Genomic DNA, 89,550 nt, shown 5'->3' on the forward strand with positions numbered 1-89,550 from the left:
GGTTTGCCGCTCCCCGCGCTCCCTGCTATCCCGGCAGCAGCACAGGGGGAGTGAACGGTTACGACAACTTTGTGCGGAGTGTTGCCAGTGCATTGATGGTCTCGACCGAGCGCGGTTGGCGGGCCAAAAATGGCCGCCCCATTTAAGGGAAGCGCTGAAGGTTGGGAATCACCGTTTCGAGGAGTTCATCCAACAAGCCGTCGAAGGCCTGCGGTAGTTCCACTTCGGTCAGGAAGAGTTCGATGCCTTCGAGGTTGCGCTCGAAGTTCGAGGTGAATTTGACGACAGGTTTTTTCGCCACAAGCAGACTCCGCCCCAACTTAGGCGCTACGCCGACGCTTGAGGGCAGCAATGGCGCTGCGGGCATCCTTCACCTTGCCAGCGGCAACGTCGTCGAGTCCCTTGGAGGCCTCGTCAATCAGCAGCAGGTGAATTCGCTCGCGTTCCAGTTGGTGGTAATAGTCCATACGCTTGGCGTCGATCAGGGCGATATAGCTTTCGCCGTTCTTGGTAATGATCTTCTCGGCACCGCCCTTGACCTCTTCAGCCAGTTCGGAAAAGTTCGCTCGGGCGTGCGAGAGGGGAATAACGTCGCTTGCGGGAATACCCATGATGGCCTCCTGTGCCGCACACGGTGTGCAGCATTTCGTACATCATACGCTTCAGCAGTCAGAGGCGAAGGTAGAATCTGCACGGCCCTTTTTTGGCCATTGGCCGGGAAATGACCGCATGCAGATCGGCTGCGATATGGCGATCGAGCCCGGCGAAAACATCAATCAGCGGCGAGTCGTCACTATAGCGGTTGGCCCATTCTTCAAATGCCAAACTGCTACGGCCACCACGGCAGAGCCGGGGGTTTTCTCAGGATAATAATATGTTACGTATTGGAATCGACCTTGGCGGAACGAAAATCGAACTGGTCGCTCTCGATCAGTCGGGTCGGGTTGTGATTCGCCGGCGTCGACCGACGCCACAGGGAGATTACCTGGCGACTGTCAGCGCTGTCGGCGCGCTGGTTGATGCGGCCGAAGGCGAGCTCGGACAAAGATGCAGCGTGGGGGTCGGCATACCGGGAGCCGAGTCCGTTTTCGGAGGGCCGATCAAGAACGCCAACTCCGCCTGGCTGATCGGCAAGGCGCTGCGCAATGACCTGCAGGCGCGGTTGCGGCGCGAGATACGGTTGGCCAATGACGCCAACTGTTTTGCCCTCTCGGAAGCGATTGATGGCGCTGGGCGGGGTGCGGAGGTGGTTTTCGGAGTCATTCTCGGTACCGGCGTCGGCGCTGGCATCGTGGTTCATCAGCGCGTACTGACCGGCGCCAATCGCATCGCTGGCGAGTGGGGCCATAATCCGCTGCCGCTGCTGACGGAAGAAAGCCTGCCACCAGCAGCCTGCTACTGCGGACGTTGTGGCTGTATCGAGAGCTGGCTGTCGGGTCCTGCTTTGGGCAGCGACCACTTCCGGCATGCCGGGGAGTCGCTCACCGCGGAAGAGATCGCCGCCCGCGCCAGCAGCGGCGACGCTACCTGTGAGCAGACGCTGCAACGCTATGAACGGCGCCTGGCCAAAGCGCTGGCGCTGGTGGTCAACATTCTCGACCCCGATGTGATCGTCCTCGGCGGTGGCGTGTCGAACGTCGAGCGGCTATACCAGGCGGTGCCGCAGCTTTGGGCGGCACACATCTTTTCCGAGGTGATCGAAACTCGACTGCTGCGCAACACCCATGGCGACTCCTCGGGTGTGCTGGGCGCCGCCTGGCTCTGGAATGCGGATGGCACCGACTAAAAGTCCAGTGGCCTGGTGATCGCAAGGTTCAGCGATAGAGCGGCAGGGCAGCGACGCGACGTTCGATCTCCCGCAACTGCTGCTGATAGGCCCGGTTACCTCTCCCCCCGAAGCGGCGCTGAAACTCGTCCGCCGACAGGTACTCCGGGAGACCGCCGAGAGGAGGGGCCAGCTCGGCATCGGTCAGTGTTCCGCGCAGGGCGTCCTTCAGACGAGAGGAGTCCTGCGCAACAAGTTGCCCGAAGCGCGTACCTGCGCGATCTGCGGCCAGGTCGGCAAAGGAAAAACCACTTCCCCCACGAGAATCGTCAAGCTCCTTGTAGAGGCCGATGGCGTTCGCTGCCGGCTCGCCCGCCCAGGCAGCCAGTGCCGCCGAAATGCCGAAATGCTGGGCGCTGTCGTCACGACCCAGCAGGGTCAGTCTGAGGGGACGAGGACGCGGCCAGTGCCTCGCCTCGGGCAGCAGCGTGGCGAGGTTTTCGCCTGCCAGATACGTGGCCAGGACGAGCAGAGACGCCCGCGCCTGCTGCTGCGTGGCGTCGCCTGTGCGCGTCAGCAGGGGTGTCAGGACGGTGGCCAATGGTACGCGGGCGCGTGCTGCGTGGTGGTCGAGCAGACCCGCCAGGGCGCGCTGTGCCGCCTGCAGATGGGCTATGTCGTCGGGCGAAAAAACTCGCGACCGTGCATGATCGAGGATTCCAGGTTCCCAGACGTAGGTGACGCCGACCATGCCGCGAGCGGGCTCGAACACCAACTGACGGATGCTCTGCCGCGTGAGTTGCCACTCTTCGCCAAACCCGCCGGCCTTGACCGCCGATGCGAGGAGCCACTCGACCAACACCGACGGGATGGGAAGCGTGCCGACCTTCGCGGCGGCGACCTGCGGTTCACCCTCGGCCTCTCGAAAGATGGCGCTCAGATTCAGGTAGCGGGGTGTCCACGGACCGGGAGCGCGAACGGTCAGCCGGATTTCGGCGGTATCCTCGGCCAGAACGAAGGCGCCGCGTCCGTGCAGGCTGCGGCTGGCCAGGTAGTTGATGCCTTCGTCAATCAGTGCTGCGGGAATATCGGCTGTTCTCTGGTCGCCGCGATGGAGGCGGCGCGGATCGTTGCTTTCCAGCAGGCTTCTGGCCTGGGCAATCGACCGGGGCGAAATGGTCTCGCCGCGGGTGACCAGCGCTGTCTGGTCGAGAGATGCGAGCACGACCATCGCTGCGACGGTCAAAGGCAACAACAAGACGGCGAGCAACCAGGCCAGGCAACGCATTACGGCTGCACGAACAACTCGAAGCCGGCCTTGCGGAGCAGTCGCGCTTCCAGCTCGAGATCCGCGCGGGTCAGCGGATGCTGCTCCAGCCAGCCGGTGGGGAAACGAAGATCGAGGCGCTGCCTATCGACGCGCCGCCGATCGACGCGCAGGCTGATCGGCGGCAGCGCCTCGCTGCTGCGACCGCGATGCAATACCACCGCCAGGCGGAGGAGGGCACACAAGCGGCGGGCCGAGCGCGCCCAGTCCTTGGGCAGGTGAGCAAAGGCAGCGGCCGGAAAAGACCGCCGGTGGCGCCTGACCAGCGCCGATAGCAGCCGCTGGTCGTCACGCGAGTAACCGGGCAGATCGGAATGCTCAAGCACGTAAGCCCCATGCTTGTGATACTGATCGTGGGTCAGCAGCAGGCCGATCTCGTGCAGGCGGGCCGCTCGCTGGAGGACGTGTCGCGCCTCCTTGCTGGTCAGTTGCCACTTCGCGCGTACCTGTCGCAACAGATCGAGAGCAGTGGCGCTGACCCGTTCGGCCTGAGCCTCGTCCAGACCAAAACGATTGATGACCTCGGCAATAGTGCGGTCGCGTACGTCTTCGTGGCGGATGCGGCCCAACAGGTCATAGATCAGGCCCTCGCGCAGGGCGCCTTCCGACACCTCCAGTTGCTGCACGCGGAGCGTCTCGCACAGGCCGTGCAGGACCACGAAGCCACCGACGAAGACGCGCGCGCGCGCCGGGTCGAGTTGCCAGCGGCTGGCGATATCGCTGGTGTCGCGCACTTCGAGCAAGGCCGTGCGTAACCGCCGCAATGCGTCGAGGGTGATCCCCTCGCGACTCCAACCCTCACGCACAAGCACGTCCTGGATCGCCTTGATTGAACCTGAGGCTCCGGTGACCACGTCCCAGCCGCGGGATTGATACTCTTCACGTACCGGTTCGAGGTTCAGTTGAACGAGCAATTCGGCTTCGCGCAGGCGGCCGGCGGTCACGCGGCCGTCGCCAAAACAATGGCGACTGAGGCTGACGCAGCCCATTCGCAGACTCGCCAGGTGCAGCGGGTCGAATTTCTCGCCAATAATGAGTTCGGTGCTGCCACCACCGATATCGACCACCAGCCGATGACCGGGCACGTCGCCAACACTGTGAGCGACACCCAGATAGATCAACCGCGCCTCTTCCTGGCCGCTGACGATCTCGACCTTGTGCCCCAGGACTTGCTCGGCGCGAGCCACGAACTGGGCGCTGTTGCGCGCCTGGCGCAAGGTATTGGTGCCCACGATGCGCACGCGGGCTGTCGGGATGTGACGCAGTCGCTGACCGAAGCGCGCCAGGCAATCCAGCGCTCGCTGCTGCGCTTGGTCTGACAGCCGGTTGTGCCCATCGAGTCCGGCGGCAAGCTGGACCATCTCGCGCAGGCGGTCGAGGACCTGCACCTGCCCATTGGCGATGCGGGCGACAATCATGTGAAAGCTGTTTGAACCGAGGTCAATCGCCGCTACGAAATCAGAAGACACATCAAGACTCCTCACCATGGTTGACCGCAGAAGCAATCCGTATCGGCGATGACCGCCTCAATTGCGGCTCCCGACGGCAACGACAATAACGGATGTGGGTTCGATACACTGTGCACTAGCGCACGCTGTCGGACGGGCAGCAGTCGGCGGCAAGGACAGTATCCCTGCGCCCCTCGCCCGAGTCAATCTCAGAACTCGAGTGGGTCGACTTCCAGGTGCCAGCGTAGTCGCGAAGGCGACTTGATGGCTTCAATCTCCGCTATCCACTGAGCAAGAAAGCGTTGCAAGGCACGTCTGGAAGGCGACTCGACAAGCAACTGGCCGCGTTCAAGGCTGGCTCGGCGCGACAAACGCATCGGTACGGGGTCGTAAAAGGTCACCTCTGCTGCGCAATCAGGCGGCGGACAAGCGCGCGCGCATGTCAGAAAGTCCAGGGCATCGGCCATCCGTGGCGCTTCGCAGCGCAACATGGCCTGATGGGTGAACGGGGGAAAGCCGGCCTGCTCCCGTTCACTGAGTTGCGCGGCGGCAAATGCCCGATAGTCATGGCCAACCAGGGCTGCGTAGAGCGGATGTTCGGGAAACTGTGTCTGAATCAGCACCTCCCCCGACCGCTCGGCACGGCCGGCACGGCCGGCAACCTGCATCAATTGTGCGAAAAGACGTTCAGGCGCCCGCCAATCAGCGGCAAACAGGGCAGCGTCTGGAGCAATGACACCGACCAGGGTAATGTTCGGGAAGTCATGCCCCTTGGCCAGCATCTGCGTGCCGACCAGAATGTCGGCCTCGCCGCGATAGATTCTCGTTGCCAGCGCTTCCCATTGCTTTCGACTGCTTGCCGCATCACGGTCGACGCGCAGGATGCGGGCTTGTGGAAAGCGCTCGGCGAGTACCGTCTCCAGACGCTGAGTGCCCCGGCCAAAGGCGCTCAAGTCCTGGTTGCCACACGTCGGGCACGCTTTTGGCACCCGCGCCGCGAAGCCACAGTGGTGGCAGCGCAGGCAGTGGTCGGCAAGATGCAGAACCAGATTGGCAGCGCAGCGATGGCAGCGGGAAGTCCAGCCGCAGGCCGCGCACGCCAGCACCGGCGCGTAGCCGCGGCGATTGAGAAAGAGAAGACTCTGTTCAGCACGCGCCAAACGCTTCTCGATGGCCGCTAGCAAGGCCCCGGACAGGCCATCCTGCGTCTTGTCCACGCGCGTATCCACGCGCTGCACCGTCGGCAGCCGCGCGCCGTCGACGGCACGCTCGCGTAGCGCCAGCAGTTGGTAACGGCCGCCCGCGCCGTTGGCATTGGCCCAACTTTCCAGGGAGGGCGTCGCCGAACCGAGAACAATCGGCAGGCCGCGCTCGCGAGCGCGGAAGACTGCCAGGTCGCGCGCCGAGTAACGAATACCGTCCTGCTGCTTGAAGGAGGGGTCATGCTCTTCGTCGACGACGATCAAGCCGAGTTCGGGCAAGGGCGTGAATACCGCCAGGCGCGTACCGAGAACAATTCGCGCGGAGCCGGTGAGCGCAGAGCGCCAATTACGACTTCGCGCGGCGTCACCCAGTTCGCTATGCAGGCTGACCAACCCGGCGGCAGGAAAGCGCGCCGCGACACGGGCTTCGAGTTGTGGGGTCAGGTTGATTTCGGGGACCAGGAGCAGTGACTGGCGTCCGGCAGCCAGCGTGCGCTCGATCAGGCGGAGATAGACTTCGGTCTTGCCACTGCCGGTCACCCCGTGCAACAGGTAAGCGTGGAAACCGGAACCGTTACCCCAGATCGCTGACAGCGACGCCTCCTGTTCGAAGGTCAGTGCTGGCGCGTGTTCTGCTGCCGGAAGGACGAGCGCCTGGCGGGGCGCGCGTGCCTTCACTGGCGCGGTCGAGCGCAAGCTGGCGGGGAGCGTCGAGAGCATGACCTGACCCAAAGGCGCGTGATAGTAGGCAGCGCAGAACTCGGTCAAACGAAACCAGTCGGCAGGCAGCGGCGGCAGGTCGCGCAAGACAGTGTCGATGAGCTTCAGTTGGGCAAGGGGAAAGTCACTGGTGCCGGGCAATTCAACAATGATGCCGATCTTCTGCCGCTGGCCAAAGGGTACGCGCACGCGATGGCCGATGTCCGCCGGAGACAAGCGTTCGCCCTCGGCAACGCGGTAGTCAAAAAAGCTTCGTAGTGGCACATCGAGCGCGACGCGGACAATCTGTAGCAAGGACATCAGGTCTGCAAAAGGGTTTGGGGCAGGGAGGAATTGACGATCACTTGGCGGCGGAAGCTCGCGCAAGTTCTGGCAATGGCGCGTAAGGTGTTCAGTTAGTACAGCTTTCAAGCGCTCGCACAGCTACTGTGGATAACTCTGTGGACAGGACTGCCCAAAAGTGTCGCAAAGGCCCTTCCTACAAGGGTTTCAGCGCGTTGCCAAAAAAACAAGCAGTTTATAATTCGTTATAAATCATTTAGTTAAAAAAACACCTCTGATTAATAACGAACTTATTTCCTGCGCGAGAAATGGCCGGCGTTTCTGTGAATAAGTCAACGGGTAAACCTGAACTTATGCGCTGCTTTCGGCCGGCCCGCGACGGTACTGGTGCACGGCAGCGACCAATGCCGCGACGTTCTCCGGCGGCGTGAACTGGGAGATGCCATGACCCAGATTGAAAACATGTCCGCTCTGCCCCGGGCCATAGCTGTCGAGGACTCTGCTGGCTTCGGCGGCGATCTTGTCGGGCGATGCGAAGAGCACCGCTGGATCAAGATTACCCTGCAAGGCAACCCGGTGACCCACTCGTCGGCGCGCTTCGCCGATATCGATCGTCCAGTCCAGGCCAATGGCGTCGCATCCGATGTCGGCGATCGATTCGAGCCACAAGCCCCCCCCCTTGGTGAATACGATCGACGGAACCCGCTCGCCGTCTTTCTCCCGAACCAGCTTGCCGATGATACGCTGCATGTATTGCAGCGAGAACTCCTCATACGCTGCCGGCGACAGTGAGCCACCCCAGGAATCAAAGATCATTACCGCCTGCGCACCCGATTCTATCTGCGCGTTCAGGTAAGCGCTGACGGCATCCGCGGTCACCGACAGGATGTGATGCAGTAGATCTGGCCGCTCGTAGAGCATGCCCTTGATACGACGATAGTCGCTACTCGCGCCGCCTTCCACCATGTAGCAGGCCAGCGTGTACGGGCTGCCGGAAAAACCGATCAATGGCACTGAGTTGTTCAGCGCGCGTCTGACTTCTGCCACCGCATCCATGACGTAGCGCAGGTGATCCCAGGGGTCGGGCGGCGAGAGACCGCGAATTGCCCACTCCTCGCGCAGCGGTCGTTCGAAGCGCGGACCTTCGCCGTCGGTGAAGAAAAGACCGAGGCCCATCGCGTCGGGCACGGTCAGAATGTCGGAGAAGACGATCGCCGCATCCAGATCATAGCGGGCGAGCGGTTGCAGGGTCACCTCGCAGGCCAGGGCAGGGTTCTTGCACAACTGGAGGAAGCTGCCGGCACGCTTGCGCGTTTCGCAATACTCGGGTAGATAGCGACCGGCCTGACGCATCAGCCAGATCGGCGTGCGGGCGCTAGGCTCCTTGAGCAGTGCGCGCAGAAAACTGTCGTTGCATGGTCGGGTCACGTTGATCTCCACCGGCGAGGGGGCCTGCGCTGAAAAACGACGATTATCCGCTTTTCAAGCTCACTTGCGCCAGAAAGCCGGTGTCAGAACGACCAGCAAGGTGAAGATCTCCAGACGGCCGATGAGCATCGCGGAGGTGCACACCCAGGTCTGGAAGTCGCTCAGCACCGCGAAATTGGCGGCCGGACCGACCTGCCCGAGTCCCGGCCCGGTGTTGTTGATGCTGGCGACGACCGCCGAAAACGCGGTGATGATATCGAGCCCCGAAAATGACAGGACCAAAGTCATCGAGACGATGCACACCATATACATGAAGGCGAAGGCGAGGACGGCAAAAAGGATGTTCGGAGGCAACAGTTCGCTGCCGATCTTCACCGGATGAACGGCATTCGGGTGCATGGCGCGCGTCAGTTCCCGGCCCACCTGTTTGTAGAGGACGATCGCGCGGATCATTTTGATGCCGCCACCGGTCGAACCGGCGCTGGTCGCAAAGCTCGACAGGAACAACATCCATAGAGGAGCGAAAGGAGGCCACAAGGCATAGTCGGTATTGGCGTAACCGGTGGTCGTCGCGATCGACACGACGTTGAAGGCCGCAAAGCGCAGCGCCTCGGAAAAGGTTGGGTAAACCCCGTTAACGGCGAGAAAAATGGCGATGCCCACGACACTGCCAACGGTTACCAGGAGAAACATTCGTGCCTCAGGGTCGGCAGCGTAGGGCCGCAACGAGCGACCACTGAGGACAAGGTAGTGGGTGGCGAAGTTGCAGCCGGCGATGAGCATGAAGAGAATGCTGACCGCCTCGATCGCCGGCGAGTCGAAGTAGCCGAAGCTGGCGTCGTGGCTCGAAAAGCCGCCGAGTCCCATCGTCGAGAACATGTGCATGATCGCATCGAGCCAGGTCATTCCAGCCCATCGGTAACCGAGCACACAAGCGATTGAAATCAGCGCATAGACGACCCACAGGCCTTTCGCAGTTTCGGCCATGCGCGGGGTCATCTTCGAATCCTTCATCGGCCCCGGGGTTTCGGCCTTGAACATCTGGCGGCCACCGATCCCGAGCAAGGGCAGGATGGCTACGGCGAGAACGATCAACCCCATGCCGCCGAGCCAGACGAGTTGGCAACGCCAGAAGTTGATCGACACCGGCAGCTTGTCAAGCCCGGCGAAGACCGTCGCCCCGGTCGTCGTCAGTCCGGAGACGGCCTCGAAGTAGGCGGCGGTAAAGCTTGCGTTGAGTTGGAGCACCAGGGGCAGTCCCGCATATACGGGTAGCACCGTCCACACCAGAGCGACCATCAGAAAGCCATCACGGATCGTGAGATCGCGCTTCTCCTTGCGCGTCGCGTACCACAGGCCCGCACCGGTACCGATGGTCAGCAGCAGGGCTTCGTCGAAAGCGCTTTCGGCACCATCGTGCATGGCCCACGACACCCCCCAGGGAACGAGCATCGTCAGGCCGAACATCATGATGACCATCGAGAGAACCCGAACGACCGGGTAGTAGCGTTGCATGGCGGCCCCCCCCCTCAGAAGAAGTGAAAGCCGACCGCGAACAGCTTCTCGACCTGCTTGACGACCTTCTTGTCGAGGCAGAAAACGATCACGTGGTCATCGGTCTGGATAGCCACATCCTTGTGCGCGATCAGTACCCGGCCGACCTTCTTCAGCTTGGCCAGACCGAGGAAACCGACATCATGACTCTTGTCGAGATCACGCACGACGGCGGCAATGAAAGCGCCGTCGATCATCGGTAGCTCGCCGATTCGCCGGCCAACGACGCGTGAATTCTTGGCGTCGCCGTGGGCGACGATTTCGAGGGCTTCGGCAGCTCCGCGACGCAGGCTATGCACCTGCGCCACGTCGCCGTGGCGGACGTAGGTCAGCAGCATGCCGATCGAGACCTGTGCCGGCGAAATCGCGATGTCGATTGGCCCACCCTGGACCAGGTCAGCGTAGGCGCGGCGGTTGATCAGCGCAACCACTCGTTTGCAGCCCATTTTCTTGGCCAGCGACGCTCCCATGATGTTGTCCTCGTCGCCGTTGGTCAGCGCGAGAAAGAGGTCCATCTCGTCGATTGCCTCCTGCTGCAGCAACTCCTCGTCGGTCGCATCGCCGTGCAGCACGAGCACCGACTTGAGCGAGGTGGCGACGAATTCGGCGCGCCGCCGGTCGACCTCGATGAGCTTCACTTGGCACTTGCTTTCCAGCGCCTGCGCAACGCGATGACCGATGTTGCCGCCACCGGCGATCATCACCCGCCGCACCGGCTCGACCGAGCGTCGCAACTCGCCTATGACCGCACGGATGTGTTCGTCGGCGGCCAGCAGGAAGACCTCGTCGCCGTCTTCGATGATCGTCTCGCCAGTGGGCGTGATCGCGCCGTCGCGGCGATAGATCGCGACGATCCGTCCGTCGATAGCGGGTGGCAGGTGGCCACGCATCTCCCTGATCGGGCTGCCGACCAGCAAGCCACCGGTGTAGGCACGAAGACCGACGAGGACCAGCCGGCCGTCGCCGAAGGTGAGCACCTGCAAGGCTTCGGGGAAGTCCACGAGGCGCGCGATGTACTCGGTGATCACCTGTTCCGGGCACAAGGCATAGTCGACGGCGAAGTTCTCCGGCGCCAACAGTTTCTCGCTGTCCAGGAAGTCGCGCGCGCGCAACCTGGCGATGCGGGCGGGGACGTTGAAGACGCTGTGCGCCACCTTGCACGCCACCAGATTGGTCTGGTCGCTCTGGGTCACGGCAATCAGCAGATCGGCGTCATCGAGACCGGCGCTTGCCAGTACCGAGGGATAGGCGGCGTTGCCGGCCACCGTCCGCAGATCGAGACGATCCTGCAAGTATGCCAGGCGCTCCTGGTCGCTATCGACAACGGTGATGTCGTTGTTTTCAGAAGCCAGACTCTCGGCGACACTCGCGCCGACCTGGCCGGCACCCAGAATGACGATCCGCATTTCCTTGATCTCCCTGAGCGCCAGTCGATGCTACATCAGTCGCGCTCTTCGCCGCGCCTACCGATATGCAGACCTAGTTGGCGCAACTTTCGATAGAGATGGGTCCGTTCCAGGCCCGTTTTTTCCGCCAAACGGGTCATGTTACCGCGCTCACCACTCAGGTGGTGTTCGAAGTACAGGCGTTCGAAGGCTTCGCGCGCCTCACGCAGTGGCTGATCGAAGAACATCGCGGCAAGCGGTGTGGCGACCTCGCCGGCCTCGCTCTGCAGAATGCGGGCGACATCGTCAGCACTGATCTCTTCTTCGAGCGCCGAGAGCGCGAGACTCTTGACCGTGGTCAGAAGTTCTGCCCATTCGCCGTGCCAACGGTGGAGACGCAGCGCATTCTGGGCACCGCTGGAAAAATGACGCAGGGGAACGTCGCCGCGCTCGGCGAGATGGGCGAGCAGCAAGGCGGCGATCTCGGGGACATCGTCAGCGTGGCCGGAGATCTGGGGTAGCGCCACCCACACTTCACCGAGGCGGTTGATCAGCAGCGGATCCCAGCCAGCCTCGACGAGAGCGGTCAGCGGGCGGGTCGAGGCAGCGACCATCTGCAGGTTGTGGCGCTCCAGCCGCTCGATGGCGAAGACCAGATTCATCTGTTGCAGCTTCCCGAACTGCGCCAGATCGGCGATGAAGACGATGCCACCAACGGCGTTCTGCAACATTTCCTGGGTCAGCGGCGCGCTCAGCGACGACAGATCCAGCCATGGCGCGCGGTGCGTTTGCAGGGTGCGAGCACAGATTTCGGCGATACTTCCCGATGCGCTCTTGAGCAGCAACACGGAGGTTTTTGCCGCAGCCTGTTCGAGGCGCCTCTTGAGATCCTTGAGCAGGGGGGAGCGGGCGAAAACGTCGAGGGTCAGCGGCGGCTTCTGCAGCACGGCTTCGTGCTTGAGCGCTTTCTTCACCGTGGCGAGCAGCTTTTGCAGCGCAATCGGCTTCTCGAGAAAATCGGTCGCGCCGATACGCGTCGCCTCGACCGCCGAATCGATCGTGCCGTGCCCGGACATCATCACCACCGGCATCGTCAGCAGGCCGCTCGCGGACCATTCCTTGAGCAATGAAATGCCGTCGGTATCGGGCATCCAGATGTCGAGCAAGACCAGATCGGGTCGCCGTTCGGCGCGAATTTTGCGCGCCACCGCTGCATTTTCGGCCAGCCAGACCGAATGGCCTTCGTCGGCCAGGATCTCGGAGAGCAATTCGCGAATGCCCATTTCGTCATCGACGATCAATACTTGCGCCATGGTCAGGTCTCGGAAGGTGGTTTGCTGAAATGACGGCCGGGGTTCGGCAAGGACGCCAGCGGTAGCAGAATGCTGACCTCGGCACCGACTGGCTGGCGGTTGTTGATCCTGATGCGGCCATGATGTTCATCGACGATCTTCTTGACGATCGCCAGACCCAGGCCGGTACCACGTGCCTTGCTGGTCACATAGGGTTCGAAGACGCGGGCCATGATTTCCGGCGGAAAACCCGGCCCCTGGTCGGTGACCACCAGTTCGGCCATGCTGTCGGTACGGCGGGTGGTGATTCCGGTGCGCGGGCAGTCCACCGCCTCCTGTGCGTCTTCGGCGTTACGCAGCAGATTATGGATGATCTGACGCAACTGGGTCGCATCTCCCGAGACTGGCGGCAAGTTCGGAGCAAGTGTCCGCTCGATCGGCGCCTGGGAGGTCTCATAGAGGCCGAGCACTTCGGAGACCAGGGCGTTGAGGTCCAGCGCACCCAGGTCGGGCGCCGGCATGCGTGCGTAGTCGCTGAAATCATTGACCATCCGCTTCATCGCTTGAACCTGCGTGATGATCGTCTGTGTCGAGCGACTGAGCATGTCGGCATCGGCGCCCCTCAGCCGGTCGGCCAGTTTCATCTGCAGTCGTTCGGCCGAAAGCTGAATGGGGGTGAGGGGATTCTTGATCTCGTGCGCCAATCGGCGCGCCACTTCGCCCCAGGCGGCGCTGCGCTGGGCGGCGATCAGTCGGGTGACGTCATCGAAAACGACGACATAGCCGCCGTGCGACCCCGCCGGTAGCTTTGTGCCGCGCAACAGCAGAATCTGCGGCAGCCCGTCCGGATGGTCGAGTTCCATTTGTTCCTGCCATTCGCTGCGCTCGTGCTCGGCAAAAGCATCGCGGATGGCCTGGCCAAGCACTTGCTGCCGTGGCCAAACCTCGGCAGGATAGCCGAGCAGACCAGTGAAGTCGTCGGTCAGAATGGTCAGCGCACCTTCGTTGACCGTCCGCAGAACGAAGCGCTGATCGAAGACCAGCACACCAGCCGAGAGGTTGGCCAAAATCGACTCCAGGTAAGCACGCGCGGCTTCAAGTTCGGCGCGATGGCGTTCGTTATCGCGCCGCGCTTCGTCGAGCTGGCTGGTCATCTGTTTGAACGAGCGGGTCAGAACGCCCAACTCATCGCGGCTGTAGACCGCCTGCCGCGGTGTGTAGTCACCGGCCGCCACGGCCTGGGTTCCCTCGGCGAGGATCGATAGCGGTGCCGACAGACGGCGAGCCAGCACGAAAGCCAGCGCAATGGCGGTGAATAGAGCGAGCAGCACGGTCAGCGTCAAGGTCATGGCGTAGATTCGGGTCAGTCCCTCGCGGCCAAGAGAGAGTTCTTGGTAGTCTGCATAGACCGTCTGTACGCTGTTTGCATTCTGGGCGAGGCTGCCCGGCACCGGCTCGATGAGTTGCAGGATGCGCGTCTCGACGCCGAGACCCGGCGGCGTCACGGCAACCAGTACGCGCAAGGTCAGATCGTGCTCCCCGTGGCTCTCGATCACCGCATAGCGGCGCTCGGTGCGCGCCCGGCGCAATTGTTCGGTGGCGGGCTGCGAGGGTAGCAGGGCGGTCAGTTCGCCAGTGGCCGTTGCGAGCAGGGCGCCGGCGGTCGAAAACAGGGCCGCGGATTGGACGCCGCTTTGCTCGCGTAAGCGATTGAGGTCGAGGCGCCGCTGCGCTTCCGATCGTTCGCCGAGTTCGAGTGCCATGGACTGTGCCTTGGCAGCCAGATCCTCGAGCAGCGAATCAAGCGCACTGCGCCCCAGATTCAATCCCGCCTCAAGGGCCTTTTCGACGCGAACGTCGAACCACGTTTCAATGCTCTTGGTAACGAACTGTACAGAGACCGCGTAGATGAGGACGCCGGGAAGGACAGCCATCAGGCCGAACATCAGCATCAGGCGCAATTTGAGCCGTGAGCCGAAGACCTTGGCCCGGTGTTCTCCCCACAAGACCCACAGTTGCCAGGCGATCAGCGCCAGAAGCGAAAGTGCGACGATCGCATTCAAACCCAGCAGCCACGGGTAATGGCGGGCGAAGAGTGCCGTATTGGCGCTTGCCGAGGCGAGTAGAAACAAGAGAATGCCGCCAAACGAAGCGGCAGCGACGATCAGGCTTTTCATTTACCTTCGCTGACGCCGGCGAGCACCGGGTTTGTCATTCCCGCGGACGGAGCGAGATCGCCGGGCGTAACATTCCAGCGCGCCCACTCGGAGCTCAGGTTCCAGTCTCTATTGGCCAACGCGTTGACCTGAAAGGTCTTCGGCATTTGTGTCACATCCAGGCGCATGCGCACCGCGGCGAAGTAGGTTTGGGTAGCGGTCAGCGAACCTTTGTCGAGCACCTGCCAGTCGCGCAGACGCGACAGGATGCGCATGGCCTCGTCGAGCGTGGCAAAGCTCTGGTGCAAGGCGCCGCTGGACAATCGATACTGTCGCGTCAAGGCGTGGTAGGAAAGTTGAAATGACTGACTCCGGCTGACCACTTCCTCGTCGAGCCAGTACCAGCGAGGCCTGGTCAGTTCAAAATCGACCACAAAGTAGAGGGCAACACCCCTGGCGACGGTGTCTTCGAGCCGGGCGTTGAGATTGATGCTGAAGTCGGCCGCCAGCACATAGCCGTCTTCGCCGACCGAGAGCTGCGGATTGCGGGCGCTGATGTCGGCAGCCTGTGCGCCAAGCGAGGCGAACAGCAGAAGCAGAGCCAGGCAGAACCAGCTAGGGAGCTTTCCGCAACAAGGCATAATAGAATCCATCATGTTCTTCCTGCGGCAGGAGTGTTTCTTCGACCAAGCGCAGGGAGTCGGTTTGGCGAACGAGAAAGGCGTCTATCTGCGCACCGTTTTCCTCCGGGAACACCGAGCAGGTGGCATACAAGAGTCGTCCTCCCGGTTTCAGGAAGCGCCAGAGTTGGTCAAGAAGTTCGGCCTGCAGGTGGGCAAAGCGGCGTATGTCGCTTTCCCGGCGCAGATACTTGATGTCGGGATGGCGACGAACGACGCCGGACGCAGAACACGGTACATCGGCCAGAATGGCATCGAATGGCTGGCCGTCCCACCACTGCTCGGATTCCCGGCAATCAGCGACCTTGACCGTCGCCGCCAGACCGAGCCGGCGCAGATTGTCCACGATGCGCCTGGTTCGACTTTCGTCGATGTCCAGCGCCAGCAGCTCAATATCTGCCACTTCCAGCAGATGTGCCGTTTTCCCCCCCGGCGCCGCACAGGCGTCGAGGATGCGTTCGCCGGCCAGCGGCAGCAGGAGTTGCGCGGCACGTTGAGCGCCGGCATCCTGGATCGAAACGAGCCCATCTGCAAAACCCGGCAAGGCGTCGACCGCTGCGGCCTTGTGCAGGAGCAGCGCATCGGGTCCGACCTGGTGGGCGGGCCATCCCGCTGCCTGCAGACGCGCGGCGTAGCCATCGAGCATGCCGCGGCGGCGATTGACGCGCAGCGTCATCGGAGGTTGGCCATTGCCGGCAGCGATAATCGCCGGCCAGCGATCCGGATACGCCCGGCGCAAACGTGCCAGCCACCAGCTCGGGTGTTGCTGCGCTGCCTCGTCGTCATCGGCCATGGCAGCATGTAGCGCTTCGCGCTGGCGCAGGTAGTTGCGCAGCACGCCATTGACCAAGCCCTTGAAAGCGCCAGCAGCCAGTTCGCCGGCCGCAGCAACCGCCTGATCGACGACCATGTGGGCTGCGTCAGGACGAGTGTGCAGCCGGTAGAGGGCGGCCAGGAGGAGGGCCTCCGTTGCCGCGTGCGGCAGGGACCTTTCCAGCAGACGGGAAAGAAGGAACTCGCCACACCCGTAACGGCGCAGGGTGCCGAAGGCGACATCCTGGGCTGCGGAGCGGGCAGCCGGGGCTTCCCTGCTCAGTGTGGTCAGTGCGTGCGTCAGGCTCTTCCCGGAGCGAACGGCGGAAATCACCTGGGCGGCCAGCAACAGGCTGAAGGCCAGGGAATCAGAGGGTAGGCGGCAGGACGCTGGCGGCGCCGCACGCTGCGCCGGCAGTGTGTCGGATTGCGCAGACTTGCGCACGCGCAGGGCGCGGCGGGGCGAGCAGGGGACAGTTGAAGATGACAAGGTCGCGTTTCGCTGCAAACGAGTGGGTATCGAGTTTAGCACGATGCCTGATCGTGGCGAGATCGTCGCAAGGCGACGATAATATGCCCATGCAGACCCCTTCGCTCAAACCTTACGCATGGCTTTCAATCGGCGCTGCGCTCGCCACCATCGCGTTGAAGGGCATCGCCTGGAAAATGACCGGTTCGGTCGGGCTGCTCTCGGATGCACTCGAATCACTGGTCAACCTGGCCGGCGCAGTGATGGCCCTGGCCATGCTCGCCATTGCTGAACAGCCGGCGGACGACGGGCATTCGTTTGGCCACGGCAAGGCCGAGTACTTCTCCAGTGGTTTCGAGGGACTGCTGATCCTGTGCGCCGCTGGGGCGATCGCCGTCGCTGGGGTCGACCGCCTCTTCAACCCGGCGCCGCTCGAACAGCTCGGCCCGGGCTTGGCCGTCTCGCTGGCCGCGACGCTGATCAACCTGGTCGTTGGCCTTGTTTTGCTGTTTGCCGGCAGGCGGCACAGGTCGATCACCCTGGAGGCCGACGCGCACCATCTGCTGACCGACGTCTGGACATCGGCCGGCGTGATCGCAGGCCTCGGCGGCGTTTCCCTCACCGGCTGGCTCTGGCTGGACCCGACGGTGGCCTTGTTGGTCGCCGGCAACATCGTGTGGACCGGTTGGCGTCTACTCCAGCGCTCAGCGGCAGGGTTGATGGATGGCAGCTTGCCGGCGACGGAGCACGGGCTGGTAATCGCCGTCCTGGATCGTTATCGGCAACAGGGGATCGAGTTCCATGCGCTGCGCAGCCGGGAATCGGGCTCACGCAGCTTCGTTTCCTTGCATGTCCTCGTCCCCGGAGACTGGACCGTCGCCCGCGGCCACCAACTGGCCGAGGAACTGGAGCGAGAAATCCGCGACGTGCTGCCGCACGCGTCGGTGTTCACCCATCTCGAACCGGTTGAAGATCCGATATCCCAGGAAGACATCAGCCTTGACCGCTAGGAGTTGCGCGGGAGCCAGTAGCCTGCGAACGTGTCTTCGGTGTCTTCGGCTGCTGCTGCTCCTTGTGGTCAGTTTGCCAGCGGCCGCCTGGAATGCCGCAGGGCATCGCATCAGTGCGATGGTTGCCTGGCAGACGCTGGACGGGGAGACGCGAGCGGCAATTGCTGAAGTTCTGCGGCAGCACCCCGACTTCGAGTCTTGGCAGGCGCACGCAAATGGCGCCGACCCGGATCTGACAGCCTTCGTCGAAGCCTCGACCTGGCCCGACGACATCCGCCGGGACAGGCGTTTCTACACCGCGGGAGTCGATGAACCGACGGCGACCGAGCCGGGCTTTCCCGACATGGAGCGTCATCTGCACTGGCACTACCTTGACCGACCACTGAATCCTGGCGCCAGGGTCTGGCCATCGCCCGGAATCATTGATCGGCAACTGGCCGCCTTGGCCAGGATCGTGGGCGACCCGCAGGAGAAGATCAGTGCCCGAGCTTACGCGCTGCCTTGGCTGATTCACCTGGTCGGCGATGCGCATCAGCCGCTGCATACCGCCAGTCGCTACGCATTGAACGGGCAAAGCGACAATGGAGGCAATCAGACGACCATCATCAACCCCTTTGCAGCCCACCCGTCGATGACTCTTCACCGCTATTGGGACGACCTCCCGGGCCCGCCTTGGCTGCGCGGCAGCAGACTTGAAAGTGCCGTTGACACGCTGACGTCGCTTTACCCGCGCCCGGCGTCAGCGGGCACTCCAGAGCAGTGGATCGATGAAAGTTGGCGGATTGCCCGCCAACATGCGTATCCGCTGGATGGATCTGCAGTGCCGACGATCAGCGAGCGGTTTCACGAGAGTGCCTTGGCGATTGCCCGCAGCAGGGTCACCCTGGCTGGCTATCGCCTCGCCGACATCCTGCAACACCTTTTTCGCGCGGCTGAGCCACAGCGCAAACGACCTTAACTGAGCGGAATGTTCCACGTGGAACATTTGTCGGCAGGCAAGATTTCAAGGCTGCGACAAGGAACAGCGAGAACCCACGACGAGACGATTCCCAGCGAGAAACTGCGCTGCGGAGAGCGTCTTCCCGCCGGCTTTCTGCAACTCCGTAATGCGCAAAGCCCCTTCACCACAAGCCACCACGATGCCGGCCCGGTCAGCCGCCAGAATCACACCCGGCTCACCGCCAGAAGTCTCGGTCTGCGCCCGCCAGATCTTCAGCACCTTGCCGTCTACGCAACAGGAGGCGCCAGGGAACGGGTTCAAGGCGCAGACCTGCCGCGCCAGCTCCATCGCCGGCAGACGCCAGTCGATGATCGCCTCGGCCTTGTCGATCTTGGCCGCATAGGTGACCCCCGTTTCCGCCTGCGGACACGCCACCAGTGGCAGGCGCGCCAGCACGTCAACGATCAGCCGGGCACCCGTTTCCGCCAGTTTGTCGTGCAGCGACGCCGCCGTCTCGTCGTCGCCAATCGGCAGGCTCGCCGACTGCAATACTGGACCGCTATCGAGCCCGGCTTCCATCTGCATGATGCACACTCCCGTCTCCGGGTCGCCGGCCAGGATCGCACGCTGGATTGGTGCCGCACCACGCCAACGGGGCAGCAGAGACGCATGGATGTTGATGCAGCCCCAGCGCGGCATGTCGAGTACCGCCTGCGGCAGAATCAGGCCATAGGCGGCAACGATCATTGCGTCGGCGGCAGCGGAATGGATCCGTTCTTGCGCGAAGGCATCTCTCAGCGTCGACGGCTGAAAAAACGGGATGCCCGCCGCCTGTGCCAGTTGCTTGACCGGCGACGAGCGCACCACCATCCCTCGGCCGGCGGGGCGGTCGGGCTGCGTCAGCACCAGGACCACCTGATGTCCGGCGGACAGGATTTCCTGCAGCGCGCGCGCAGCAAACGCCGGGGTACCGGCGAATACCAGTCTCATGCGGTGATCCTGGCTTGCTTGGCGAGTTTGTTCCTGATGCGCAACTGCTTCATCTGCGAAAGATGCTCGACAAAAACGCGCCCCTGCAGATGGTCTATCTCGTGCTGCAGACAAACCGCCAGCAAGCCGATAGCTTCGACGGTCTGCTCCTTTCCTTCGAGATCCTGGAAGCGGACGACGACGTGTTCAGCGCGCTCGACCTTGTCGTAAATGCCGGGGACCGAAAGACACCCTTCCTCGCACACCTGCAGACCACTCTGTTCCATGATTTCGGGATTGATCAGCGCCAGTAGTTGATCCCTCGTTTCCGAGGCGTCGATCACGATGAGCTGCAGGTGAATGTCCACCTGTGTCGCGGCCAGACCGATGCCAGGCGCCTCGTACATCGTCTCGGCCATGTCGCGCGCCAGGCGACGAATGCCGTCGTCAACCTGATTGACGCGCGCGGCGACCTTCTTGAGGCGTGGATCGGGAAAACGGAGTATCGGCAATAGAGACATAAAAAGCTTGATCCAAGAAATAACTACGTGCAGAATCTAACGCAGTGTCTTGAAAATACCGACGCCCTTTGCCGGCCGTGTTTGATGACGGCAGCAACCGACCCGGCTAACGGAAAAATGGGACAAGGCCGCGCCCGGGAGTTCCATCCGGTGTGCGCAACCGCCCTACGAGGATAACACGATGATCCGCATTATATTCGCGTTCATGCTGTCCATGGTCAGCGCGCTGTGCTGCGCGGCCGGACAGGAACTTCAACTCGCCGATGGCGCGCCAGACCGGCACATCGTCGTGCCCGGCGACACGCTGTGGGCGATTTCGGCGCGGTTCCTCAAGGACCCCTGGCGTTGGCCGGAGATCTGGCGCATGAACCGGGACCAGATCGCCAACCCGCAGCGCATTTTTCCCGGTGATGTCATAGTCCTCGAGCGGGATCAACAGGGGATACCTCGGCTGCGTCTGCAGAGCGCCACCCTGGTACCACAGATTTACGCCGAGTCAAGCGAGCGCGGAATTCCGGCCATTCCTCCCAACGTCATCAGGCCATTCCTTTCCGACCCGCTGATCGTCGAAGCCCACGCTCTTGACGGAGCGGCGCGCATCCTTGCGACACAACAGGATCGCGTGTACATCGGCAATGGTGATCTTGCCTTTGTCGTCAATGCCGACCCGACCAGGCAGATGTGGCAGATCTACCGCAACGGCAAGGCCCTGCATGACCCGGAAAGCAACGAGATACTCGGCTACGAGGCCTTTTATCTGGGCACCGCGAAACAACTGGAACCGGGCAATCCGGCCACCTTCGAGGTGGTTCAAATGAAGCAGGAGATCGGCCGTGGTGATCGCCTGCTGCCGGTGTTGCCGCCACCGCTTATCGCCTACATACCCCACAAACCCGACTTTCCCGTCCGTGGGCGAGTGATTTCCGTTTACGGCGGCGTCGATGCGGCCGGGCGTGGCTCGATTGTGGCGATCAATCGTGGTGCGACAGACGGCATCGAGATCGGCCACGTCCTGGCACTGGCACGTAATCGCGTCATCGTTGAGCATCCCGATGAAGAGTTCAGGGCCACGACGGTAAAAATCCCTGAGCAACGTATCGGTCTGCTGTTCGTTTTCCGGGCCTTTGAGCGAATTTCGTATGCTTTGGTGGTGCAATCGGAAGGGACCGTAGACGTCAACGACTTCGTCAGCACTCCGTAGCCATGGATGCGGCCGACTCGCCGGCCGAGTGGCTGCGCCTGACGCTGATCCCGGGCATCGGTGGAGAGACGCAGCGCAAACTGCTGCACATCTTCGGGCATCCCGAAGAAGTCTTTCGGACGGGGCGCAGTGCACTCGCTGACGTCGTCGGCGACAAGGCGACCAAACTGTTGCTCGACACCGATAACCGTGCGGCCATCGAGCGAGCCGTGGTCTGGTCACAGGGCGCCGATCAACACCTGCTGTGCCTGGCCGACCCTAGCTATCCGCAGGCGCTGTTGCAGATACCGGATCCACCGACGCTGCTCTACGTTCGCGGCCGCCTCGAACTGCTCAACGAACCTGCTCTGGCCATCGTCGGTAGCCGCAACCCCACGCCGCAAGGAGTCCAGAACGCTGAGCGCTTCGCAACGGCGCTTGCCGAAGCCGGCCTGAGCGTCGTCAGCGGGCTGGCGCTGGGCATCGATGCAGCGGCCCATCGCGGTGCGCTGAGTGTAGCCGGCAATACTGTGGCTTTCATCGGTACCGGTATCGACCGCATCTACCCGGCCGCCAATCGGCAACTCGCTTTGGACATTGCCGCCCGCGGCGCCATGGTGTCGGAGTTTTCTCTGGGCACGCCGCCCGCGGCCGCCAACTTCCCACGCCGCAACCGCCTGCTCTCGGGCTTTTCACGTGGCGCACTGGTCGTCGAAGCGACAGTTGACAGCGGCTCGCTGATTACCGCACGACTCGCAGCCGAGCAGGGGCGCGAAGTATTTGCCGTTCCAGGGTCGATTCATTCGCCGCAGTCGCGCGGCTGCCACAAGCTCATAAAGCAGGGCGCGAAGCTGGTGGAAACGGTTCAGGACATCCTCGACGAAATTGGCTGGGCGAGCGTTCCCCCGAAAGCCGCGGCGGCGTCGGACAGTTCGTCAAAGGCGGGTGACTTGCTGCCCAGCGTCGGTTTCGACCCCTGCAGCCTGGACGACATCGCCCGGCGCAGCAACTTGACGGCTGACGCCGTTTCGGTGATGCTGCTGCACTTGGAACTTGACGGTCAGGTCGCCAGTTTGCCCGGCGGCCGCTATCAACGGATTATCAAAGCCTGAACTTTCGCCACCTTCCCGGACTGATGAAGACGCCCATGAGCAAGAAACTGATCATCGCCGAGAAACCCTCCGTCGCTGCAGATATCGCGCGTGCGCTCGGTGGCTTCGTCCGGCACGACGACTATTTCGAGAGTGACGACTACGTCCTCTCGTCGGCAATCGGGCACCTCCTCGAACTCGCCTGCCCGGAGGAATATGAGGTCAAGCGCGGCAAGTGGTCCTTTGCGCACCTGCCGGTGATCCCTCCACACTTTGCCCTGCAGCCGATTGCGAAAACCGAGCCGCGCCTCAAACTGCTCGTCCGACTGATCAAGCGCAAGGACGTCGTCAGCCTGGTGAACGCCTGTGACGCCGGCCGCGAAGGGGAGTTGATCTTCAACTACATCAACCAGCACGCCACCAATGGCAAGCCGGTTGAGCGCCTATGGCTTCAGTCGATGACCCCACAGGCGATCCGGGATGGCTTCTTCCGCCTGCGCACCGGCGCCGAGATGCACGGTCTGGGCGACGCGGCGGTGTGTCGTTCGGAGTCAGACTGGCTGGTGGGCATCAATGGCACCCGTGCGATGACTGCCTTCAACTCGAAGACCGGCGGTTTTCATCTCACCACGGTAGGCCGCGTTCAGACGCCGACGCTGGCATTGATGGTTGAACGGGAAGACCGGATACGGAAGTTCATCCCTCGCGCCTACTGGGAACTCGAAGGGGTTTTCGCCTGTGTCGAGGGCTGCTACCGTGGCAAGTGGTTCGACGAAAAGTTCAAGGGCAAGGATGACGACGAGCATGCCCGTGCTGATCGTCTATGGGATGAGACACGGGCGACCCTGCTGCAGCAAAAGTGCGCCGGCCAGGACGGGACGGTCAGCGAGGAGTCCAAGGCCTCGACACAACTGTCGCCGCTGCTCTTTGACCTCACCAGCCTGCAGCGAGAAGCCAATGGCCGTTTCGGTTTTTCCGCCAAGGCCACCCTGGGCCTCGCGCAGGCACTCTACGAGAAGCACAAGATCCTGACCTATCCGCGTACCGACTCCCGCGCGCTGCCCGAGGACTATCGGCAGACGGTTGTCAGCACGCTCTCCATGCTTACCGGCGAAGGTGTCGGCAAGGGTCACGACGAAGCCGCTCTGGCGCGTTATGCCCCCTTTGCCGAGCAGATCCTGGCTCGCCAATGGGTCGTACCGAACAAGCGCATTTTCAATAACGCAAAAATATCCGATCACTTTGCGATCATTCCGACGCTGCAGGCACCGAAGCACCTTTCCGAACCTGAAATGAAGCTTTACGACATGGTCGTCAAGCGCTTCCTTGCCGTCTTCTATCCAGCCGCAGAATACCTGATAACGACGCGTATCACGCGTGTCGACGGCGAGCCCTTCAAGACGGAGGGCAAGGTGCTGGTCAATCCAGGCTGGCTCGCCGTCTACGGCCGCGAGGGGCAGGACGGCGACGAGGGTAATCTGGTCGCCGTGCAAGCAGAGGAAAGCGTCAATTCCCAGGAGATGGTCCTTAGCGCGCACCACACCAGGCCACCCGCGCGCTACTCCGAAGCCACCCTCCTGTCGGCAATGGAGGGCGCCGGCAAGGCGATGGATGACGAGGACTTGCGGGCCGCGATGGCGGGCCGGGGCTTGGGAACCCCGGCGACGCGCGCGCAGATCATCGAGAATCTGCTCGCCGAACAGTATCTTCACCGCGAGGGCCGCGAGCTCTTGCCGACGGCCAAGGCTTTCTCTTTGATGACCCTCCTGAACGGACTCGGGATCGCCGAGCTGACGGCACCCGAACTGACCGGCGAGTGGGAATGGAAGCTCGCCCGGATGGAAAGAGGTGAGTTGTCACGGAGCGAATTCATGCAGGAAATTGCGGCGATGACGCAACGCATCGTCGATCGCGCCAAGAGCTATGACAGCGACACAATCCCTGGCGACTTCGGCGAGTTGTCGACACCTTGCCCCAAGTGCGGGGGCTTGATCAAGGAAACTTACAAGAAGTTCCAGTGCCAGGCGTGCGAGTTCGGCTTATGGAAAATTGTCGCCGGGCGTCAGTTCGAGGCTGCCGAGATCGAAGATCTGCTGACTCGGCGGAGAGTCGGCCCCTTAAGTGGTTTCCGCAACAAGATGGGGCGTCCGTTCAACGCCATCATCCAGCTCAACGCCGAGAATGCCCCCGAGTTCGATTTCGGACAAGGCGCCGATGGTTCGGGTGACGAGGTGGACTTCTCGGCGAGTGAAGCGCTGGGTGCCTGCCCGAAATGCGGGGCGCGCATCTTTGAGCATGGCATGTCCTACGTCTGCGAGAAGTCTCAGGGAGCAGCCAAGAGTTGTGACTTCCGGTCTGGCAAGGTGATTCTTCAGCAACCCGTCGAAGCCGACCAGATGCAAAAACTGCTCAGTAGCGGGCGCACCGATCTGCTGAGAAACTTCGTCTCCGCTCGCACACGGCGGAAGTTTTCGGCCTTCCTGGTTCGCGGTGCGGATGGGAAAGTGGGCTTCGAGTTCGAGAAACGTGAGCCCAAGGCGCCGGCAAAGAAAACACGGGCCGCGACCACCGGCGATATCGCAGTCAAGGACAGCAGCGTGCCGCCGGGCGCTGCGACGACAAAGGGTCGTAGCAAGAAGGCGACGAGCTAGCGGCGCGCTTGCAGTAGCGGCCAGCGGGTGGCTGTTTCACGTGGAACAATTCCGCCGGGAGTACGCGCGCCAAGCGCGAAATCGGGATGTCCCTCGCCCCTTACTCAATGCCATGCGCAGCGCACACGGCGCCGGACTTGCTCATACAACGACGACGCCAGGTGGTGGCGCGTCAAGAATCGCTGCGCGCAGGAGATCGATTGCTTGTGGTCGCGGGAACGTCGCCCGCCAGGCGACCACCACCCTGCGCACTGGTGCCGGCGCACTGAACTGGCGTGACTGCAGCAGCAAATCATCCTGCGGCCACGTCGCCGCAGCCGACGCGGGCACAATCGAGATGCCAGCACCACTCGCCACCATGTAACGCACCGTTTCCAGCGAACTGCCCTCCAGCGCGCCGTCGGTACCACCAGGTACAGCGAGCTGCGGGCAGGCCTGTACCACCTGATCACGAAAACAGTTCCCGTTGCCCAGCAACAGCAGATTCTCGGCCGCCACCTGATCGGCGTCGATCAGCGTTTGCTGTGCCAATGGGTGCCCGCTGGGCATGACCAGACAGAACGGCTCCTCATACACCACACACGAGACAATGCCGGGCTCAAGAAAAGGCAGCGCGACGACAATCACGTCAACATCACCGCGACGAAGTTGCGCCGCCAGATTGACGGTGAAATCCTCGTACAGATAGAGTGGCATCCGCGGGGCGCGAGCGTGCAAGGCAGGGATCAGCCGTGGCAGCAGGTAGGGCGCGATGGTATAGATCACCCCCAGACGCAGAGGGCCCTGCAGCGGATCCTTGCCCTGCTCAACGATCTCCCTGAGTCTGTCGGCTTCATCGAGCACCCTCTCGGCTTGCGCCGCAATCTGCTCACCGATCATCGTCAGCCGAACATCGGTCGAAGAGCGTTCAAAGACCATCACGCCGTACCTCTGCTCGACCTTCTTCAGGGCAACCGAGAGCGTTGGCTGGCTGACGTGGCATTTCTCCGCCGCACGACCGAAGTGCCGCTCCCGAGCCAGGGCCACGATATAACGCAGTTCAGTCAGAGTCATCGCCGAAAATCCTGGCGGAGGCCAAGCTGGTCGGCTTCCAGCCACATCCAGTGACCTGGAGACAGTCCCGGCGGCAGCGCCAGGCCACCAATCGCCAGCCGATGCAGAGACTCGACACGATTGCCTGCGGCAGCAAGCATGCGCTTGACGAGATGGTACTTTCCCAGCGTCACGGTGAGCAGCAAGCGCCGGTCGTCCAGTCGCTCACACGCTGCCGCGGCGACCGCCGTCGGCTCGTCGTGCAAGCACACACCGTTCAACAGGACAGCGACCTGGGCGTCGTCCACCGGATGGCGCGTACCGACTTCATAGACCTTCGCGACCAACTTTCGCGGCGAAGTGCAGGCGTGCACAAACTGGCCGTCGTCGGTCATCAGCAGCAAGCCTGTCGTATCCGCATCCAGCCGCCCAACGGCCTGAACACCCCGCCTGAGCAGGGCCTGCGGCAGGAGTGAGTACACACTCGGGTGGTGCTGCGGCCGATGCGAGCACTCGTAGCCAGCGGGCTTGTTCAGCGCCACATAGACAAATTTCCGGTAGGTCCAGCTTTCGCCATCGACCGCAAAAGTCAGCCCATCCGGCTCAAACTGCGCCAGCGGCTCGTCACAGAGTTGCCCTCTGACGCGGACTCGCTGTGCGCAGACCAGAGCACGACACTCGGCCCGGCTGCCAAAACCTTGCGACCTGAGCAAACGTTCCAGCTCCATCATTGTTCCGCCTTGCACCGCAGCCTCCCTTCAGAACGCGATTCTCCCTCCGGGATGCACGTCACGGCCCGCGCTGCGTCGAACATGTCATCCGCCTTAACCTCAACCCGCTCTTGTTCTTCCTTGTACGAGCGGCGACAATAGACCGCATGATCATCAATTTCAAGGAGACTCACCCATGCTGGTCAAATTTACTTCAAGCACCTCAGGGCAGATCATGATGTTCGCCCCCGTGGCGCGCCAACTGCTCGACATCGTTGGCAAGGAATGCACGGCGCGCGGAGTCATTACCACCGAACAGTTACCCGAGGCGATCGAGCGCCTGCGCCTGGCGGCTGCCGCCGCGAGCAGCACGCCCTCGCCAGCGACCGAGGACGCCACGGCCAGCGAAGACAGCGCCAGCGAGGCCGAGTCTGCGCGAGTCGGCCTGGGTCAGCGCGCCTACCCGCTGATCGAAATTCTCGAGTGGACGCGCACGGAAGATGGCTTCGTGCTCTGGGAAGCAGCAAGCGACTTTTGACTTTTGAGTGGTCGATCCGTCAGTCGATCGACGGCCCGACCCCGCGCTGACCAGTCGGGATCTGGGTCGCCTGGTCAGCGCATCCGCCGCGCTCGGCGGGCCCTTCAGAGCTTGCGATAGACTTCGGCTCCAGCCTTGACGAATTCAACTGCCTTCACCTCCAAGCCCTTGGTCAGCGCCTCGCTTTCGCTGACACCCTGCGCAAGGGCAAACTCCCTCACCTCCTGGGTGATCTTCATCGAGCAGAAATGCGGACCGCACATGGAGCAGAAGTGCGCTACCTTCGCCGATTCCTTGGGCAGGGTTTCGTCGTGGAACTCGCGCGCCTTGTCCGGGTCTAGGCCCAGGTTGAACTGGTCGTCCCAGCGGAATTCGAAACGTGCTTTCGACAGGGCGTTGTCGCGAATCTGGGCACCGGGGTGACCCTTGGCCAGATCCGAAACATGGGCGGCAAGCTTGTAGGTAATGATCCCTTCCTTGACATCGTCCTTGTCCGGCAGGCCAAGGTGTTCCTTGGGTGTCACGTAGCACAACATGGCGGTACCGAACCAGCCAATCATCGCGGCACCGATACCGCTGGTGATGTGATCGTAACCGGGAGCGATGTCGGTAGTCAGCGGGCCAAGGGTGTAGAACGGCGCTTCCTTGCACTGATCGAGCTGCAGGTCCATGTTTTCCTTGATCATGTGCATCGGAACATGGCCCGGACCCTCGATCATGACCTGCACGTCGTGCCGCCAGGCAATTTCGGTTAGTTCCCCGAGGGTCTTCAACTCACCGAGTTGAGCTTCGTCGTTCGCGTCGTAGATCGAACCGGGGCGCAGGCCGTCGCCAAGGCTGAAAGCGACGTCATAGGCCTTCATGATGGCGCAAATCTCTTCGAAGTGCGTGTACAGGAAACTCTCCTTGTGATGTGCCAGGCACCACTTGGCCATGATGGAACCGCCGCGCGAGACGATGCCGGTCAGGCGTGTCGCGGTCAGCGGCACATAGCGCAAGAGCACCCCAGCATGAATCGTGAAGTAGTCGACCCCCTGCTCGGCTTGTTCGATCAAGGTATCACGGAAAATTTCCCAGGTCAGGTCTTCGGCCTTGCCATTGACCTTCTCGAGCGCCTGGTAGATCGGCACTGTCCCGATCGGCACCGGGCTGTTGCGAATGATCCACTCGCGCGTCTCGTGGATGTTCTTGCCCGTCGACAGGTCCATCACCGTATCGCCGCCCCAGCGAATCGCCCAGGTCATCTTCTCGACTTCCTCCTGGATGCTCGAGCCGAGCGCTGAATTGCCGATGTTGGCGTTGATCTTGGTCAGGAAGTTGCGGCCGATAATCATCGGCTCGCTTTCCGGGTGATTGATATTACAAGGGATGATCGCCCGGCCGCGTGCCACCTCCGAGCGAACGAATTCCGGGCTGATCTCGTCGGGAATAGTGGCCCCGAAACTTTCGCCCCGGTGCTGGCGGCACAGGATCTGCGCAAAGCGATCTCCCTGTGGACCGGAAGCCCGCAACTGGTCGACGTAGGCGCGTCGGTTGTTGTTCTCGCGGATGGCAACATACTCCATTTCCGGCGTGATGATGCCGCGCCGTGCATAGTGCATCTGGCTGACGTTGGCACCTGCTCTGGCGCGCAAAGGCTTGCGTTGCAGGCCGGGGAAGCGCATTTCATTCAAGGCCAGGTCGGCCGCACGAGTACGCCCGAAATCGGAACTCATACCCGACAAAGTGTCGGTGTCGCCGCGCTCGGCAATCCACTGCGCGCGTAGCGCCGGCAAGCCCTGACGAATGTCGATCTTCGCCTGCGTATCGGAATAGGGACCGGAACAATCGTAGACATAGATCGGCGGGTTTTTCTCGCCACCGAAAGCGGTGTCGGTGTCCGACTGAGAAATTTCACGCATCGGTACACGAATGTCTGGTCGGCTACCTGCGATGTAGACCTTGCGAGAGTTCGGGAGCGGCTTGATGGCCGCCTCATCGACGTGGGCGTCATTAGCGATGAATCGTTCGTTAGCGTTCATGATGTTTCCTTGCAAAGGGGTATGGCAAAAGCCGCTGCTGACACGTCGAGCGTGCAAGGGCCTGGCCTAGCGAGCGATGGCAAAGAACAACACACTGCGCAAGCAGACGCCTTCCGCTTCCCTACGACGGCATGACCCGTACAGGTTCGAAGGGACTCTCTCAGCCGCACCCAGACAACAGTCCGGCACCCCCAACGTGGACGCTCAACTTACGGGAAATTCAGGCCGTTAGCAAGAAAGTTCGCCGCTCGACCCGCCCACGTGATGGGTCTGCAAGGAAGAGAGTTCTTCAGCCGGCGCAGGCACTCCTCGCCAAGCGCATCCAGATACGGCAATATGGAATTGAAAGACATCCAGTCGGCGACACGCGGTTTGGGGCTGGAGTCGTAAATATCAAGGACACTCAATGATCGAGCTGCACGACAAGAAAGCCCAACGGCAGACGAACATCCAGCACTGCCACGAGAAGGACATCATCCTGCCCACCTGCGCGCACCTGCAAGACCCCGGCCTGATTCCGGCGTCGGTGAAGAGCGAGCTGGCGAACATCGGCCTGTGGGACGTGCAGGTCAAGGCCTTGTTCGGCATCAACTGGGATGACCAAGCAGTGGCGCAGGGCGGCGTCTTCGACGACGCAAAAAGCCGTTCGTGCCCCCCCCAAGCGGGATGCTGAGGACATGAAATCCCTGCGAGAACTCTACCGCATCGGCCTTGGCCCTTCCAGTAGTCATACGATGGGGCCGCGCTTTGCCGCCGAAGACTTCAAAGCCGCATACCCCACGGCGGCACGCCTGCGGGTCACGCTCTATGGCACCCTGGCGGCCACCGGTCGCGGCCATCTCACCGATCTGGCCGTCAGCGCGCCGTTTTCGCCGACACCGGTAGACATCGTCTGGCTGCCCGATCACTCGCTGCCGCGTCACCCCAACGGCATTCAGTTCGAGGCGCTCGACACCGACGACAGCGTCCTTGCCAGACGCGTGGTGTACTCTGTGGGCGGCGGTGCCCTGCTCGACGAAGACGGCCGGCCCGACGGTGGCGACGATATCTATCCCTATGCCGGCATGCAGGCGATCCTGGAAGAAACTGAACGTGAGCGCCTGATGATCTGGGAACTGGTCGACCACCACGAAGGACCAGCCATCCGGCCGTATCTGCGGGCCATCTGGATCAGCATGCAGAAAACCATCGCCGCCGGCCTGAACGCCGAAGGCCGCTTGCCGGGTACGCTGAATGTGCCGCGCAAGGCCTCGGCTTATCATGCTCGCGCGCAAAACCTTGCCGGCTACTTCGGACAGACCGCGCTGCAGTTCGCCTACGCGCTGGCCGTGTCCGAGGAGAATGCCGCCGGCGGCGAGGTGGTGACCGCGCCGACCTGCGGCGCCTCGGGTGTGCTACCCGCCGTGCTCTTCTTCCTGCAACAGCAGGCGAAACTGTCCGACGAAAAGATCCACCGCGCGCTGGCGACGGCCGGGCTGATCGGCAACATCGTCAAGCGCAACGCCTCGATTTCGGGCGCCGAAGTCGGCTGCCAAGGCGAAGTGGGAACGGCCTGCGCGATGGCGGCCGCTGCCGCCGCACAACTGTTGGGAGGCTCGGTGCGCCAGATAGAATATGCTTCAGAGATGGGGCTGGAACATCATCTCGGCCTCACTTGTGACCCCATCGGCGGCTATGTGCAGATCCCCTGCATCGAACGTAACGCCGTCGCCGCGGTACGCGCCGTCGACTGCGCCGCCTACGCCCTGCTCTCTGATGGCCAGCATATCGTCTCCTTCGACGAAGTGGTGCGCACCATGTGGGAGACGGGTCGCGACATGAAGGCCAGTTATCGGGAAACGGCGCGCGGCGGTCTGGCCAGGGTCCACGCCGTGCGCAAGAAAGGCGCCGGCAGCGTTCCCGGCATGGGAAGCTGAGCCTGGCGCTTCCAGCACGACGTTTGGTGGGGACCGTTGTCTCCCTGGTGGCCACTGTAGGCCAGCAACACATGCCGACCCAAGCACGATGGTTGACCTACACCCACGTGCTCAAGCGCGGTGGGCATGGAGCCCAGGTTCGGAGTTCGGAGTTCGGAGTCCGCTCGACGCACTGGTGTACAATGCGAGGATGGCACTCTCACTGGCATGCGTGGCCAGTCCCATAGCTCCGTCGGTCGGGTTGGCGCAGCGTAACCCGACGCTTCTGGTGCCGGATGTTGGGTACGCCCTGCGGCCTGACCCCGCCCACGGAGCTACCAGGCGAGACGCTCAGGTGGCCATGTGCCAGGCGTGGCGGAGGGTCGTCGCCCTGCCAGGGTGGCCCCAGTGGCCCGTTTTCCCAAACCGATGATCGCAAAGACCACACCTCTGGCCACCCGCACACCGCCTCCGCCCGCCAACCCTCTTGCCGACTGCCTGGCTGTTGATCAGCGCCGTCTGCGGTCGATGGCGCGCGACCTCCGGCACCTCTTTGGCGCCAAGCGCGATGCGCTGCAGGCCGAGCGCGACAGACTATTCGACAAGTCGCTCGCTGCCGTGGCGGCGCGGCGAGCGCGCCTGCCTAGCCCCGAGTTCGCCGACGACCTGCCGGTCAACGCGCGGCGCGACGAGATCGCAACGCTGATCGCGAAGCACCAGGTGGTGATCGTCTGTGGTGAGACGGGCTCGGGCAAGACGACGCAGATTCCGAAAATCTGTCTCGATATCGGCCGCGGAACGACCGGACTGATCGGGCACACACAGCCGCGGCGCATCGCCGCGCGGGCGACGGCGACACGCATCGCTCAGGAACTGCACAGCGAGTTGGGGCTCCTCGTCGGCTACAAGATTCGCTTCAGCGATCGCATGTCACCCGATGCCTTCGTCAAACTGATGACCGACGGCATCCTGCTCGCCGAGACGCAGGGCGACTCGTGGCTGGAGCAGTACGACACGCTGATCATCGACGAGGCGCACGAGCGCAGCCTGAACATCGACTTCCTGCTCGGCTACCTCAAGCAGTTATTGCCGAGGCGGCGCGATCTGAAGCTGATCATCACCTCGGCGACGATCGACGCCGACCGTTTTTCGAAGCACTTCGACGCCGCGCCGGTGATCGAGGTCTCGGGCCGGTTGTATCCGGTTGAGCTGCGCTATCGCCCGCTACACACCGCAGAGACTGACGCCGCCGGCAATGCTACCGGCGACGATGAACGTGACCTGTACGATGCGATCGCCGACGCCTGCGACGAGTTGCATCGCGTCGGACCCGGTGACGTGCTGGTCTTCCTGCCCGGCGAGCGCGAGATCCGCGAGGCGGCCGAGGCGCTGCGCAAGCACCACCCACCACACACCGAGATCCTGCCGCTCTTTGCCCGTCTGTCGGCCGAGGAGCAGGGCCGGATCTTCAAGCCCCACGTCGGCCGCCGGATCGTTCTGGCGACCAACGTCGCCGAGACCTCTCTGACCGTGCCGGGAATCCGCTACGTCGTCGATTCGGGTCTGGCGCGCGTCAAGCGCTATTCGTATCGCAACAAGGTCGAGCAGTTACAGATCGAAAGGATCGCTCAGGCTTCGGCCAACCAGCGTTCCGGTCGTTGTGGCCGCGTCGCGGCGGGCGTCTGCATCCGCCTTTACGACGAGCAGGACTTCGCGCTGCGGCCGGCGTATGCCGATCCGGAGATCCTGCGCTCGTCGCTGGCCGGCGTGATCCTGCGCATGAAAGCGCTGCGCCTCGGCGACATCGAGGATTTCCCCTTCCTTGAAGCGCCGCCGCGCAAGGCGATCAGCAACGGCTACCAGTTGCTGATCGAACTCGGCGCGGTGACCGCCGAAAACTCGCTGACCCCGGTCGGCCACGAGCTGGCGAAAATGCCGCTCGACCCGCGGCTGGCACGAATGATCGTCGCCGCGCGCGACGAAGGCTGCCTGCGCGAGGTGCTGGTGATCGCCGCCGCGCTGTCGGTGCAGGATCCGCGTGAGCGTCCGCAGGAGCGGCAGGGGACGGCCGACGCCGCGCACCGCAAGTTTGCCGACGAGAAGTCGGAGTTTCTTTCCTGGCTCAGGCTCTGGGACTGGTATGCAGCCGAGCTCGAACAGCGCAAGTCGCAGCGCAAGCTGGTCGAGGCCTGCCACGAAAACTTCGTGTCCGCGCTACGCATGCGCGAATGGCGCGACATTCACAGCCAGTTGCACGCGCTGGCGGCCGAGCAGCAGTGGCGAGACAACCAGTTGCCGGCGGCCTACGACTCGATTCATCGCGCTCTGCTCGCCGGTCTGCTCGGCAACATCGGCTGCAAGTCGGAGGATTCGGGGCACTACCTCGGCGCGCACGGAATCAAGTTCCTGATTCATCCGGGGTCGGCGCTGCAGAAGAAGGCCGGCAAGTGGATCGTCGCGGCAGAATTAAGCGAAACGACTCGGCTGTTCGCGCGCTGCGTAGCGCGCGTCGAACCCGAATGGCTCGAACAGGTCGGCGCGCATCTCCTCAAGCGGAGCTGGTTTGACCCCCACTGGGAGCAGAAGGCGATGCAGGCGATCGCTTTCGAGCGCATCACGCTGTACGGCATCGTCGTCGAAGCGCGTCGGCGGGTTAACTTCGGGCCGCTGAATCCGTCTGTCGCACGCGAGATCTTCATCCGGCAGGCTCTCGTCGAGGGCGAGGTCAACGAGGAGTTCGCGCGTCGCTGGGGTTTCTTCACCCACAACCAGCAGTTGATGCTCGATATCGAGACACTCGAACACAAATCGCGCCGCCCCGACGTTCTGGTCGACGACGAGCTGATCTTCGCTTTCTACGACCAGATCGTCCCCGAGGGGATCTTTAGCGCCGCCGCTTTCGACAAGTGGCGGCGCGAGGCCGAACGTGAGCAGCCGCAACTACTCTACTTGCAGCGCGAAGACCTCATGCGGCACGAGGCCGCCGGAGTGACCAGTGAGGCTTTTCCGCATCAACTGCGCCTCGGCGGCGTCGACTTCGAGCTGGCGTATCACTTCGAACCGGGCAGTGCGCGCGATGGCGTGACGCTGACCGTTCCGCTGGCACAACTCAACCAACTGCCGGCGGCGCGCTGCGAGTGGCTGGTGCCGGGGCTGCTCAAGGAAAAGGTCCAACAGCTCGTCAAGACCTTGCCGCAGAAAATTCGCGCGAAGCTGGTACCGGTGCCGGCCTTCGCCGCCGAGTTCGTGACCCAGGTGGCGCCTGCCGACAAGCCGCTGGTGACCGCGCTGGTGAGCTTCATCCTGCAGTCGCGCGGGCTCAACGCGCGTGGTTGGGAGATCACTCCCGACGCCTTTCGCGCCGATGCCTTGCCGGCGCACCTGTCGTTCAGTTTCCGCTTGCTCGACGAGAATGGGCGCCAGCTCGCGATGAGCCGCAATCTAAGCGAACTGCGCGCCGAGTGGGGGCGCGAGGCGAAGCAGGAGTTCACCGAGCTGCACGAAACTCCCGACGGGTATTCGCGGATGACCGACTGGGCTTTTGGCGAACTGCCCGAGCTGCTGGAAGTCCAGGGCCGCGGCGGGCAGCGGATCCTCGGCTACGCCGGCCTCACCGACGACGGCGACAGCGTCTCGCTGTGCGTCTTCGATTCGCCCGAGGAGGCACGGCAGGCGCATGCAGCCGGCCTGCTGCGGCTGTTCAGGTTGCAGTTCCGCGAGCAGGTAAAGTATTTCGAGAAGAACCTGCCCGGACTCTCCCAGATGGCGATGCAGTTCATGGCGCTAGGGACGCTCGACGAGCTGCGCCGGCAGTTGCTCGATCTGGCTTTCGCGCGCGCCTGCCTGGGCGAACCGTGGCCAAGAGATGAGGCGGCTTTCAGGACGCGCTGCCTGGAGGCCAAGCCGAGGCTCAATCTGCTGGCGCAGGAAATCTGCCGCCTGGTCGGGCAGATCCTCGGCGACTGGCAGGCACTGCAGAAGAAACTGCCCGCGTTCAAGGTCTATCGCGACACCGTGCAGGATGTCGAAGCGCAGCTCGCGCGCCTCATTGGCAAGCGCTTCGTCGTCGATACGCCCTTCGAGCGCCTGCAGCACTATCCGCGCTACTTGCAGGCGATTACCCTGCGTCTCGACAAGTTGAAGGCCGCCGGCAGCCTGGGCGCCGCCCGCGATGCGCGCTTGCTGGCCGAGTATGCGCCGCTGTGGACCCTCTATGCGCGTCGGGCAAGTCTGCGCGCCAGGCAGGGCGTCGGCGAACCGCAGATCGAGCAGTTCCGCTGGTTGCTCGAGGAACTGCGTGTGCAGTTGTTCGCACAGGAACTGCGCACTCCGGTGCCGGTATCAAGCAAGCGGCTGCAGAAGATGTGGGAAAGCTTGTGAACCCTTGTTTCGACGATTATTCGGTGCGCATTCGATGACCGCCGCAGGAGCGAACGATGAATGAGGTGATGCTGGCGCTGCTGCGCAGCGTGAAGACGCTCGGACGTGGGCGGGTCTGGCTGCTCTTGTTCGCTCCGGCGGCGGTGGCGCTGCTGATCTGGGTCGGGCTGGCGCTCTTCTTCCTCGAACACCTGATCGCCAGCCTGTTCGAGCAGCCACCGCTGACCTGGCTGGCTGGCTGGGGAGCGATCTGGCTGGCCAAGTTGGTGGCAGTGCTCGGTGGCTGGCTGATCGTTCTCTCCGTGGCCTACGTCACCGCGATGTTGCTGGCCGCCATTTTTGTCATGCCGCTGTTGCTCGAACAGGTGGCCGTCGCCGACTATCCGGAACTGGCGCGTCTGGGCACGGACAGCCTGACGGGGGCGGTGTGGAACAGCGTTTCGGCGGTGCTGCTATTCATCGTCGGCTGGCTGCTGACGCTGCCCTTGTGGCTGATCCCCGGGCTGGCCCTGCTGCTGCCGATCCTGTGGATGGCGTGGCTGACGCGCCGCACCTTTGCCTACGATGCGCTGACCCTGCACGCGACCGACGACGAATGGCAGCGCCTGCGCCACGGCCATGGATTCCCGCTGCTGCTCCTTGGCGTGATCCTGGCGCTGCTGACCCACATCCCGGTCGTTGGCCTGCTGACGCCGACGCTGGCTGCGCTGGCCTATACGCACTACTGCCTCGAAGCGCTGCGTCGCTCACGGAAGGGGGCGGTGGTGACCGTGTTCGCTCAGCCATCCAAAGAAAAGGAAATACCATGAATTTCGGGGCCATCATCCTCGGTGACGAGATCCTGTCGGGAAAACGCATCGACCGCCACTTTGCCAGGATTACCGAGCTACTGGCCGTCCGCGGCCTGCGCCTGTCGTGGGCCGAATATCTCGGTGACGAACGCTCGCGTATCGCGGCGACCGTGCGGCGCAGCCTGGCCGCCGGCGATGTGGTATTCAGCTTCGGCGGTATCGGCAACACACCCGACGACCACACCCGGCAGGCGGTAGCGGAAGCCCTGGGCGTGGACCTGGTCCTGCATCCGGATGCCGCGCGCGAAATCCGTGCCCGCTTCGGCGCCGAGACCACCGACGTTCGACTGCTGCTTGGCACCTTCCCGCGCGGCGTCGACATCATCCCCAACCCGTTCAACCGCATTCCGGGGTTTCGGGTGCGCGATCACCACTTCCTGCCGGGTTTTCCGCAGATGGCACATCCGATGGCCGAATGGGCCCTCGATACCTTCTACGCGCATCTTTTCAACCATCACCCGACGGTTGAAAGAGCATTTCTGCTCACCGGAGCAAACGCCTACGAAAGCGCTTTGCTCGATTTGATGGAGCGCGTCATCACCGAGTTTCCGGCGCTACGGCTCTTCAGCCTGCCGTCGATCTCTGAGGACGGGCAGCGACGGCACCTTGAACTGGGGGTCGAGGGCGATCCGGCCATCGCCGATCAGGCGATGGCCGCGATACGGCAGGAGGTCGAGCAACGCGGGATCAACTGGCAATGGCGGCCGTAGACGACAAACACGATTATCTGGACTGTAGGGTGCAATCAGCGAAGCGCGTTACACCCCAGGCAAGCACGAAAAAAACCCGGCGCGAGCCGGGGTTCGTGGGTCATCACGCGCCTGCAGCGCGAAAGACTTACTTCTTCGGGGTCAGGGCTGCGGCGGCCTGAGCCGTTGCGCTGGTAACCGCCTTCACATTGGTGTCGACGATGTCGGTCATCTGCTTGGCCATCTGCGAAATGTTCTCGAAGGCCGTGCTCGAAGCGTTCATCATCTGCTTCATCGCCGCACCAAACACGTCGCCGGCGATCGGCGTCGCTACGCCGGTCTTCTCGATGATGCCCGTAGCATTGTGGCGCATGGTGCTGTACTGATCTTCCATCACCGAAGTGATTTCACGCTGCATGTTGGCGGCCAGTTCATAGAGGCTGCGCGAGTATTCCATGAGCTTGTCGACGTTCGGCTGCGCCAAGGAAGCAGCGACATCTTTCAGTTGCTGCGGATCCTTGATGCCCATCAGTTGTTGCGCACCGCTGGTGCTGTTGTTGAACAACTCGCGGCTGGCAGCCAGGTTGAGGGCAGACAGTTGCTCGAGACCATGGAAAGCCGTGCGAACCAGGGTCATCATGACTTGCGCGTTGGCTTTCTGGCTCTGGGCGAGTTGTTCTAGATCGATAGTGCTCATGGATATCTCCGTGAATGACAGTGGTTCAGACTTATTTCTTGGCGTTGGCAGCAGTGGCGCCAACGGCCTTGACGGTGGCGTTGGTGGCTGCGGCGACATTGGCTTCGGCGATATCGGCAACCTGCTTGGCAGCCTTGTTCATGCTATCGAAAGCAGAGGTCGCGGCGGAAATTGCCGATTTGACGGCGGAAACCGCGACGTCGGAACCAACCGGCGCATTCTTGGCCGCCTTCTCGAGCAGACCAAGAGTCTGCTTCTGGAAGTCGGCGAACTGCGCTTCGAGAAGCTTCGAAATTTCTTCCTTCGACTGCGCCGAGATTTCATACACACTGCGCGTATAGGCGACTGCCTTCTCGAGGCTCGGCTGAGCAAGCGAAGCCTGCACCGAGAAAAACTCTTGCGGGTCTTTCGCGCCGAGCATCGCCTTGGCGTTGGCCACGCCGTCCTCGAGCATCGAGCGGGCGGTATTCAGGTTCAACGCCGCGATGCGCTCGGCGCTGGCCAGCGCGGTGTTGGCGAGAGTCAGCATGGCATCAACGGAAGCCTTGTTGGCGGCGGCGAATTGTTCGGGTGTTTTGAACACGGTAGATCTCCTCAGTAAAGGTGGGGCACAAAGTGTGCAATGGTTAACTTACCGATCCTTGTGCGTCACGCCACTCAGACCTTTTGTTGCACTGCACCATGTGTCGAATTATAGCCCTCTTGAACTGCATGTCAAGTATTTTTTTGCTGCGACAAACAATTCATATCATGATGTTTTAACTACAATTACATTCATTACTCCTGGCTCTTTGTCGGCGAGGAGGATCTTTGTTGCTATGCCGCATCAACCAGCCGTCAAGAGGTTGGCGTTGGCGCGTTGGCGGTGGCGCTTGTCGGTCGGCGCTATGGATCACGCTTCAGTCGACACTCGGGTTGACGTTTGGTGCGGGTTTGAGCATCAGTGGCGTACCTTTCTGATCAGGGGGACTCTTGCTCTTGGGCTGAATGATCGCGCGCACCCGCGCTTGCGGCGCGCCAGTGGCGCTCTTGACGCCAGTACCGGTGTTGACGACGTACTTCTCGTTCAGCGCATCATAGGAAATATACGGGCCTCTGACTTCGTCGAGCCCGCTCTGGACCCAGGCACGAATGAAGAACTGGGTGGTCTCGCTGCGCGCGTCGTGCTCAATGCGCTCAGCCTCGCCTTCCATCCATTCGTCGAGTCCCTCGCGCTTCTGCCGGAAACGGGCCAGACCATTGGCACCTCCGGTCGCAACACCTTTCTGGAAGCCATCGGCATCCTGCGTGACGACCATGCGATTGGTGCGAATGACCATCGTTCCCTGGGTCAGGACCACATTGCCATCAAGAGTCTGTACCTTGCTGAGGTCGTCGATGCTCATCCGGTCGGCTTCGAGGTGAATCGGCTTCTCGCGGTCGGCACGCTCGGCGTACGCTGGTAGCGAAAGGACTATGAGGACGCCGCACGTGCAGAGGGAGCAACAGGTATTCTTCATGTCTACGGTTTCTTCCTGGCCGGTTGACTTTCAATTTGTCCCATGACCTGAGATTCCAGCACGTAGGTCTGCAGCTGGTGATCAACCTTCATGCCGACTCCTCTAACCCAGGACTTTCCCTGCGTGATGACCACCGGGCTCTTGGTGAAGGCTCTTTCCTCATCGGTGAGGACCGTAAGTTCGGCTGTCTCGAGGACCAACTCCTCGTGTTTGCCGGTCGCAGCGCGTCGCATTTCGACCCGATCCTTGAGATCCACCTGCTCGCCTTTCGAGTTCGCATGTCCTTGCTCGGCGCTGATGGTGACCGTTGGCCGGGTCGGGAACAGGTAGACCAGCTTTGGTCTTGCCAGGTCGCTCGCATCGTCATCCGGGTAATGGCGAATCTCGTCCGCGAGCAGCGTGTATTGGAGCTTTCCGTCCTTGTCGAGCTTGCGTACCTTGGCGTCAGTGACCACGAAGTCGGGATCATGGCGGGTCTTGCCATCGTTCGGCACGGTCGGCAACTCGGTCGCGTAGCGCAGCCAGAATGTCAGTGCGGCCAGAGCGATCAGAAGGCTCAGCGGCAGGAGCGCGGTACTCCCCCGCGTCATTGCCCGGCCACCGGCAGGTAAAGCGCGAGAACGGCAGCGAGTTTGCCTTGCGCATCGAGAATGAACTCACATACTTCGCGTACCGCCCCGCGGCCGCCGCCACGGACGGTCGTCAGCGCGACGTGGCATTGGACCAGCGCATGGCCATCGCCAGGCGTCGCCGAAAAACCGCACGCGCTCATCACCGGCAGATCCACTATATCGTCGCCCATGTAACCGGCAGCGTCAGCGCTCAGTCCCAGTTCAGCGAGCAGCGAATTCATCACCCCACGCTTGTCGTCGACCGCCTGAAAGAGGTGCCGGATACCGAGGTTCTTCGCCCGCAACTCGACGCAACGTGCGCGCCGGCCGGTAATGATGGCCACCGTAATCCCTGCCTGCTGCAGCATCTTCAGACCAAGGCCGTCGAGGGTGTTGAAGGCCTTGATCTCGATTCCTTCGTCGGTGTAGAAGAGCGAGCCGTCGGTCAGCACGCCGTCGACGTCAAAAGCCATCAACTTGAGCCTGCGGGCGCGGGCCCCTGCGTCCTCGCGTTCGCGAGCCCCGGCCATCAGATGACCTTGGCTTTGAAGAGGTCGTGCATGTTGAGCGCGCCGACCAGCAGGCCGCTGTCGTCGACCACCGGCAACTGGTTGATCTGGTGCTGCTCCATCATCTCGACGGCCTCTACGGCGAGCCGGTCCGGCCCGATCGTGCGTGGCCGCTGGCCCATGATATCGGCCACAGACAGCGTTCTCAGGTCCAGGTCACGGGCGAAGGCGCGCCGCAGGTCACCGTCGGTGACCACGCCGATCACCCGACGCTGATCAGTCACCACCGCGGTCATGCCGATGCCGCCGCGCGAAATCTCGAGGATGGCGTCGGCCACACGGGTCTCGGAAAGAACTTCCGGCAGCGCGCTGCCGACGCGCATCACGTCGCGAACGTGCGTCAGCAGGCGGCGACCGAGCGAGCCGCCGGGATGCGAACGGGCAAAGTCCTCAGCGCCAAAACCGCGCGCATCGAGCAGAGCCACCGCCAGCGCATCGCCAAGCGCCAACACCGCCGTCGTGCTGGCGGTCGGTGCGAGATTGAGCGGACAAGCCTCCTGAGCGACTGCCGCATCGAGATGAACGTCGGCTGCGAGCGCCAGCGACGACTGTCGATTGCCGGTCACGCTGATCAGTTTGGCGCCCTGGCGCTTGATGCTCGGCACAATGGTCAGCAGTTCGGCGCTCTCGCCCGAATTGGAAAGTCCAATCAGCACGTCATCGCGGGTGATCATGCCGAGGTCACCATGGCTGGCCTCGGCCGGATGAACGAAAAAGGCCGGGGTTCCGGTGCTGGCCAGCGTCGAAGCAATCTTGCGCCCGACATGCCCGGACTTGCCCATGCCGCTGACGATCACGCGGCCGCGGCAATTGAGGATCAACCCCAGCGCTTGCAGGAAGGCACCGTCGATGCGGTCGATCAAGGCCAGCACGGCATCGCCTTCGATGCGCAGCACCTGGCGGGCAAGGTCGAGCGCTTTCGCTGAGGGCTGGATTTGGCTCATGAGCAGGCGGCAGTCGTCATCTGCCGAGTATAGCAGAAGCTCCTGGCACGCTCATCGCGCGCCGCGCGCGGCTCAGTACGAGGTACAGACGGTGTACGGGGTGCTGTCGACGATGTCCTTTGTCTCCACGGCTGCGTCGCCTCGTTTGGCATCGACTTTCGCCACCTGAACCGAGCCGCCGGCGGTGTTGCCGTCGTCCATCGTGGTATCTATCTGCTTGGCGTAGCGCCCAAGGATGCCATCGGAACAGACAAAAAACGAACCCCGCATGTCCTTGATCCACGGCGCCGGCGTGCCACTCTCGATGCCGATGAAGCCGCTGTCGGCATTCCGTGGCCGATAGTTGAGATCGTCAAGCTTGGTCGGCCCGGTGGCCAGGTTGGCAAGGCGAACGTGTTGCCAGAATACCGATGTTTCGCTGGTCGTAACGCCCTTGCCATCAGCGCCGCCGCTGTTCCAATCGCCGTCGATGCGCCCGTTGTTCGGTGCGCAGCCGGTGCTGCCTGTGCAAACAGTAGCCACCCCGGCGCCAAAAGCCGCATCCAGTTGTGCCTGTGACTGGTCGCCCGGGAACGCTTTGAAGCGATCCTGGTAACCATAGACGAGCGTCGAGACCGTACGGAAATCGCCCACCATATTCTTTACCTTGGCGCTGTTTATCAGCTCCTGTCCCTTCAAGACCCCGCCAAGCAACAGGCCGATGATGACGAGTACAATGGCAATCTCGACCAGGGTAAAACCGGACTGTTGATTTTTCATTTCGTTCTCCACGCAGTGTCGACAATCATGGCGGGTTCAAAGCACATTTCGTGCCAGCGTATTTTCGCTCTATTGGCCGCCAGCCCCTGCCGATCTGTCGATTTCTGGACACCATCGCCCAGAGTCGGGCAGGCGCCGGCGCTACGCATCGGTTTGCCGTCAACAGCCGGGTGTGGCTCATGACCGTTCTCGAGCGGATGGGGAACGCCTTGCGGCAGCGCCAGCGCTGGCTGTTGATTGCCTTGCTTGCGCTGTTGCATCTGGCGCTGGTGGCCGATGGCGGGACGGCGTTCGGCTTCCTGTGCTGGCTGGTGGACGTCGGGCTGTTCATCCTCTGGCAGCCGTTCGTCTACGCCGAACGGAAGGTCGATCTCGGCGGACTGGCGGTGATTGCGCTGGTGCTGGGTTGCGGTGTCGCCTGGTACGGTTGGTGGTTGATGATCGTCTGGGTGATCCTGCTGGCCGCCCTGGTCGGCGGGCGAGTGATGTTCACCGATCATCGTCCGACGCGTATTTTCTATCTGATCGCCTTCGCCTACCTGCTGGCGGCCTTGCTTTTCTGGCTGGTACCAAAGGTGGTGCCAAATGTCAGCGGCCCTTCCCTTGAACGCGAGTTCACCTGGGGCATGCCCCTCTTCCTCCTGGCCATGACGCTGCTGCCCCTGTCGCGCGAGAGTGATCGGCCGGGCAGCACGATGGTCGATCTGTTCTACAGTCTCTTGATCTTCCTGCTTATCGCCGTCCTGGTGCTCGGCAGTCTGGCCTTCATGCTCCTGCGCCAGTCCGTGTATCTCGAAGCCGTTCTTGACACCCTGATCTCGATGGCCGTCCTGCTCCTGCTGATCGGCTGGGCGTGGAACACGCGCCCAGGCTTTACCGGCATTGATGTCTTCTTTTCGCGTTATCTGCTGACCATCGGCCTGCCCTTCGAGACCTGGCTGCATCGCTTGACGATCCTGGCCAGCCGCGAGGGTGACCCGGAGAAGTTCCTGTCGCAAGCCCTTGACGAAATGCTCGATCTACCCTGGGTAGACGGCGGCACCTGGGCCGTCGGTGCGCGCCGCGGTTGCTTCGGCAGCGAGTCACGCTTCGCGCATGATTTCCCCGGACAAGCTGTATTGCTGACGCTGCATACCCGCCACAAGCTTAGCCCGGCGCTGGTCTGGCATTTCCATCTGCTGGCGCAACTGGCCAACGAGCATTACATCGCCAAGGTGCGGGCTCGCGAGTTGCAGCAGGTCAGCTACCTGCGTGCCATCCACGAAACCGGCGCTCGCCTCACGCACGACGTGAAGAACCTGCTGCAGTCACTGAACAATCTGTGTTATCTGGCGCAGACCATGAACGGCAGCGCTGACCAGCGGCTCGACGGGCTCCTGCAGCGGCAGTTGCCGCAGATCACCCAGCGCTTGCAGCAGACTCTGGCCAAGCTGCAGAAACCAGAAACCGAGGTCGGTGGCGTGCTGCCAGCCGCCATGTGGTGGACCATCCAGCAGCAGCGCTACGCCCACTCGGCAGTCAGCTTCACCCCGGTCGAGGTCCACCCCGACGCGCTGCTGCCCACGGCACTGTTCGACAGCGTCATCGACAATCTGCTGCACAACGCTTTGCTCAAAGCGCAATCGGAAAGTGGCCTGCAGGTGCGTGCGACGCTCGCCGCAGACGCCTCACTGCTCAGCGTATGCGACACCGGCAGCATGGTCAGTGACAGCGTGTTAGCCGACCTGCTGCGCGCACCCGTGGCGTCGGAAAGTGGTCTCGGCATCGGCCTCTATCACGCGGCACGACAAGCTGAAAGCAGTGGCTACCAATTGCGCCTGGCCAGCAATGTGCCGGGTCACGTGTGCTTCGCGTTGACCCGACACGAGTCGACCCGCGCAGCGATCGGCCAGGCCTGAAGTCGCCGCCCGCGTTCATCGCGACGCATCCGATCGCCGCGCTGCCGCGTAGAGCTTCATAGTCACCGCTCGAGTCAACCAGCGGTGCCTTTGGTCGGCCACGACTGTGGTGGCTGCGGTATCAATCTCTTCAAGGAGTGAATCCATGACTTCGATCTGCAAGAACGTGCAGCGCTGGGTCCCCCGCATCGCGGCCGCCGTCCTGGTGACGAGCAGCGTATCCGCGCTCGCTGCCAATTTTTCTTTCCGCGGCAATCTGGCGAGCGATAACGATGTGGAGTTGTTCGTCTTTTCGCTCGCGTCCGACTCCAACGTCACGCTGCGCACCTGGTCATACGCCGGCGGAACGAACGCAGCGGGCAACTCGATCGCTGCGGGCGGCTTCGATCCGGTCGTCGCGCTTTTCTCCGGTACCGGCAACGGAGCTATTCTGTTCGACGGCGACGACGACAGCGGCCCGGGCTTGGACGCGCTGCTGCAGCTGACGCCCCTGCTTGCAGGAACGTATACCGTGGCCCTATCGCAGGTAGCGAACTTTGCCAACGGCCCGACGCTTGGCGACGGATTCCTCGGCTTTGGCAACCCGGGCTTCGGCGGCCAAACTGCAGCGTGGGCACTCGACATCCTGGGGGCCGACAGCGCCAGCGTCCCGCTCCCCGGCACACTCGCGCTATTGATGCTCGGCCTGGCTGCTGCGCGTGTCACGCGTCGCCGCGCGTGTTCATCGATGCATCCGATCGCCACGCTGCCGCGTAGAGCCTTGTAGTCACCGTTCGAGTCATACAGCGGTGCCTTTGGGCGGCCACGAGTGGGGTGGCTGCGGTATGAATCACCTTAAGGAGTGAATCCATGACTTCGATCCGCAAGAACGTACAGCGCTGGATCCCCAGCATCGCGGTGATCGCCTTGGTCACCATGAGCATCGCTGCCCAGGCATCGAGCCACCGCGAAGCGCTGGCGGTGCTCAATGAGCCATGTGCCGACAACACCGACACCTACGCCTGGGTCGAGCCCGCGACGCACGACAAGCTCTACCTGATCATGAACTTCAACCCGCTGCACGAGCCCGGCCAGGGCAACCAGGGTCTGCGCGCATGCAACGGCTACCGCTATCAGTTCCACATCGGGATGGGCACCAGCATTGCCGACAAGTTCGTCTACCGCGTCGAGTTCAAGAACACCCTGAACCCCGAAGCCGCGCCCAGCCCGAGCGATCCCCTGGGCGGCGGCAACGAGCTGCTCTGGCAGTTGACCGGTGGCACCGAGACGATGAAGGTTACCCGCATCGTGCGCTCGAACCGCCCGATCCAGCTCGACGAGATCGACCCCACACGCACGACGGTGCTCGGCGACAGTATCCCGGTCCTGCCCAACAACCATGGCCCGCAAACCGACCGCCTCGTTTACGGTCTGGGTGCCTTCCATGGCTACGACTCGGGCGACCCATCCAGCCGCGAAGTCGGGCTATACGACCAGAACTTCGTCGATACCTTCATCCGCACTTTGAGCAACGGCGGGCGCGTCATTGCCGGGCAGTTCGACGATCCCTACCAGCTCGACGAGAAGGGGATTTTCGACCTGGTCAACCTGAACCGCGATGACCTGGGAGGCATTCCCGGCGCGCGCCGCCCACCGGGCAAGGACGTGTTCACTGGATTCAACGTCTTCTCGATCGCGATCGAGATACCCATTAGCGAGATCTTTCCGGACGGCATTCCACATAACGGCACTTCGACTGCCAACACCACCGACAGCCTGCTGCGCGTACATTCGACGATCAACCGCCAGCGCGTGCAGTCGGTCGACGTGAACAACGTGATCACCGGCTACAAAGGATCAGGCGACTGGGTCCAGGTCGGCCGCAACGCGCTGCCGCTGTTCAATGCCGGGCTCGTCGGCACCCAGCGTCAGACGCTGTACTTGCGCTCCAGCCCTGACCGCGACGTCACCAACTTCGGCGCCGACATCCTTTACCCGGTGCTGGTTCGTGACGCCGAGGCGCTGGGCATTTACCGTGCACTGGGCGTCCCGCCGGCCACGGTCAGCGTGCTCAAGGGCCCACGCCTTGACATCATCACCGCGATCAACCTCGGCCGGCCCATTCCGGTCGCCGACGGATCCACCGGCGACGTGCTCACGCTCGACGCGGCGATTGACTCGCGCTTCCCGAACGGGCGTCGCCTGGGCGGCGGCACGGCCCCGAACCGCAACCAGGTGAACGTCAACAGCGTGCTGATCAGCCTGATCGTCGCGGGTAATCCGGCTGCCGGCCTCGCCAAGGGTGTCGAGGTCAACGACAAGGACTATCTCGACAGGTTTCCGTTCCTGGCTCCTGCCCACCAGGGTCTGCTTCAGGGGCACGGCGGAATCAATGTTCCGACCGAACCAGACATACCTGCTCCTTAACGTTCGACTGAGCAAAGCGGAATGGTTGCCGTCAGCGGGAGCCGTTCCGCGTTTCTTGTGCACGGTCGCCTGGGAAAACGGGAAGCTGACCCCACCGCCTGGGCACGTTCCGGGCACGCGACGCGCCCAGGTGGATGTTGAAACATGATCATTTTCGGGGAGTAGCGTCGATGAGGCGATGGATTGGCGACTTGCAATCGGCGTGTCGGCACCTCGCGACAATCGCACTGATTGCTGTGGCCAGTGGCGCCCATAGCCTGCGTGCGGCGCCGTTTGTGCCGACCGATGATGCGCAGGTCCTCGAGCGCCTTGCCGAGCGCAACACGCCGCAGTATCGACAACTGAAGGCACTGCAGGCAGCACTGGCGCTGGCGCCGGGGAATGTGTCCCGCGCCACTGGGCTCGCTGCTGCCTACATCCGCACCGCCCGTCAGGAGGGCGATCCACGCTATCTTGGCTATGCGCAATCCGCGCTCGCACCGTGGTGGCGGGATCCGAATGCACCGACGCCGGTATTGGTGCAACGCGCGACCATTCGGCAAAGCCTCCACGATTTCGATGCTGCGGTTGGCGACCTGAGCACGGCGCTGAGGCGGGAGCCCTGGAATGCACAGGCGCTACTCACCCGCGCCACCGTGCTCACGGTTCAGGGCAAATACGCCGATGCGCGTGCCGACTGCACGACATTGGCCAAAGCTGCGCCCGAAATCTACGTGGTCATCTGTGTCGCCGCGATCGACAGCGTTACCGGCGAAGCCCGGCGGGCAGCCGATTCGCTGGTGCGCGCATTGGCCACGCTGCCGCGCATCGATGCGGCCAGCCGCGCCTATGGCGAGACGACGCTGGGCGAGATCGCGCATCGACTTGGTGACGCTGCGGCCCAAGCCCATTTCGCGGCCGCGCTTCAGGCGGATGCGCGGGACTTGTACCTCATCGGCGCGTATAGCGACTGGCTACTCGACCAGGGGAGGCCCGACGACGTCGTGCCCTTGGTGATCAACGAGACGCGGGTCGATCCGCTGGTGCTTCGTCTTGGCCTCGCGCAGCAAGCGTTGCAGCGACCCGAAGCGGCGACCACGATAGGCGCACTGCGCGCGCAATTCGACGCCAGCCGCGCCCGTGGCGACACGGTGCACCGGCGCGAGGAAGCACGGTTCGCACTCCACCTTGACCGTGATCCGGCCAGGGCGCTCTCTCTTGCCCGCGACAACTGGCGCGTGCAGCGCGAGCCTGCCGACTTGCGCATCCTCGCCGAAGCAGTCGCCGCCACCGGCGATGCCGACGCGCTGGCCACCGTTCGGCGCTGGCTGGCCGAGACGGGAATCGAGTATCAAGCCGTGGCAAATCTGGTCGGCGCGACGGCGCGACGAAACACCACCCAATGATGCGCCTGCCGTTCGCGATCGTCGCGCTGATCGTTGCTCTGGTCGTAGAGCCAGCGCATGCGCACAAGCCCTCAGACAGTTACCTCACGCTGAAAGTAGACGGCGCGACGGTCGACGGCCAATGGGATATCGCGCTACGCGATCTCGATTTCGCGCTGGGGCTAGACGCGAACCAGGACGGTGCGATCACGTGGGGCGAATTGCGTGCAAAGCATGCCGACATCGCTGCCTATGCGCTCTCGCGCCTGACGCTTGGGCCGCACAATGCGCCGTGCCCGGCGACGGTCACCGGGCATCTGATCGACAAGCACAGCGACGGCGCCTACGAGGTGCTGCGTTTCACCGCGCAATGCGCCGCAGCGCCGAAGGTCCTCGCGGTCGACTATCGGCTGTTCGCCGAGATTGACCCGCAGCATCGCGGCTTGCTCAACCTGCACGCGCAGGGAAACACCCGCGCCGCGATATTGGGCAGCGACGCACCCGTACAGCGCTTTACGCTGGGCGAACAGTCAAACTGGAAACAGTTCGTCGACTACGCCAACGAGGGCATCTGGCACATCTGGACGGGATACGACCATATCCTGTTCCTGCTGTCGCTGCTGCTGCCCGCGGTGCTCGTCCGCGCGACCGTTCCGGGCGAGCCTTGGGAGCCCTCGCCGTCGTTTCGCGCCGCCTTTGTCGACGTGCTGAAGGTCGTGACGGCCTTCACACTGGCCCACTCGATTACGCTTTCTCTGGCTGCGCTGTCCGTCGTCAGTCTGCCGTCGCGGCTCGTCGAGTCGTGCATCGCGGCCTCCGTCGTCCTGGCCGCGTTGAACAACGTGCGTCCCGTCGTCTATCGCGGTCGCTGGGCGATGGCATTCTTCTTCGGCCTGATCCACGGCTTCGGTTTCGCCAGCGCGCTGGCCGATCTCGGCTTGCCGCAGGAGTCGCTGCTGCTGGCCCTGGTCGCGTTCAACGTCGGGGTCGAAGTGGGACAACTCGCGATCGTCGCCGCTTTCCTGCCAATGGCCTACCGCTTGCGCACGACGTGGTTCTACCGGCGCGGAGTACTCGTTCCCGGTTCCGTTTGTATCGCGCTGGTTGCGGGTATATGGCTGGTCGAGCGGGCGTTCAACCTGCGTCTCCTGCCCGGCTAGTAAGCTGTAACGGCCAAATCGGCACCCTGCGGCCTCAGCGCTCGACTAGGCTTGAAGGATCGCGCTTGCCCGGCGGCCGATCAGCCGATGAACCACCATCGGCCCCTTGCCCTTGAGCAGAAGCGTCTGTGGTGCGTGAAAATCGAAGCGACCACGCAAGCGCCGATAGCTACGCTCATCGACCTGGACCCTGCCGGGAACGCCCTCGGTAGTGACCCGGCTGGCAATGTTCACCGTATCGCCCCAAAGGTCGTAGATGAACTTCTTCTTGCCGACGACGCCGGCAACCACTGGTCCCGTTCCGATGCCAATGCGTAGCTCGAGGTGCATCTCGTTGATGTTGAAATCGCGGTTGAGCAGCGCGCACATCTCCAGCGCCATGTCGGCAAGGGCCTCGGTGTAATCACTGCGCGCGTCATTGAGACCGGCGGCGACCATGTAGGCGTCGCCAATGGTCTTGATCTTCTCCAGGCCATAGTGCTCGGCGAGTTCGTCGAACGACGAGAAAATTTTGTTCAGCATGGTGAAGACCTGTTGCGGAGTCAGACCTTCAGCGACCCTGGTGAAGTTCACGATGTCGGCGAACATCACCGACACCTCGGCAAATCCGTCGGCAATGGTCTGATCGCTGTTTTTCAGGCGCTCGGCGATCGGCCCCGGCAGGACGTTGAGGAGTAGCCTCTCGGAGCGATCCTGTTCGATTTGCAGCAGGCGATGCGCTTCCTGCAGGCGCTCCTGGGCCTGATGCTTTTCGCTGTCCGAGTAGCGGAGCAGCAGATAGACGATGGTAGACACGGCGGCGAAGTTGAGCGCGAAGAAGAACGCCGCGGTCTGCGGCGGCACCTTGTACGTCGACGCGGGCAAGGAATCCGCCAGATAGTAGTCGAAACCGCCGGACAGCGCGGTCAGAAAGACATAGGCGAAAAACCAGGCGCCCGACTGCCGCGGGCCAATGAACAGGACCGCGCCCACTGGCGCCAGCAAGGCCCAGATGCTGATTCCGCTGGCGGTTATGAAGCTGCCGATACTCCACTGGGCAACGAAGGGGGTGAACAGAAAAAGCGACAACTGGACGACACGGAAGCAGTTGAAGTCGAGCGTCTTCAGATACACCAGCAGATTGCCGACGAGCAGCAACTGCAGAGCAAAAGGAAGGTTGGACGAGAAGCGCGGCCCGAGTTGCCAGTAGATCAACAGCCAGACCATCGAGGCGCAACTGATCAAACCGGTGGCAAAGATCAGCAGAGATTTCTGCAGGCGCAGTTCTTCGCAGTCGGTCGGTGAGATACCGGCATGGCGCAGCCGGTCGAGGAAGGTCCGCTCGGCAGTCATGGGGTCTAGGGAAGTTGGCCTGCCGAGATCATGCGGTTCATCAAGAGGTAAGGCGGAATCCAGACGACGATGTCGTCGAATTCTCCGCCCACCGGAACGGTGGATGGATTCCTGGAAAAAAAGACCGGGGTCGAGAACGCGTTCGCCTGGGGGTTGGCATTGAGGTCTTCATCGACATTGGTGCTTGATCCATCCGCCAGTGCGGTGCCGTCCTCGGTGATTCCCCAGTTGTTCTTGCCAGTGGAGTAAATGACCGCCGGCGCGCAAGGCGACGCGCTACAGCTACTGTCGCTGCCGATGAGGTAGCTGGTGATGCCCGCGCTATCGCGGGTCTTCACCTTCAAGCTGCCGTTGGTAGTCAGCGTGAACGGGGCATTGGCATAGGCCGGCGTGACGCTGTAGCGGATGATATGGTTCCAGGCGTCGGTTTTCTTGACGCCCAGCGTTGCCCAGGGAATCAAGCCAGTGCAGCCGGCAGCCGGACAAAGCGCCGGATTCTCCGCCCCGTTGGTCGCCGAGGTTGCGGGCCTCGGGAGGCGGCGGTTGACGACGGCAAAGCCGATCAGCGCGTCGCGTATCTCGCTGATCTGCTGCTGCGTCTCGTTGTAGTTCCGCTGATCGATCTGCGCCGATAGCGGCAAAAGCAGGCCACCCAGGAGTAGGCCAACGATGAGCAGCACGATCGCCATTTCGACGAGGGAAAAACCTCCCCCACACGGCGTGCCGGCGCCCTGCTTGCCAGAACTGTTCAGGGGCAGGGTGAAGCTGGGCATGGAATGACGTCGATGGTCTGGTTGCTGCCGATTATTCCCAGCCTGGCCAGGTTTGGGCTGAGTCGCTGGTAGGTGATCAAGGGCAGCCAGCCGTTGGCACTCAGCCAGACCACGGAAACCGGGTTGATCATCAGCTCGTTGTAAGGCAGCTTACCGCTGGTCGTACCGACGTCGCCAACGCCATCGCTACCGCTGTCGGCCCAGGGGAAGGTTGAGTAGGCTGCCCAGTAACGGCGCAAGCCGTAGGTCGGCGGGCCCGCGGCGTTGTCATCCGGGCCGCGGATTTCTGCCAGGACGCGCTGGCTGACGGTGCGAAAGATATCGTCGCGGGTGATGGCCAGTGCCTTGTCGTTGAAGGTCGGTGACGGCGGTCCGGAAATGTAGGCGCTGTTCGGGTAGGCGTGGTTGGCTTCGTCGAGATAGTCCGCAGCGGCGTTGCTCGATCGGCCCGACTGGTTTGCTGCGGGGGCGCCGGGGGCAAAGATGATGGCCGCGATATTCGGCCGGCCGTCGAGAGTGAGTTCCAGAGGCCTCTGGGGGTTGATCGGCTGGGCGGAATTATCATCTCGCAAGGCGGGTGTCAGAGCATACCAGAGGCGCTCGCCGGCGCTATCGCGCAGATCGCCCACCCTGAGATATTTCCAGGGCAGGCGGCCGATGTACGAAGGACAATGGTTGCCGACCAGAAGTGGGACCCCGCCATCATTATTGGTGTCCGGGCAGGGCAGGCTTCCGGGGCGGTTTTGGTCGGTCGCCGCTCGACCGATCAGCGCTTCCTTGGCTTGGGCCATCGCGGCGGCCGTCGCCTTGTCGAGCTGGTTGCGTGCGCCTATGGCCTCGCCCCGCCCCAGGACCCAGGAGGTGGCGGCGAGAAAGATGAAGAGCATGAGGATGAGCAATGCGGCGCCAGTCTGGCGAGCCGGGAAAGCCGAGAAATGATTTCGTCGCACGGACTACCTGGCGACGGCTGATCGGGTACTGATCCGACCGCCGTTCAGCAGATCACTCGCTTCGCCCGTGTGACGATTGACCGTTTCACCGACCCGTGCCTTCGCCTGCGGCGAATCGCTGCTGTCGACCAACACCTTGCCCGGCTCCCCTAGTCGAGGTGTCACGGTCAGGCCATTCGCCGTTTGGTCTTCATTCTGCGGCCTGCCGTTCACCCACGCCGTCCGTTTGCCACTGCTACGGGTGACGACACCGTCTATGGTCAGCGTCGGATCCGCCTGAATCTGCTGTTTGTCGAGGATGTTCATTTCTCGCTGGCGGTCGAGTTGCTGCCGGCGCTCAGGGGTGAAAAACAGCCGCCCGAGTGCGTCGTCGGCGCCGCGGGCTGCGCAGGGCACCAGGACTAACAGCCAGCCGCCAAGTGCCAGGGCAATGGCGGCGTCTGCTGCGGGCGAGAACCTGTTCATCGGCTATCCTCCTGCCTCCCTGTTTCCTACCCCCCCACCCGGCCCCTGTTTTCCGCTCGCATCACGCAACGTCAGCCAATCGATTTCGCAATCAGCCAGCAGGTTCGACCGGCCACCGTTGCGCTCGTCAGCGATCGCTGGCAGACGGGTTACCGTGCAGGCCCTGACCAGGATCAGCGCCCTGGCCTGCCTGCGCAGATCGGCAAGCAGGCGGGTAAGGTCCTCTTCGTGCAGCAGTTTTAGCTGCAGTTTCATGCTGCTCGCGTAGAAAACGAAATTGCCGGCCGGGTTGCCTTCGAGCAGACGCTGTGGCGAGATCTCATACTGCAGGTCGATCAGGCGGCGCTGGTCGCGGATTTCTTTCAGCAACTCCACCCACTCCAGGCGCTGCTCTTCGCCAATGATGCCACGCTCCTGCAGCTTGTTGAAGACGATTGATTTCTGCTTGATGTCGATTTCCTCGTCACGGACCTGCTTGAGCCTGGCATCGGCCTCGTTACGCTCGGCCATGACCGTCACTCTGGCCAATTGCGCGCTCCTCATGCCGCCGTGCGCGACGTAGAGGACCGTGCTACCCGCGGCGACCATCAGCAGAGCAGCCAGAAGGCTCGCCTGAACCTTGCGCAAGTCGCTGCGGCCAAATTTCATTCGCCGACCACCCTGCGGATCTGGACCTTGAACTGGCGCGTCTGCTGGTCTTCAATCGCCGCCTCGCCTCCCTTGAGCGATTTTCCTGACTCAACGTCGAAAGGCTGCTGCAGCACCTCAACCTCCAGCCCTGGGTCGCGCCTCAGAACGTCGAGCAGGCGCTTGAAAACGTGCAGCACTTGCCGCGGACTGCTGTCTGGGCCCAGCCTCAGGCTGCCACGTACGATGGCAGTCTCGCTCGCTCCGGCCGGTGAAGTGGTACGCCCGGCCTCGGCACTGCCCGCTGCACGTGACAACGGCCCGCCGGTCGCTTTCCATTCGATCGCTTCGAGTTCCACTGACGCCGCGCCTTGCAGCGCGCCGCTGATTGCGCGATAGAGTTCATCGGGCAACACACTGGCTTTTTCGAATTCGACGTAGCGATTGATGACGCCGCGCAGAGTCTGACTGGTCGTCGGAATCGGCGGGAAGGTCTTGACAATGTTCTCGTAGCCGCGGCGGGCCAGCTCGGTTTCGGTCTTGATGACCTCGATTTCGTCGTTGAGGCGGGCGCTATCGAACATCTCTTTCCCGGACCACAACAGGCAACCGAGCAGCACCACGGCGCCGACGCCCCGCAGCACAGCGCGGACAACCGAGAGATGGTAGTCGTGACGCTGGTCGTCGCTGGCAAACTGGGCCGCTGGCCGCTCAGTGGTCAGCAGCTTCAGAAAGAGCGGCTCGCAGTCGGTGCCCGCCGGCAAAGCCTTGAGACCACACTTGTCGGCGCTGTCCGCGATATCGAGGATCGTGAACGACAAGGTATCGCTGTCGCCACAACAGCTCTCTATCGCTGATCTGGCACTTGCATGGGCGAGCAGATAGGCGGTGATCGGCTGCTTGCGGCCAATGACGCGTTGACTGACGAGATACTGCTGGAGTTTCAGCGCTTCATCGGCAAACGTCTGCGCGAAACCGGCAACCCTGTTGTGGTGCAGGGGTGTCAGGCGGCTGAAGTGTAGCTCGCCCTTTTCCAGGTAGCTCTGACGAATGCTCTGGTCCTGGATGGTCAGCAACAGACAGCGCTCGTCGCTCACTCCGAGCTTTTTGAGCAGGGTCGGTCCGAGCAGGGGGAGCGAGTAGAGACCGGCCAGAGCCACCTCGGCGCGCGCCATGGCACTTAACCAGGGAGCGAAAACCTCGTAGTTGGTGAACGCGGCAAGCATGATGCGCTCGTCCTTGCGCCTTGTCTTTTCGTGGCCCAGCGAGATCGCTGCCGTCAGCGTAGCGTTGAAGAAGGCCTGCCCCAGCTTGCGCGCGACGATGGCGTGGCGATCGCTGCCGCGCAGGAAGGGAATCGTTTCGATCTGAAAACCTTCTTCCGCGACGTTGGCCAGAAGCAAAAAAATGCTTTTCGGATTTTCGGCGAGATAGCCGGCGAATTGCAGTTGCCCGGCTGCCGTGGCATCAAACGACCCCTCTTCGATCAGCTCGCCAGCTCGCCAGTGAAAAGCGGTCACCCGATGGGCGCAAACGTAGATAAGGCGGCGAGCGGTCATGGGGCTGAGGCTTTGCTAGGTCTTGATCTTGCTGATCACGTCGTAGACCGGCCCGAGGACAGAAAGCATGATCCACCCGAGCAGGCCACCCATGACCATGGTCAGCAGCGGTTCGATCAGTTGCTGCATCTTCTGGACCGATTCCCTCACGTCGCGGGTATAGAAGTAACTGACATTCAGGAGCGCCTCATCCAGTGCGCCGGTGTTCTCGCCGACGCGCAGCATGCGGATCACCAGCGGGGGAAAGAAGCCGGTACTGTGAAAGGCAGCGGTGACGTTCTGCCCGTCGCCAATCAGTTGTTCGACACGCTCCAGTCCGCGGCGGATGACCAGGTTGCCGACGACATCCTGGGTGGTGCGGATCGACTCGAGAATCGGTATGCCGGAGGCGTAGAGCAGGGCAAAGGTGTTGGCGAAGCGGGAGAGAACGATCTTGCGCTGGATATGGCCCAGAAGAGGCAGGCGCAGCTTGAGTCCGTCAAACCGGAAGCGTGCCAGTGGGTTGCTGCGCAGGAGCATGCGCAGAGCAAGCGTGGCCAGCAGAGGCAGCAGAAGGACGAGGTACCACCAGGCAACCATCAGGTCGGAAACGAAAAACAGGATTTGCGTCTGCAAGGGCAGTACTTGCCCCATGTTCTTGACGAACATCTTGAGTTGCGGCACCAGATAAACCATCAGGAAGAAGGTTGCGACGAGAACGACCAGGCCGACAAAGGCTGGGTAGGCGACCATTTTCTTCGTTTGCGACGCAAGCTCGTCCTCCCATTTCAGCGATTCGTTGAGGCTGTGCAAGACTTCCGGCAAGCGGCCGGTGGTCTCACCGGCCCGGATCAGGCTGACAAAGACCTTGTTGAACACGCGATGATGACTGGCCATGGCCTGCGAAAGCGTCTTGCCACCTTCGATCGATTCGATCAGGCTGGCCACTACCTCGCGGAAGCGTGGATGTTCGAGACTGTCGCGCAGGTCGGTCAGCCCTTCGATGACCGGCACACCGGCCCGCACCAGTTGCTGGAGATGGAAACAGAAGTGGATGAGTTCCCTGCGGGCGACGCCACCGCCGGCAAACAGGCCGCGATGACTGACTGGCTCGCCGCTGATCAGGTCAAGCTCCATTCGCCGCAGTCGCATCTCGAGGTCGACGAGGTTGATGGCATCTATCCGTCCGAGGACCCTCCGTCCATCGGCATTGACCGCCTTGTAGGTATAGAGCGCCACCAGGCTTACATCCGGTCGGTAAGATCGACGACGCGGCCGACTTCCTCGAGCGCGGTGGATCCGTCGAGAACGCGTCGCAGGCCATCGTCAGCCAGGGTGGCGAAGCCTTGTCGTTCGGCGAGTTGGCGCATCTCGCGCACTGTGCTGCGACGAGCGATCAGTTCGTCCATGTCGACGTTGAGCCGCAGGAGCTCCATGATCGCCAGGCGCCCGCGATAGCCCTGGAACTCACAGCGCTCACAGCCTTCCGGGCGATAGATCACCGGTCGCGTTCCGTCTGCCAGCTTGCCCAGCAAGCGAATCTCGTGGGCCTCGACCTGATAGGGAATCTTGCAATGGATGCACAGTCGCCGTACCAGCCGCTGCGCGATGATGCCGATGATGTTGCCGGCCATGATGTCGGGTAGCACACCAATGTCGAGCAGGCGCGGAATGGCGCCAATCGCGGAATTCGTATGCAGGGTCGAATAGACCTGGTGACCGGTCATTGCCGCCCGCAGCGCCATCTCGGCGGTCTCAGCGTCACGAACTTCGCCAACCAGGATGATGTCCGGATCCTGACGCATCATCGAGCGAATCCCGTTGGCGAAATCGAGTTTGACCGATTCGGCAGCGGAGGTTTGTCTCACCAGGGTCATCGGGTACTCGACCGGGTCTTCGAGGGTCATGATGTTGACCCCCTCGGAATTGATGTGGTTGAGGACCGAGTAGAGCGTCGTCGTCTTGCCGCTGCCCGTGGGGCCGGTGACGAATATGATTCCTTCGGGACGGGCGATCATCAGTTTGAGCTGGTCTAGCTGTTGTGCGGCAAGACCCAGGCCTTCGAGCGGTACGATTCCCTTCTGCCGGTCGAGAATGCGCAGAACGATGTTCTCGCCGTGAATCGTCGGTTGTGCCGAGACGCGAAAATCCACCGGCCGGCCACGCATGTTGAGCGAAATACGCCCATCCTGGGGAGCGCGCGTTTCGGCGATATTCATTCCCGAGAGCACCTTGATACGCACCGCCATCGCTGGCCAGTAAGTCTTGTGCAGGGAACGAATCTGCCGCAGCATGCCGTCGATCCGGTAGCGGATGCGCAGGAAGCTCGCTTCCGGCTCGAAATGGATGTCGGAAGAATCACGCTTGACGGCATCGGTGAGAATCGAATCGATCAGCCGAACAACCGGCTGGCTGTACTCGTCAGCCGATGATTGCAGGCCGCGGAAGTCGACTTCACCGGTTTCGATTTCGTGCAGTATGCCGTCGATCGACAGTTCATGGCCGTAGTACTGGTCGATGGCGCGATCGATCTCGGTCTCGCCGGCGAGCAGGGTGTCGATCTCGATGTCGCCGTCGGCCAGCGCGCGAATTCTGTCGAGGGCAACGATGTCGTTGCTGTCGGCAATGGCCAGCGTCAGACGATGATGGCCCGCATCGTAGTCGAGCGGCAGCAGATGGTGGCGCTTGGCCAGATCGCGGGGGACGAATTTCAGCGCCGAGGGGTCAATGATGGCTCGCGACAGATCGACGCTCGGTTTGCCCAGGCTCTCGGAGAGCGCCTCACGCAGCGTCGCCTCGGAGACAAAGCCGAGCGAGACCAGAAGTTTTCCGATCGGCCTGTTCGATTTCATCTGCTCGAGCAGGGCGATGCGCAATTGATCCTCGCTCAGGATTCCCTTGCCGATCAGGATCTGCCCCAGTGGCCGGGAATGGGCGTGAGCGCCAGCCTCGTTCATCGTCGGATGGCTAGTATCTTGGCATCACGGCTGTAGCTCAAGGATGCGTTTGCCCGCCGCGTCCTTGTCGAAAGCACTGTTCCGCGTTTGCGCGGCGCCCAATGCCATGCGGTAGTATTGTGCCGCCAGCTTGTTCTGGCGCAGGTGGTCGAGGCTGACCGCGACGTTGAAAATGTAGTCCGCGTTGTCGGGTTCCACGGCATAGGCCTTGAAGTAGACCTGCTGCGCTTCGCTCCAGCGACCCTGGAAGGCATACACGTTGCCCAGCGCAAAATGGAGCGCGGGCGAGTCCGGCTGACTGGCGAGCAAGATTTTCAGACGGCTTTCGGCATGTCCCGCGTCGCCCTCGCCGCGCAGGTTGATCAGCGCTGCCTGGGCAGTGACATCGGTTGGGTCGGCTTCAAGCACTTGCCTGTAGAGGTGCTGCGCCCGATCGAGTTGCCCCTGACGAGCGGCAATCACGGCCAGACCGAGAAGCGCGTCGACGTTTCGGGTGTCGACGCGCAGCACCTGTTCGTAGCCACGACGCGCTTCGTCCAGCCGGTCCGCCTGCAAGTCTTCGTAAGCACGGTTGAGAGGCTGCTCCGGTGTCGCTCGGGGATGGCTTGGGCGGAACAATGCCGGCGCTTCTCCGTGCGGGATATTTACCGCTTCCCTTGCTGGGCGGTCCGCACGCGACGTGGCGGCGGATGCTCCGGGTGCTTGGCGCGGCTGCGCTGGGGTCAATTCCGGGGCCAGCCACCCCGGCGGTGGCGCCACAGCTACCACCGGGGTGGCTGGCAGGACCGCCTGGGTTAGCCGCGCTGGCGTTGCCGCCGGTCGGCCCATCGAGCTGCCGCCGATGGACTGCAACTGCCACCAGAAGTAGCCCCCGATACTCAGCATCGCCACGCCGACCAGGCCAAGGAAGAGCCACAACGACGCGTGTGAACGGGGCGCCTCTTTGGCGGCAAACACGTTTCTTGCCGCGGCGCGCCCGGCTGCCTGGCGATTTGCGGCGTCAGCGAACGTGGGCTCCTCTCTCCCCTGTGGCCGCGGTATCGCACTGGCTGCCGCGTCCGTCGGGTCCGCGTCGAGATGCCGCGAGACCTGCGCTAGCTGGCCTGGGTGAGGATTGGGCAATGACTCGAGGGGGTCGAGGGCCATTTCGTCCGCAGGAGCGGCGGCCTCCACACGGCTCGACGGGTCGGCCAGCCGCTTGGCTTCTTCGGCGCGCCGCAAGGCATCCATCAGCAGGCTCACTGAAGGGGCTCCGGATTACGGTCGGGAAGCGAGAACGGCCGGTAGACTTCATCGCTCTTGAAGAAATCTCGGTTGGGCAGGGACTGCCGGAAACTGCTGAAGTCGCCATCGATGGAAGCGTCCTTGATCACGGTCGGGCGCAGGATCACGACCAGTTCCGACTTGGTCGACGAATTGTTGCGATTGTTGAACACCTCGCCGAAGAAGGGGATGTCGCCCAGGCCTGGCAGGCGGCCGGTCCGGTTATCAAGCCGGTCCTCCATCAGCCCACCGAGGACCGCGATATCGCCGCTCTCGATGCGCATCATCGACTCGATCTCGCGCATGCGAATCTGCGGCACCAGGTTCTTGATGTTGTTGGCGGCGAGGCTTGGATTGGGGTCCTGTTTCAGCTCGGCGATACTGGAAATCGACGGGCGGACGTTCAGGGTTACGGTGCCACTGTCGCTGATCTGCGCGGTCAGGCTCATGAAGAAACCGATGGAAACGGACTGCGGCGTGGTCGTCGTCGTCACCGTGGCATTGGTGTTGGGACCGCCGGGAACGGTATCCTGCTTGACGTTGAAATAAACAAAGTCTTCCGAAACCTTGAGCGTCGCCGTCTGATTGTTGAGCACCGCCAGCTTCGGACTGGAAAGCACCTTGACGGTGCCAAAAGCGCGCAGCAGTTCCACGGTGGACAGCAGACTCACCGGGTTGAGGTCACGGTACTTGATGACATAGGGTGTGACGGCACTGGGCACGTTGGTTGTCAGGGTCGGTTTCGTGATGCTGTACTCGGTCCCGCTGGTCAGACGACTCCATTCGATGCCTTGCTGGTAGCCGTCGGAAAGTCCCACTTCAACGATCGTCGCTTCGATCAGCACCTGCCGCCGGGCGCTGCCCATGACCCGGTCAAGGAACTCCTGCACTTTTTCGTGCTGCTTGGCGGTGGCCCTGACGGTGATCACCCCTCCTTCCGGGTTGGCGATCACCGCTGCGGCTTCGCGGAAAGTCATCCGCTTGACGACCAGTGCACCCGTGTTTTGCAGCGTGGCCGGATTCGGACTGCCGGCCAACGTCGGCGTGACATGACTGCCACGCGCCGCGGCGATGGTCGGCGCCGTCGCTCCCGTCCCTGTGGTACTCTGCGATCCTACCTGCTCGGTCACGGTCTCGGTCGATCCTTCCGGGAAAACCTTGTCCGTTTCGTGCAGCAGGTCCTTCAGATTCTTCTCGAGAGACTCCCAGAAACGGTTCCTGGACTTGTTCTCGATCTGTATGCGGGATGTATTGCCGGTGCCCGCGACGCCACCGCCACCGGTCGCCAGCGCGCTGGTTGAAATCTGCGTATTGGTCGATATCGTACCCGTGACATCACGAGCGATATTGACGTAGTCCACCTTGTAGTTCTTGAGGTAGGGCGTGTCAGGCATCACCGCGAGGTTCGGCCCTTCGATCTCGAAGCGCATATCGACCTGCTTGGCAATGCGGCTGAGCAGTTGCGGCAAGGTCTGGTCAATGGCGTTGAGCGTCACCACCCCGGTGATTCCAGGATGGATGTCCACATTCAGCCTGGCGTCCCGCGCGAGGGCAAAAAGCAGATCGTGCACCTGGACGTTGTTCACGACGACGCTATAGGTTTCGGTTCTACCCGTCGCTCTGGGGCGGGGCAGCGATACACTCTGGTGAACGGGCGGCGGAATTGATCCCTGCGCGCGAAGCACGCTGTCGGCCTGCAGATGTCCCGCACCCGGCCCTCCGGTGAGCGTACCCGGTGTGCAGGCGCCGAGGAGGGCCGGCAGCACAATGGCACTGAGAACGCTGAGAGCACTGACAGTTCGCAAGGGCACGCTCGACAATGATCCGGTCAAAGGTGAGGTGATGTTACCACGTAAGTATTTTCGGAAGGCTCAAATGATCCTCCGGCGCGACTCGCTGGAGCTGGCACTACAGGCCATCACCGCGCTTCGGCCGAGCAGCTTCCTGACTCTGCCCGCCGGTCGTGCGGCGCGGCCGGACGCGGACGCCCTGCGCGGCCAATGAAAAACCCCGCCGAGGCGGGGTCTGTCTCTGGGCAAGGACGGTGAAGTGAAATACGACTACTTCTTTGCGGCGCCGGCGTCCGGTTTCTTTGCATCTTGCTCAGCGTCTTGCTTTGCTTTGCTGCTTGCCTTCTTGTCCGCTGGAGCTGCCGTAGCTGGAACAGGTGCCGATGTGGTCTTGGCTGCCGGCGCACTTGCCGCGGCGGGGGTGGCAGGCGCCGCCGGCTTGACGGGCTCAGCCTGGGCTGCGGGAACTGCCGCAACTGTCGGAGCGGGTGCCCCTGCACGCTTGACCGGCGCCGGGGTGGCTGGCGTTGCTGGTACACTTGCCGCTGCGGGGGTGGCTGCCGGAGCCATCGGCTTGGCGACCGTAGCGGGCGATGCAGCGGGAGCTACCAGGCCAGGTGGCTGCTTGGCCGCTTCGCCGGCCTTGGCGGCGGTCGGCCCGGTCAACGTCACGTCGCTCTTCATCTTGCCCAGGACTGCCGGACCAATTCCGGGAACCTTGGTCAAATCGTCGACGGCCTTGAACCCACCGTTCTTGGTCCGATAATCAATGATCGCCTTGGCCTTTGCCGGGCCAATGCCGGTGAGCATCTGCAGTTCCTTCTCGTTGGCGGTATTGACATTGACCGCCGCAAAGGAATTCAGCGCGATCATCAGCAGACCGGCCAACAGGGCAATGAGCTTGTGCATTAGGTTCCTCCTCGGTAGATGGGATTGGCAAACCACCAGGCATCGCTCTGCATGGCGCCCGGCAAGCTTCTTCTAACGCGCACCGGCCGCTTTTCGTTGACCCCAGTGCACAGATGCTTGCGCGTCGTGGTACTGCGGGTTAGTTCCTTGATCGATTCCGGCAGGGCTCATCTTCGCAGTGCCTTGCGGTAACCCAGGGCCACCGATATCGCGTTGGCCACCGCCTTGATCGGCGCCACCCAGGCCGGGTTGTGGCGATCGGAGGGTGCCGAGACGGAGACCCCGGCGACCAATTGGCCCTCGTCGTCGCGGATAGGCGCCGCAATGCAGCGCAGGCCGATCTCGGCCTCCTCATTATCATCGGCAAATTCGTGCCGGCGAATTTTGTCGAGCTCCTTTTCCAGAGCGTCGAGATGGGTCAGCGAGTGCGGCGTCTTGCCCGGCAGGCCGGTACGTCGGGCATAAGCGCGCACCTCGGCGGCCCCGTCAGCGGCCAGGAACAGCTTGCCGACGGAGGTCAGATGCAGTGGTGCCCGGCCACCGACCAGGTAGACCACACGCACCAGCGAGCGGCCACTCGAAGTGCGCTCGATGTAAATGATCTCGTCATCGCGGCGAATGCCGAGATTGACGGCCTCGCCGACCGCTTCGTGCAACTGCTGCATGTACGGCCTAGCCACCTGGCGAATGCTGATCCGCGACTTGACGATATTGCCCAATTCGAGCAGGCGGATGCCTAGCGCGTATGTTCCAGCTTCGTGCCGCTCGACGATCGCGGCGTTGCTCATCGCCGCGAGGATGCGGTGCGCGGTTGACGGGTGCAGTCCGCTGCTCTTGGCGAGAATCTTGAGACTCACGGGTTCCGGCATGGTGGCCAGTACTTCGAGCAGCGACATCATGCGCTCGATGACCTGTATCGAAGCTTTCTCTGCCTGTTGTTCGGCCATCGACTTCCTGTCGCCTCTTTCGTTTTTCCTGCCGGCGAAATACCATTGGACGCTCCGCCACTCCGCCGCAGCACCTTGTGCGGCGCTTTATCTTACCATCATCAATGCCGGCTCATCGCGAGGCTATCCGCCGCTACGCAGGAACGACGCGTGAACCCTGACAGGCGATCTCTGCCGAGCCACACAGCGGCCACCGTCATCCTGGTGCACGGCCTGTGGACGCCGGCCGCTGTGTTTGCCCTGCAAGACCGTTGGCTGCAGCAACATGGCTACCGTCCACTGCGCTTCGGCTATCCCAGCGTACGCCTGAAGCTGTCGCAGAACGTGCAGGGGCTGCAGCACTTTGTTGCGACGACGGACGCGACCGAAATCCATCTGGTCGGCCACAGTCTCGGCGGACTCGTCATTCTGGACATGTTGCGGCAAATGCCGGATCCTCGCCTGCGCCGGGTGGTACTGCTTGGCACACCCTGCCTCGACAGCCACTGCGCGCGACGACTGGCGGGGCTGGCGGGAATGCCCGCGCTTCTTGGCCGCTCTATCATGGAGTGGTTGTCTCGCGCGTCCGACGCTACAGTTGGGGCCGGATCTGCCGTAGAAGTGGGTGTACTGGCCGGTACGCGCAGCGTCGGCCTGGGCCGTCTCGTTCCCGGCTTGCCCCAGCCCAACGACGGCGTGGTAGCGCTGGCGGAAACGCGACTGGCCGGCGCCGCCGACTCCATCGAGCTGCCCATAGCGCACTCGGAGATGCTCGCCTCGCGGCGCTGTGCCGCGCAGATCGCGTCGTTCTTGCAGACAGGTCGTTTTCAACATGATCGACAAGACTAGAAATTGCTTCTTGCCGCTCGCGCTGGCCCTCTGGGTCGCCGGCTGCAGCAACTTCGGTTACTACGCGCAGGCGATCAACGGACACCTCGATGTGATGCGCGCAGCCCTGCCAATCAACGACATCGTTGGCGATCCTGCCAGCGACCCAACACTCAGGAAGAAGCTTGAGGAGGTGCAGTCCGTACGCGAGTTCGCCAGCCGCGCATTGGGCCTGCCTGACAACAACAGCTATCGTGCCTACGCCGACGTCGGGCGCCCCTACGTGCTGTGGAATGTCTTCGCGGCGCCTGAATTTTCCCTGCAATCAAAGCGTTGGTGCCTGCTGATGGTGGGCTGCGTGAACTACCGCGGCTACTACGACCGGCAGGCCGCCGAACGCCTGGCAGCGGAGCTGCGCGAGGACGGTTACGACACTTTTGTCGGCGGTGTGCCCGCCTACTCGACGCTGGGCTACTTCGACGACCCGGTGCTGAACACCTTCCTGCGCCTGGGTACCCAGGAAGTCGCGCGGACCGTGTTTCATGAACTGGCACACCAGGTCGTTTTTGTGCCGGACGATTCGCCCTTCAACGAGTCCTTCGCCACAACGGTGGAGAACGAAGGACTGCGGCGCTGGCTGGCGATTCATGCCACTCCAGAGCAACTGAATGCTTTCGAGGCGCAGCAGGTACGCAGAGTGGCCTTTGCCGGGCTGATGCGCGATTACCGCAAGAAATTTCAGGATCTCTATGAAACGCCTCCTGCCAGCGATCACCGGCACGACGGCAAGCTCGCGCTGCTCGCCGCGTTGCGGCGCGATTACGCCGATCTGAAGACAAGTTGGGGCGGCTATGCCGGCTACGACCGGTTCTTTGGCGAGGATTTGAATAACGCCAAGCTGGTATCACTCGCTCTCTACAGTGAGCTGGTGCCGGCCTTCGAGGTTCTGCTGGCGCAGCATAATCACGACTTAGCGCTGTTTTACCAGAGCGTCGCCAGCCTGGCGACGCTCGGCGCGGAAGCTCGGCGTGACTCGCTGACCCGGCTACTCCTCGCCTCCCGCGACACCAGGCAGGCACGCGCCAGCGTTAACGTCGATACAACGGAGATCCATTGAGGCCAGGCACCTTCCTCAAGCTTCCCGCTTGGCTGCCGATACAGTCTGTATGGCAGCCAAGCGGGCGACATGCACGAGGAAGCGAGGTGATATCATGGCGGGGAAATGGAGCAAGGTGTTCGCCATCGCGGCGTTGGCGTTGCTCTGGGCGGTACCCGTGCAATCGGCTGGCTATCCGACGGAAGAGCAGTTCCGTCAGGCGTTGAACGACATCGACGGACTGGTTCGCTGGGAGGGAATGTCGTTGGAGGTGCTGGATGCGCAGAAAAATGGCCTGACTCGTCCCCTGCTCTCGGCAGGTCTCAACCTCGACACCAATTCCTGCGTTGTGTTCTTCAACACGCAGCCGGAAGACGGCCTGACGCAGTTTTTCGCCGACATCGCCGAAAGCGACATGCCGCTGCTACTGCGTGCGATGTGTGTGCACGAGGTTACGCATTGCATCGAGCAGCGCGAAGCCTATGTGCGCGAGGATTTCGACAAGGTTCTGCCGCCGGTGTACCAGCAAGACAACATGACTATCCAGGGCTATTCCTCGGTGGTCAAGAGCGGCGTCGTGGAAACCTGGGGCGAAGCCTTGGCGGATATCAGCTCGCTTCTCTACTTGAAGCAGACCGTTCCCGACCAATGGCTTGACCTGGCCCATCGCATCAGCGCCATGCGCCACCAGCTCGCCGACAAGTGGCCGCAGCATGACACCTCGGTATGGCTCGAGCGGCTGATCGACGCCAATCCCGCTAGCGGCGAAGCCGGCAGCCTGTTCGAAGCAGCCTTTCGTTACCGCAGGCAATTCCGGTGAATCCTGCGCCTTCCCGGATCAGCACACTGCGGCACCAGGTACGCGCGCGACCGCGGCTCCTTGCTGCCTGTGCCGTGGCCGTGCTCACTTTCTTCGCGCTGCCGGCGGAGTTCACCTCCTCGACCCGAGCCCTGGTCACCTGGGACGTCGGTGCGCTTCTATATCTGATACTCGCTTGGGTGATTATGGCCCGCGCGTCCCTGGACCACATGACGCGGCGTGCGCGCATGCAGGATGACGGTGCTGCGGTCGTTCTCTTCCTGACTGTGGCCGCTGCGGTGGCCAGTATTGCTGCCATCGTCCTTGAACTTTCCGGGCTGAAAACTCTCACGCCAAGTCGGCAAAGCCTGCGCCTGGCTTTGGTCGCGGTGACCTTCGTGGCATCCTGGATGCTTGTGCATACCTCGTTTGCCCTCCACTACGCGCACGCCTATTACATTTCCCTCGCCAAACACGGCAATAGCCCCCTCAAGTTTCCCGGTAAGGACGCCCCAGTCTATATGGACTTCCTTTACTTTGCCATGGTCGTCGGCATGACTTCCCAAACCGCAGATATCGCCATCGCCAGCTCGCGGATGCGCCGCCTGGCGATGGCGCAGGGGATAATCGCCTTCGCCTTCAACACCACTCTGCTGGCTCTGACGGTCAACATTGCTGCCAGCCTGCTCGGCTGAATGCGTGTGGCGAAGGAGGGTTTGCGAGGCAAGCTTGGCGTGGACCCCGCAAGGTCTTCGGTCCGGCCTCGAACAGGGACCGTCGATCACGCAAACAACTCGGCTTGCTTCAAGGTAAGGGCTGCCTCGTCCTTGGCAGCAAGCTTCGGCTCACCGTCTATCGGCCACTCGATTCCCACAGCAGGGTCGCACCACAGCAAGCTGCGCTCGTAATCGGGAGCGTAATAGTCGGTGGTCTTGTAAAGGAATTCCGCTGTTTCGCTGAGCACCACAAAGCCATGGGCAAAGCCTTCCGGCACCCAGAGTTGCTTCCTGTTTTCTGAGCTCAGATGAACACCCACCCATTGAGCAAAGGTTTTTGAGCTTTTTCGCAGGTCGACCGCCACATCGAAGACCTCTCCCTGGAGCACACGCACCAGCTTGCCCTGCGGGTTCTGAATCTGGTAGTGCAAGCCTCGGAGGACATTCCTGGTAGATTTTGAGTGGTTGTCCTGCACGAAAACCCGCTTGAGGCCGGTGGCTTGTTCAAAGGAACGGGCGTTGAAGCTTTCGAAAAAGAAGCCTCGATCATCGCCGAATACCCTGGGCTCGAGGACCATGACGTCAGGAATCGCGGTTGGCGTCGCAGCCATCAAAATGTCCTCTCCCGCAGAAGACTCAACAGATATTGTCCGTAACCATTCTTGGCCAGCGCCTGCGCCATTTTTTCCAGTTGGGCGGAATCGATCCATTTCTGGCGCCAGGCGATTTCTTCCGGTGAGGCGACCTTGAGACCCTGGCGACGTTCGATGGTCTGGATGAATTGGCTGGCTTCGAGCATCGATTCGTGCGTACCGGTATCCAGCCAGGCATAGCCGCGGCCCATGATTTCGACGCTTAGTTGGTTCTTTTCAAGATATATCCGGTTGACTTCGGTGATTTCGAGTTCGCCGCGCGCCGACGGCTTGATGCTCCTGGCAATGTCGACCACATGGTTGTCGTAGAAATACAGACCGGTCACCGCATAGTTTGATTTGGCTTCTTGCGGCTTTTCTTCGAGACTCGTGGCGCGTCCCGTTTCGTCGAAAGCAACCACGCCGTAGCGCTCAGGGTCCTGCACGTGGTAGGCAAAGACGGTGGCGCCAGTCTGCTGGGCGCTCGCTTTGGCCAGCACCCTGTTGAGCTCGTGACCGTAGAAGATGTTGTCGCCCAGGACCAGCGCAGAATCATCGTTACCGATAAATCCTTCGCCGATGATGAAGGCTTGCGCCAGGCCATCCGGGCTGGGCTGCACCGCGTAGTCGAGGCTGATGCCCCACTGACTGCCGTCGCCGAGCAATTGCTCGAAGCGCGGTGTGTCCTGTGGCGTTGAAATGATGAGGATGTCCCGCATACCGGCCAGCATGAGCGTGGTGAGCGGGTAGTAGATCATCGGCTTATCGAAAATCGGCAAGAGCTGTTTCGAGATCACCAGAGTAGCCGGATACAGGCGGGTGCCTGAACCGCCAGCGAGGATGATGCCTTTGCGCATGATGAGTTGCTCGCTTAGAGAATCTGTTGCAGGACATGGTCCAGCCCGTGTCGCCAGTCGGGCAGGTGCAGGCCGAAAGTCGTCTTCAGGCAGCTCGTATCGAGGCGCGAGTTTTCCGGACGCGGGGCAGGCAGCGGGTAAGCCGAGGTGGCAATCGGCAGGATGTTTTCAGGCGCAAGTTTGAGTGACCGGCCAGCGGCATTGGCGGCACGAACGACGGTGCGGGCGTATTCATGCCAGCTTGTCTCACCTCCGGCAACCAGGTGGTAGAGGCCGAAGGGAAAACCACGGTCACGGTCACGGTCACGCCCGTACCTGCCGAGGATCTGCGCCGTCACATCGGCGAGCAACGCGGCCGACGTGGGGGCGCCGAACTGGTCGGCAACAACATTGATCGCGTCACGTTCGGCGGCAAGGCGCAGCATCGTTCTGGCAAAATTTGCACCGTGTGCACCAAACACCCAACTGGTACGGAATATGAGGTGCTTGGCGCCGCTGTCTTGAAGGGCCTGCTCGCCGGCGAGTTTGGTTCTGCCATAGACGCTTTGCGGGTTGGGCCGGTCGTCCTCCGTATAAGCGCCTTGCCGGGTACCATCAAACACATAGTCTGTCGAGTAGTGGACCACCAAAGCGCCGACTTTCGCCGCTTCCTCGCCAAAAACACCAGGGGCCCGGCCGTTGATGGCGAGCGCCTGTTCCGGCTCGGCTTCGGCCCGGTCGACGGCCGTGTAGGCAGCGGGGTTGACGACGATGTCCGGTCGGGCTGCCGCCAGCAGGCGGCGAATTGCGGCAGGGTCAGCGAGATCGCATTCCGACTGGTCGACCGCGATAATCTCTCCCAGGGGAGCCAGGGCCCGCTGGAGTTCGAAGCCGACCTGGCCATGCATTCCGGTGAGCAGGATTTTCATCGTCAGGTTCCGTACTGTTGGCCAACCCACTTCTTGTAGGCACCGCTGGTGACGTTATGCACCCACGACTGGTTGTCGAGATACCACTGCACGGTCTTGCGGATACCGCTCTCGAAGGTCTCGGCGGGTTTCCAGCCGAGTTCGCGTTCGATCTTGCCGGCGTCGATGGCGTAACGCCGGTCGTGACCGGGACGGTCCGCGACGTAGGTGATTTGCGCCAGGTACGGCTGGCCGTCGATTCTCGGTTTCAGTTCGTCGAGGATGGCGCACAGCGTGTGGACGACTTCGAGGTTGGGCTTTTCGTTCCAGCCGCCAATGTTGTAGGTCTCGCCCACACGGCCCGCCTCCAGCACGCAGCGGATGGCGGAACAATGGTCCGTGACGTAGAGCCAGTCCCGGACCTGCTGGCCATCGCCGTAGATCGGCAGCGGCTTGCCGGCGAGCGCGTTGTGGATGACCAGCGGGATGAGCTTTTCCGGGAAGTGGTAGGGCCCGTAGTTGTTGGAGCAGTTGGTGGTCAGTGCCGGCAGGCCGTAAGTGTGGTGGTAGGCGCGCACCAGGTGGTCGCTGGCAGCCTTGCTGGCAGAGTACGGGCTGTTGGGTTCATAGCGCGTCGTCTCGGTGAAGGCCGCTTCACCCTGGGCCAGCGAGCCGTAGACTTCGTCGGTAGACACGTGCAGGAAGCGGAACGAGTTCTTCGCTTCGCCGACCAGGTGGCTCCAGTAAGCACGCACGGCTTCCAACAGGCGGAAGGTGCCGACGATGTTGGTCTGGATGAACGCTTCCGGGCCATGGATACTGCGGTCGACGTGGGATTCGGCGGCAAAATTGACCACGGCTCGGGGTTGGTGGTCGGCAAGGAGTCTGGAGAGCAGGTCAAAGTCACCAATGTCGCCCTTGACAAAGCAGTGACGGGCGTCATTCTGGAGCGAGGCGAGGTTGTCGAGGTTGCCGGCATACGTGAGTGCATCGAGATTGATGACCCGTTCGTCGGATTGAGCCAGCCAATCGAGAAGGAAGTTGCTGCCGATGAAGCCGGCAGCGCCAGTAACAAGCAGGGCCATATTTACTCCACTCTGACAGATCTCGCGAGCTTACCTCAATTGTCGACATTCGTGGGTCTGGCGGACACTGCGAAGGCCATCACCGCACATTGTGTCCAGAGAACGCTGGCTTGACGGCGTATGGGCTGATGCCACCACTGACGGGGTCGCACGTAGTCTCGCGACGATCGAAATTTACCGCGCAATGCACGTATAACTCTGGCGGACTGGCACAATGGCGAGGGGCGTCCGGAAGCAGTCTCAAGTGGGCACGCGAGCCGGGTTGACGCTCAAGCGCGAGGAACATGACGATGGGCAAGTGGAGTTCACGGTTGGCGGGAGCGATTACGGGTTTCCGGCCTGGTCCCTTCGGTCGTAAGGCTTCGTCTGGGCGATCGATGAGTGCGCAGCCCCTGGGCTACGCACTTGACGCCTTCACGGCGAGTGACATCGGTTGCGTGCGCAGTTCGAACCAGGACTCGCTGGCCTTCGTTTCGCCGAAAGCGCCCGAGGTCCGCCGGCGCCTCGGAGTGTTGGCGGTGGTGGCGGACGGCATGGGTGGGCACAACGGGGGTGAAGTAGCGAGCGCGATGGCCGTGGACACGATCTGTCGCCACTATTTTGCCACGCCGGGCGATGACCCTGGGCAGGGTCTGGCTCTGGCCCTGCGCGCGGCAAATAGCGCGATATTTCAGGCCGCCGAGGCGGACAGTGAGCTTGATGGAATGGGAACGACGGTGACCGCCATGGTTCTGGTGGGCGAGGGCGTTCTGTTCGCGCATGTCGGCGACAGCCGTTTATATCGTTGCTTTGCCGGCCAGAGCACGCAACTGACTGAGGATGACAGCTTGGTCGCCGACATGGTGAGAAAACGGCTGATTGCCAGTGAACAGGCGCGCCACCACCCGGCCCGCAACGTCCTCCTGCGCTCTCTCGGCACACAAGCAAAACTGTCGATCGTGACCCAGCGTTGCGACCCGCTGCGGATCGGCGACCGCTTCGTGCTCTGTTCCGACGGTCTGTGGGACACTGTCGAACCCCAGGAGATTGCCGGAATAGCGGCATCCCTGGACGCCGAGCGTGCGTGTCGCCAGATGATCGAGCTGGCACGCGACCGTGGTGGCAGCGACAACATCTCCGTGATCGTCATTGCCATCCATGCTGCTGAAGGAGCGGCTGAGCCGCTTCCCCATGGCCTCTGAGACCTGACTGGCGGTCCTCTTGCGCCACCCACCTGCCATCCCCGACGGTCAGTCTCGTCGACAGTGATCGAGGGCCCGAGGGATCAAGGCATCAGGCGGGTGCACCACGTTCAATGACAACACCCACGCGTTGCACGCCGCGCATCATGCCGAGCTTGGCGATCGAGACGCGCACCCAGGTGGCACCAAAGTCCTCAAGCAGCAAGGTCGCCACGTATTCGGCGAGCCTTTCGAGGAGATTGAAGTGCCGGGCGCCAAGCTCGGCGCGCAGGCGGTCGACGACGACCGAGTAATCGATAGTGTCGCGGATGTCGTCGCTCGCTCCGGCGCTGGCGGTTGAGGTGCCGATTTGCAGCGAAATTTCGACCGTCTGCGGCATCGCCTTTTCGCGCGGGTAGATGCCGATCAGCGTCGATGCGCGAAGGTCTTCGATGAAGATGATGTCCATACGGCTGTGTGCCATGTCGGTGTAAAATGGGCTGCCGGGCGCGAGGCTCCTGGCGACGACAGTTTGCGCATTCTAACCCAGAGCACCACCGACTATCCCAACCACACCCGATGCCTCCGTTCTTGATCACCCTCGCAGTGATCCTTGCTGCGTATTTGCTCGGCTCCATTTCCTTCGCGCTGGTAGCCAGTCGCCTTTGCGGGCTTGCCGATCCACGTAGCTACGGTTCGGGGAACCCTGGCGCCACCAATGTGTTACGCAGCGGCCACAAGGGTGCGGCGATCCTGACCTTGATCGGTGATGCGGCCAAAGGGTGGCTGGCCGTTTTTCTGGCCAGCAGGTACTCCGCGGAATACGGCTTGACTGGCTACACGGTGGGGCTGGTAGCGTTGGCGGTTTTTTTCGGCCACTTGTTCCCCGTCTTTCTCAAGTTCAAGGGGGGGAAAGGGGTGGCCACTGCTGCTGGCGTATTGCTGGCTATCGACCCCTGGCTGGGTCTGGCGACCTTATGCACCTGGCTATTCATCGCCTTCACGCTGCGCTATTCGTCACTGGCGGCATTGGTGGCGGCTGCTGCGGCACCTATCTACGCCTTTCTGTTGTGGGGAAACAATGGCCTGGTGGCCGTCGTCGGTATCCTTTCGATGGCGCTGATTGGCAAGCACTGGCAAAACCTGCAGCGCCTGATGGCCGGCACAGAGCCAAAGATCGGCCCGCGGAAGTCCTAGTGGCGCGAAACTCACTGCCGGCCGATCGACAGCGACGCTAGGTGTCGGTCAGCGGCCAGCGCGGGCGCACGGCGAAAGCGCCTGCCGGCTTGGCAGGAACCCCCGCCTGGGTCCGCAGGGCTCCGGCCAGCGCGATCATGGCGCCGTTGTCAGTACAGAATTCAAGCTCGGGGTAGAAAACGGCAATCCTTGCCGTCGCAGAATGAGCATCAAGCTGGCGGCGCAGCTCGCGGTTGGCGCCGACGCCACCCGCCACCACCAATTGCTGCAGACCGCTCTCTGATACAGCGCGTAGCGCCTTGCTGACCAGCACTTCGACAATGGCGTCCTGGAATCCGCGCGCAATGTCTGCCCGCTGCTGGTCGCTGACTGCCCCCAACTCGCGGACCCTGGTGACCACGGCCGTCTTTAGACCACTGAAGCTGAAATTCAGATCGCCGGACTTCAACATCGGGCGTGGCAGCCTCACTTCGTCGCGTCGACCACGTTCGGCCAGCGTTGCTAGCGCGGGGCCGCCGGGGTAGCCAAGACCGAGCAGTTTGGCGGTCTTGTCGAAAGCTTCACCGGCCGCGTCATCGAGCGTTTCGCCCATCAACTCGTATTCGCCGACGCCGACCACGCGCATCAGCTGGCTATGGCCACCCGAGACGAGCAAGGCGACAAAGGGGAAGCGTGGCGGGTTGCGCGAGAGTAGCGGTGACAGCAGGTGACCTTCGAGGTGATGAACCGGCAAGGTTGGCACCCCCAGTGAGGCCGCCAGCGCTTCGGCAAATGCCGCGCCAACCAGGAGCGCCCCTGCCAGTCCCGGACCCTGCGTGTAGGCAACGGCACCAATCTCGGCCAGCGAGCAGCCGCTGTCGGCCAGCACCTGGCGAAGCAGCGGTACGAGGCGTCGAACATGATCGCGGGAAGCGAGTTCCGGCACCACGCCGCCATAGTCCTCGTGCATGCGCACCTGTGAGTGCAGGGCGTGCGCAAGAAGCCCGCCGCCAGCGTCGGTGCTGTACAGCGCGACCCCCGTTTCGTCACACGAGGATTCGATTCCGAGAACCAGCATCAGGCGTATCTACCCCGAGCGGTGCATACAGGGCCGGCGAGCGAAGAACAGACGAATCTGCAAGAACGGTCCCGGCGACTCAGCCGGTGATGTATTTTTCCATCTGCTCGATGATGAACTGCTGCGCGCAGATCGTTTCCTTGACCACATCGCCGATGGAAACGACGCCGACCACCTGCCCATCGGTGTCGATTACCGGCAAATGGCGAAAGTGCTTGTCGGTCATGATCGCCATGCACTCGTCAACCGTCCGGTCAGGGGTGACATAGAGCACCTTGTCGGTCATGATCTCGCGCACCGGGGTATCGCGCGACGCCTTGCCGTAGAGAATCACCTTGCGGGCGTAATCTCGCTCCGAAAAGATGCCCACGAGGTGCTTGCCGTCGAGCACGAGAACCGCGCCGACATTGTGATCGGCCATCACCTGCAAAGCGTGAAAAACAGCGTCGTCCGGAGAGACGATCACCAGTGGGCCGCTCTTGCCGGCAAGGATTTGCCTGAGTGTCTTCATGAATCGTTCTTTCTGGTCAGGAAGTTCCTACCATACTAGAGCGTCAGGCGTTGCTTGCCAAGGGGTACGAAGCGCGGTGCCTTCGGTAAGCGAGCGGCCGAGGCGCCAATCCGCTCCGCAGCGCTGACCTAACGCAATCCGGCAGCATATTCGGCGACGGCTTCGATCTGGTGGTCGGAGAGCTTGCCGGCGATGGTCCGCATCACTTTCTCGGAATCATTAGCACGCTCGTGATGCCGGAAGGTCTTCAACTGGTTCGCCGTATACTCCGCGTACTGTCCGGCCAACCGCGGATACTGTGCGGGCAGACCGGCGCCGGCCGGGCCGTGACAGCCGGCGCAGGCCGGGACCCCCTTTTCGAAGTCACCCATGCGCCACAGGGTCTTGCCTTCGGCCAGGAGTTTTTCCTCCTTGGCCACCGCGGGTTTGAGTGTTTGCTGCGCGAAATAGACCGACAGACTCTTCATGTCTTCGTCGGTCAGTGCGGCGACCATACCGCTCATGATCGCGTTGTCGCGCAAGGCCGGCTTTCCGTCCACTGATTTGAAGTTGCTCAACTGTTTGTACAGATACTCGGAAATCTGGCCGGCAAGAATCGGATTGGCTGGCACCGGGCTGTTTCCATCGGCACCGTGACAGGCGACACACACGCCCTCGGCGATTTCCTTGGCTTTTGAGAGGTCAGGCTTGGCCTGTTCTGTGGCGAAGGCGGGGAAACTGGCGGCCAGGAGAACCGCAAGTACCGTTGTACGAATCATGTCCAGACTCCCATTGACAACATTGACAAATCTTAGGCCCGAGAAGCGGAGTTACAAACCTGCTATTCTATATCAGTTTGCCGTCCCGACGCGCGTCGCCAGCGTCTCCACCTACTCGCGGGTTCCTTGATGCCCCTTTTCCAGAATGCCGCTTTTGACAAGACGGTCGCCGACTTGCGTGACCTGCCCACCGATTCTCAATGTGAAGTCGCCTTTGCCGGACGCTCGAACGCCGGGAAGTCCTCGGCAATCAATACCCTGGCCAATCACTCGCGGCTGGCTTTTGTCTCCAAGACGCCGGGACGAACCCAGCACCTCAACTATTTCCGCCTCGAACCGGGCAAATATTTGGTCGACCTGCCCGGCTACGGCTTCGCCAAGGCACCGGAGGAAATCCGGTCGCAATGGGAAGCGCTACTGGCACCCTATCTACAGCACCGTGCGGCCCTGAGCGGTCTGGTTCTGATCATGGACAGCCGCCATCCTCTGACCGAACTCGATCTGCAAATGCTCGGCTGGTTTGCACCGACCGGCAAACCTGTTCATGTCCTGTTATCCAAGGCCGACAAGCTGACTCGCCAGCAGCAGGTGCTCGCTTTGCGTGCGGTCCAGGCAGCAGTGAAAGACATGGGTGGCCAGTGCACGGTGCAACTTTTTTCGAGTCTGCAGAAGTCGGGCGTCCCGGCAGCCGAGGCAGTTCTTGCCGCTTGGCTTGGCTTGACGACCAGGGACGAGACGCTGCCACCAACCGGCTTGTCGAGCGAAAGAAAAGCGCGCCCTAAGCAGCGCAGTGCCATGGGTTGGGGCGCTCGCAGCGCGGGCAGCCGCGGCAGGCAATGAACAAAAAAAACCCCCGGCAAAAGGGGGGGCCGGGGGTAATACATGCCTTATATGCATAAGGCGCCCGCTCAGGGAGGTGAAGCGGGAGATGGCGTGGCCATCTGCTAAATAGGAGTCGCGGGCGGCTCCGCCAGTTCCCCGCAAAAGTCGATTTTCCCCATCAATTGTGTCTATCTGATCGCAGCGAATTCTATGGACTACTCCGCACGCTTTCCCGCCACGCGCATGCGTCGCATGCGCCGCGATGACTTCTCCCGGCGCCTGATGCGTGAATCGCGACTGACCGCCGATGACTTGATCTACCCGGTGTTCGTCCTGGAAGGCGTCAGGCGCGCCGAACCGATCGTCTCGATGCCGGGAATCGAGCGGCAGAGCCTCGACCGCCTGCTGAGAACAGCCGAGCAGGCGCTATCGCTCGGCATTCCGGCCTTGGCCCTGTTCCCCGTGATCGACGCGGCGAACAGGACGCCGGCTGCCGCAGAAGCGTACAACCCTGCCGGCTTGGTGCCGCGCGTCGTCGCCGCACTGAAGCGCGAGTTCCCCGAACTTGGCGTGATCACCGACATCGCTCTCGACCCCTACACCAGCCACGGCCAGGACGGCCTGATCGACGCCGAGGATCCGCGCGGCTATGTGCTCAACGACGAAACGCTAGAGGTCCTCGCCAGGCAGGCGCTGGTCCATGCCCAGGCGGGTGCCGACATCGTCGCACCGTCCGACATGATGGACGGTCGCATCGGGCGAATTCGCCGTGAGCTTGACGCCGCCGGGCAGGTGCACACACGCATCCTGGCGTACTCGGCCAAGTACGCTTCGAACTTCTACGGGCCTTTCCGCGACGCGGTCGATTCGGCTGCCAAGCTCGGCAAGGGTAATAAATACACCTATCAGATGGACCCGGCGAACGGCGACGAAGCGCTGCATGAGGTGGCCTTCGATCTTGCTGAAGGTGCCGACATGGTGATGGTCAAGCCAGGGATGCCCTACCTGGACATCGTCCGCCGCGTCAAGGAAGAATTCAAGGTGCCAACCTATGTCTATCAGGTCAGTGGCGAGTATGCGATGCTCAAGGCAGCCGCACAGAACGGCTGGCTGAACGAGCAGGCTTGCGTTCTTGAAAGCCTGCTCGCTTTCAAGCGGGCTGGCGCCGACGGTATCCTGAGCTACTATGCACTGACTGCTGCCGCATGGCTCAAGGCTTCTGCCTGAAACCGGAAGCCGGGCGGCCGCGCCAGAATCCACGTAGCGACTGACTTTCCACGAAGCGGTAGAACAGCGCGCCGGCTGCGACGCTCGCCAGCCAGGCGATGATCATGCCGATCAGGTTCATCCATGGGTCGTATGCTGCGAAGCGCGAGAACAGGCCGCTGATCACGAGGCAGACGGGGAAGTGAACCAGGAATACCGAGTAGGAGATCTGCCCAAGGAAGGCGATCAGGCGCGCCCGTGGCCAGGTCTCCAGCAAACCAGTGCGGCGCGCCAGGCCAAGCGCCACTGCAACCAGCAGCGCGAGGGCAATGCGAGAACGATAGTCGAGCAGCAGCGCGATGACCACCGGCACGACGATCAGCAACAGCCATCCGGTCGCCTGCTTGCGGTTGGTCGCCCAGTAGGTCAGCACGCCAAGCGCGTAGGCGCCAAAGAAGTACACGCCCCAGATATCCCAGTCCGCGTGACGATTGAAGTGGTAGAGCGACGCCAGCGCCAGCGCCGCAACCAGCAGGGCACCCGCGACGTGCGTGCGATCGCCGCGGCGACCGATGCCCCGAGCCAGCCACAGCATTCCGAGCAGGAGCGCAAACAACTGGAAGTCGATGGCAATATACCAGACGCCGGCCGACAGACCCTCGTAACCGAGGATGCTTTGCAGCAAGAGTGCGTGCGCGACGATCTGCGGCACGGTTGGCACGCCGGGAAGCGAGTCATGGGCCATCAGGGCACGAGCAATGGCCGCACAGGCGATGGCGATCAGGACGGCGGCGAGGTAGGGCGTGACGAGTTTGAGGTAACGTCTCTGGACCAGCGCGAGCGGTTGGCTTGCCAGCAGAACGCCGGCGGGAGCAAGGCTCTGCGTGGCGAGAAAGCCGCCGATGACGAGAAAGGCCTGCACCGCAATGCGCGCGTCCTGGCTCAGCCAGGAGATCAGCGACGGCAGCAGCGGCAGGGCCTGATCAGACATCGGCCCGTAAAAAGCCAGGTGATGCAGAACGATCAACTGTGCAGCCACCGCCTTCAAGGCGTCGACGAAGGCCAGGCGGGGCGCCGCTGCAGCGGGCAGAGCCAGATCAGCCACCGAGGAAGCGCCGTTCGTACTCGGCGAAGGGTATCGGCTTGCTGAGCAGGTAACCCTGCATTTCGTCGCAGCCTTCACGGATCAGGAAGTCACGTTGTGCCTCGGTCTCGACGCCTTCGGCGATTACCGTGAGTTGCAGGCTGTGAGCAAGCGCAATGACCGCGCGGGAAATGGCACAGTCCTCCGTGTCGCTAGGTAGGCCGCGAACGAAGCTCTGGTCGACCTTCAACTTGTTGAGCGGCAGACGTTTCAGGTAGGCCAGCGACGAGTAGCCGGTACCGAAATCGTCGATGACCAGGCGGATGCCCATCGCCCGCAGGTTGTCCAGAACCTGCAGACTGCTCTCGGCATGGCTCATGATGGCGCTTTCGGTAATTTCCAGTTCAAGGAACTGCGCCGACAACTGAGAGGTCTCCAGCGTCTTGCGGACGGTTTCCTCGATGCGCCCGCGCGCGAATTCGACGCCGGAAACGTTCACCGACAGCACGCCCGGATTTAGGCCGGCGGCGACCCACGCCGCCCACTGGCCACCAGCAGTCCGCTGCACCCATTCGCCGATCGGCACAATCAGCCCCGATTCCTCGGCCAGTTTGATGAAATCCCCCGGCGGAACCAGACCCTGCTCCGGGCGCTGCCAGCGCAGCAAAGCCTCCGCCCCGACCACCTTGCCCGTGCTCAGCGAAAACTGGGGCTGCAGGTAAACCCTCAACTCCTCGCGCTCGATCGCTCGTCGCAGGTCGGTCTCCATTTGCAGACGCTCCAGCGACGACTGGGTGAGATCCTTGGTGAAGAACTCGTAGGTATTACGGCCACGTTCCTTGGCCCGGTACATGGCTACATCGGCGTTCTTCATCAGGGTATCGCCGTCTTCGCCGTCCTGGGGAAAGACACTGATTCCGATGCTGGCACCGACAAAGAACTCGTGCTCGACAGTGACCGGAGAAGCCTGCAGGACGGTGAGGATCTTGTCGGCAATCATCGAGGCGACTGTGGGATCGACAATGTCCTCGATGACGATCAGAAACTCGTCGCCACCGAGCCTCCCGACGGTGTCTGATTCGCGCATCAGCCTCTCGAGGCGCAGCGCTACTTCACACAGAACGCGGTCGCCGGCCTGATGGCCAAGGGTGTCGTTGATGTTCTTGAAACGGTCGAGATCAATGAACAGAACGGCCAGTCCGGTCCTGTCGCGATGGGCACGTTGCAGTGCCTTGTGCAAACGGTCAGTCAGCAGCAGGCGGTTGGGCAGGCCAGTCAAGGGGTCGTGGTGGGCCTGATGATCAAGCTGGTCGTGAGCCCTGCGCAGTTCGGTGGTGTCGGAGAATACCCCGACATAGTGCGTGACCCGCCCGTCCGCGTCGCTGACCGCGCTGATCGTCAGCGACTCGACAAACTCCTGGCCGTCCTTGCGCCGGTTCCAGAGTTCGCCCTGCCAGCGCCCGCGACTGCGCAGGGCCTGCCACATCGCGACGTAGAGCGAAGGCTGCTGACGTCCCGACTGCAGGATGCGCGGATTACGGCCGATTACTTCATCCTCACGGTAACCAGTGATCTCGGTGAAGGCGCGGTTGACGGCGATGATGTTGCCATCCGGCGAGGTGATCGTGATGCCTTCCGCGCTGCTGTCGAAAACCGTCGCTGCCTGCTGCAGACGCACTTCCATCTTTCTTCGCTCGGTGATGTCGAGCATCACGCCAATCAGACCGCCGCCGGGCTCTCCAGGCTCGCCATAGGTGGCTTTATGGAAGACGACATCGCGGTAGCCGCCTTCAGCGTCCCGGACCTTGGCTTCGTATACCTGCGAGCCAGATCGCTGGAAGAGCGCGTCGTCGGCCGCCTTGTAACGATCGGCCAGGTCACGTGGGCCAAAATCGTAGACCGTGGCGCCGATTATGTCGCCACGTTTCTTGCCGGTGAAGTCGAGAAAAGCCTGATTGCAGCCGAGATAATGGCCGTCCCGGTCTTTGTAGAAAACCGGACCAGGAATTGCCTCGATCAACTGGCGCAGAAAATGAAGCTGTTGCGACAACTCCTGGGTACGTTCGACAACGCGTTGCTCGAGTTCGACATGACTTTGCCGCAAAGCTTCTTCGGCCGCTCGGCGAGCGGTGACGTCTTCGAACAACCAGACATGGCCTTCCTCCGGGTTTTCCGGGTTGGCCAGACTGCCGGTCACCCGGCACCAGAGGAGGCTGCCATCGGCCTTGCGGTACTCCACCTCGCCAAGGAACTTCCCGCACTCGTCGATGAGCAGACGAGCGCGCTCGCCTTTGTCGCTCCAGGCTTCTTCGCTGGCAAAGCAGACGCGCGTCGATTGGCCAATCAGTTGCCCCGGCAAATAGCCGAAGATCCTCTCGAAGCTCGCATTGCAGCGCTGGATGATTCGCTGACGGACAAAAGCGATGCCGATCGGTGCCCGCTCGAAGATCAGCGTCTGTTCGCGCAGCAGAGCGTCCATCGCCGTGGCCGCCAGGCGCTTCTCGGTGACGTCTTCATAGAGCCAGATGTAGCCCTCGTCGGGATTCGCCGGGTTGATCATGCTGCCGGTGATGCGGCCCCAGATCGCCGTGCCGTCGCGTCGATGGAAGACCGTGTCGCCGTCGTAGCTTCCGGTTTTTGCAATCATGGCGTACGCCCGGCGGCCGGTCTCGAGCCAGGCCTCATCACTCGGGTAGTAGATACGGTTTGATTTGCCGATCAATTCTTCCGGCGCGTAACCCAGAATCTCGGCGAAACGCCGATTACAGCGCTGGATGACGCGATCACGCAGGATCACGATGCCGGTTTTCGCATTCTCGAAAACCAGTTGCTGTTCGCGGAGCAGGCGGGCGTTGGCCTCGCGCGCGCTGACTTCCTGGGTGATGTCGCGAACGATCCACACCGTTCCCAGGCCCGGCGCATCCGGGTCGATCGCACGCGCGACGAGATGGGCGACGAAGGTGCCGCCGTCGCGGCGCGCCAACCGGGTTTCTAGATTCACGCTCTGGTCAACGCTCAGGCGGGAACGAGCTTCTCGGCGCAGGGCTTCGCAAGCCTCGTTGTTCGGGTAAAAAACGAGATCCGGCTGGCCGACCAGCGTTCCCGCAGCCCAGCCGAAGAGTTCCTCGGCGCGCGGGTTGCAGCGGTACACGCGGCGGCGGCGCGTGCATACCACGGCGATCCCCGAATGGTCGAGGATTGCCTTGTATTCGCGAAGCTGCTGCTCCGGCGAGCCCGGTGCTGTCATGTGGATGGGCACGCGCCCCCTGAAGGTGAAGGATCCTGAGTCCGCAAGCGCCGCAGGTGGCGCGGCAGGTCGAGAATGGATAGCAGTCGTATGTCAACGCAGGCCGGCTGGCGCGTCGATCGGCTCAGCCAGACGGTTTGCATGCCCAGACGCTTGGCGGTGCGCAGGTTGGACAACGAGTCTTCGACCATGATGCAGCGATGGCCCGCCAAACGTTCGCTGCACAACAGATGACGGAAGCCGCCAATGGCGGGTTTCGGCTGGAAGCGGATACGCTCAACCGAATAGATCGCCTCAAAACAGTCGCCAATGCCGCCGATTTCGAGCACTGCTTCACTGTACCGCAGCGGCGCATTGGAAAAAACGATCTTGCGCCCCGGCAAGCGGCGCAGCATGGCTCTCAAGCCACGCTCGAAGACCAGCATGCGCTCGAGATCCGGGAACTGATGCGTATGCCGGAGGAAATGATGTGGATCGGTGCCGTGGTGCCGCATCAAACCCAGCAGGGTGGCGCCGTAGCGCTGCCAGTAGTCCTCTCGAAGGCGTGTCGCATCATGTTCATCGACATTCAGGTGGTCACGGATGTACGTCACCATCGAACGGTGGAGATGCGGGAAGATGTGCCGACTGGCGTTGTGCAGTGTGTTGTCGAGGTCAAAAAGCCAGACCGGCGAAGCGGCTTTCAGCACGGCCTCCCGCTCAATGCGACTTGATCATCGTGCCGACCCCGTGGTCGGTCAGAATTTCCAGCAACAGGGCATGCTCGACACGACCGTCAATGATGTGCACACTCTTGACGCCGTTACGCGCTGCGTCGAGCGCCGCGCTGATCTTCGGCAGCATACCGCCGGACAACGTGCCATCAGTGACCATATCGTCGATCTGCTTCGGCGTCATGCCGGTAATCAAGCTGCCACTCTCGTCGAGAACTCCGGGGGTGTTGGTAAGCAGAACCAGTTTTTCGGCCTTGAGAATTTCGGCAATCTTGCCGGCCACCACGTCCGCATTGATGTTGTAGGTTTCGCCGCCCTTGCCGACCCCGATCGGCGCTACCACGGGGATGAAACCGCCGGATTCCAGGTGGCCGATCAACGAAGGGTCGATCTGGGTGATGTCGCCAACCTGGCCAACGTCGATGAGGTCCTCGGTATTGGCCAGGCTGGCCAGCAGCAACTTTTTGGCGCGAATGAAACTGCCGTCCTTGCCCGTCAGACCGACCGCCTTGCCACCGGCCTGATTGATCAGGTTGACCACGTCCTTGTTGACCTGACCGCCAAGCACCATCTCGACGATTTCCATTGTCTCGTCATCGGTGACCCGCATTCCCTGGATGAACTTCCCCTTCTTGCCTACCCGGCCAAGCAGGTTTTCGATCTGCGGACCTCCGCCATGGACGACGACCACGTTCATTCCGACCAGTTTGAGGAGTACGACGTCACGCGCGAAGCACTGTTTGAGCTTGTCGTCGGTCATCGCGTTGCCACCATACTTGACGACGATGGTCTTGCCGTGAAAGCGTTTGATGTACGGCAGGGCCTCAGCGAGAATCGCGGCCGCGTCGGAGGGTGTGATCAGGCGATCGGCCATGGCTGAAATTCCGGTGATGGCTGGCGGATTTTACTGGGCGCAGAGGCAAAGGCAAGCCGCTCAATACGCGCTCGGCTGGCCCGGTGGCAGACTACTGCCGTTCCTTTCCAGTCGGTCCTCGATTTCGCCCATAGAGGCGGCCAGGCTGTTCCCTGACTGCTCGATTGCGGTCAGCAGTTCCTTTTCGAGCCGATCGAGTCTGGCCAGGATGGTCGGATCAGCGGGTACTGACGATCCAGCACTTCGGCCAGCCAGTTTTTGCAGTTCCACCTCAAGAAAGCTGCGCAGCTCGGTGAAGCGTGATGCTTCCGCTTTGTCTGCCAGCTCGCGGTTGAGCTGCAACTCCTGTGCATTACGGCGAGAGTCAAAGAGCGCAGAGGCCTGCATGTAGACCACGAAAATCAGGAAAAAGGCGGTGATGAAGGCAACCACCCCAAGCATGACCACTCCGAGCGGCGCCTGCACGTCCGCCAGTCCGAGCGAGAGCGTCGTCGGCGCGAGGAAAGCGCTCCAGTTGAGTGCTGAAAAAGCGGCGATGGCGCCGAGAATGAGCAGCAGAAAAATCGTGCGAAGCTTCATGGGGTGATTACTCCTTGAGCGACCGCCGGGAAAGACCGGCGAGGTGTCGACGAAATCATGAGTATAGCGCAGGCCGGTGAAGCGGTCGCCATCGCGCCGGCAAGTGGCCCGCACGCCCGTTCGGAATTTCCCGGCGAACGACTCGCCAGTGGCGATGGATTCCTCTAAGCCTTGACTCGTCAGGGAACGTCGGCCGCCGGCATGCGGCCGAGAATGATCGCCGTCTTCCTGGCCAGCCCGGGCGCGTTGCGGTTGCTGTCGTAAAAACGCGGACTGGGGACCATCCCGGCCAGCCGCGCGGCCTGCTGGCGCGACAGTTGCGTCGCAGAAACCCCGTAATAGTGGCGGGCAGCCGCCTCGACGCCGAACACTCCGTTACCCCATTCGATGACGTTGAGATAGACTTCGAAAATCCGCTGCTTGCTCCACAGCGTCTCCAGCATCAGGGTGATGATCGCCTCTTGCGCCTTGCGCCAGGGGGTCTTCGAAGGCGTCAGGAAGAGGTTCTTGGCGAGCTGCTGCGAGATCGTCGAGCCACCGGCGACGACGCGTCCCTTTTTCTGGTTCTTCTCGAGCGCATGCTGGATGCCTTCCCAGTCGAAACCTTCATGATCGACGAACTTGGCATCCTCGGCAGCGACCAGAGCGTGCTTCAGGTGGACCGAAATCTTCTCGTAGTCGACCCACTGCTTCTGCAGTCGTGCCTGCGGGTCCTTGACTCGCAGCTCGTCGAGGCGAATGTTCATGAAGCGGGTGGTGTCCGGGTTGACCCAGTTCCACCACAGAACCCAGCCAAAAAGCCATAGCTGATAGAGCAGCAAGAGGGCGACGAAACCGAGAACGAGCCGCTTCAGCCTTTGCGCCCAGACGCCAAGCCGGTTCATTGCGACGCTGGTGGGCTGGTCGTAGCGTCACGGAGCAGGGTCAACACCGGCGCCGTATCGGGACGGACGCCGCGCCAAAGATGGAAGGCCTCGGCCGCCTGCTCGACGAGCATGCCAAGGCCATCGGCCAGACGAGCCGCGCCCTGGCTGGCGGCAAAGCTGAGGAACGGCGTCCCGCCCTGGCCGTACATCATGTCGTAGGCCAGGCTGCCGGACGCAAAGATCCCCACGGGCAAGGGCGGTAGCTTGCCGCCAAGGCTCGCCGAAGTCGCGTTGATCACCAGATCGAAAGACTGGCCGGCGAGTTCAGCGTAAGCACCGGCGAAAAGTGATGCGGCCCCGGCGCAGCGCTCGACCAGCGCGCGGGCACGGGCAGGGGTTCGGTTGGCAATCACCAGTGTCGCCGGATGCGCGTCGATGAGCGGGCCGAGAACGCCGCGCGCCGCGCCGCCTGCGCCGAGCAGCAGGATGCGCCGACCGGCGAGCCGGCAGGCAAGGTTGACGGTGAGATCACGCAACAGGCCCGCGCCATCGGTGTTGTCACCGAGCGTGCCGGCGCTATCGAAAAGCAGCGTGTTGACCGCACCGGCCAGCTCGGCCCGGGTGGTCAGCCGAGTCGCCAGTCGATAGCCTTCCTCCTTGAACGGGACGGTGACGTTGGCACCCCGACCGCCGGCGGCGACGAAACCGCGCACACTCTCGGCAAAACCATCCTTCGGCGCCAGGATCGCTTCATACATCAAGTCCTGCCCGCACTGAGCGGCGAAAGCGGCGTGGATCACCGGCGACTTGCTGTGCGCCACCGGATGGCCGAAGACGCAGTAACGATCGCTCATCGCTTCATCGCGCCCTTGGTCTCCAGGCTGTCCCGCTGGGTGAAGTTCCAGCTACGGGTGATCTCAAGGATGTCGGTGTCGTGCCGGATGGCCGGCGGGAAGGCGGCGAAGGGAGCCGCCATGGCGACGATCCGGCGAGCGGCGTCGTCGAGGATCTTGTGCCCTGACGAGCGGTTGATTTCGACCGCTGCCACGCTGCCATCACTCTTGATGGTCACCGTCAGGACCAGGCTGCCGTAGAGCTTTCCTCTGGCGGCTTCGGGGTAGTTCAGAGTGCCGATACGCTCTACCTTGAGCCGCCAATCCTCGGAGTATTGCGCAAAGCGGTATTCGTCGGCACGCGTGCCGATGAACTTCTTGCGCGGCCGCTGGTTATAGTCATCGACTTCCTTGGCGATCTCGCCCACCTGGCGGGCCAGCGCCAGAGCACTCTGTGCCAGGTCACGACCACTGACACCGGGAGCTGGATCAGGCTGGGCTTCCTTGTTCGGCGTCGGCGCGACGATGTTCGGGCTGCGCGTTTGCGCCGCCAGTCTCTGCTGGTGGGCTTCGAGTTCCTGGATTCGCCTTTGCGAGTGATCGAGGTCGTCACCTTCCTGATGTCTGGGTGCCGGTGGCAGGGGAGTCTTGGCGCGCCGCTGCTGCTCTGTGTTGCCGCCACCATCGAGATCGGCCTGCGCCAACGCCTGGGCGTCGGCCGGTTTCCTGGCCGAGCGGCTATTGACCAGAATGATGTCAAGTGCCCTATCCTGGAAGGCGCGCGAGGCATCCGGGAAGCGGAAATGCAGCGCCAGCAACAAGGCGTGCAACAGCAGCGAGGCGCCCAGAGCCAGGCACAGACTGCGCGCGGCGAGCAAAGGTGCGAACAGTTCGCGCACATTGGCGTTCCCTCCGGCGCTCACTTCAATCGACGACCTCCAGCACGGGGTCATCGGCACTGGTGCCGGCGGTCTCCGCGGGCACCAGCGTTTCGCTGTAGCGGCAGCCCAGTTCGAGCGTCAGATAGTCGATCGACTCGATGCGTAGGCGGAGTCGTTGACCGGGCTTGAGTTCAGGCGCCGACGGCACACGCTGGACGAGAGGTAGATGGTCCAGTCTGGCCAAATTCTCGCGACCGATGATCGTCGCCTCGATGCTCTCCAGTCCTTGCTGACGAAGCCAGCGCAGACACCAGTAGCGCTCCATACTGCGCTGGAATTCAGCGTAAGCGGTGTAGGTGAGTTCGAAATCGCGGAGCGCTGCGAACAGCGCATCCGAGCGCGCGGCAAACGGTGGCGTATCACCCTGCAGGCAGGCCACCAGCTGCCACTGGTTGAGTAGGTCCACGTAGCGGCGCAGCGGCGACGACGACCAGGCGTACTGCTTCACGCCGAGGCCCTCGTGTGCCTGCGGCACGGTGCTCATGCGTACCTTGCCGCCGGTCTGCACGCGATAGATCGCAGCAACGCCCGTGCTGGCCAGCAGACCGCCCCAGGTACTGTTGGCGACAATCATCAACTCGGCGACCAGCTTGTCGAGCGGACTGCCGCGCCGGCGGGTGGAAATCTCGACCCGACAGGCCTCGGCATCGGCGAGGTCCCCGTCGATGCGGAAGTTGTAATCGTGGTTACCCTGCATTGCCGACGGCTTGCCGCGCCGACCTTCGCAGGCATTGGCCAGTTGCCAGAGGGTCAACAACTCGCCGCCAAAAGCGAAGTCGGACAGTCCGGCGGCGATCGTCTGCTCGTTGAATAGCGGTTCGATGTCATGATGGCGCAGGTTGGCGACCACCGGGACGACTTCCAGACGTGACTCGTGCGCCGTGATCTCGAAGTCGGGCGAGACCGTAAGGTACAGAGAAATGGCCGGTGACTCGCGGCCGCTCGAAAGAGTGAAGCGATCCACTGCCGTATCCGGCAACATGGTGATCTTGGCTCCGGGCATATAAACGGTCGACAGTCTTTCGCGCGCGATGCCGTCAAGTGGCGATTCCGGTGCGATGCCCAGCGATGGCGCCGCAATGTGGATGCCGATTCGCCAGCCAAGACCGGGCAGCGTCTGCAGCGAGAAGGCGTCGTCGATCTCGGTGGTCGTCGCGTCGTCGATCGAGAAGGCCCGCACATCAGCCCGCGGCAGAGCGGTCGGCAGCCGCGGCGGATCACAGGCAGGAAAGCCTGTACCACGCGGGAACTGATCGAGCAGGAAGCGCTGCAGATGGTAGTCGTGCGCCGAGCGGATGGCGCCGCACCTGGCCAGCAGATGCGCGGCCGACAGGCCGGTTTCGCTGCACGCTGCTTCCAGTGCCTTGGTCTCACCGCGGTTGCGGTCGGGTTTGTAGAGCAACTGACTGAGCAGCGGCGAAAACTCGGCAGGCAGTGAAAAAGCCTTCAGCTCGCCGATCATCCGCTCGATGTTCAGAGCCTGCTGGCGTTTTTTCTCCAGGCCGGCGAGAGCTGCCTGGAGGATGTCGGCCGGAGCCTTGCGGAAACGCCCCTTCCCCTTGCGATGGAAGTAAATCGGTGCCGAATGCAGGGCCAGCAGCAGCGCAGACGCTTCGACCGCGCTGGCCACATGGCCGAAGTACTCGTTGGCAAAATCAGAAAAGGAAAATTCGTCGTCACCAAGGCACTCCCAGAGAAAGTCGTGCTCGATTCCGCCCGCCAGCGCCTCCGCCTGGTCGAGCAAGGCCGCTGGCGGCGGCTCGCTGTAGCGTAACAGGACGCTCGCCGACTTGATCTTGCTTCGCTTGCCGGATGCCGTCTCGACCTGCAACGAGCTGTCGTTGTCGATGACCATGGTGGCCGTCCTGAAAGCGCCGTCTTCTTCAAATAGAACATGCATCGCGACGATTATAACCCACAGAATTCAAGGATTTGAGACAACATGTCGGGAAATCGTGTGAAGCTGTGATCGCCGCCCGCGAGGACGATCTGCCGGCTACCGACATAGTGCGCTACGGCCAGGCGGTAGTCGAGCACTTCGTCCCCGGCCTCGACGAGCAACAGGTAGCGCGCGGGCGTGACGCAGGCCACTTCGAGCGCGCGCAACTGCTCAACATGCTCGTCGGTGAAGGTGAAGGTCTCGCCACTATGAAAGTTGGTCTGGTTCCCGACCAGACCACCGAGCAGGACGGGTGCCATCACCGCCGGGTTGATCAATACCGCGCGCAAATCGTGCTTCTCGGCGAGCCAGGTCGCGTAATAGCCGCCGAGAGAACTGCCGACCAGCGTCGTCGGACCATCAGCACGCGCCAGCAGCGCCTCGGCTTCGGCGATCGCGACGACAGGGACCGGTGACAGCATTGGGCAGACGAAACGATCACCGAGGCCGGCGGCTGCCAGGCGTTCGCCGAGCAGGCGCGCCTTCCAGGAAGCCGGCGACGAGCAAAAACCGTGCAGATAGACGATGCGCGGCGCCGCCACGTCAGCCACTGCTCCAGGAAACCAAGCCCGAATGCCAGGTCGCCAGTACGACGACACCAAAAGCGATGCGGTACCAGGCGAAGATCGAGAAGTCGTGCGTGCTGATGTAGCGCAGGAGCCCGCGTACCGCCCAGAACGCCGAGACGAAGGCAGCGGCGAAACCGACGACCCACATCCCCAGATCGTCAAAGGAGAGCAGCGCACGTTCCTTGTAGAGTTGGTAGAGGGTCGCCGCGATCAGCGTTGGAATGGCCAGGAAGAACGAAAACTCGGTCGCTGCGCGGCGTGACAGCCCGAGGAACAGCCCGCCGATGATCGTTGCTCCCGAACGCGAAGTGCCGGGGATCAGCGCCAGCGCCTGCGCGCAGCCAAGCACAAAGGCGTCGGTCAACGACAGGTCATCGACCGACTCGACACGAATGCGGTGCTTCCTGCGCTCAGCCCAGAGAATGATCAAACCGCCGACGATAAACGCCGTTGCCACCACCGGCGCGTTGAACAACGACGCCTTGATCGCTTTGCCGAACGACAGTCCGATGACCGCCAGCGGCAGGAAGGCGACCAGCAGATTGAGCGCGAAACGCTGCGCTCCCCGCTCACTCGGCAGGCCGAGCAAGACCTGCAGGATTTTGCTCCGGTATTCCCAGCACAGCGCCAGGATGGCCCCCGACTGGATGACGATCTCGAACAGCTTGCCGCGCTCGTCGTTGAAATCGAGCAGGTCACCGGCGAGAATCAGATGGCCCGTGGAAGAGACAGGCAAGAACTCGGTGACGCCTTCAACGACACCGAGAATCAGGGCTTTCAGCAACAGCAGCAGGTCCACAGGCGACTTTCGACAAAAAGCCGCATTCTAGCATTGCAGCGCTCAGGGTCGGGTTGCCCGCTCCAGAGCCGACAGCCAGGCCATCGCCTGTGGGCGATTTTCGCCACACATCTCGGCTGACCGCCGTAGCCCGGCGCAGAATGCCGGTCGCGTGGGCGTCCCCCACAAGGCGCAGCGGCAATCGTCGGTCAGGTTGGCGCAAGCGTCATCGGCCGGCTTGCCCTGCGGGTGTCCGGGTATCGGAGTGCTGATCGATGGCGCAATACAGCACGCGCCGCATCCCGGACGGCAGTTACGCACCGGCGCCATTGCCGGCAGCCGAACGCGCCTTGCTCGCCACCGGCGCTGGTTTCTCCGGCGCACCAGAGTCAACGCTGCCGTACCCAAGCCGCCTGGAAAGCGTCGCCGCAGCGTCCCTGGTGGCCTGCGCCATCGCGCTATCCCAGTCGAGGTCGAAACTCCCGATGATGCCCAGCGAGGTAATCGCCGCGACCATGTGGCCGCTGTGATCAAACACCGGAGCACTGAAACCATTGATCCCCGGCGTGAAGCTGCCCGAAGCGCGCGCGATTCCGTGGCGGCGGATCTCGCCGAGTTGCTCGGTCAGCGCCGACAGCAATACCGCCGGATCTGTATCCCTGGCCGCGGCCGTCGCTTGTAGTTCGGCGTCGAGCATCTTCTTGAGATAGGGCGAGCGGTAGAACGCGGCGAAGGCCAGACCGGTGGCCGATGAAGTCAGCGACAGAACGACGCCAGTGCGCAGGGTGACGGTCACCGGGCCGCCAGCTTCGAGCCAGCGCACACAGGTTGCACCGCGATTGCCCCACATGGCGAGGGCGACTGTCTCGCCGATGTGTTCACAGAGGTCGTCGAGCACCGGTCCGGCCAGGCGCACCGGATCAAGCCGTGCCAGACTCGCCAGCCCGAGTTCCAGCGAAAACTCGCCAAGATCGTAGCGCCCGCTGTTGGCGTCCTGTTCGACGAGCCCCATGCGCATGAAGCTGACCAGGTAACGATGCGCCTTGGCCGCCGGCATGCCGGCGTTGCGCGCCACATCAC

At 62.5% G+C, this 89,550-nt stretch carries 83 protein-coding genes and 1 riboswitch; of the genes, 26 read left to right on the forward strand and 57 right to left on the reverse strand.

Annotation, left to right across the window (positions count from 1 at the left end; translation table 11 throughout):
- Positions 1-142 precede the first annotated feature (142 nt).
- Together ACCAA_RS15195 and ACCAA_RS15200 are read right to left on the reverse strand one after the other, a co-directional pair.
- Positions 143-301 (reverse strand): hypothetical protein, encoded by a 159-nt coding sequence (locus ACCAA_RS15195; protein ID WP_342674062.1) that lies wholly within the window; start codon positions 299-301, stop codon positions 143-145.
- Positions 302-320: 19 nt separating this feature from the next.
- Positions 321-611 carry a type II toxin-antitoxin system Phd/YefM family antitoxin gene (locus ACCAA_RS15200; protein ID WP_186408098.1) on the reverse strand — a complete coding sequence of 97 codons (291 nt, stop codon included), beginning with the start codon at positions 609-611 and terminating at the stop codon, positions 321-323.
- Positions 612-874: 263 nt separating this feature from the next.
- Between ACCAA_RS15200 and ACCAA_RS15205 the strand changes: the two genes are divergently transcribed.
- Positions 875-1,786, forward strand: coding sequence for an ROK family protein (locus tag ACCAA_RS15205; RefSeq protein ID WP_186408099.1), 912 nt, complete (start codon positions 875-877; stop codon positions 1,784-1,786).
- 28 nt (positions 1,787-1,814) lie between these two features.
- Here ACCAA_RS15205 and ACCAA_RS15210 read toward each other — a convergent pair whose 3' ends face one another.
- The 10 genes from ACCAA_RS15210 to rsmB form a co-directional block, all read right to left on the reverse strand.
- The gene (locus ACCAA_RS15210) at positions 1,815-3,053 is read right to left on the reverse strand and encodes a YfiM family lipoprotein (protein ID WP_186408100.1); all 1,239 of its coding nucleotides are present in this window, start codon (positions 3,051-3,053) and stop codon (positions 1,815-1,817) included.
- The gene (locus ACCAA_RS15215) at positions 3,053-4,579 is read right to left on the reverse strand and encodes a Ppx/GppA phosphatase family protein (RefSeq protein ID WP_186408101.1); all 1,527 of its coding nucleotides are present in this window, start codon (positions 4,577-4,579) and stop codon (positions 3,053-3,055) included. The genes ACCAA_RS15210 and ACCAA_RS15215 overlap by 1 nt, the downstream gene beginning before the upstream one ends.
- 170 nt (positions 4,580-4,749) lie before the next feature.
- Positions 4,750-6,762 carry a primosomal protein N' gene (locus ACCAA_RS15220; RefSeq protein WP_186408102.1) on the reverse strand — a complete coding sequence of 671 codons (2,013 nt, stop codon included), beginning with the start codon at positions 6,760-6,762 and terminating at the stop codon, positions 4,750-4,752.
- Positions 6,763-7,095: 333 nt separating this feature from the next.
- Positions 7,096-8,172: a uroporphyrinogen decarboxylase gene (gene hemE, locus ACCAA_RS15225; protein WP_186408103.1), complete on the reverse strand. Its 1,077-nt coding sequence runs from the start codon at positions 8,170-8,172 to the stop codon at positions 7,096-7,098.
- A 60-nt stretch (positions 8,173-8,232) separates the two neighbouring features.
- The gene (locus ACCAA_RS15230; protein WP_186408104.1) at positions 8,233-9,687 is read right to left on the reverse strand and encodes a TrkH family potassium uptake protein; all 1,455 of its coding nucleotides are present in this window, start codon (positions 9,685-9,687) and stop codon (positions 8,233-8,235) included.
- Between the two features lie 14 nt (positions 9,688-9,701).
- Positions 9,702-11,132, reverse strand: coding sequence for a Trk system potassium transporter TrkA (gene trkA, locus ACCAA_RS15235; RefSeq protein WP_186408105.1), 1,431 nt, complete (start codon positions 11,130-11,132; stop codon positions 9,702-9,704).
- Positions 11,133-11,167: 35 nt separating this feature from the next.
- Positions 11,168-12,424, reverse strand: a complete 1,257-nt coding sequence (locus ACCAA_RS15240; protein ID WP_186408106.1) for a sigma-54-dependent transcriptional regulator — start codon at positions 12,422-12,424, stop codon at positions 11,168-11,170.
- A 2-nt stretch (positions 12,425-12,426) separates the two neighbouring features.
- A complete protein-coding gene (locus tag ACCAA_RS15245) occupies positions 12,427-14,580 on the reverse strand; it encodes a sensor histidine kinase (protein ID WP_186408107.1) in 2,154 nt (717 codons plus the stop codon).
- A complete protein-coding gene (locus ACCAA_RS15250) occupies positions 14,577-15,200 on the reverse strand; it encodes a DUF4390 domain-containing protein (protein WP_186408108.1) in 624 nt (207 codons plus the stop codon). Before ACCAA_RS15250 ends, ACCAA_RS15245 begins: the two co-directional genes overlap by 4 nt.
- Complete coding sequence (rsmB, locus tag ACCAA_RS15255; RefSeq protein WP_425394488.1) at positions 15,175-16,542, reverse strand: 16S rRNA (cytosine(967)-C(5))-methyltransferase RsmB; 1,368 nt, start codon at positions 16,540-16,542, stop codon at positions 15,175-15,177. Before rsmB ends, ACCAA_RS15250 begins: the two co-directional genes overlap by 26 nt.
- An 83-nt stretch (positions 16,543-16,625) precedes the next feature.
- Here rsmB and ACCAA_RS15260 point away from each other — a divergent pair, with 83 nt between their 5' ends.
- Together ACCAA_RS15260 and ACCAA_RS15265 are read left to right on the forward strand one after the other, a co-directional pair.
- Positions 16,626-17,531 carry a cation diffusion facilitator family transporter gene (locus ACCAA_RS15260; RefSeq protein ID WP_483771143.1) on the forward strand — a complete coding sequence of 302 codons (906 nt, stop codon included), beginning with the start codon at positions 16,626-16,628 and terminating at the stop codon, positions 17,529-17,531.
- Positions 17,532-17,595: 64 nt separating this feature from the next.
- The gene (locus ACCAA_RS15265) at positions 17,596-18,489 is read left to right on the forward strand and encodes a S1/P1 nuclease (RefSeq protein WP_281193203.1); all 894 of its coding nucleotides are present in this window, start codon (positions 17,596-17,598) and stop codon (positions 18,487-18,489) included.
- A gap of 45 nt (positions 18,490-18,534) precedes the next feature.
- Here ACCAA_RS15265 and fmt read toward each other — a convergent pair whose 3' ends face one another.
- Entirely contained in the window at positions 18,535-19,461 is a 927-nt protein-coding gene (gene fmt, locus ACCAA_RS15270) for a methionyl-tRNA formyltransferase (protein ID WP_186408110.1), read from the reverse strand.
- Positions 19,458-19,961, reverse strand: a complete 504-nt coding sequence (def, locus tag ACCAA_RS15275; RefSeq protein ID WP_186408111.1) for a peptide deformylase — start codon at positions 19,959-19,961, stop codon at positions 19,458-19,460. The genes fmt and def overlap by 4 nt, the downstream gene beginning before the upstream one ends.
- A 181-nt stretch (positions 19,962-20,142) precedes the next feature.
- On the opposite strand from def, the gene ACCAA_RS15280 reads away from it, so the two are divergent.
- From ACCAA_RS15280 to ACCAA_RS15290, 3 genes are read left to right on the forward strand one after another with little or no spacing between them, the layout of a single operon-like run.
- Entirely contained in the window at positions 20,143-21,162 is a 1,020-nt protein-coding gene (locus ACCAA_RS15280) for a LysM peptidoglycan-binding domain-containing protein (protein WP_186408112.1), read from the forward strand.
- Positions 21,163-21,164: 2 nt separating this feature from the next.
- The gene (gene dprA, locus ACCAA_RS15285; protein ID WP_186408113.1) at positions 21,165-22,253 is read left to right on the forward strand and encodes a DNA-processing protein DprA; all 1,089 of its coding nucleotides are present in this window, start codon (positions 21,165-21,167) and stop codon (positions 22,251-22,253) included.
- Between the two features lie 35 nt (positions 22,254-22,288).
- The gene (locus ACCAA_RS15290) at positions 22,289-24,883 is read left to right on the forward strand and encodes a DNA topoisomerase III (RefSeq protein ID WP_186408114.1); all 2,595 of its coding nucleotides are present in this window, start codon (positions 22,289-22,291) and stop codon (positions 24,881-24,883) included.
- A gap of 141 nt (positions 24,884-25,024) precedes the next feature.
- On the opposite strand, the gene ACCAA_RS15295 is transcribed toward ACCAA_RS15290, so the two are convergent.
- Positions 25,025-25,936 carry a hydrogen peroxide-inducible genes activator gene (locus tag ACCAA_RS15295; RefSeq protein WP_186408115.1) on the reverse strand — a complete coding sequence of 304 codons (912 nt, stop codon included), beginning with the start codon at positions 25,934-25,936 and terminating at the stop codon, positions 25,025-25,027.
- The gene (locus ACCAA_RS15300) at positions 25,933-26,643 is read right to left on the reverse strand and encodes a 16S rRNA pseudouridine(516) synthase (protein ID WP_186408172.1); all 711 of its coding nucleotides are present in this window, start codon (positions 26,641-26,643) and stop codon (positions 25,933-25,935) included. Before ACCAA_RS15300 ends, ACCAA_RS15295 begins: the two co-directional genes overlap by 4 nt.
- Before the next feature lie 178 nt (positions 26,644-26,821).
- Here ACCAA_RS15300 and ACCAA_RS15305 point away from each other — a divergent pair, with 178 nt between their 5' ends.
- Positions 26,822-27,163, forward strand: a complete 342-nt coding sequence (locus tag ACCAA_RS15305) for a DUF1840 domain-containing protein (protein WP_186408116.1) — start codon at positions 26,822-26,824, stop codon at positions 27,161-27,163.
- A 104-nt stretch (positions 27,164-27,267) separates the two neighbouring features.
- On the opposite strand, the gene thiC is transcribed toward ACCAA_RS15305, so the two are convergent.
- Positions 27,268-29,184 (reverse strand): phosphomethylpyrimidine synthase ThiC, encoded by a 1,917-nt coding sequence (thiC, locus tag ACCAA_RS15310; RefSeq protein WP_186408117.1) that lies wholly within the window; start codon positions 29,182-29,184, stop codon positions 27,268-27,270.
- Positions 29,185-29,285: 101 nt separating this feature from the next.
- Positions 29,286-29,387, reverse strand: a riboswitch (TPP riboswitch).
- Between the two features lie 203 nt (positions 29,388-29,590).
- On the opposite strand from thiC, the gene ACCAA_RS15315 reads away from it, so the two are divergent.
- From ACCAA_RS15315 to ACCAA_RS15335, 5 genes are all read left to right on the forward strand, one after another.
- The gene (locus ACCAA_RS15315; protein WP_186408118.1) at positions 29,591-29,857 is read left to right on the forward strand and encodes a hypothetical protein; all 267 of its coding nucleotides are present in this window, start codon (positions 29,591-29,593) and stop codon (positions 29,855-29,857) included.
- 4 nt (positions 29,858-29,861) lie between these two features.
- Entirely contained in the window at positions 29,862-31,100 is a 1,239-nt protein-coding gene (locus ACCAA_RS15320) for an L-serine ammonia-lyase (protein WP_186408119.1), read from the forward strand.
- 507 nt (positions 31,101-31,607) lie between these two features.
- Positions 31,608-35,459 carry an ATP-dependent RNA helicase HrpA gene (gene hrpA, locus ACCAA_RS15325; RefSeq protein WP_186408173.1) on the forward strand — a complete coding sequence of 1,284 codons (3,852 nt, stop codon included), beginning with the start codon at positions 31,608-31,610 and terminating at the stop codon, positions 35,457-35,459.
- Positions 35,460-35,515: 56 nt separating this feature from the next.
- Positions 35,516-36,268 carry an EI24 domain-containing protein gene (locus tag ACCAA_RS15330; RefSeq protein ID WP_186408120.1) on the forward strand — a complete coding sequence of 251 codons (753 nt, stop codon included), beginning with the start codon at positions 35,516-35,518 and terminating at the stop codon, positions 36,266-36,268.
- Positions 36,265-37,020, forward strand: a complete 756-nt coding sequence (locus ACCAA_RS15335) for a competence/damage-inducible protein A (protein ID WP_186408121.1) — start codon at positions 36,265-36,267, stop codon at positions 37,018-37,020. Before ACCAA_RS15330 ends, ACCAA_RS15335 begins: the two co-directional genes overlap by 4 nt.
- A gap of 127 nt (positions 37,021-37,147) precedes the next feature.
- On the opposite strand, the gene ACCAA_RS15340 is transcribed toward ACCAA_RS15335, so the two are convergent.
- The 7 genes from ACCAA_RS15340 to ACCAA_RS15370 form a co-directional block, all read right to left on the reverse strand.
- Positions 37,148-37,696: a phasin family protein gene (locus ACCAA_RS15340; RefSeq protein ID WP_186408122.1), complete on the reverse strand. Its 549-nt coding sequence runs from the start codon at positions 37,694-37,696 to the stop codon at positions 37,148-37,150.
- Between the two features lie 31 nt (positions 37,697-37,727).
- Positions 37,728-38,279 carry a phasin family protein gene (locus ACCAA_RS15345; protein WP_186408123.1) on the reverse strand — a complete coding sequence of 184 codons (552 nt, stop codon included), beginning with the start codon at positions 38,277-38,279 and terminating at the stop codon, positions 37,728-37,730.
- A gap of 316 nt (positions 38,280-38,595) precedes the next feature.
- Complete coding sequence (gene lptA, locus ACCAA_RS15350) at positions 38,596-39,195, reverse strand: lipopolysaccharide transport periplasmic protein LptA (RefSeq protein WP_186408124.1); 600 nt, start codon at positions 39,193-39,195, stop codon at positions 38,596-38,598.
- Positions 39,196-39,197: 2 nt separating this feature from the next.
- A complete protein-coding gene (gene lptC, locus ACCAA_RS15355; RefSeq protein ID WP_186408125.1) occupies positions 39,198-39,785 on the reverse strand; it encodes an LPS export ABC transporter periplasmic protein LptC in 588 nt (195 codons plus the stop codon).
- Positions 39,782-40,279, reverse strand: coding sequence for a KdsC family phosphatase (locus ACCAA_RS15360; protein WP_245754598.1), 498 nt, complete (start codon positions 40,277-40,279; stop codon positions 39,782-39,784). The genes lptC and ACCAA_RS15360 overlap by 4 nt, the downstream gene beginning before the upstream one ends.
- A gap of 56 nt (positions 40,280-40,335) precedes the next feature.
- Complete coding sequence (locus tag ACCAA_RS15365; RefSeq protein ID WP_186408127.1) at positions 40,336-41,319, reverse strand: KpsF/GutQ family sugar-phosphate isomerase; 984 nt, start codon at positions 41,317-41,319, stop codon at positions 40,336-40,338.
- Between the two features lie 72 nt (positions 41,320-41,391).
- A complete protein-coding gene (locus ACCAA_RS15370) occupies positions 41,392-42,078 on the reverse strand; it encodes a prepilin-type N-terminal cleavage/methylation domain-containing protein (RefSeq protein WP_186408128.1) in 687 nt (228 codons plus the stop codon).
- Between the two features lie 179 nt (positions 42,079-42,257).
- On the opposite strand from ACCAA_RS15370, the gene ACCAA_RS15375 reads away from it, so the two are divergent.
- From ACCAA_RS15375 to ACCAA_RS15395, 5 genes are all read left to right on the forward strand, one after another.
- A complete protein-coding gene (locus tag ACCAA_RS15375) occupies positions 42,258-43,976 on the forward strand; it encodes a histidine kinase (RefSeq protein ID WP_186408129.1) in 1,719 nt (572 codons plus the stop codon).
- Positions 43,977-44,121: 145 nt separating this feature from the next.
- Entirely contained in the window at positions 44,122-44,742 is a 621-nt protein-coding gene (locus tag ACCAA_RS15380) for a DVUA0089 family protein (RefSeq protein WP_186408130.1), read from the forward strand.
- An 83-nt stretch (positions 44,743-44,825) separates the two neighbouring features.
- Complete coding sequence (locus ACCAA_RS15385; RefSeq protein WP_186408131.1) at positions 44,826-46,382, forward strand: DUF4331 family protein; 1,557 nt, start codon at positions 44,826-44,828, stop codon at positions 46,380-46,382.
- A 170-nt stretch (positions 46,383-46,552) separates the two neighbouring features.
- Complete coding sequence (locus ACCAA_RS15390; protein WP_186408132.1) at positions 46,553-47,767, forward strand: tetratricopeptide repeat protein; 1,215 nt, start codon at positions 46,553-46,555, stop codon at positions 47,765-47,767.
- On the forward strand, positions 47,764-48,906 hold the full coding sequence (locus ACCAA_RS15395) for a HupE/UreJ family protein (protein ID WP_186408133.1): 1,143 nt from the start codon (positions 47,764-47,766) through the stop codon (positions 48,904-48,906). The genes ACCAA_RS15390 and ACCAA_RS15395 overlap by 4 nt, the downstream gene beginning before the upstream one ends.
- A 45-nt stretch (positions 48,907-48,951) precedes the next feature.
- Here ACCAA_RS15395 and ACCAA_RS15400 read toward each other — a convergent pair whose 3' ends face one another.
- The 10 genes from ACCAA_RS15400 to ACCAA_RS15445 are packed head-to-tail and all read right to left on the reverse strand — an operon-like array spanning position 48,952 to position 60,397.
- Complete coding sequence (locus tag ACCAA_RS15400) at positions 48,952-50,238, reverse strand: adenylate/guanylate cyclase domain-containing protein (protein WP_186408134.1); 1,287 nt, start codon at positions 50,236-50,238, stop codon at positions 48,952-48,954.
- A gap of 5 nt (positions 50,239-50,243) precedes the next feature.
- Entirely contained in the window at positions 50,244-51,011 is a 768-nt protein-coding gene (locus tag ACCAA_RS15405; RefSeq protein WP_186408135.1) for a prepilin-type cleavage/methylation domain-containing protein, read from the reverse strand.
- The gene (locus ACCAA_RS15410) at positions 50,987-51,961 is read right to left on the reverse strand and encodes a hypothetical protein (protein ID WP_186408136.1); all 975 of its coding nucleotides are present in this window, start codon (positions 51,959-51,961) and stop codon (positions 50,987-50,989) included. Before ACCAA_RS15410 ends, ACCAA_RS15405 begins: the two co-directional genes overlap by 25 nt.
- 3 nt (positions 51,962-51,964) lie before the next feature.
- Positions 51,965-52,426, reverse strand: coding sequence for a hypothetical protein (locus ACCAA_RS15415; protein ID WP_186408137.1), 462 nt, complete (start codon positions 52,424-52,426; stop codon positions 51,965-51,967).
- Between the two features lie 3 nt (positions 52,427-52,429).
- A complete protein-coding gene (locus tag ACCAA_RS15420) occupies positions 52,430-53,074 on the reverse strand; it encodes a hypothetical protein (RefSeq protein ID WP_186408138.1) in 645 nt (214 codons plus the stop codon).
- A complete protein-coding gene (locus tag ACCAA_RS15425) occupies positions 53,071-54,612 on the reverse strand; it encodes a hypothetical protein (protein ID WP_186408139.1) in 1,542 nt (513 codons plus the stop codon). Before ACCAA_RS15425 ends, ACCAA_RS15420 begins: the two co-directional genes overlap by 4 nt.
- A gap of 15 nt (positions 54,613-54,627) precedes the next feature.
- On the reverse strand, positions 54,628-55,830 hold the full coding sequence (locus tag ACCAA_RS15430) for a type II secretion system F family protein (protein WP_186408140.1): 1,203 nt from the start codon (positions 55,828-55,830) through the stop codon (positions 54,628-54,630).
- A 5-nt stretch (positions 55,831-55,835) separates the two neighbouring features.
- Entirely contained in the window at positions 55,836-57,548 is a 1,713-nt protein-coding gene (locus tag ACCAA_RS15435) for a GspE/PulE family protein (protein ID WP_186408141.1), read from the reverse strand.
- Between the two features lie 24 nt (positions 57,549-57,572).
- The gene (locus ACCAA_RS15440; protein ID WP_186408142.1) at positions 57,573-58,790 is read right to left on the reverse strand and encodes a tetratricopeptide repeat protein; all 1,218 of its coding nucleotides are present in this window, start codon (positions 58,788-58,790) and stop codon (positions 57,573-57,575) included.
- Positions 58,787-60,397, reverse strand: a complete 1,611-nt coding sequence (locus ACCAA_RS15445) for a type II secretion system protein GspD (RefSeq protein ID WP_245754599.1) — start codon at positions 60,395-60,397, stop codon at positions 58,787-58,789. Before ACCAA_RS15445 ends, ACCAA_RS15440 begins: the two co-directional genes overlap by 4 nt.
- Positions 60,398-60,578: 181 nt before the next feature.
- Here ACCAA_RS15445 and ACCAA_RS15450 point away from each other — a divergent pair, with 181 nt between their 5' ends.
- Positions 60,579-60,815: a hypothetical protein gene (locus ACCAA_RS15450; RefSeq protein ID WP_186408178.1), complete on the forward strand. Its 237-nt coding sequence runs from the start codon at positions 60,579-60,581 to the stop codon at positions 60,813-60,815.
- Between the two features lie 56 nt (positions 60,816-60,871).
- Here ACCAA_RS15450 and ACCAA_RS15455 read toward each other — a convergent pair whose 3' ends face one another.
- Positions 60,872-61,510, reverse strand: coding sequence for a ComEA family DNA-binding protein (locus tag ACCAA_RS15455; protein ID WP_186408144.1), 639 nt, complete (start codon positions 61,508-61,510; stop codon positions 60,872-60,874).
- A 167-nt stretch (positions 61,511-61,677) separates the two neighbouring features.
- Positions 61,678-62,457, reverse strand: coding sequence for an IclR family transcriptional regulator (locus ACCAA_RS15460; RefSeq protein ID WP_186408145.1), 780 nt, complete (start codon positions 62,455-62,457; stop codon positions 61,678-61,680).
- 150 nt (positions 62,458-62,607) lie between these two features.
- Here ACCAA_RS15460 and ACCAA_RS15465 point away from each other — a divergent pair, with 150 nt between their 5' ends.
- From ACCAA_RS15465 to ACCAA_RS15480, 4 genes are all read left to right on the forward strand, one after another.
- Entirely contained in the window at positions 62,608-63,285 is a 678-nt protein-coding gene (locus ACCAA_RS15465) for an alpha/beta hydrolase (protein WP_245754600.1), read from the forward strand.
- The gene (locus tag ACCAA_RS15470; RefSeq protein WP_186408146.1) at positions 63,269-64,381 is read left to right on the forward strand and encodes an aminopeptidase; all 1,113 of its coding nucleotides are present in this window, start codon (positions 63,269-63,271) and stop codon (positions 64,379-64,381) included. Before ACCAA_RS15465 ends, ACCAA_RS15470 begins: the two co-directional genes overlap by 17 nt.
- Before the next feature lie 94 nt (positions 64,382-64,475).
- Positions 64,476-65,180, forward strand: coding sequence for a hypothetical protein (locus tag ACCAA_RS15475; protein ID WP_186408147.1), 705 nt, complete (start codon positions 64,476-64,478; stop codon positions 65,178-65,180).
- Complete coding sequence (locus ACCAA_RS15480) at positions 65,177-65,854, forward strand: DUF1345 domain-containing protein (RefSeq protein ID WP_186408148.1); 678 nt, start codon at positions 65,177-65,179, stop codon at positions 65,852-65,854. Before ACCAA_RS15475 ends, ACCAA_RS15480 begins: the two co-directional genes overlap by 4 nt.
- A gap of 86 nt (positions 65,855-65,940) precedes the next feature.
- Here the strand turns inward: ACCAA_RS15480 and rfbC are convergent, their stop codons facing one another.
- From rfbC to rfbB, 4 genes are read right to left on the reverse strand one after another with little or no spacing between them, the layout of a single operon-like run.
- Positions 65,941-66,486: a dTDP-4-dehydrorhamnose 3,5-epimerase gene (rfbC, locus tag ACCAA_RS15485; protein WP_186408176.1), complete on the reverse strand. Its 546-nt coding sequence runs from the start codon at positions 66,484-66,486 to the stop codon at positions 65,941-65,943.
- The gene (gene rfbA / locus ACCAA_RS15490; protein ID WP_186408175.1) at positions 66,486-67,367 is read right to left on the reverse strand and encodes a glucose-1-phosphate thymidylyltransferase RfbA; all 882 of its coding nucleotides are present in this window, start codon (positions 67,365-67,367) and stop codon (positions 66,486-66,488) included. The genes rfbC and rfbA overlap by 1 nt, the downstream gene beginning before the upstream one ends.
- 11 nt (positions 67,368-67,378) lie before the next feature.
- The gene (gene rfbD / locus ACCAA_RS15495; protein ID WP_186408149.1) at positions 67,379-68,272 is read right to left on the reverse strand and encodes a dTDP-4-dehydrorhamnose reductase; all 894 of its coding nucleotides are present in this window, start codon (positions 68,270-68,272) and stop codon (positions 67,379-67,381) included.
- Positions 68,273-68,274: 2 nt separating this feature from the next.
- On the reverse strand, positions 68,275-69,336 hold the full coding sequence (gene rfbB, locus ACCAA_RS15500; RefSeq protein ID WP_186408150.1) for a dTDP-glucose 4,6-dehydratase: 1,062 nt from the start codon (positions 69,334-69,336) through the stop codon (positions 68,275-68,277).
- Positions 69,337-69,713: 377 nt separating this feature from the next.
- Between rfbB and ACCAA_RS15505 the strand changes: the two genes are divergently transcribed.
- Entirely contained in the window at positions 69,714-70,517 is an 804-nt protein-coding gene (locus tag ACCAA_RS15505) for a Stp1/IreP family PP2C-type Ser/Thr phosphatase (RefSeq protein ID WP_186408151.1), read from the forward strand.
- A gap of 91 nt (positions 70,518-70,608) precedes the next feature.
- On the opposite strand, the gene ACCAA_RS15510 is transcribed toward ACCAA_RS15505, so the two are convergent.
- Positions 70,609-70,965 carry a dihydroneopterin aldolase gene (locus tag ACCAA_RS15510; RefSeq protein ID WP_186408152.1) on the reverse strand — a complete coding sequence of 119 codons (357 nt, stop codon included), beginning with the start codon at positions 70,963-70,965 and terminating at the stop codon, positions 70,609-70,611.
- A 110-nt stretch (positions 70,966-71,075) separates the two neighbouring features.
- Between ACCAA_RS15510 and plsY the strand changes: the two genes are divergently transcribed.
- Positions 71,076-71,693, forward strand: coding sequence for a glycerol-3-phosphate 1-O-acyltransferase PlsY (gene plsY, locus ACCAA_RS15515; protein ID WP_186408153.1), 618 nt, complete (start codon positions 71,076-71,078; stop codon positions 71,691-71,693).
- A 37-nt stretch (positions 71,694-71,730) separates the two neighbouring features.
- Here plsY and tsaD read toward each other — a convergent pair whose 3' ends face one another.
- The 3 genes from tsaD to ACCAA_RS15530 form a co-directional block, all read right to left on the reverse strand.
- Complete coding sequence (gene tsaD / locus ACCAA_RS15520; protein WP_186408154.1) at positions 71,731-72,750, reverse strand: tRNA (adenosine(37)-N6)-threonylcarbamoyltransferase complex transferase subunit TsaD; 1,020 nt, start codon at positions 72,748-72,750, stop codon at positions 71,731-71,733.
- Positions 72,751-72,829: 79 nt separating this feature from the next.
- Entirely contained in the window at positions 72,830-73,261 is a 432-nt protein-coding gene (locus ACCAA_RS15525; protein ID WP_186408155.1) for a CBS domain-containing protein, read from the reverse strand.
- A gap of 128 nt (positions 73,262-73,389) precedes the next feature.
- The gene (locus ACCAA_RS15530; protein ID WP_186408156.1) at positions 73,390-74,019 is read right to left on the reverse strand and encodes a c-type cytochrome; all 630 of its coding nucleotides are present in this window, start codon (positions 74,017-74,019) and stop codon (positions 73,390-73,392) included.
- Positions 74,020-74,148: 129 nt separating this feature from the next.
- Here ACCAA_RS15530 and yihA point away from each other — a divergent pair, with 129 nt between their 5' ends.
- Both yihA and hemB read left to right on the forward strand, forming a co-directional pair.
- On the forward strand, positions 74,149-74,859 hold the full coding sequence (gene yihA, locus ACCAA_RS15535) for a ribosome biogenesis GTP-binding protein YihA/YsxC (protein ID WP_186408157.1): 711 nt from the start codon (positions 74,149-74,151) through the stop codon (positions 74,857-74,859).
- Positions 74,860-75,051: 192 nt separating this feature from the next.
- Complete coding sequence (gene hemB / locus ACCAA_RS15540) at positions 75,052-76,068, forward strand: porphobilinogen synthase (protein ID WP_186408158.1); 1,017 nt, start codon at positions 75,052-75,054, stop codon at positions 76,066-76,068.
- Here the strand turns inward: hemB and ACCAA_RS15545 are convergent.
- The 13 genes from ACCAA_RS15545 to ACCAA_RS15600 form a co-directional block, all read right to left on the reverse strand.
- Positions 76,052-77,152: an acyltransferase family protein gene (locus tag ACCAA_RS15545; RefSeq protein WP_186408159.1), complete on the reverse strand. Its 1,101-nt coding sequence runs from the start codon at positions 77,150-77,152 to the stop codon at positions 76,052-76,054. The genes hemB and ACCAA_RS15545 overlap by 17 nt on opposite strands.
- Positions 77,145-80,378: a PAS domain S-box protein gene (locus ACCAA_RS22525; protein WP_186408160.1), complete on the reverse strand. Its 3,234-nt coding sequence runs from the start codon at positions 80,376-80,378 to the stop codon at positions 77,145-77,147. Before ACCAA_RS22525 ends, ACCAA_RS15545 begins: the two co-directional genes overlap by 8 nt.
- On the reverse strand, positions 80,375-81,067 hold the full coding sequence (locus tag ACCAA_RS15555) for a pyrimidine 5'-nucleotidase (RefSeq protein WP_245754601.1): 693 nt from the start codon (positions 81,065-81,067) through the stop codon (positions 80,375-80,377). Before ACCAA_RS15555 ends, ACCAA_RS22525 begins: the two co-directional genes overlap by 4 nt.
- A gap of 10 nt (positions 81,068-81,077) precedes the next feature.
- On the reverse strand, positions 81,078-81,965 hold the full coding sequence (argB, locus tag ACCAA_RS15560; protein WP_186408161.1) for an acetylglutamate kinase: 888 nt from the start codon (positions 81,963-81,965) through the stop codon (positions 81,078-81,080).
- Between the two features lie 60 nt (positions 81,966-82,025).
- Positions 82,026-82,544: a LapA family protein gene (locus tag ACCAA_RS15565; protein WP_186408162.1), complete on the reverse strand. Its 519-nt coding sequence runs from the start codon at positions 82,542-82,544 to the stop codon at positions 82,026-82,028.
- A gap of 179 nt (positions 82,545-82,723) precedes the next feature.
- The gene (gene mtgA / locus ACCAA_RS15570; RefSeq protein ID WP_186408163.1) at positions 82,724-83,428 is read right to left on the reverse strand and encodes a monofunctional biosynthetic peptidoglycan transglycosylase; all 705 of its coding nucleotides are present in this window, start codon (positions 83,426-83,428) and stop codon (positions 82,724-82,726) included.
- Positions 83,425-84,264: a shikimate dehydrogenase gene (gene aroE / locus ACCAA_RS15575; RefSeq protein ID WP_186408164.1), complete on the reverse strand. Its 840-nt coding sequence runs from the start codon at positions 84,262-84,264 to the stop codon at positions 83,425-83,427. Before aroE ends, mtgA begins: the two co-directional genes overlap by 4 nt.
- Positions 84,261-85,166 (reverse strand): energy transducer TonB, encoded by a 906-nt coding sequence (locus ACCAA_RS15580; RefSeq protein WP_245754602.1) that lies wholly within the window; start codon positions 85,164-85,166, stop codon positions 84,261-84,263. The genes aroE and ACCAA_RS15580 overlap by 4 nt, the downstream gene beginning before the upstream one ends.
- 1 nt (position 85,167) lies before the next feature.
- On the reverse strand, positions 85,168-87,084 hold the full coding sequence (locus tag ACCAA_RS15585; protein WP_186408166.1) for a ribonuclease catalytic domain-containing protein: 1,917 nt from the start codon (positions 87,082-87,084) through the stop codon (positions 85,168-85,170).
- An 8-nt stretch (positions 87,085-87,092) separates the two neighbouring features.
- Positions 87,093-87,665, reverse strand: a complete 573-nt coding sequence (locus tag ACCAA_RS15590) for a YqiA/YcfP family alpha/beta fold hydrolase (RefSeq protein ID WP_186408167.1) — start codon at positions 87,663-87,665, stop codon at positions 87,093-87,095.
- A gap of 1 nt (position 87,666) precedes the next feature.
- On the reverse strand, positions 87,667-88,491 hold the full coding sequence (locus tag ACCAA_RS15595; protein ID WP_186408168.1) for an undecaprenyl-diphosphate phosphatase: 825 nt from the start codon (positions 88,489-88,491) through the stop codon (positions 87,667-87,669).
- Positions 88,492-88,533: 42 nt separating this feature from the next.
- Positions 88,534-88,800, reverse strand: a complete 267-nt coding sequence (locus ACCAA_RS22165) for a YkgJ family cysteine cluster protein (protein ID WP_245754603.1) — start codon at positions 88,798-88,800, stop codon at positions 88,534-88,536.
- Positions 88,784-89,550, reverse strand: a 767-nt coding sequence (locus ACCAA_RS15600; protein WP_186408169.1) for an IclR family transcriptional regulator, incomplete at its 5' end; no start/stop codon positions are given. The genes ACCAA_RS15600 and ACCAA_RS22165, both read right to left, overlap by 17 nt.

Origin of the sequence: Candidatus Accumulibacter aalborgensis, from assembly GCF_900089955.1 — a bacterium.
GTDB lineage: Bacteria > Pseudomonadota > Gammaproteobacteria > Burkholderiales > Rhodocyclaceae > Accumulibacter > Accumulibacter aalborgensis.

Excerpts from the sequence above, each read along its gene's own strand:
- ACCAA_RS15200 (WP_186408098.1), bottom strand. The coding sequence starts at position 611 with ATGGGTATTCCCGCAAGCGACGTTATTCCCCTCTCGCACGCCCGAGCG.
- ACCAA_RS15205 (WP_186408099.1), top strand. The coding sequence starts at position 875 with ATGTTACGTATTGGAATCGACCTTGGCGGAACGAAAATCGAACTGGTC.
- ACCAA_RS15210 (WP_186408100.1), bottom strand. The coding sequence starts at position 3,053 with ATGCGTTGCCTGGCCTGGTTGCTCGCCGTCTTGTTGTTGCCTTTGACC.
- ACCAA_RS15215 (WP_186408101.1), bottom strand. The coding sequence starts at position 4,579 with ATGGTGAGGAGTCTTGATGTGTCTTCTGATTTCGTAGCGGCGATTGAC.
- ACCAA_RS15220 (WP_186408102.1), bottom strand. The coding sequence starts at position 6,762 with ATGTCCTTGCTACAGATTGTCCGCGTCGCGCTCGATGTGCCACTACGA.
- ACCAA_RS15230 (WP_186408104.1), bottom strand. The coding sequence starts at position 9,687 with ATGCAACGCTACTACCCGGTCGTTCGGGTTCTCTCGATGGTCATCATG.
- trkA (WP_186408105.1), bottom strand. The coding sequence starts at position 11,132 with ATGCGGATCGTCATTCTGGGTGCCGGCCAGGTCGGCGCGAGTGTCGCC.
- ACCAA_RS15240 (WP_186408106.1), bottom strand. The coding sequence starts at position 12,424 with ATGGCGCAAGTATTGATCGTCGATGACGAAATGGGCATTCGCGAATTG.
- ACCAA_RS15245 (WP_186408107.1), bottom strand. The coding sequence starts at position 14,580 with ATGAAAAGCCTGATCGTCGCTGCCGCTTCGTTTGGCGGCATTCTCTTG.
- ACCAA_RS15250 (WP_186408108.1), bottom strand. The coding sequence starts at position 15,200 with ATGCCTTGTTGCGGAAAGCTCCCTAGCTGGTTCTGCCTGGCTCTGCTT.
- ACCAA_RS15260 (WP_483771143.1), top strand. The coding sequence starts at position 16,626 with ATGCCCATGCAGACCCCTTCGCTCAAACCTTACGCATGGCTTTCAATC.
- fmt (WP_186408110.1), bottom strand. The coding sequence starts at position 19,461 with ATGAGACTGGTATTCGCCGGTACCCCGGCGTTTGCTGCGCGCGCGCTG.
- def (WP_186408111.1), bottom strand. The coding sequence starts at position 19,961 with ATGTCTCTATTGCCGATACTCCGTTTTCCCGATCCACGCCTCAAGAAG.
- ACCAA_RS15280 (WP_186408112.1), top strand. The coding sequence starts at position 20,143 with ATGATCCGCATTATATTCGCGTTCATGCTGTCCATGGTCAGCGCGCTG.
- dprA (WP_186408113.1), top strand. The coding sequence starts at position 21,165 with ATGGATGCGGCCGACTCGCCGGCCGAGTGGCTGCGCCTGACGCTGATC.
- ACCAA_RS15290 (WP_186408114.1), top strand. The coding sequence starts at position 22,289 with ATGAGCAAGAAACTGATCATCGCCGAGAAACCCTCCGTCGCTGCAGAT.
- ACCAA_RS15295 (WP_186408115.1), bottom strand. The coding sequence starts at position 25,936 with ATGACTCTGACTGAACTGCGTTATATCGTGGCCCTGGCTCGGGAGCGG.
- ACCAA_RS15300 (WP_186408172.1), bottom strand. The coding sequence starts at position 26,643 with ATGGAGCTGGAACGTTTGCTCAGGTCGCAAGGTTTTGGCAGCCGGGCC.
- ACCAA_RS15305 (WP_186408116.1), top strand. The coding sequence starts at position 26,822 with ATGCTGGTCAAATTTACTTCAAGCACCTCAGGGCAGATCATGATGTTC.
- thiC (WP_186408117.1), bottom strand. The coding sequence starts at position 29,184 with ATGAACGCTAACGAACGATTCATCGCTAATGACGCCCACGTCGATGAG.
- ACCAA_RS15315 (WP_186408118.1), top strand. The coding sequence starts at position 29,591 with ATGATCGAGCTGCACGACAAGAAAGCCCAACGGCAGACGAACATCCAG.
- ACCAA_RS15320 (WP_186408119.1), top strand. The coding sequence starts at position 29,862 with ATGAAATCCCTGCGAGAACTCTACCGCATCGGCCTTGGCCCTTCCAGT.
- hrpA (WP_186408173.1), top strand. The coding sequence starts at position 31,608 with ATGGCGCGCGACCTCCGGCACCTCTTTGGCGCCAAGCGCGATGCGCTG.
- ACCAA_RS15330 (WP_186408120.1), top strand. The coding sequence starts at position 35,516 with ATGAATGAGGTGATGCTGGCGCTGCTGCGCAGCGTGAAGACGCTCGGA.
- ACCAA_RS15335 (WP_186408121.1), top strand. The coding sequence starts at position 36,265 with ATGAATTTCGGGGCCATCATCCTCGGTGACGAGATCCTGTCGGGAAAA.
- ACCAA_RS15340 (WP_186408122.1), bottom strand. The coding sequence starts at position 37,696 with ATGAGCACTATCGATCTAGAACAACTCGCCCAGAGCCAGAAAGCCAAC.
- lptA (WP_186408124.1), bottom strand. The coding sequence starts at position 39,195 with ATGAAGAATACCTGTTGCTCCCTCTGCACGTGCGGCGTCCTCATAGTC.
- lptC (WP_186408125.1), bottom strand. The coding sequence starts at position 39,785 with ATGACGCGGGGGAGTACCGCGCTCCTGCCGCTGAGCCTTCTGATCGCT.
- ACCAA_RS15360 (WP_245754598.1), bottom strand. The coding sequence starts at position 40,279 with ATGGCTTTTGACGTCGACGGCGTGCTGACCGACGGCTCGCTCTTCTAC.
- ACCAA_RS15365 (WP_186408127.1), bottom strand. The coding sequence starts at position 41,319 with ATGAGCCAAATCCAGCCCTCAGCGAAAGCGCTCGACCTTGCCCGCCAG.
- ACCAA_RS15370 (WP_186408128.1), bottom strand. The coding sequence starts at position 42,078 with ATGAAAAATCAACAGTCCGGTTTTACCCTGGTCGAGATTGCCATTGTA.
- ACCAA_RS15375 (WP_186408129.1), top strand. The coding sequence starts at position 42,258 with ATGACCGTTCTCGAGCGGATGGGGAACGCCTTGCGGCAGCGCCAGCGC.
- ACCAA_RS15380 (WP_186408130.1), top strand. The coding sequence starts at position 44,122 with ATGACTTCGATCTGCAAGAACGTGCAGCGCTGGGTCCCCCGCATCGCG.
- ACCAA_RS15385 (WP_186408131.1), top strand. The coding sequence starts at position 44,826 with ATGACTTCGATCCGCAAGAACGTACAGCGCTGGATCCCCAGCATCGCG.
- ACCAA_RS15390 (WP_186408132.1), top strand. The coding sequence starts at position 46,553 with ATGAGGCGATGGATTGGCGACTTGCAATCGGCGTGTCGGCACCTCGCG.
- ACCAA_RS15395 (WP_186408133.1), top strand. The coding sequence starts at position 47,764 with ATGATGCGCCTGCCGTTCGCGATCGTCGCGCTGATCGTTGCTCTGGTC.
- ACCAA_RS15400 (WP_186408134.1), bottom strand. The coding sequence starts at position 50,238 with ATGACTGCCGAGCGGACCTTCCTCGACCGGCTGCGCCATGCCGGTATC.
- ACCAA_RS15405 (WP_186408135.1), bottom strand. The coding sequence starts at position 51,011 with ATGCCCAGCTTCACCCTGCCCCTGAACAGTTCTGGCAAGCAGGGCGCC.
- ACCAA_RS15415 (WP_186408137.1), bottom strand. The coding sequence starts at position 52,426 with ATGAACAGGTTCTCGCCCGCAGCAGACGCCGCCATTGCCCTGGCACTT.
- ACCAA_RS15420 (WP_186408138.1), bottom strand. The coding sequence starts at position 53,074 with ATGAAATTTGGCCGCAGCGACTTGCGCAAGGTTCAGGCGAGCCTTCTG.
- ACCAA_RS15425 (WP_186408139.1), bottom strand. The coding sequence starts at position 54,612 with ATGACCGCTCGCCGCCTTATCTACGTTTGCGCCCATCGGGTGACCGCT.
- ACCAA_RS15435 (WP_186408141.1), bottom strand. The coding sequence starts at position 57,548 with ATGAACGAGGCTGGCGCTCACGCCCATTCCCGGCCACTGGGGCAGATC.
- ACCAA_RS15450 (WP_186408178.1), top strand. The coding sequence starts at position 60,579 with ATGGCACTGAGAACGCTGAGAGCACTGACAGTTCGCAAGGGCACGCTC.
- ACCAA_RS15455 (WP_186408144.1), bottom strand. The coding sequence starts at position 61,510 with ATGCACAAGCTCATTGCCCTGTTGGCCGGTCTGCTGATGATCGCGCTG.
- ACCAA_RS15460 (WP_186408145.1), bottom strand. The coding sequence starts at position 62,457 with ATGGCCGAACAACAGGCAGAGAAAGCTTCGATACAGGTCATCGAGCGC.
- ACCAA_RS15470 (WP_186408146.1), top strand. The coding sequence starts at position 63,269 with ATGATCGACAAGACTAGAAATTGCTTCTTGCCGCTCGCGCTGGCCCTC.
- ACCAA_RS15475 (WP_186408147.1), top strand. The coding sequence starts at position 64,476 with ATGGCGGGGAAATGGAGCAAGGTGTTCGCCATCGCGGCGTTGGCGTTG.
- rfbC (WP_186408176.1), bottom strand. The coding sequence starts at position 66,486 with ATGGCTGCGACGCCAACCGCGATTCCTGACGTCATGGTCCTCGAGCCC.
- rfbD (WP_186408149.1), bottom strand. The coding sequence starts at position 68,272 with ATGAAAATCCTGCTCACCGGAATGCATGGCCAGGTCGGCTTCGAACTC.
- rfbB (WP_186408150.1), bottom strand. The coding sequence starts at position 69,336 with ATGGCCCTGCTTGTTACTGGCGCTGCCGGCTTCATCGGCAGCAACTTC.
- ACCAA_RS15505 (WP_186408151.1), top strand. The coding sequence starts at position 69,714 with ATGAGTGCGCAGCCCCTGGGCTACGCACTTGACGCCTTCACGGCGAGT.
- ACCAA_RS15510 (WP_186408152.1), bottom strand. The coding sequence starts at position 70,965 with ATGGACATCATCTTCATCGAAGACCTTCGCGCATCGACGCTGATCGGC.
- plsY (WP_186408153.1), top strand. The coding sequence starts at position 71,076 with ATGCCTCCGTTCTTGATCACCCTCGCAGTGATCCTTGCTGCGTATTTG.
- tsaD (WP_186408154.1), bottom strand. The coding sequence starts at position 72,750 with ATGCTGGTTCTCGGAATCGAATCCTCGTGTGACGAAACGGGGGTCGCG.
- ACCAA_RS15525 (WP_186408155.1), bottom strand. The coding sequence starts at position 73,261 with ATGAAGACACTCAGGCAAATCCTTGCCGGCAAGAGCGGCCCACTGGTG.
- ACCAA_RS15530 (WP_186408156.1), bottom strand. The coding sequence starts at position 74,019 with ATGATTCGTACAACGGTACTTGCGGTTCTCCTGGCCGCCAGTTTCCCC.
- yihA (WP_186408157.1), top strand. The coding sequence starts at position 74,149 with ATGCCCCTTTTCCAGAATGCCGCTTTTGACAAGACGGTCGCCGACTTG.
- hemB (WP_186408158.1), top strand. The coding sequence starts at position 75,052 with ATGGACTACTCCGCACGCTTTCCCGCCACGCGCATGCGTCGCATGCGC.
- ACCAA_RS22525 (WP_186408160.1), bottom strand. The coding sequence starts at position 80,378 with ATGACAGCACCGGGCTCGCCGGAGCAGCAGCTTCGCGAATACAAGGCA.
- argB (WP_186408161.1), bottom strand. The coding sequence starts at position 81,965 with ATGGCCGATCGCCTGATCACACCCTCCGACGCGGCCGCGATTCTCGCT.
- ACCAA_RS15565 (WP_186408162.1), bottom strand. The coding sequence starts at position 82,544 with ATGAAGCTTCGCACGATTTTTCTGCTGCTCATTCTCGGCGCCATCGCC.
- mtgA (WP_186408163.1), bottom strand. The coding sequence starts at position 83,428 with ATGAACCGGCTTGGCGTCTGGGCGCAAAGGCTGAAGCGGCTCGTTCTC.
- aroE (WP_186408164.1), bottom strand. The coding sequence starts at position 84,264 with ATGAGCGATCGTTACTGCGTCTTCGGCCATCCGGTGGCGCACAGCAAG.
- ACCAA_RS15585 (WP_186408166.1), bottom strand. The coding sequence starts at position 87,084 with ATGCATGTTCTATTTGAAGAAGACGGCGCTTTCAGGACGGCCACCATG.
- ACCAA_RS22165 (WP_245754603.1), bottom strand. The coding sequence starts at position 88,800 with ATGGCGCCGGTGCGTAACTGCCGTCCGGGATGCGGCGCGTGCTGTATT.